Raw genomic sequence first — 115,343 nt, forward strand, 5'->3', positions numbered from 1 at the left:
CTGGCAACCCATTATCAGCAAACCAATCTTGACTGGTATAACTCCAGAAACACGACCAAGCTGGACGAATCCGTTAACCGCGTAATGCCGCAATTCAAAGTTGACGGCAAAATGGTCTTTGAACGCGATATGGAAATGCTGGCTCCGGGTTATACCCAAACGCTGGAACCGCGCGCGCAGTATTTGTACGTGCCGTATCGCGATCAGAGCGACATCTATAACTACGACTCGTCTCTGCTGCAATCTGACTACTCTGGCCTGTTCCGGGACCGGACTTACGGCGGTCTTGACCGTATTGCCTCCGCTAACCAGGTGACGACCGGTGTCACATCTCGCATATATGATGATGCTGCCGTTGAACGTTTTAATATTTCCGTTGGTCAAATCTACTATTTCACGGAGTCTCGCACTGGCGATGACAACATAACATGGGAGAATGACGACAAAACGGGTTCACTGGTGTGGGCAGGCGATACTTACTGGCGTATCTCCGAGCGTTGGGGATTGCGTGGCGGGATTCAGTACGATACACGTCTGGATAACGTAGCGACCAGTAACTCCAGCATTGAATACCGTCGGGATGAAGACCGTCTGGTACAGCTGAATTACCGTTACGCCAGCCCGGAATATATTCAGGCTACGCTGCCTAAGTACTATTCCACTGCTGAGCAATATAAGAATGGTATTTCGCAGGTAGGTGCTGTCGCCAGCTGGCCAATTGCCGATCGTTGGTCCATTGTTGGGGCCTACTACTACGACACCAATGCTAACAAGCAAGCCGACTCTATGTTAGGTGTGCAATACAGCTCCTGCTGCTATGCAATTCGCGTCGGTTACGAGCGGAAGCTGAACGGTTGGGATAACGATAAACAACATGCGGTATATGACAACGCAATCGGCTTTAACATCGAACTTCGCGGCCTGAGCTCCAACTACGGTCTGGGTACGCAAGAGATGCTGCGTTCGAACATTCTGCCGTATCAAAACACTTTGTGATTTGTTGATTTACCACGTAATCCGCAGTGCGGTTAATTGAAATGGAAAAAGTATGAAGAACTGGAAAACGCTGCTTCTCGGTATCGCCATGATCGCGAATACCAGTTTCGCTGCCCCCCAGGTAGTCGATAAAGTCGCAGCCGTCGTCAATAACGGCGTCGTGCTGGAAAGCGACGTTGATGGATTAATGCAGTCGGTAAAACTGAACGCTGCTCAGGCAAGGCAGCAACTTCCTGATGACGCGACGCTGCGCCACCAAATCATGGAACGTTTGATCATGGATCAAATCATCCTGCAGATGGGGCAGAAAATGGGAGTGAAAATCTCCGATGAGCAGCTGGATCAGGCGATTGCTAACATCGCGAAACAGAACAACATGACGCTGGATCAGATGCGCAGCCGTCTGGCTTACGATGGACTGAACTACAACACCTATCGTAACCAGATCCGCAAAGAGATGATTATCTCTGAAGTGCGTAACAACGAGGTGCGTCGTCGCATCACCATCCTGCCGCAGGAAGTCGAATCCCTGGCGCAGCAGGTGGGTAACCAAAACGACGCCAGCACTGAGCTGAACCTGAGCCACATCCTGATCCCGCTGCCGGAAAACCCGACCTCTGATCAGGTGAACGAAGCGGAAAGCCAGGCGCGCGCCATTGTCGATCAGGCGCGTAACGGCGCTGATTTCGGTAAGCTGGCGATTGCTCATTCTGCCGACCAGCAGGCGCTGAACGGCGGCCAGATGGGCTGGGGCCGTATTCAGGAGTTGCCCGGGATCTTCGCCCAGGCATTAAGCACCGCGAAGAAAGGCGACATTGTTGGCCCGATTCGTTCCGGCGTTGGCTTCCATATTCTGAAAGTTAACGACCTGCGCGGCGAAAGCAAAAATATCTCGGTGACCGAAGTTCATGCTCGCCATATTCTGCTGAAACCGTCGCCGATCATGACTGACGAACAGGCCCGTGTGAAACTGGAACAGATTGCTGCTGATATCAAGAGTGGTAAAACGACTTTTGCTGCCGCAGCGAAAGAGTTCTCTCAGGATCCAGGCTCTGCTAACCAGGGCGGCGATCTCGGCTGGGCTACACCAGATATTTTCGATCCGGCCTTCCGTGACGCCCTGACTCGCCTGAACAAAGGTCAAATGAGTGCACCGGTTCACTCTTCATTCGGCTGGCATTTAATCGAACTGCTGGATACCCGTAATGTCGATAAAACCGACGCTGCGCAGAAAGATCGTGCATACCGCATGCTGATGAACCGTAAGTTCTCGGAAGAAGCAGCAAGCTGGATGCAGGAACAACGTGCCAGCGCCTACGTTAAAATCCTGAGCAACTAATGGTTAAAACCCAACGTGTTGTGATCACTCCCGGCGAGCCCGCCGGGATTGGCCCGGACTTAGTTGTCCAGCTTGCACAGCGTGAGTGGCCGGTCGAACTGGTTGTTTGTGCCGATGCCACTCTCCTTACCAACCGGGCAGCGATGCTCGGTTTGCCGCTCACCCTCCGCCCTTATTCCCCCAACTCCCCTGCACAACCGCAAACTGCGGGCACATTAACGCTACTTCCTGTCGCGCTACGTGCACCTGTCACTGCGGGGCAGTTAGCGGTTGAAAATGGGCATTATGTGGTGGAAACGCTGGCGCGAGCGTGCGATGGTTGTCTGAACGGCGAATTTGCCGCGCTGATCACAGGTCCGGTGCATAAAGGCGTTATTAACGACGCTGGCATTCCTTTTACCGGTCATACCGAGTTTTTCGAAGAGCGTTCGCAGGCGAAAAAGGTGGTGATGATGCTGGCGACCGAAGAACTTCGCGTGGCGCTGGCAACGACGCATTTACCGCTGCGCGATATCGCAGACGCTATCACCCCTGCACTTTTGCACGAAGTGATTGCTATTTTGCATCACGATTTGCGGACCAAATTTGGTATTGCCGAACCGCGCATTCTGGTCTGCGGGCTGAATCCGCACGCGGGCGAAGGCGGTCATATGGGTACGGAAGAGATAGACACCATTATTCCGGTGCTCAATGAGCTGCGGGCGCAGGGGATGAAACTCAACGGGCCGCTGCCTGCCGATACCCTGTTTCAGCCGAAATATCTTGATAACGCCGACGCCGTGCTGGCGATGTACCACGATCAGGGTCTTCCCGTGCTAAAATACCAGGGCTTCGGGCGCGGTGTGAACATTACGCTGGGCCTGCCCTTTATTCGCACATCAGTGGACCACGGCACCGCGCTTGAACTGGCGGGACGTGGCAAAGCCGATGTCGGCAGTTTTATTACGGCGCTTAATCTCGCCATCAAAATGATTGTTAACACCCAATGAATAATCGAGTCCACCAGGGCCACTTAGCCCGTAAACGCTTCGGGCAAAACTTTCTCAACGATCAGTTCGTGATCGACAGTATTGTGTCTGCCATTAACCCGCAAAAGGGCCAGGCGATGGTCGAAATCGGCCCCGGTCTGGCGGCATTGACCGAACCGGTCGGCGAACGTCTGGACCAGCTGACGGTCATCGAACTTGACCGCGATCTGGCGGCACGTCTGCAAACGCATCCATTCTTAGGCCCGAAACTGACGATTTATCAGCAGGATGCGATGACCTTTAACTTTGGTGAACTGGCCGAGAAAATGGGTCAGCCGCTGCGTGTTTTCGGCAACCTGCCTTATAACATCTCCACGCCGTTGATGTTCCATCTGTTTAGCTATACTGATGCCATTGCCGACATGCACTTTATGTTGCAAAAAGAGGTGGTGAATCGTCTGGTTGCAGGACCGAACAGCAAAGCGTATGGTCGATTAAGCGTCATGGCGCAATACTATTGCAATGTGATCCCGGTACTGGAAGTACCGCCGTCAGCCTTTACACCACCACCCAAAGTGGATTCCGCCGTCGTGCGCCTGGTTCCTCATGCAACGATGCCTCACCCGGTTAAAGATGTTCGTGTGTTGAGCCGCATCACCACCGAAGCCTTTAACCAGCGTCGTAAAACCATTCGTAACAGCCTCGGCAACCTGTTTAGCGTCGAGGTGTTAACGGGAATGGGGATCGACCCGGCGATGCGAGCGGAAAATATCTCTGTCGCGCAATATTGCCAGATGGCGAACTATCTGGCGGAGAACGCGCCTTTGCAGGAGAGTTAACGATGATCAATTCGCCCCGAGTGTGTATTCAGGTTCAAAGCGTCTACATTGAGGCTCAATCTTCACCTGATAATGAACGTTACGTTTTTGCTTATACCGTAACCATACGCAATCTGGGGCGAGCGCCAGTGCAGTTGTTGGGGCGTTACTGGCTGATCACCAATGGCAATGGCCGTGAAACCGAAGTCCAGGGCGAAGGAGTGGTTGGCGTCCAGCCACTTATCGCGCCTGGCGAAGAGTACCAGTACACCAGCGGTGCAATCATTGAAACCCCGCTGGGCACCATGCAGGGTCACTACGAAATGATCGATGAAAATGGCGTCCCTTTCAGCATCGACATTCCCGTATTCCGACTCGCCGTTCCCACACTCATTCATTAAAAGAATATGGCGACATACCTTATTGGCGACGTTCATGGTTGTTACGATGAACTGATCGCATTGCTGCATAAAGTAGAATTTACCCCTGGGAAAGATACCCTCTGGCTGACGGGCGATCTGGTCGCGCGCGGGCCGGGTTCGCTGGATGTTCTGCGCTATGTGAAATCCTTAGGCGACAGCGTACGTCTGGTGCTGGGCAATCACGATCTGCATCTGCTGGCGGTATTTGCCGGGATCAGCCGCAATAAACCGAAAGATCGCCTGACACCGCTGCTGGAAGCGCCGGATGCCGACGAGCTGCTTAACTGGCTGCGGCGCCAGCCTCTGCTGCAAATCGACGAAGAGAAAAAGCTGGTGATGGCCCACGCAGGGATCACGCCGCAGTGGGATCTGCAGACCGCCAAAGAGTGCGCACGCGATGTAGAAGCGGTGCTATCGAGTGACTCCTATCCCTTCTTTCTTGATGCCATGTACGGCGATATGCCAAATAACTGGTCACCGGAATTGCGGGGGCTGGGAAGACTGCGTTTTATCACCAACGCTTTTACCCGTATGCGTTTTTGCTTCCCGAACGGTCAACTGGATATGTACAGCAAAGAATCGCCGGAAGAGGCCCCTGCCCCACTGAAACCGTGGTTTGCGATTCCTGGCCCTGTCGCTGAAGAATACAGCATCGCCTTTGGTCACTGGGCATCGCTGGAGGGCAAAGGTACGCCGGAAGGTATATACGCGCTGGATACCGGCTGCTGCTGGGGTGGTACATTAACCTGCCTGCGCTGGGAAGATAAACAGTATTTTGTCCAGCCGTCGAACCGGCATAAGGATTTGGGCGAAGCGGCGGCGTCTTAAACACAGCCTGATATAGGAAGGCCGGATAAGACGCGACCGGCGTCGCATCCGGCGCTAGCCGTAAATTCTATACAAAATTACCGCCGCTCCAGAATCTCAAAGCAATAGCTGTGAGAGTTCTGCGCATCAGCATCGTGGAATTCGCTGAATACCGATTCCCAGTCATCCGGCTCGTAATCCGGGAAATGGGTGTCGCCTTCCACTTCTGCGTCGATATGCGTCAGATACAGTTTTTGCGCTTTTGGCAAGAACTGTTCATAAACGCGACCGCCGCCAATCACCATGATTTCTGGTACGTCACCACACGCCGCGATGGCTTCATCCACCGACTTCACCCACGTTACGCGATCGTCCGTACCCGGTTGACTGCTGAGGATAATATTTTTGCGTCCTGGCAACGGACGACCGATTGATTCCCAGGTATGGCGGCCCATAATCACGGGTTTATTTAAGGTGTTGCGTTTAAACCAGGCGAGATCGGCAGGCAGGTTCCACGGCATGGCGTTTTCCATGCCGATAACGCGATCTACCGCTAACGCCGCAATCAGACTGATCATTGAGATTTCCCGATAAAAAAAATTGTCGCCACTATACGTAAAGCGTAAACCGTCGTCGACTGGTGCGAGGATGATGTTGAGGAAAATTTTATATTCTGCTGGCGAGTCCACGCTCTCTCCCTGGACTCGCCGCATTACAATGAAACAAAAACAAACAGTTAGCTGTAAAGTGTGATTTACGTCACTCTTTATTAGGATGAGGGTTTCGTTTCCGGTTCATCCGCCATGTTGCCGGTATGTTTACCTTCTTCGGTTCCCTGCCAGCCATGTCGTTGAATTAATGACAGATGTTCGCGGTCCTCGGTAATGATCTCACTTAACATCGCGCTGGTGCGTTTATAGACCGCCGCGCGGGCTTTGGTGTCGTTCTCAACCATTGCCATCTCTTCCACCATCTGAATATTAAAGCGGCGGAACACATCGGCACGTTCTCGCGCTTCATACGGCCCCAGACCTAAACTTTCCAGTGCCAGACGCCCGGTTTTCAGCGCACCTTCGAAGGTTTCACGCTCCGGCTTTTCAACGCCTGCCTGACGCAAACGAATGTAGTGGTCGACATCGCGGGCGCGGGCAATAATCTGCAAATGCGGGAAATGTTCTTTCACCATCTCTGTCAGTTGCAGGTTGGTTTGCGGATCGTCGATGGCGTTAATCAGCACTTCCGCTTTCGCCGCTCCGGCAGATTCCAGTAAATCCATCCGCGTGGCATCGCCATAAAACACTTTCATACCAAATTTACGCAAGGTTTCGATATGGTCCGGATCGTGATCGAGTACCACCATTTTCACCCCGCTGGAGAGCAGTAAACGTCCGGTAATCTGCCCAAAACGACCGAATCCGGCGATAATCACGCGCGGCTGTTCTTCGTCGATCTCATCGGCTTCACGCGCTTCCTCAGTAGAAGATTGCTCAAGGCGATTGAGGATCACCAGCAGAATCGGCGTTGCTGCCATCGACAGCGCCACCGCCAGGGTCAGCGATTTCGCCCACTCCGGCTCCAGCACATTCGCCATCTGCGCCGCGCCAAATACCACAAAGGCAAACTCACTGCCCTGCCCTAACAACACCGCAAACCAACGACGCTGTTTATTTGGCACTTGCAACGGTCGGGCAATCAGCCACAGCATGGCGATTTTGATGATGAGGAAACCGAGCAGCAAAATGACAATGCGCAATGGGTTTTCAAGCAGCGTGCCAAAGTCTATCGACATGCCAACACCGATGAAAAACAGCCCCAACAGCAAACCTTTAAATGGTTCGATATCGCTCTCCAGCGCATGACGGTATTCCGAGCTTGCCAGCAGTACGCCCGCCAGAAACGCGCCCATCGCCATCGACAAGCCGACCTCTTCCAGCAGCAAACCAAAGCCAAACACGAGGAATAACGCCACGGCACTAAACACTTCCCGCAAGCCAGAGCGGGCTACAAAACGCAGCGCCGGACGCGTGACATAGCGCCCCAGCAATACCACCAGCACCAGCGCACCCGCCACTTTTAACGCCGAGAGAGCAAATGCGCCCATCGTCGTCGAGGCACTGCTCGTTGCCAGTAGCGGAATCATCGCCACCAGCGGGATCGCCGCGATATCCTGGAACAGCAGCACCGCAAAGGCACTGCGACCCATTTGCGTCACCATCAGATTGCGTTCATTCATCGCCTGCATGGCAATCGCCGTAGAGGAGAGCGCCAGCGTCATGCCGATCAATTCCGCGACCTGCCAGCGCAGCCCAAGTAACATGCAGAACAGCCCCAGCAGGCCGCCGCAAATCACCATCTGCAATGCGCCACAGCCGAACACTGCCGCACGCAGCTTCCACAGCCTTTGTGGATCGAGTTCGAGGCCGATAATAAACAGCATCAGCACCACCCCAATCTCGGCAAAGTGCAGAATAGATTCGGCATCGGTCACCAGTCGCAGCCCCCACGGGCCAATAATGCAGCCGGCGATCAGGTAGCCAAGTACCGATCCCAGACCAAGACGTACCGCAATGGGTACAATCAGCGCTGCCGAACCGAGATAAATCAGCGCCTGAATCAGCGTATGGCTATCCATGATGGGCCTCCTGCCATTCCAGCAGACGTTGCTTATAGTGACGCGCCTGCCCTTCGAGGGTTTCGTCGTCACAAATAAAGGTGCAGTGCATGGCAAACGGTGGCAGCCAGTTCAGCCCGCAGTAGATTGCCGTCGCCTGTAGCGGCTGCGACAGCACATCAAAGCCCGGATGCGCACCAATTTCAAAATGGCTTTCCCCGCCGCCGGTCGTCACCGCCCACAGCAAATGTTTGCCATGCAGCGCCGTGCCGCCATGACCGTAAGCCCAGCCGTGGGAGAAAACTTTATCGATCCAAAGTTTGAGGAGCGGAGGAATGCTGTACCACTGCATCGGATGCTGCCAGACGATCAGATCGGCGCGAGACAGCGCCTCCTGCTCGGCGGCAATATCGATATTGAAGTCAGGATAGAGTTGATAAAGAGAGCGAATTTCGACGCCTTCCAGCGTCCTTGCCTGTTCAAGCATCCGTTTATTCGCATGGGAATGATGCGGATACGGATGCGCATAAATTATAAGAATCATAGGTAGCCCGCGTGATTACGCCTTTGTTTTCCCACAAAGTGTAGTCATATATTCACGCGGCTTATAGTCAATAATATTGATTCAGAAAAGAGAGAAATCTGAACAATTTACCCCATTCTCTGCCCGCGGATCGTCATATTGCTGGTCTGCGCCAGTGACATCCCTCGAGTCTCCGGGGCAAACGCTACGGAAATCAACAAGCCAAACAGCGAGATACCCGCCCCCATTAGCATCGTGTTACTGATACCGTAATTATTGATAAAGATCGGTAGTGCCCAGGTCGAAACAATGGTGCCAATACGACTTAAGGACATAATCACGCCCACGGCAGAGGCGCGGATATCTGTCGGGAAGAGTTCATTAGGATAGAGCCACTGCAAATTACCCGGCCCGCCAGAGAAAAAGGCATACACCGCAAAGGCCATCACTACCAGCCAGATCCCCATATCCGGGATTAGCCCCAAAACCGCCAGCGCCAGCGTCATCATGGCAAAGCTGCCAATCAACAATGGACGCCGTCCGGCAGTGTTTAACCACAGCATCGGCGGAATACAGCCGAGCATAAAGAACAGGCTAATCACCACATTCCCTAGTGCCGCGTTTTTGCCAACCCCCAATCCCAACAAACCAACGATTTGCGGGCCAAAGGTGTAAATGGCGAACATTGGGATCACCTGGCAGGTCCAGATGGCGGCAACAAACAGAACAAAAGGAAAATGGCGGCGATTAAACAGATCGCGAAAACGGGTTTGCTGCGGCTGCTCTTCATCGAAAGCCACCGGTTCGCCAAACAGTTTGATCATCATCTCTTCGCACTCTTTTACTCGCCCTTTGCGTAATAACCAGCGGGGAGATTCAGGCAGTTCGAATCGACCAATCAAAATCAACAAACAGGGGATCGCCGCGCTACCCAGCATCCAGCGCCAGCCGCCTTCCACATCATAAAGCCAGTAGCCGACCAGATCGGCACAGGTCGCGCCGACATACCACATCGCGGCAATAAAGCTGATGGAAAACGCCCGCTGACGGGTACTGGAGAACTCGGTGATCATTGAGGTGGCGATGGGATAATCTGCACCGATGACAATGCCGATAAGTACCCGCATCACCAACAGTTCGACGGGGGATGAAACAAACATCGTCGCCACCGATATCACGCCGATGGCGATGATATCAATGAGGAACATTTTGCGCCGTCCGACTTTATCGGAAATATAACCAAACAGCGATGTGCCAACGAACAGCCCGGCGAGCGTTCCCGCGCCCAGCAAGCCAATCCAGTCAGCGTCCAGTTTCAGCGCCGGCGTCAGTTGCTCCAGCGCCACGCCAATCATTACCAGTACATAACCATCCAGAAACGGACCACCGCTTCCCCACAGCAAAATGCGGCGGTGAATAGAGGAGAATTTGAGATCGTCAAAGTTTCTGGACGGTTGCATGGTTATTCCTGTTTTTTGCAATGAGAGTCAGTGCGGCGTTACGTATCAAACCAACATCAGCCGTAACGGAACTCCACACCAAAGGTGCCGCGCGGGTATTCCCACTGTTCCAGCGCCGACCCCAGCCCCAGAATGCGACAGGTGCCGCACTCCAGACATCCGGCGTAATCGAAGCGCACACTGCCGTCATCCTGCTTCTTGTACAGACCTGCGGGGCACGCTTTCACCAGCAGCTCCAGCGCCTGTTTATCAGCATCGGCCTTCACAACAATGTGCGGATGCTCTTCATCGACATTGAATTTATTGACGCCCAGTTTGACGTCCACATTGACGGGAGAAGTCATAAAACGGTCACTCCTTTCATGCCATCCTTGATTAGATTGATGAAGCCCACTTTCTTGCCGTGGCGGAGGATTTTCTTGCGCATCAGTTCCGGCGCGCTGCCATCAATGGTGAACAGGTCACGCGCCACACCCACCGCCAGCTCCGGGTAGCCGCTAAACATGCGTGGGTTATCAAGGAACGCCGGTAGTTTCTGGTACATACGCATATCGCGCAGCGGACCACTCTCAAGATGCTGACGATATTCCGCCAGTTTTTGCTTACTGAAATCGTCGCTTTTCATCGCTGAAAGCACGGTTTTTGCTGCGGCTTCCCCGGCGGCAATCGCCAGATCCATACCGCGAATGGTAAAACCGAGGTTCATACACATTCCGGCGGCATCACCGGCAATCAATACGCCGTCACCAACCAACTCCGGCAGCATGTTGATGCCTGCTTCCGGCACTACGTGAGCGGAATATTCCACCAGCTTGCCGCCCGCGATCAGCGGTGCAACGGCCGGATGCTGTTTGAAATCTTCCAGCATTTGCGGCACCGATTTTTTCGCGTCATGCAGATGATGCAAACCACAAACCAGCCCCAGCGACAGGGTGTTTTCATTGGTATAAAGGAAGCCGCCGCCCATCAGGCCATCGGTGGGTGATCCCGCAAACAGGCAAGCCGCCCCCTGATTACCCTGCAACTGAAAACGGTCTTCAATAACCGACTTCGGTAACTCGATCAGTTCCTTCACGCCAACCGCCACATCCGTCGGTTTGACGCGTTTTGCCATCCCCAATTTTTCGGCAAGGATGGAGTTCACCCCATCAGCAAGGATCACCGTTTTCGCTTCAATCACATCGCCATCGGCTTCTACACCGACGACTTTGCCATCGCGCTGTACGAGGTTATCGACGCGGATCCCGGTAATTAACTGCGCGCCCGCTTCTTCGGCCTGCTCCATCAGCCAGGCATCAAATTTACTGCGCAAAACGGAGTAAGAACGCTGGGATGGCGAGGTTTCGTCACCATTGCAGTAGTCCATAGTCATCGCTGACTTTTCCGTCATAAACGCGAGTTTTTCATGGGTGATCAGGCGTTCTACGGGGGCGGAGTCGGCGAAACCAGGAATAATGTGTTCCAGACTGTGGGCATAGAGACGCCCGCCGGTGACGTTCTTGGCACCTGCGGAATTGCCACGCTCGATAACTAACACTTGCGCACCTTCGCGGGCGAGCACCAGTGCGGCAACCGAACCGGCAAGCCCTGCACCGACGATGATGGCGTCAAAGATATCTTCGGACATAAGAGCTCCCTGTCAGCGGCAGGGCCAAAATGCAGCCCTGCCAGAGTGGATCAACGCGCTAAAGCTGCGGTCAGCGCCGGAAGGATCTTCACGGCGTCGCCAACAATGCCGTAATCCGCGTACTGGAAGATCGGCGCATTTTTATCTTTATTGATGGCGAAAATGGTTTGCGACGCGTTAGCGCCAACCATGTGCTGGATCTGCCCGGAGATCCCCACCGCCAGGTACAGTTCAGGTTTCAGCATCAGGTTGGAGATACCGACATAGCGTTCGTGCTCCATCCATTTTTCGTTTTCCGCCACCGGACGAGAACAGGCCAACTCCGCACCTATCGCCTTGCAAAGCTGTTCTGCCAGCGCAATGTTCTCTTTGCTGCCAATACCGCGACCGACGCTGACCACCAGACGGGCTTTGTCGAGATCGACGCTGTTGCTCTGGCGCGCCTGGGTTGCCGTGCGGGTAATCGCCACAGCCGGAGCCTGCCACTCCACGGTGTGCGTTTCGCCAGTGCGTGACGCGTCTGGCTGAGCCGCATCGAACGTGCCGCTGCTGATGGTCAGTACCGCATACGGCGTGGCAATGCGTTCTTCGCCAATCGCCAGACCACCGTAAACCATGTGTTTCACTGTCGCTTTACCGTCCTGTACGCTGACGGTGCTGGCATCGTTAGACACCGCCGCTTTAAGGCGATAACCCAGTTTTGCCGCCAGTAATTTGCCGCGACGGGTGTTTGGCAGCAGCACCAGGCCGTCTGCGCCGTGCTGGCGAATAGTGTCAGCCATGACACCGGCGTAATCTTCGATCATCCGATCGTCCGGTTTGCCGTTTAATTTCCAGACATGATTAGCGCCGAGCTGGATTGCCTGTGCGCCGTCGGCATCATTGAGGACAAAGGTGTTGATTTGATTAGCTAAAGCCTGCGCACCGTTCATCAGTTCCGGCAGACGAGAAGGGGTATCGCTGAATACCCAGACTTGAGAAAACGTGTTCATAGCATCCCCTGTAATTAAATGACTTTGCGAAGATTTTCAGCAAATGCGGCGATCTGTTCTTCGCCGTCGCCTTCAATCACGATGCGCTGACGTTCGCGCTGTTTCGGCGCGGCAACCTGTTGTTCTGACCAGGCTGCCTCTGCGTTAAAACCAATATCCGCCGCCGACCATACCTGGACGGGCTTTTTCGCCGCGCCGAGAATGGCTTTCATCGAAGGAATTTGTGGGGAGTTGATATCAGTGGAAACAGCAACAACCGCAGGCAGCGGAATGCTTAAGGTTTCGGTTTCATCTTCCAGTTCGCGCTCAACGGTGAGGGTATCTGCCGTCAGGGAGATAATTTTGCTGACGCCGTTAACTGCCGGAATATTGAGGATTTCGCCCACCAGCAGACCAACCTGCTGGGCATAAAGGTCGGAAGAACCATCGCCACAGAGGATCAGATCAAAGCCTGCTTTCTGGGCGGCTGCAGCCAGTGCGCTCGCCGTTTGTTGCGGCAGTGCCTGCTCGAACTGGTCATCAATCACCACAATCAGTTCATCCGGGCCGCGCGATAGCACATCTTTACGCCCTTTGGCGTTGGTCAGGGCTTTACCGCCCACACTTAAGGCTGTCACCTGCGCCTCTGCTGCCTGTTGCTTTAGCTGGCAAGCCGCTTCAATAGCGTTGAGATCGTATTGGCTTATTTTGGCATCGGCTTTGCTGAAGTCTAATGAACCATCAGCATTATTGACCGCAATATCCTGTTCATCAGGCACGCACTTATAGCAAGTAATAATCTTCATTGCATCTCCAGAAATCATGAAGGAAACGTCGTTCATATCGGTGGTGTTAATTACAGATATCACGCCCTTTAATTTTGAAATAAAACTTTAATCACCAATATTGAAAATGTCACACGCAGATAAATCCAACTTTCAATATTGTTAAGTTCCTCACCAATATTGAAAACACGGCGTAGCAAAAAGAAATTTTCAATATTGTTTTATGGATCACCAATATTGAAAGTCAGATGTTATTTTTTACTCACAACAGAGCATAACAAACTGATTATTAATCAAAATTAACGAAAAAACGCCCTCTATTCACCCGAAACAAAAATGTGATACCAATCACAGAATACAGCTTATTGAATACCCATTATGAGTTAGCCATTAACGCGTCCACGAGGTTAATAATAATTATATTAAATGTTAACAAAAATAAAACAAACGGGAACGCAAAATAAATATTCGTTTTCACAGTGGAATTAACTCATGAAGAATGAAAAGAGAAAAACGGGAATAGAACCGAAGGTTTTCTTTCCGCCGTTAATAATCGTCGGCATACTTTGTTGGCTTACAGTCAGAGATCTGGATGCAGCGAATGTCGTTATTAATGCTGTATTCAGTTACGTCACCAATGTATGGGGATGGGCATTTGAATGGTATATGGTGGTGATGCTTTTCGGTTGGTTCTGGCTGGTGTTTGGCCCGTATGCCAAAAAGCGTTTAGGTAACGAACCGCCAGAATTTAGCACCGCCAGTTGGATCTTTATGATGTTCGCCTCCTGTACGTCTGCTGCCGTACTGTTCTGGGGATCGATTGAGATCTACTACTACATCTCCACCCCGCCGTTTGGCTTAGAACCGAACTCGACAGGGGCGAAAGAGTTGGGGCTGGCTTACAGCTTGTTCCACTGGGGACCTCTGCCGTGGGCCACTTACAGCTTCCTTTCAGTCGCCTTCGCTTACTTCTTCTTTGTCCGCAAAATGGAAGTGATTCGCCCCAGCTCGACACTGGTGCCGCTGGTAGGTGAAAAACACGCCAAAGGGTTGTTCGGCACTATCGTCGACAACTTCTATCTCGTCGCCTTGATCTTCGCGATGGGTACCAGTCTGGGCCTTGCCACGCCGCTGGTGACCGAGTGTATGCAATGGTTGTTTGGCATTCCGCATACCCTGCAACTGGACGCTATCATCATTACCTGCTGGATTATCCTCAACGCCATTTGCGTCGCTTGCGGTCTGCAAAAAGGGGTACGTATCGCCAGTGACGTGCGTAGTTACCTGAGCTTCCTGATGCTGGGTTGGGTGTTCATTGTCAGCGGTGCCAGCTTCATCATGAACTACTTCACCGATTCGGTGGGGATGTTGCTGATGTATCTGCCGCGCATGTTGTTCTATACCGATCCCATCGCTAAAGGCGGCTTCCCGCAGGGCTGGACCGTGTTCTACTGGGCATGGTGGGTGATTTATGCTATCCAGATGAGTATCTTCCTCGCCCGCATCTCCCGTGGTCGTACTGTGCGTGAACTGTGCTTCGGCATGGTGCTGGGGCTGACAGCGTCAACCTGGATCCTGTGGACTGTACTCGGTAGTAACACTCTGCTGTTGATAGATAAAAACATCATCAACATTCCAAATCTGATCGAACAGTACGGTGTGGCGCGCGCCATCATTGAAACCTGGGCCGCTCTGCCACTCAGCACCGCCACCATGTGGGGCTTCTTCATCCTCTGCTTTATTGCCACCGTTACGCTGGTTAACGCCTGCTCTTATACCCTGGCGATGTCCACTTGCCGCGAAGTACGCGATGGTGAAGAACCACCTCTGCTGGTGCGTATCGGTTGGTCAATTCTGGTTGGCATTATCGGTATTGTTCTGCTGGCGCTCGGCGGCCTGAAACCGATTCAAACCGCCATTATCGCCGGAGGATGCCCGCTGTTCTTCGTCAACATTATGGTGACGCTCTCCTTTATTAAAGACGCGAAACAGAACTGGAAAGATTAATTAACCCCCAAAATATCAAGAGGTTGAAAGATGGATTTTAATTTAAATGATGAGCAGGAACTGTTTGTCGCCGGTATCCGCGAACTGATGGCCAGCGAAAACTGGGAGGCCTATTTTGCCGAGTGCGACCGTGACAGCGTCTACCCGGAACGTTTTGTCAAAGCACTGGCGGATATGGGTATCGACAGTCTGCTGATCCCTGAAGAGCACGGTGGTCTGGACGCGGGGTTTGTTACTCTCGCCGCCGTGTGGATGGAGCTGGGACGTCTGGGGGCACCAACCTATGTGCTGTACCAGTTGCCGGGCGGGTTCAACACCTTCCTGCGCGAAGGCACACAAGAGCAGATCGACAAAATTATGGCTTTCCGCGGCACCGGTAAGCAGATGTGGAACTCAGCGATTACCGAACCGGGCGCGGGCTCCGACGTGGGTAGCCTGAAAACGACTTATACCCGTAGAAATGGTAAGATTTATCTTAATGGTAGTAAGTGTTTTATTACCAGCAGCGCCTACACCCCGTACATCGTGGTGATGGCGCGCGACGGGGCTTCTCCGGACAAACCTGTCTACACCGAATGGTTTGTTGATATGAGCAAACCGGGCATCAAAGTGACCAAACTTGAAAAGCTCGGTCTGCGTATGGATAGCTGCTGTGAAATCACCTTTGACGACGTGGAACTGGACGAGAAAGACATGTTCGGTCGGGAAGGTAACGGCTTTAACCGCGTCAAAGAAGAGTTCGACCATGAACGTTTCCTGGTAGCCCTCACCAACTACGGTACGGCGATGTGCGCCTTTGAAGATGCGGCGCGCTACGCCAATCAGCGCGTGCAGTTTGGCGAGGCTATTGGTCGTTTCCAGTTGATTCAGGAAAAATTCGCCCACATGGCGATCAAATTAAACTCCATGAAAAACATGCTGTATGAAGCAGCGTGGAAAGCAGACAACGGCACCATCACCTCTGGCGATGCAGCGATGTGCAAATACTTCTGCGCCAATGCGGCATTTGAAGTTGTGGATAGCGCAATGCAGGTGCTGGGCGGTGTCGGGATTGCGGGCAACCACCGCATCAGCCGCTTCTGGCGTGATCTGCGTGTAGACCGCGTCTCCGGGGGATCTGACGAAATGCAGATCCTGACGCTGGGTCGTGCGGTGCTGAAGCAATACCGCTAAGTCCGTGCGCTGCCTGATGCGACGCTGATGCGTCTTATCAGGCCTACGGGAGCACGAATGTAGGCCGGATAAAGCGTTTACGCCGCATCCGGCAGTCATGCGCTACATAAATTTTTCAGGAGCAAATAATGGATCATCTACCCATGCCGAAATTCGGGCCGTTGGCCGGATTGCGCGTTGTCTTCTCCGGTATCGAAATCGCCGGACCGTTTGCCGGGCAAATGTTCGCAGAATGGGGCGCGGAAGTTATCTGGATCGAGAACGTCGCCTGGGCCGACACCATTCGCGTTCAACCGAACTACCCGCAACTCTCCCGCCGCAATTTGCACGCGCTGTCGTTAAATATTTTCAAAGATGAAGGCCGCGAAGCGTTTCTGAAATTAATGGAAACCACCGATATCTTCATCGAAGCCAGTAAAGGTCCGGCCTTTGCCCGTCGTGGCATTACCGATGAAGTACTGTGGCAGCACAACCCGAAACTGGTTATCGCTCACCTGTCCGGTTTTGGTCAGTACGGCACCGAGGAGTACACCAATCTTCCGGCCTATAACACTATCGCCCAGGCCTTTAGTGGTTACCTGATTCAGAACGGTGATGTTGACCAGCCAATGCCTGCCTTCCCGTATACCGCCGATTACTTTTCTGGCCTGACCGCCACCACGGCGGCGCTGGCAGCACTGCATAAAGTGCGTGAAACCGGTAAAGGCGAAAGTATCGACATCGCCATGTATGAAGTGATGCTGCGTATGGGCCAGTACTTCATGATGGATTACTTCAACGGCGGCGAAATGTGCCCGCGCATGAGCAAAGGTAAAGATCCCTACTACGCCGGTTGCGGTCTGTATAAATGTGCCGACGGCTACATCGTGATGGAACTGGTGGGCATTACCCAAATTGAAGAGTGCTTTAAAGATATTGGCCTCGCACATCTGCTTGGCACGCCAGAAATCCCGGAAGGCACTCAGCTTATCCACCGTATCGAATGCCCTTACGGCCCACTGGTTGAAGAGAAACTCGATGCCTGGCTGGCGACACATACCATCGCGGAAGTAAAAGAACGCTTTGCTGAACTGAATATCGCCTGCGCCAAAGTGCTGACCGTACCGGAACTGGAAAGCAATCCACAGTATGTGGCTCGCGAATCAATCACTCAGTGGCAAACGATGGATGGTCGCACCTGCAAAGGGCCGAACATCATGCCGAAATTCAAAAATAACCCCGGACAAATCTGGCGCGGAATGCCCTCACATGGCATGGACACGGCTGCCATTTTGAAAAATATCGGCTACAGCGAAAACGACATTCAGGAGTTGGTCAGCAAAGGTCTGGCCAAAGTTGAGGACTAAACGCGTGGCGTCAGTCGGCTTGCCTGACTAGCGCCCGCCCAATAACAAACGAACAAAAATGGATAGAGGTGCAATGGATATCATTGGCGGACAACATCTACGTCAAATGTGGGACGATCTTGCGGACGTTTACGGTCATAAAACGGCGCTGATTTGTGAATCCAGCGGCGGAGTCGTTAACCGGTATAGTTATCTTGAGTTAAATCAGGAGATTAACCGCACGGCAAACCTGTTTTATACGCTGGGGATTCGCAAAGGCGACAAGGTTGCACTACATCTCGACAACTGCCCGGAATTTATCTTTTGCTGGTTCGGGCTGGCAAAAATTGGCGCGATTATGGTGCCGATTAACGCCCGCCTGTTGTGCGAGGAAAGCGCGTGGATCCTGCAAAATAGCCAGGCGTGCCTGCTGGTGACCAGTGCGCAATTCTATCCTATGTATCAACAGATTCAGCAGGAAGATGCCACTCAATTGCGGCACATTTGCCTGACAGATGTGGCACTTCCCGCTGATGATGGCGTGAGTTCGTTTACTCAACTGAAAAATCAACAACCTGCCACCTTGTGCTATGCACCGCCGCTATCGACTGACGATACGGCGGAAATTCTCTTCACCTCCGGCACCACCTCCCGACCGAAAGGTGTGGTGATTACCCATTACAACCTGCGCTTCGCTGGATATTACTCCGCCTGGCAGTGTGCACTGCGTGACGATGACGTCTACCTGACGGTAATGCCTGCGTTTCATATCGATTGCCAGTGTACTGCGGCGATGGCGGCGTTTTCTGCCGGGGCCACCTTTGTGCTGGTCGAGAAATACAGCGCCCGCGCCTTCTGGGGACAGGTACAGAAGTACCGCGCCACCGTTACCGAATGTATTCCGATGATGATCCGTACGTTGATGGTACAGCCGCCTTCAGCGAACGATCAGCAACACCGCCTGCGGGAAGTGATGTTTTATCTCAACTTGTCGGAGCAGGAAAAAGATGCGTTTTGTGAACGCTTCGGCGTTCGCTTGCTGACGTCTTATGGGATGACGGAAACCATTGTGGGCATTATCGGCGATCGTCCTGGCGATAAACGACGCTGGCCGTCGATTGGTCGGGTGGGGTTTTGCTACGAAGCGGAGATCCGCGACGATCACAATCGCCCGCTCCCGGCTGGTGAGATCGGTGAAATCTGCATTAAAGGCATACCTGGGAAAACCATCTTCAAAGAGTACTTTCTCAACCCACAAGCCACTGCGAAAGTGCTGGAAGCCGATGGCTGGCTGCATACCGGCGATACCGGATACCGCGACGAAGAGGACTTTTTTTATTTCGTCGATCGCCGCTGCAATATGATTAAACGTGGCGGCGAGAATGTCTCCTGCGTGGAGCTGGAAAATATTATCGCCGCGCACCCGAAAATTCAGGACATCGTGGTTGTGGGTATTAAAGATTCGATTCGCGATGAAGCCATCAAAGCATTTGTGGTGCTGAATGAAGGTGAAACATTGAGCGAAGAGGAATTTTTCCGCTTCTGCGAACAAAATATGGCGAAATTTAAAGTGCCCTCTTATCTGGAGATCAGAAAAGATCTGCCACGTAATTGCTCGGGGAAAATAATTAGAAAGAATCTGAAATAAATGAAACAGCAGGGAACTACCCTGCCAGCTAATAATCACACTCTAAAACAATATGCATTTTTTGCAGGGATGTTGTCGTCCCTGAAAAAGCAAAAATGGAGAAAAGGAATGAGTGAATCATTACATCTGACCCGCAATGGATCAATTCTGGAAATTACCCTTGATCGTCCAAAAGCGAATGCTATTGATGCAAAAACCAGCTTTGAAATGGGCGAAGTATTTCTAAATTTCCGTGACGATCCGCAATTACGTGTCGCCATTATTACCGGTGCCGGAGAGAAGTTCTTTTCCGCGGGCTGGGATTTAAAAGCGGCAGCAGAAGGCGAAGCACCGGATGCTGACTTTGGTCCGGGTGGTTTTGCGGGATTAACCGAAATTTTCAATCTCGACAAACCGGTTATCGCAGCTGTGAACGGCTATGCCTTTGGCGGCGGCTTTGAACTGGCGCTGGCGGCAGATTTTATTGTTTGTGCCGATAACGCCAGCTTCGCCCTGCCGGAAGCCAAACTGGGCATCGTTCCTGACAGCGGCGGTGTGCTGCGTCTGCCGAAGATCCTGCCGCCTGCCATCGTCAATGAAATGGTGATGACCGGCAGACGAATGGGCGCAGAAGAGGCGCTGCGTTGGGGGATAGTCAACCGCGTGGTTAGCCAGGCGGAACTGATGGATAACGCCCGCGAACTGGCTCAGCAGCTGGTTAACAGCGCCCCGCTGGCGATTGCGGCGCTGAAAGAGATCTACCGCACCACCAGCGAAATGCCGGTAGAAGAAGCGTATCGCTATATTCGCAGCGGCGTGTTGAAACACTATCCATCGGTTCTGCATTCGGAAGATGCCATTGAAGGGCCGCTGGCGTTTGCCGAGAAGCGCGATCCGGTGTGGAAAGGACGTTAACAACCGTGAGCTATTACGCCTTTGAGGGGTTAATTCCGGTGGTTCACCCGACGGCGTTTGTCCATCCCAGTGCCGTCTTGATTGGCGATGTGATTGTGGGAGCCGGTGTCTACATCGGCCCACTCGCCTCACTGCGTGGTGACTACGGGCGGTTGATCGTGCAAGCGGGAGCCAATATTCAGGATGGCTGCATTATGCATGGCTACTGCGACACTGACACTATCGTTGGGGAAAACGGCCATATCGGGCACGGAGCGATCCTGCATGGTTGTTTGATTGGTCGCGATGCATTGGTCGGGATGAACAGCGTGATTATGGATGGCGCGGTCATTGGCGAAGAGAGCATTGTTGCCGCCATGAGCTTTGTCAAAGCGGGCTTTCGCGGCGAGAAACGCCAGTTGTTGATGGGTACGCCAGCCCGCGCTGTACGCAATGTTAGTGACGACGAGTTACACTGGAAACGGTTGAATACCAAAGAGTATCAGGATCTTGTCGGGCGCTGTCATGTATCGTTACATGAAACGCAGCCACTGAGGCAAATGGAGGAAAATCGCCCCCGTTTGCAGGGGACGACGGATGTGACGCCTAAACGGTGATCTTGCCGGATGCGACCTGGTTGCTGGATAAGATGCTACAACATCGCATCTGGCAAGCAGGACGCCCGGTATCAACGAGATAAAATTAACGACGCATACTCTTTGACAACATCATCTGCCACTTCTGCTCGCGGTTAAGTTCCGTGAGCGGAACGGCAGGAATACGCGGCGTCTTTCTTACACCGACTAATTTTTCCCGACTGTTATTGCGCAGGCGCGCGTAAATTTGCTCATCGATATCGACCACTTTAACCAGTCGCTGACACTGGCATCCCCGCCCTTCCAGCTTATTAGGGATCATCTTAACTTCGCAGCTTATTTCTGTGACTTCCGACAGAATATAAGTCAGGGTATTAACCGCCTTGCTGTGTTCAATATCGAAATGAATAGAGATCTCTCTTGCTATCACCCACCGATTTTCAGCCATCATCCATTCGGCGATTAACAAGTAGAGTGGTTTTTCAACATATCCTTCACACATACGAACTCCAGTTTCACAAATTAAAAGTCTGGCTATGACTCGTTTTGAAGCAATTAAACAAGGCCATATTAAAATTGTGGATATATCGATAGTATGCAACTTCACCGTCGATAAGTGTGAGCTAAATCCTGCTTATGTCATCAAAAATATCGATTCCCCAAAAGATTTACTTAATGGGCAAAAAAAAACGGTCCTCATCAGAGAACCGTATTAGTTATTCGATCAAATTAGCGGATGAAAAATATCTGCCATGACACGCTATTATTTGATCTGTGCGTGCATTTCCTGCACCGAAATTACTTTTTCAGTCGCATCGGCATTCAGCGCCATCGCGGTGGCAAAGCCGCCGTTCAGGGTGGTGTCGTAATGCACTTTATATTGCAGCGCACTGCGACGAATCACGCGGGAGTCTTCAATCGCACGACGGCCTGAGGTGGTGTTGATGATGTAGGTATATTCGCCATTCTTGATACGGTCCTGAATGTGCGGACGGCCTTCATGCACCTTGTTTACCAGACGCGGGTTGATACCTGCTTCGCCCAGCACAATCGCCGTGCCGTGGGTCGCATCCAGCTCGAAGCCCTGTTTCAGCAGTTTTGCCGCCAGGTCCACCACGCGTTCTTTATCGCCTTCGCGCACGGAAAGCAGCGCACGACCGTGTTTCTTCATGGTGGAGTTGCTGCCCAGCTGCGCTTTGGCAAACGCTTCAGCGAAGGTGCGGCCCACGCCCATGACTTCCCCGGTAGAGCGCATTTCTGGCCCTAACAGCGGGTCAACGCCCGGGAATTTATTGAACGGCAGCACCACTTCTTTCACCGAGTAGTACGGCGGGATAACTTCTTTGGTTACGCCCTGCTCAGCCAGCGATTTGCCAGCCATCACGCGCGCCGCCACTTTTGCCAGCGGTACGCCGGTGGCTTTGGAGACGAACGGAACGGTACGCGCCGCACGCGGGTTAACTTCAATCAGGTAGACTTCGTTGTTTTTCACCGCAAACTGCACGTTCATCAGGCCGCGCACCTGCAATTCGAAGGCCAGTTTCTGCACCTGCTGGCGCATCACATCCTGAATTTCCTGACTTAAGGTGTAGGCTGGCAGAGAACATGCGGAGTCACCGGAGTGCACGCCCGCCTGCTCAATATGCTCCATGATGCCGCCAATCAGCACCATTTCGCCGTCGCAGATGGCATCCACGTCAACTTCTACCGCGTCATCGAGGAAGTGGTCCAGCAACACTGGCGCATCGTTAGACACGCTGACCGCCGTCTGGAAGTAGCGACGCAGGTCAGCTTCGTCATAGACGATTTCCATCGCCCGACCGCCGAGAACGTAAGACGGACGTACCACCAGCGGGTAGCCAATCTCTTTCGCCTTCTCTACCGCCATTTCAATAGCGGTAACGGTGGCGTTCGCCGGTTGTTTCAGTTTCAGACGCTCAACCGCATGCTGGAAGCGTTCACGGTCTTCTGCACGGTCGATAGCATCCGGGCTGGTGCCGATAACCGGTACGCCAGCAGCTTCCAGCGCGCGCGCCAGTTTCAGCGGGGTCTGACCGCCGTACTGGACGATAACGCCTTTCGGCTTCTCGATACGCACGATTTCCAGCACATCTTCCAGAGTTACCGGCTCGAAGTAGAGGCGGTCGGAAGTGTCGTAGTCGGTGGAGACGGTTTCCGGGTTACAGTTAACCATAATGGTTTCGTAACCGTCTTCGCGCAGCGCCAGCGAGGCGTGTACGCAACAGTAGTCGAATTCGATACCCTGACCGATACGGTTCGGGCCGCCGCCAAGCACCATGATTTTTTCACGGTCGGTAGACGGATTCGCTTCGCACTCTTCTTCATAAGTGGAGTACATGTAAGCGGTGTCGGTGGCGAACTCTGCCGCACAGGTATCCACGCGCTTATAAACCGGGTGCAGGTCATACTGGTCACGCAGCTTACGGATTTCCGCTTCGCGTACGCCCGCCAGTTTTGCCAAGCGCGCATCGGCAAAGCCTTTGCGTTTCAGCTGGCGCAGGAAGTCAGCGTTCAGGCCAGTGATGCCCACTTCCGCCACTTTCTCTTCCAGACGCACCAGCTCTTCAATCTGTACCAGGAACCAGCGGTCAATGTTGGTCAGGTTGAAGACGCCGTCCACAGACAGGCCCGCACGGAACGCATCGGCGATGTACCAGATACGATCTGCGCCTGCGTCTTTCAGTTCGCGACGGATTTTGGTTAACGCTTCCGGGTCATCCAGGCTCACTTTCGGGTCGAATCCAGTCGCACCGACTTCCAGGCCGCGCAGCGCTTTTTGCAGGGATTCCTGCTGCGTGCGACCAATCGCCATCACTTCGCCAACCGATTTCATCTGAGTGGTCAGACGGTCGTTAGCACCGGCGAATTTTTCGAAGTTGAAGCGAGGAATTTTAGTAACCACATAGTCGATGGACGGCTCGAAGGAGGCCGGAGTACGTCCGCCAGTGATGTCGTTCATCAGTTCGTCGAGGGTGTAACCCACCGCCAGTTTCGCCGCCACTTTAGCAATCGGGAAACCGGTCGCTTTCGACGCCAGCGCCGAAGAACGGGACACGCGTGGGTTCATTTCGATAACAATCAGACGACCGTTTTTCGGGTTCACCGCAAACTGAACGTTGGAACCACCGGTTTCAACGCCGATTTCACGCAGCACCGCCATCGAGGCGTTACGCATGATTTGATATTCTTTGTCGGTCAGCGTTTGGGCTGGCGCGACAGTGATGGAGTCACCGGTGTGGATGCCCATCGCATCGAAGTTTTCGATAGAGCAGACGATGATGCAGTTGTCGTTTTTATCACGCACCACTTCCATCTCGTACTCTTTCCAGCCGATCAGCGACTCATCAATCAGCAACTCTTTGGTCGGAGAGAGATCCAGACCGCGGGCGCAAATTTCTTCAAACTCTTCACGGTTATAAGCGATACCGCCGCCGCTACCGCCCATGGTAAAGGATGGGCGAATAATGCACGGGAAGCCCACGTCAGCGGCAACCGCCAGCGCTTCTTCCATCGTGTGTGCGATACCGGAACGCGCGGTTTCCAGACCAATTTTCTTCATCGCTACGTCGAAACGACGGCGGTCTTCTGCTTTATCAATCGCATCGGCAGTGGCACCAATCATGGTGACACCGAACTCTTCCAACACGCCCTGACGTTCCAGCTCCAGCGCGCAGTTCAGCGCCGTCTGACCGCCCATCGTTGGCAGCACCGCGTCCGGGCGCTCTTTTTCAATAATCTTGCGTACAACTTCCCAGTGAATCGGCTCGATGTAGGTTGCATCAGCCATTTCCGGGTCGGTCATGATGGTCGCCGGGTTGGAGTTCACCAGAATGACGCGGTAACCCTCTTCACGCAGGGCTTTACACGCTTGCGCGCCAGAGTAGTCAAACTCACACGCCTGACCGATAACAATCGGGCCCGCACCCAGAATCAGGATACTTTTTATATCTGTACGTTTTGGCATGGCTCTTTTACTCCTGATTACTTAGCGGTTTTACGGTACTGCTCAATTAACTCGATAAAGTGGTCGAACAACGGCGCGGCGTCGTGTGGACCAGGGCTGGCTTCAGGGTGCCCCTGGAAGCTGAATGCCGGTTTATCGGTGCGATGAATGCCCTGTAACGTACCGTCGAACAGGGATTTATGCGTGACACGCAGGTTTGCAGGTAATGTTGCTTCGTCCACCGCAAAACCGTGGTTCTGGGCGGTGATCATTACCACGTTTTTCTCCACATCTTTAACCGGATGGTTGCCGCCGTGGTGACCAAATTTCATTTTGACAGTCTTCGCACCGCTCGCCAGCGCCAGCAGCTGATGACCGAGACAGATGCCGAATACCGGAATATCGGTTTCGAGGAATTTCTGGATGGCGGTAATGGCGTAATCGCACGGGGCCGGGTCGCCAGGACCGTTGGAGAGGAAGATGCCGTCTGGATTCATTTTCAGCACATCTTCCGCAGAAGTTTGCGCCGGAACGATGGTCAGGCGACAGCCTCTATCCACCAGCATCCGCAGGATGTTGCGCTTGGCACCAAAATCATAAGCCACGACGTGGAACGGCAGCTCGTCTTCTTTTTTCGCTTCTGGCAGGCCACCGGTCAACGTCCAGCTCCCTTGTGTCCAGCTATAGGCTTCTGCGGTGGTCACTTCTTTTGCCAGATCCATGCCATTCAGACCTGGGAACGCGCGGGCTTTTTCTAACGCCAGCGCCGCATCCGGGTTATCGCCCGCGATAATGCAGCCATTCTGTGCGCCTTTCTCGCGCAGTAAACGCGTCAGCTTACGGGTATCGATATCGGCAATCGCCACGATGTTATGGCGTTTCAGGTAAGAAGAGAGGTCTTCGGTATTACGGAAGTTGCTGGCAATCAGCGGCAGGTCGCGAATCACCAGACCTTGTGCATGTACCTGAGAAGATTCTTCATCGGCGTCATTGGTGCCGACATTGCCAATATGGGGATAAGTAAGAGTAACGATTTGACGAGAATAGGAAGGATCAGTGAGGATTTCTTGATAACCGGTCATTGAAGTATTGAAAACGACTTCCCCAACCGCCGAACCTGTTGCCCCTATGGCCCGACCGTGAAACTGGGTTCCGTCTTCCAGAACCAATAGCGCTGACTTAATCAAAACACCCTCCAGAGAATATTCACTCACTTTATTTGCATATTAATTCACAATGATGACGTAAATCAATGCAAATCTGCTTACCGACGAATTTCTGGCAAACGGCGGCATTCTGGAGATATGGGCGCTAAAAGTCAACTTAATGGCGGGATTTTTTATATTATTTTGTGGCTCATGCATGTTTTACAGGCATTAAGCGACAAAAAGATCATCTAACCTGTTCTGGAAAACGCTTGCGCAGCAAGAAGATTGCATGAAATAAAAACGAGCAGAAAAAAGTGGACCAAATGGTCAAAATTTACATTAAAACAACAAAAACAGAAGACAAAACATGTAATTTTTGGCACTTATAGACAATTTAAAAACATAACACCAAAAATAAAAGGGCCAAAAATTAAAGCCCTTTATAATCAATAAATTAAATGTGTTATTTTTGCACCATAACAAATATTTTGTGGTTACAAATTATTGAGATCAAGTACATCTCGCATATCAAAAAGACCGCTTTCCTTACCACTCAACCACAAAGCCGATCTTACCGCGCCGTTAGCAAATGTCATACGGCTGGACGCCTTATGGGTGATCTCCAGACGCTCGCCAATATCGGCAAACATCGCGGTATGTTCACCAACGATGTCACCTGCACGCACGGTGGCAAAACCAATGGTGCCAGGCACACGTTCACCGGTGTGGCCTTCACGACTGTAGACCGCGCAATCTTTCAGATCTTTATCAAGGGCGTGGGCGATCGCCTCTCCCATTGCCAGTGCGGTGCCTGACGGCGCATCAACTTTATGTCTATGATGTGCTTCAATAATTTCGATATCGGTGTAGTCACCCATCACTTTGGCTGCTTTCTCCAGCAGCTTAAGCATGACGTTAACGCCAACGCTAAAATTGGCAGCAAAGACAATCGCAATATCGGCAGCGGCGTCACGAATTGCTTGTTTACCGGCTTCGTCAAACCCCGTAGTGCCGATCACCATCCCTTTGCCATGCTGGCGACAAAAAGCGAGATGGTTCAGCGTACCTTCCGGACGGGTAAAATCGATAAACACATCAAAATCATCTTTTACCGCATCGAGGCTGCTTTGCACGGTAACGCCTGTTTTCCCGGCTCCGGCCAGCTCACCGGCGTCGCTGCCCAGTAAAGAAGATCCTTCACGCTCCAGCGCAGCGCCCAACTGCACGCCCTCTAATGCCAGCGCCGCCTGAATCAACTGGCGGCCCATACGCCCCCCGGCTCCCGCGATGGCAACGCGGATGTTTGCATCATGCATAGCTATTCTCTTTTGTTAATTTGCATAGACCGTTTTCAGAGTAACCAGCGCATCGCTACGCCGCCAGCCAAAAACGCTGATAATTAGAAATTAATGATAAACAGGGAGGGATATCAGTGAAAGGCATGAGTCGATGAATGACTGCATGCCAATAACATGTGACAGGTTACGACGCCAGAGCCAGCACCTCAGCCACCCACTGCTGGAAGCCTTTCACATCCAGATCCAATGCCACCTGTACATTGGCTGGCTTGCCCAGGCAACCGTCGATATCAACCACCGTCGTGCCTGAGGTAAATTCGCCCTGAGTTTCCACTGCCACAAAACAGGGTTTGAGAGTGAACAGGTCCGGGCGCACCAGCCAGGCGATGGCGCAGAGATCGTGCATTCGCAAGCCGCTTTGCATACTGCCGCTACGGTAGTGGCTAAACAGGGCGTGAAGCATTTTCCCGGTACGGTTTAACTGCGGCAGTGTAGAGAGATAGTCAGGAGTTAATATTGCCTGATTGGTGACATCCAAACCGCACATGACGATTTCAATACCACTGCGGAAGACACAGGCAGCAGCTTCTGGATCGGCAGCAATATTAAACTCGGCGTTTGGCGTACAGTTGCCGCGTCCGGCAGAACCACCCATGATCACCAGACGGCGAATATACGGCTTGCATTCCGGGCATTGTGAAAGTAACAGCGCAATATTGGTTAACGGGCCGATGGCCACCAGGGTAACAGGCTCTGGTGCACGCATCAGGGCATCCCGAATCGCCAGAAACGCCGGTATCCCGAGCGGCTTTCGGTTGTGCTCAACAAAGTCGTAGCCAGCCATTCCCGATTCGCCGTGCACAGATGCCGCATCACGCGGTGCGCGTACCAGTGGCACAGCGGCCCCTTGGGCGAGCGGAATCTCCGCATTCCAGAAATGCAGCAGTTGCAGGGCATTGCGGGTAGTTTTCTCAACCGAGACATTACCCGCGACGGTGGTCATCAGTTGCAGGTCGAGTTCGGGTGCAAAAATCGCGGCGGCAATGGCGACGGCATCGTCAATGCCGGGGTCAGTATCGAGGAAGATAGGTAAACGCATGTTTTCTCCATAAAAAATGCCGGTAACAAGACCGGCATTTTCGCATAACTTAGGCTGCTAATGACTTAATCGACTTCACGAATATCGACACGCAGCTCTTTCGGCACTTCGAAAACAATGTTTTCTTCACGGCCTTCCAGCGGAATGGCTTCACCACCGCCCAGCTGCTGCAAACGTGCCACCACATTCTGCACCAGAATATCCGGAGCCGATGCGCCCGCAGTCACGCCGACGCATTTAACCTCTTTCACCCACTCTTCCTGGATGTCTTTCGCATCGTCAATCAAAAACGCGCGTTTGCCCATACGCTGGGCCAGCTCCGCCAGACGGTTGGAGTTGGAGGAGTTTTTCGAACCGACCACCAACACAACTTCCGCCTGTTCTGCCAGGGCGCGTACCGCTTCCTGACGGTTAGTCGTGGCGTAGCAGATGTCATCTTTGCGCGGACCGACAATTTTCGGGAAGCGTTTACGCAGCGCGTCGATCACATCAGACGTGTCATCCACCGACAGCGTGGTCTGGGTCATAAAGGAGAGCTTCTCTTCGTTTTTGACCGTCAGTTTCCACACATCGTCCGGCGATTCGACCAGATACATTCCCCCTTCCGGGTTACTGTACTGGCCCATTGTCCCTTCCACTTCCGGGTGCCCGGCGTGACCGATGAGAATAGATTCTTCGCCACGGCGACTGGCGCGGGCGACTTCCATATGCACTTTGGTCACCAGCGGACAGGTGGCATCAAACACCGTCAAATCGCGACTTTTTGCTTCGTTACGTACCGCCTGAGAAACACCGTGTGCGGAGAAAATCAGGATCGCGCCGTCCGGTACTTCGCTAATCTGCTCAATAAAGATAGCCCCACGCTCACGCAAGCTATCGACCACATAGCGGTTATGTACCACTTCGTGACGGACATATATCGGTGCGCCGTAAATGGCCAGCGCGTTTTCAACAATGCTGATAGCGCGGTCTACCCCGGCACAAAAACCACGCGGGTTGGCCAACAGGATCTGCATGTTACGCCTCCAGTGCCGGATCGATTTCCAGCACTTCAATATCAAAATGAACGGTCTGCCCGGCCAGCGGATGGTTGAAATCAACGGTAATGGAGTCGCCGTTAATTTCGCGGATCACGCCAGGCATCTCACTGCCATCCATTGCGGTAAAAAGCATGATTGCGCCAATTTCTGGCTCGCCTGCATCCATAAATTCACGGCGGGAGAAGTACTGAATCAGGTCCGGTGACGGCACGCCAAACGCCGCATCTGGCTCCAACGAGAAGGTGGTTTTATCGCCCACTTTCAGCCCCAACAGGTGTTGCTCCAGCCCTTCAGAAAGAGAAGCATCACCCAGGCGGAACAGCGCCGGTTTACCGTTGTTGCGGGTAGACTCGGCGGTGGTGCCATCGTCGAGTTTTAGCGTGAAGTGCACCAGGACGGCGCTATTGCTCTGTACAGATTCAGACATGCAGGTTTGCTCTTATATTTAAGGATTTTTGCCGGATGCGGCGTAAACGCCTTATCCGGCCTACGATTTCGCAGCAATCTGTAGGCCGGATAAGATGCGTCAGCATCGCATCCGGCAGGGTTTATTATTGTTTTTTCGCTCTAGAAGGCAAAAAACCTTCCAGCACAATCAGTGCCGCACCGACACAGATGGCAGTATCGGCAAGGTTGAAGGTGGCGAAGTGCCAGTCGCCGACGTAGAAGTCGATCATATCGACAACGAAGCCGTGCCACAGGCGGTCGAACAGGTTGCCCAGCGCGCCGCCAATAATCAGCGCGTAAGCGATATTGTTTAGCTTCTGCGTGGCCTTCGAGCGATACATCATCACTGCCAGGATCACGCTAATACCAATCGCAATACCGGCAAAGAACCAACGCTGCCAGCCGCCGCTATCGGCAAGGAAACTAAACGCCGCGCCATAGTTACGCGCATAATGCAGATTAAGCGACGGGAACAGCGGGACCGTATCCCCCAGAGCAAAGTTCTGGAGGATCAGGTATTTGCTGCCCAGATCGATAATCAGCACGACTACCACCAGCCACAGCCAGCGTAGCCCTGTTGAACAGATCGATTGACTCATCAGGCAAACTTACGTTTTTCACCGTCACCGGCGACGTTGCTGACACAGCGGCCGCAGATTTCTGCGTGTTCCGCCACCTTGCCGACATCCTGGGTGTAGTGCCAGCAGCGTGGGCACTTCTCACCTTCGGCTTTACTCAACGCGACTTTCAGCCCTTTGAGTACTTCGCTCTGCTGAGCATCAGCAGGTGCGTCGTTATAGTCTGCAACGGTAGCGCCGGAGGTCAACAGGACAAATCGTAATTCATCGCCCAGCGCGGTCAGTTTCGCCGACAGTTCCGGTTCTGCATACAAGGTTACTGCCGCTTCCAGCGAGCCACCCACTTTCTTGTCGGCACGCGCTTGCTCAATGACTTTGTTCACTTCGCCACGCACTTTCAACAGCTCGTCCCAGAACGCATCGTTCATCGCTTCACTGTCTGCCAGGCCAAACAGGCCTTCGTACCACTCACCGGTGAAGACGTATTTTTCACGTTCGCCCGGCAGGTAGCCCCACACTTCATCAGCGGTGAAGGAGAGGATTGGTGCCATCCAGCGCACCAGCGCTTCTGCGATGTGATATAGCGCAGTCTGGCAGCTACGACGCGCCACACTGTCCGCTTTGGCGGTGTACTGACGGTCTTTGATGATGTCGAGGTAGAAGGAACCCATCTCAACGGAGCAGAAGCGCATCAGACGCTGTACCACTTCGTGGAAATCGTATGCTTCGTACGCCTTGAGGATGTCTTCCTGTGCCGCTTTCGCACAACCTACGGCCCAGCGATCCAGTACCACCATCTCTTCCGGTTTCACCATATCTTTTGCTGGATCAAAACCGTTCAGGTTTGCCAGCAGGAAGCGCGCGGTGTTACGGATACGACGATAGCTATCGGCAGCACGTTTCAGGATCTCGTCAGAAACGGCCATTTCACCGGTGTAGTCGGTTGATGCCACCCACAGACGCAGAATATCCGCGCCCAGTTTGTTCATCACATCCTGCGGCGAAACGGTATTGCCGATGGATTTAGACATCTTGCGGCCCTGACCATCCACGGTAAAGCCGTGGGTCAGTACCTGACGATACGGCGCTTTACCCTTCATCGCGGTGGAGATCATTAGGGAAGACATGAACCAGCCGCGGTGTTGGTCAGAACCTTCCAGATACATGTCCGCTGCGTGACCGGCAAATTCCGGACGCACGTCAACAACAGAAGAGTGGGTAGATCCGGAGTCAAACCATACATCCAATGTGTCCGGCACTTTCACGTACTGATCAGCTTCGTCGCCGAGGATCTCTTTCGCATCGAGATCCCACCACGCCTGGATGCCATCGACTTCAACGCGTTTTGCCACTTCTTCCATCAGTTCAAGGGTACGCGGATGCAGCTCTTCCGTGTCTTTGTGCACGAACAGTGACATCGGTACACCCCAGGTGCGCTGACGGGAGATACACCAGTCAGGACGGTTAGCAACCATCGACTCGATACGCGCCTGGCCCCAGTCCGGGATCCACTGCACGCCTTTGATCTCTTTCAGTGACTGCGCACGCAGACCTTTCTGATCCATGCTGACGAACCACTGCGGCGTCGCGCGGAAGATGATCGGCGTTTTGTGACGCCAGCAGCACGGATAGCTGTGCTGCATTTTCTCAACGTGCAGCAGCGCGCCTTTTTCCTGCAGCAGCGCAACGACGATGTCGTTCGCTTTGAAGACGTTCACGCCATCCAGCGTCGGATAAGTGCCCGGCAGATAAGTGCCGTCCGGGCCAACCGGGTTAGCGGTTTCCAGGCCGTATTTCTGACCGATCACATAGTCGTCCGGGCCGTGGCCAGGCGCGGTGTGAACGGCACCGGTACCGGCATCCAGGGTAACGTGATCGCCGAGGATTGCCGGAACGTCGAAGCCCATAAACGGATGGGTAAAGCGCAGCAGCTCAAGCTCCGCACCTTTTACCGTGCCGAGAATGGTGTAATCGGTCACGCCGATACGCTGCATTACGCTTTCAACCAGATCTTTCGCCAGAATCACGGCCTGACCGTCGATCTGCACCAGCGCATAGTCGAAATCTGGTGCAATAGAGATTGCGCGGTTGGCAGGCAGAGTCCACGGCGTGGTGGTCCAGATTACCAGCGAGATTGGGCCGTTAACGTTGCTTACGGCAAATTTTGCTTTCAGTGCATCCTGATCGACTGCCTGGAAAGCAACGTCGATGGACGGAGAAGTTTTGTCGTAATACTCAACTTCCGCTTCCGCCAGCGCAGAACGGCAGTCAACGCACCAGTGAACTGGCTTCGCGCCTTTGTGCAGGTGACCGTTGCCGATGATTTTGCCCAGCGCGCGGATGATGTTGGCTTCAGTTTTGAAGTCCATGGTCAGGTACGGGTGCGACCAGTCGCCCAGCACGCCCAGACGGATAAAGTCTTTGCGTTGACCGTCAACCTGGGTCGCCGCGTATTCGCGGCACTTGGCGCGGAACTCGGCGGCGGTGAATTTCTCACCCGGCTTACCGTATTCTTGCTCGACTTTCAGCTCGATCGGCAGACCGTGGCAGTCCCAGCCAGGCACATACGGCGAGTCATAACCGGAAAGCCCTTTGGACTTCACGATAATGTCTTTCAGAATCTTGTTAACCGAGTGACCAATATGAATGCTGCCATTCGCATAAGGAGGGCCATCATGCAGAATGAAGGTTTTTTTGCCTTTTTTAGCCGCACGGATGATGCCGTACAGATCATCATCAGTCCAACGCGCCAGCATTCCGGGTTCGCGCTTGGCGAGATCGCCACGCATCGGGAACCCTGTTTCCGGCAAATTCAGGGTTGATTTATAGTCACTCATCAGATTCTCGGTTCCGTATTTCGGTTTGATTACATAACAGGCTTAAGCCGGTTTTGTTAGCCCAAAAAATTCGCGGGCGGTTAATTCATCACGCGCAATCTGCGCTTTCAGTTCGTCCAGCGACGCAAATCGCTGCTCATTGCGTATTTTTTTACGCAGCACTACTTGTATATGGCGACCGTAAAGGTCCATTGCAACATCTAACAAATGCACTTCCAGCTGCTGGCGAATACCGGCAACCGTTGGGCGTGTTCCGATGTTTGCCACGCCGGGTAACGGCTTTTCACCGAGGCCCAGCACTTCTACCGCATAAACCCCTTTCACCGGGGAAACCTGACGGCGCAGCGGTACATTCGCCGTCGGGAAACCTATAGTGCGCCCTAATTCATCACCGTGGACTACACGCCCGGAGATGGCAAACGGGTGCCCCAGTAAACTCTCTGCCAGAGCCAGATTGTCATCCGCAAGGGCCTGACGCACGGCGGTGCTGCTGATGCGCACGCCACCTTCGCAAAAAGTTTGCGTACTGGTGATATCGAAGCCGTATTCCATGCCAGCTTTCTGTAATAACAAGAAATCGCCTTCACGACCAGCGCCAAAGCGGAAATCATCACCTACGGCAAGAAATTTTACGCGCAAATGCTTCACCAGAAGATCGCTGATGAAATTTTGCGCGGTTAACGCCGCGAAACGCCTGTCGAAACGCACGCACAGCACGTAATCAACGCCACACTCTGCAAGGTAACGCAGTTTTTCCCGCAGCCGGGTCAGTCTTGCCGGGGCTTTATCGGTAGCAAACAGTTCCAGTGGTTGAGGTTCAAAAAGCATCACCATCACCGGTAAGTTGCGCTTGCGCCCTTCTTCCTGCAAGCCCTGTAACAGCGCGCGATGACCGCGATGCACGCCGTCGAAATTACCAATAGTCAGCACACACCCTTCTTGCGGGGCCTGGCTGAGATTATGTATGCCGCGTATCAGCTTCATGTCTGGCTCAAAACAGTGAAAATCGTCCGAGTATACCTTGTACAGCGGTCAAGGTTAACCGGCGATTGAGTACCGAAATCAGAAAGAAGTGGCTTTTCATTGCCATGGCGCAAATCACGGGAAGAAACTGACCGCCTGCTGCAATTTTTATCGCGGAAAAGCTGTATTCACACCCCGCAAGCTGGTAGAATCCTGCGCCATCACTACGTAACGAGTGCCGGCACATTAACGGCGCTTATTTGCACAAATCCATTGACAAAAGAAGGCTAAAAGGGCATATTCCTCGGCCTTTGAATTGTCCATATAGAACACATTTGGGAGTTGGACCTTGGCTAATATCAAATCAGCTAAGAAGCGCGCCATTCAGTCTGAAAAGGCTCGTAAGCACAACGCAAGCCGTCGCTCTATGATGCGTACTTTCATCAAGAAAGTATACGCAGCTATCGAAGCTGGCGACAAAGCTGCTGCACAGAAAGCATTTAACGAAATGCAACCGATCGTGGACCGTCAGGCTGCTAAAGGTCTGATCCACAAAAACAAAGCTGCACGTCATAAGGCTAACCTGACTGCACAGATCAACAAACTGGCTTAATCGCCAATTTGCTGAAGCTTTGTGAAAAAGCCCGCGCAAGCGGGTTTTTTTATGCCTGCTGCTTTTGTGATGCGTGAGAGAACACACTGCCGGTTGCCAGATAGTCAAAAGAGACATGCCGTTGTACTATCTGAACTCTTCGTGGCTTAAGAATCGTAGAACCATCGGCTGATACATTCTGAACAAGAATATCTACTCAATCTCCAGACTCCCCCACAAAGAATATGGATATTGTGATACACATTGAGGTAGGTGATGCTGCCAACTTACTGATTTAGTGTATGATGGTGTTTTTGAGGTGCTCCAGTGGCTTCTGTTTCTATCAGCTGTCCCTCCTGTTCAGCTACTGACGGGGTGGTGCGTAACGGCAAAAGCACCGCCGGACATCAGCGCTATCTCTGCTCTCACTGCCGTAAAACATGGCAACTGCAGTTCACTTACACCGCTTCTCAACCCGGTACGCACCAGAAAATCATTGATATGGCCATGAATGGCGTTGGATGCCGGGCAACAGCCCGCATTATGGGCGTTGGCCTCAACACGATTTTACGTCACTTAAAAAACTCAGGCCGCAGTCGGTAACCTCGCGCATACAGCCGGGCAGTGACGTCATCGTCTGCGCGGAAATGGACGAACAGTGGGGCTATGTCGGGGCTAAATCGCGCCAGCGCTGGCTGTTTTACGCGTATGACAGTCTCCGGAAGACGGTTGTTGCGCACGTATTCGGTGAACGCACTATGGCGACGCTGGGGCGTCTTATGAGCCTGCTGTCACCCTTTGACGTGGTGATATGGATGACGGATGGCTGGCCGCTGTATGAATCCCGCCTGAAGGGAAAGCTGCACGTAATCAGCAAGCGATATACGCAGCGAATTGAGCGGCATAACCTGAATCTGAGGCAGCACCTGGCACGGCTGGGACGGAAGTCGCTGTCGTTCTCAAAATCGGTGGAGCTGCATGACAAAGTCATCGGGCATTATCTGAACATAAAACACTATCAATAAGTTGGAGTCATTACCAGCAATTACTACTCTTTTCAGCATCCCCATGAAGGAAGTAATCAGATTCCTCTATTTATTCGCCCGCGTACATATGGAAACAATGTCTCAAGCGGGCAAATAATGAGCCGAGTCAAAATCGTGGTAATGTACAACTAATCTATCTCCCCCACCTTAACTTTGGGGGAGCTGCCGATTAACGCACCGCTGGACTAAAAAGCGCAGAATAATCCGTATTGCAGATTCGCTGTACCGCCGGGTGCTGAATCATCCGCTCAGCAAAAATAGCATGGTACTCTTCCATCACATTCTCGACGCGACCAATTTCTACGACAGTTTTATCGGCATAAAAGTCATATGCATAAAGCGTTGGGGCAACGAAGATTGCATTGTGCATCGCACCAAAAGCTTTCATCAAAGCGGCATCATCAAACTCGCCGAGGATTTCTACGTTTAATCCCTGGGAGTTAAACCAGTTAAGCAATTTGCGCCCTAACATTGAACGTCGCCCAGGAATCAAAAGTCGCCGTTCTTCCAGACAAGCCGGGAACGGTTTTTCTGGTGGTGGATTTGTACACCAGAAACTCACGCCACATTCGCCAATTCTCACGGAGAACAGGCCTTCCTGCTGCGTAGAGTCTATCGGACAGTCAGAAATGATCATATCCAGTTTATGCTGACTTAATTGCTCCAGCAGCATTTCGTGGGTGGATTCGAAGCAGCGAAGATGAATGGGCTCGCCTTCTACCACTGCGGCGTTAAGTACGCTACTGACCAGGCGTTTGGAAAGTGCATCAGCCACGCCAACGTCAAACAATAAATTGGATTCTTTGCGATAGTTCACAATATCCAGCATTTCCTGGCTTAAGGTGAACATTTTATCGGCATAGCGATAGACCAGTTCTCCCAGCTCGCTGGGTTCGAGACCACGTCCCTTGCGTTTAAATAATTTGCCTTGCAGGCGCTCTTCCAGCGCTCGAATCTGTCCGGTAATGGTTTGTGGAGTTAAATAAAGCGCCTCCGCTGCGCCAACCACGGAACCTTCTTTATAGACATGCCAGAAGTAATACAAGTGGTTGTAATTGATATGAGACATGCTCATTTCTCTCCCTGATAACAATGAAAAGGGAGCCGTTTATGGCTCCCCGGTAAACCGTCCTGTCAAACTGATGGACGCAAACGAACGCGTAACCAGCTGTATCCAATTACCGCCGAAGAGATAGAACCGACCAGGATACCGAGTTTCGCCCAGTTAATCAGTTCTGGATCTACGCTACCAAAGGCCAGGCTGGCAATAAAGATAGACATAGTAAAACCGATACCGCACAGGATCCCCACCACCATAATTTGCTGATAAGTCGTTCCCTCAGGCAGATGCGCCAGTTTCAAACGCAGCGCCAACCAGCAGAACAGACTAATCCCCAGCGGTTTGCCAATCAGCAAGCCAGCGATGATCCCCAATGGCAGAATGGAGGTCAAGCCATCCAGCGTGACGCCTTGCAGTGAAACGCCAGCATTAGCAAATGCAAACAGCGGCAAAATCAGATACGCCACCCACGGGTGCAACACATGCTCCAGTCGCTTCGCTGGAGAACGCCCATGCTTCTCTTTCAAAGGAATAAAGAAGCCGACAATTACCCCCGCCAGAGTTGCGTGAACCCCCGATTTCAACACCGCAGTCCACAACACCACGCCAACAAGAATATAGACGCCCGTGCGGCGTGCACCACACAGATTCAATACCGCGAGTACCGCAATTGCTACAGCCGCGACGCCAAGAGAGGCCATCGATAAGTCATTAGTGTAGAACAATGCGATGATAATGATGGCCCCAAGATCGTCGATAATAGCCAGAGCCATCAAAAAGATCTTCAGCGCTAACGGAACACGACTTCCCAACAGCGCCAGTACACCAAGTGCAAAAGCAATGTCAGTAGCCGCCGGGATCGCCCACCCTTCGCGGGTAATCGGATCGGCATAGTTAAAAGCCAGATAGAGTAATGCCGGCACAATCATCCCACCAATAGCGGCGATAACTGGAAATGCGGCCTGGCGTAAGCTGGCTAGCGATCCTTGCATCAGTTCACGTTTAACTTCCAGACCGACTAACAGGAAAAATACCGCCATCAGCGCGTCATTTATCCATAACAGCATGTTTTTGTTGATTTCGAGTGAACCAACCCGGAGCTGAACCGGCGTCTCCAGAAAGTCGTGATACCATCCACTGGTTGCGCCGCTGTTGGCCATAATCATCGCCAGGATAGCGGCAATGATAAGAATAATGCCTCCCGAGGCATCACTGCTAAAGAATCGATGCAGATGTTTCACTTTTTATTTCTCTTTCAGGTGAATAGATCGTTTTTACTATTTTACCCCGCACGAATCATCGTTAAAATCAGATTATAGTGTAGGAATAATTCGTTTTTTACGAGCTATTGAAGAATTTGCGCCATCAGCGGTGAGATGCGTTTTTGACGGCTGTAAGCGCTCACGAGTGACCCTAAGCCTAGATAATCATAGCTTAAGGTGAGGATTCCTGAGGGATTAATTAGGAAAAGTAATAATTAATTTGTTGTCAGTCGGCGATGCTTGTTAGGCCAATATTTCAAAAATAATCCAGCTTGTCGTCAATAATTGCGATGAAGAGATAAATTAAAGTTAAATAATTAAATCATTAAAAAATTACGCCACAAAAATGCGAGGCGTCTTCAGGATTAGAATCGATAAAACAAAATGGGTTAAAGAGAGCGATATAATAGCGGCGGGTGCTTGAGGCTGTCTGTCTCAGGCATTAGCTGAACGGCAGATAGAGAAAAGCCCCGAGTGATATTTTACCATCAACCCGAGGCCTCCTATATGCTGAACACATGTAGAGTGCCTCTTACTGACCGTAAGGTCAAGGAGAAGAGAGCAATGAAGCAGCATAAGGCGATGATTGTCGCCCTGATCGTCATCTGTATCACCGCCGTAGTGGCGGCGCTGGTAACGAGAAAAGACCTCTGTGAGGTTCACATCCGAACTGGCCAGACGGAGGTTGCTGTTTTCACGGCTTACGAATCCGAGTAAGAGCAACGGCGGGGAGTGATCCCATAAGCGCTAACTTAAGGGTTGAACCATCTGAAGAATGCGACGCCTCGGTGCCTCGTTAAGACGATGCCTCGCGTTCTTCAATTGCGTTTTGTAGGCTGTCAGGGATACTGTCCCACGAATGGCCACCTGTAAGCTCCAGATGACCATTTTTGTTATTCTCCACAACGAGTTAGTTCTTCTTTTCGGATCCGGCACTTCTGGGGGGGAAATCCAGCGATGGCTGGATTATGTCGTCAATTAAAAATGCGGCGAGTAGATTAGCAAATATCCACGCTTTCGCGAGTTCAGGTTCCTTTGCACGCAAAGCATCCAGGTGCAGCAAACTTTTGAGCCGCTTAAAAGCCAGTTCAATTTGCCATCGCAGACGGTAACAATCAGCCACTTGCTCTGCTGAATATTCATCTTCCGGTAATGATGTTAGCAATAGCACATGGCCCGCTGCTTCCAGCGTTTCCGCCTGAACTACTCGTCCTTTTCGACGATTCTCGCTGAGCAGTCGGGTTTTACTGATTAATGCTTTTTCGGGAGGAAGTGATACGGCAATGAGACGTGCCGGAAAGGGAGCTCCGGCTTTTTTATTACCTGAATTGCCTATCATTACAGTGGTTTCACCGTTCTTACCGCAATCCAGCCCGCGCAGAAAACCCATCATGTCAAAGCGCATTCCTTCTGCAGTTAACCAGCGCAATCCTCGCCAGTGAACCCGGACGATATAATCAGCTTCTCCAAAAGCAAGTGAGCGGATACATTCGGGACGCGAACCGAATCCCCGGTCAGCAATGCGTATCTCGTCTGCCGTTTGCGCAAATCGGTCCAGCCGTTCAGCGTCTCTGCTGTCGGTTAGCTCAAAATCAGTGAACTGACAGGTATGAGGATCATATCCCATATGTAGTCGCCATTCAGCGCTGCCGCCCCCGGGCGCACTGATTGCTGTTCCATCGACAAGACGCAATCTCTTTCCGCTTGTACAACCCGTAACTGCGGCGCGTACAGCAAGTGTTTGTGCGGCAAGTATGCCAAACCAGTCGGCGGCATTCCGCAGCCGCTTCAGGAGAGCCACGTCAGATAATGTTGCAACGTCATGGAGCTGAGCCCATGCAGTGACTTCACGTAATGACATCCCCCCGGGGCCGTAAGCCAGCCCCAGACGTAGCAGAGTTGCAGCATCACGAATTTCGCGGCGGCGGGTTAGAGCCCCGGCATTACGTGCCGAAGTATCCAGTTCTTCGGGCTTACCAATATGGGCCAGAATTGCTGACCAGTTATCGTGAGAGTAATTCATCGGCACGTTAAATCATATCAGGCGTAATACCACAACCCTTAAGTTAGCGCTTATGGGAGTGATCCCCGCCACTTTACAGGTGCTCGCATATCTTCAACGCACCCTATTTTTACCCAGGCCTGCCCACGGGCAGGCTTTTGGGGAGGTTAGCGGGTCAGGTCGTCAAAAAACTTCTTCACACCATCAAAGAAGCTCTTTGAGCGCGGGCTGTTGTGCTCGCCGGTTGGGCCACCGAAGCTTTCTTGCAGCTCTTGCAGCAGCTGTTTCTGCCTTTCGTTCAGGCCTACCGGTGTTTCGACGACAACGCGGCACAGCAAATCACCCTGTGCGCCACCGCGGACAGACTTGACGCCTTTACCGCGCATACGGAATAGCTTACCGGTCTGGGTTTCGCCAGGCACTTTCAGTTTGACGCGACCATCAAGGGTCGGTACTTCGATTTCGCCACCCAGCGCCGCCATAGCGAAGTTGATCGGGACTTCGCAATACAGGTTGTTGCCTTCACGCTCGAAAATCGGGTGCTGTTTAACCTGAACCTGAACGTACAGATCGCCTGCCGGTGCGCCATGCTCGCCCGCTTCACCTTCGCCCGCAAGACGGATGCGGTCTCCAGTGTCCACCCCTGCCGGGATTTTAACGGACAGCGTTTTGCTGCGCTCAACACGACCATGACCATGACATTTGTTGCACGGATCTTTGATCAGCGTACCGCGGCCCTGACAGTGTGGACAGGTCTGCTGTACAGCGAAGAATCCCTGGCGCATCTGCACCTGACCAGAACCATGACAGGTCGGACAAGTCTGCGGCTGTGTACCTGGTTTTGCACCGCTACCGTGGCAAACGTCACACTCTTCCAGAGTCGGAATGCGGATCTCTTTGGTCACGCCACGTACAGCTTCTTCGAGGGTGAGCTCCATGTTATAGCGTAAATCAGCACCGCGCGCCGCACGTTGACGACCACGTCCGCCGCCAAAAATATCGCCGAAAACGTCACCAAAAATATCGCTGAAGTCTGCGCCGCCGCCAAAACCGCCGCCGCCCATGCCACCTTGCTCAAACGCAGCATGACCATACTGATCGTATGCCGCACGTTTTTGCGAGTCGGTCAGAACTTCATAAGCTTCCTTGATCTCTTTAAATTTCGCCTCGGCCTCTTTGTCACCCTGGTTACGGTCCGGGTGGTATTTCATGGCCAGGCGTTTGTAGGCCTTTCTGATTTCACGCTCTTCCGCTGTTTTGGAAACGCCTAAAATCTCGTAATAATCTTGCTTAGCCATCTTTTTTAAATTGCCCCTAGATGAATGCACGGGCGGAGAGGAAATTCCCCTTCGCCCGTGTCAGTATAATTACCCGTTTATAGGGCGATTATTTTTTGTCTTTGACTTCTTCAAATTCAGCGTCGACAACATCGTCATCTTTCGCGTTGTTTGCAGAAGCATCAGCACCGGCAGTCTGCTGCTGGGCATGTTGCTGCTGGGCGATTTCCATCAGTTTCTGGGAAACCTGTGCCAGTTCCTGCATTTTCGCTTCGATAGCGGCTTTGTCTTCACCTTTCAGAGCAGTTTCCAGTGCAGTCAGCGCAGACTCGATAGCAGTTTTGTCGTCAGCCGGCAGTTTGTCGCCTGCTTCTTCAACCTGCTTACGGGTGCTGTGCAGCAGATGGTCGCCCTGGTTGCGAGTCTGTACCAGCTCTTCAAACTTACGGTCAGCTTCGGCGTTAGCTTCTGCGTCGCGTACCATTTTCTGGATTTCATCTTCGTTCAGACCAGAAGAAGCCTTGATGGTGATCTTCTGCTCTTTACCGCTGTTTTTATCTTTCGCGGAAACGTGCAGGATACCGTCAGCATCGATATCGAAGGTAACTTCGATCTGCGGCATGCCGCGCGGTGCCGGGTTGATACCATCTAGGTTGAACTGACCCAGAGATTTGTTATCAGCCGCACGTTTACGTTCACCCTGCAGCACATGGATGGTTACCGCAGACTGGTTGTCTTCAGCGGTAGAGAACACCTGGCTGTGCTTGGTCGGGATAGTGGTGTTTTTCGCGATCAGCGTCGTCATCACACCGCCCATGGTTTCGATACCCAGAGACAGCGGGGTAACGTCCAGCAGCAGTACGTCTTTTACGTCACCAGTCAGAACACCACCCTGAACAGCAGCACCGATTGCTACAGCTTCGTCCGGGTTAACGTCTTTACGCGGCTCTTTACCAAAGAACTCAGCAACTTTCTTCTGAACCATTGGCATACGAGTCTGACCACCAACGAGGATAACGTCGTCGATATCAGATACGGACAGGCCAGCGTCCTGCAGTGCAACTTTCAGCGGCTCAATGGAACGGTTTACCAGATCTTCAACCAGGCTTTCCAGTTTCGCACGAGTCACTTTGATGTTCATGTGTTTCGGACCGGTCGCGTCTGCAGTGATGTATGGCAGGTTAACGTCGGTCTGCTGAGCGGAAGACAGTTCGATTTTCGCTTTTTCTGCCGCTTCTTTCAGGCGCTGCATTGCCAGCGGATCGTTGCGCAGGTCAATGCCCTGATCTTTCTTGAATTCTTCAACCAGATAGTTGATCAGACGGCTGTCGAAGTCTTCACCCCCCAGGTGGGTATCACCGTTGGTTGCCAGAACTTCGAAGGTTTTTTCGCCGTCAACTTCGTCGATTTCGATAATAGAAATATCGAAAGTACCACCACCCAGGTCATAAACCGCGATAGTACGGTTGCCAGTGCCTTTGTCCAGACCGTAAGCCAGCGCAGCTGCGGTCGGTTCGTTGATGATACGTTTTACTTCCAGACCAGCGATACGGCCTGCGTCTTTGGTTGCCTGACGCTGAGCATCGTTAAAGTATGCCGGTACGGTGATAACAGCTTCAGTTACCGGTTCACCCAGGTAATCTTCAGCGGTTTTCTTCATTTTTTTCAGCACTTCAGCAGAAATCTGCGGCGGTGCCATTTTCTGGCCTTTAACTTCGACCCATGCGTCGCCGTTATCAGCAGCAATAATTTTGAACGGCATGATGGAAACATCACGCTGTACTTCTTCGTCCTGGAAGCGGCGACCAATCAGGCGTTTAATCGCAAACAGAGTGTTTTGCGGGTTCGTCACTGCCTGACGTTTAGCCGGCTGACCAACTAGAGTTTCACCATCCTGGGTATAGGCAATGATAGAAGGCGTGGTGCGATCGCCTTCGGCGTTCTCCAGCACGCGAGGAGTGGTGCCATCCATAATCGCTACACAAGAGTTGGTAGTACCCAGGTCGATACCAATTATTTTACCCATCTAAACGTCTCCACTATATATTCGGTCATCATGTGGTTGTGAGTCTGTAATAGGGGCGAAACGTCTGGTTTCAACTGCCCAATTTCATTTTTTTGCAGACTCACTCACTGCGGTTGACTACTAAATGGGGTCGTAAACCACGTCATCAAGGGGGAGATGCAAAAATTTTTTGTGCTTTTGCGCAGAAATTTCGCGATATGGCAGGACAAGACGTAAAATTGACAGCAATTTTATTCATATAAAGAATGAATCGCAGCCAAGGCATTCATCAAAAAATTGTAATAAAAAGAAAAGATTACGTGCCTGAATCTTCTCTTTATCAGCAGTAAACTAGTGGGTATTCATCCCCCTACCTCTTCCCACTAAGAGAATCCTTATGAAATCCGTTTTTACGATTTCCGCCAGCCTGGCGATTAGCCTGATGCTGTGCTGCACGGCGCAGGCAAACGACCATAAACTCCTCGGCGCCATTGCAATGCCGCGTAACGAAACCAACGATCTGGCGCTGAAACTTCCTGTTTGTCGCATTGTGAAACGCATACAACTCTCTGCCGACCATGGCGATTTACAGTTAAGCGGTGCATCGGTTTATTTCAAAGCCGCCCGTAGCGCCAGTCAGAGCCTGAATATTCCTTCAGAAATAAAAGAAGGGCAAACCACTGACTGGATCAACATTAACAGCGATAACGACAATAAACGCTGCGTCTCAAAAATCACCTTTTCGGGTCATACGGTGAACTCATCGGATATGGCCACGCTGAAAATTATCGGCGACGACTAACGCCAGAATATAGAAGCCACAAAAAATGAATGTTAATTACCTGAATGATTCAGATCTGGATTTTCTTCAGCATTGTAGTGAGGAACAGTTGGCAAATTTCGCCCGATTGCTCACCCATAATGAAAAAGGCAAAACTCGCCTCTCCAGCGTACTGATGCGCAACGAACTGTTTAAATCGATGGAAGGGCATCCCGAGCAACATCGCCGCAACTGGCAGCTGATTGCCGGAGAATTACAGCATTTTGGTGGCGATAGTATCGCCAACAAACTGCGCGGACACGGTAAATTGTATCGGGCCATTTTGCTCGATGTTTCAAAGCGATTGAAGCTGAAAGCCGACAAAGAGATGTCTACGTTTGAAATTGAGCAACAGTTACTGGAACAATTTCTGCGTAATACCTGGAAGAAAATGGACGAGGAACATAAGCAGGAGTTTCTGCACGCGGTCGATGCCAGGGTGAATGAGCTGGAAGAGCTGCTGCCGCTGCTGATGAAAGACAAATTATTGGCAAAAGGTGTGTCGCATTTGCTTTCCAGCCAACTGACCCGCATTTTACGCACCCACGCAGCAATGAGCGTACTTGGGCATGGTTTGCTGCGCGGCGCGGGGCTGGGAGGCCCTGTAGGTGCGGCACTAAATGGGGTTAAAGCGGTCAGCGGCAGCGCCTATCGCGTGACGATTCCAGCCGTACTGCAAATCGCCTGCCTGCGCCGGATGGTTAGCGCCACTCAGGTCTGATACCGGAAACCGGGGAAAATTTTCATTTTCCCCTCAAAAGATCGTAGACACTGCCCCACTGGCTGATTATTATGCCGCGCCCTGAAAACACTACAGTTATTCAGGGAAATTATTTCACCATTCATTCGATGATGATTTTTGAGGAATTATGGGCAACACTAAGTTGGCTAATCCGGCACCGCTGGGCCTGATGGGCTTCGGCATGACCACCATTCTGCTTAACCTGCACAACGTGGGTTATTTCGCTCTGGACGGTATTATTCTTGCCATGGGCATTTTCTACGGCGGCATCGCGCAAATTTTTGCTGGTCTGCTGGAGTACAAAAAAGGCAACACTTTCGGTTTAACCGCATTCACCTCTTACGGTTCTTTCTGGCTGACGCTGGTTGCGATTCTGCTGATGCCGAAACTGGGTCTGACCGATGCGCCAAATGCACAGTTCCTTGGTGTCTACCTGGGTCTGTGGGGCGTATTTACGCTGTTTATGTTCTTCGGCACGCTGAAAGGCGCACGCGTTCTGCAATTCGTTTTCTTTAGCCTGACCGTGCTGTTTGCCCTGCTGGCGATCGGTAACATTGCCGGTAACGCCGCAATCATCCACTTTGCCGGCTGGATTGGGCTGATCTGCGGTGCCAGCGCAATCTATCTGGCGATGGGTGAAGTACTGAACGAGCAGTTTGGTCGCACCGTTCTGCCGATTGGTGAATCCCACTAATTGTTTTGAGATCCCCCCGCTCGGGGGGATTTTTTTATTCGCTAACGTCGCGTCTTGCACTCTTCGGTCTGAATGCTGCAACCACTTCCGGTGCCGTTTCAACGTATGGCCCTTCCAGCAACTGAATGCAGTACGGTACGCTGGCAAAAATACCGTGTACCACAACGTTACCCTCAGCGTCCTTCACACCTTCCAGCGTCTCTTTAATAGACTTCGGCTGACCGGGTAAGTTAAGGATCAGCGCCTGTTTGCGAATCACGCCCACCTGACGCGAAAGGATCGCAGTTGGTACAAAATGCAGGCTGATCTGGCGCATCTGTTCACCAAAGCCAGGCATCTCGCGGTCCGCTACTGCCAGCGTCGCATCGGGCGTTACGTCACGACGCGCCGGGCCAGTTCCGCCCGTGGTGAGCACCAGATGGCAACTCATTTCATCCACCAGCTCACACAACGTTTGCTCGATGATCGCCTGCTCATCGGGGATTAAGCGGGTTTCCAGTTCAAACGGCGTGGTTAGCGCCGATGTCAGCCATTCTTCCAGCGCAGGGATGCCTTTATCCTGATAAACGCCGCTGGATGCGCGATCAGAGATGGAAACTAAGCCAATACGTAAAGTATTCATCAAGATTTTTCCGTTTAAACAGTCTCGTTAAACAGAATGATACACTGCGAAGGGAGTGACAGACAGGCTTCAGAAGAGGTAGCGTGACCGACTTCCCGGTCACGCTAAGAATGATTACAGCAGATCGCCGATCATTTTTTCCAGTTTTTCCTGGTCAATAGCAAACTTACGGATACCTTCCGCCAGTTTATCTACTGCCATTGGATCCTGGTTGTGCTGCCACAGGAACTCGGACTCAGTGATACGCGCCGGACGCGCTTTCACTTCGCCGGTGTAAGACAGTTTACGTTCGATAGCCCCTTCGCTCTCCGCCAGCTCTTTCAGCAGTGCCGGTGCGATGGTCAGACGGTCGCAGCCTGCCAGTTCCAGAATTTCGCCGATGTTACGGAAGCTTGCGCCCATAACCACGGTTTCATAACCGTGCTCTTTGTAGTACTGGTAGATTTCAGATACAGAAACCACGCCCGGATCTTCTGCCGGAGCGTACTCTTTCTTATCGGTATTCGCTTTGTACCAGTCAAGAATACGGCCAACAAACGGCGAGATCAGGAACACGCCCGCTTCCGCACAAGCACGAGCCTGAGCGAAGGAGAACAGCAGGGTCAGGTTACAGTTGATGCCTTCTTTTTCCAGCTGTTCTGCAGCACGGATACCCTGCCAGGTAGAAGCCAGTTTGATCAGAATACGATCGTTGCTAATACCAGCATCGTTGTAGAGTTTGATCAGGCGTTTTGCTTTCGCAATTGACGCTTCGGTGTCATAGGAAAGACGCGCATCAACTTCAGTTGAGATACGGCCCGGAACCAGTTTCAGGATTTCCAGACCAATATTTACTGCCAGTTTGTCGGTCGCGTCCACGATCTGCTGCGCGCGATCGTTGCTCTGCTGTTTCGCCCAGGCGACAGCATCATCAATCAACTTACGGTATTCCGGAATCTGCGCTGCGTTAAGAATGAGAGAAGGGTTGGTTGTGGCATCCTGCGGTTGATACAGCTTCATTGCCGCGATGTCCCCAGTGTCGGCCACTACGGTGGTGTACTGACGAAGGGAGGTCAATTTGTCCGTCATGATAGTATTTCTCTTTAAACAGCTTGTTAGGGGGATGTAACCGGTCTGCCCTGATGATATCACGACGCAACGTCAGCGCAACCGCCGACAAGACGGTTATCGCCAGGCGAGACTGTTTCGGATTTCTGACACTGCGTTGATATCGCCCGCCATTTTTATACAAAACCTCATGTATGCTACGCAGAAGTTATCAAGTACCTCGTAGCGTATATACTTCTTAAACAATTGGTAACGTTTACACAGGAAAGTCATCGCGACCGGCAATAAGAGGGATATGCATGCCAGATTTTTTCTCCTTCATTAACAGCGTCCTTTGGGGATCGGTAATGATTTACCTGCTCTTCGGCGCAGGTTGTTGGTTCACTTTTCGCACCGGATTTGTGCAGTTTCGCTACATCCGCCAGTTTGGCAAAAGTCTTAAAAATAGCATTCATCCACAGCCAGGCGGTTTAACCTCATTTCAGTCATTGTGTACCAGTCTTGCGGCGCGCGTGGGTAGCGGCAACCTGGCCGGCGTTGCGCTGGCTATTACCGCCGGTGGACCTGGAGCCGTCTTTTGGATGTGGGTTGCCGCGTTTATCGGCATGGCGACCTCGTTTGCCGAATGTTCTCTGGCACAACTTTATAAAGAACGTGACGTCAATGGGCAGTTTCGTGGCGGACCGGCATGGTATATGGCGCGCGGGCTGGGGATGCGCTGGATGGGCGTTCTGTTCGCCGTCTTTTTGCTCATCGCCTATGGCATAATTTTCAGCGGAGTTCAAGCGAACGCCGTTGCCCGCGCCCTGAGTTTTTCTTTTGATTTTCCCCCGCTGGTGACAGGCATTATTCTCGCTGTCTTTACTCTGCTGGCAATCACTCGCGGTCTTCATGGCGTCGCCCGGCTCATGCAGGGCTTTGTCCCGTTGATGGCGATAATCTGGGTACTGACCAGCCTGGTAATTTGCGTAATGAATATCGGGCAACTTCCCCACGTCATTTGGTCTATTTTTGAGAGTGCTTTTGGCTGGCAGGAAGCGGCAGGCGGCGCGGCGGGATATACCTTAAGCCAGGCGATTACTAACGGTTTTCAGCGCAGTATGTTTTCCAATGAGGCGGGAATGGGTTCGACGCCAAACGCGGCAGCGGCAGCGGCGTCCTGGCCTCCGCATCCGGCAGCGCAAGGGATTGTCCAGATGATTGGCATTTTTATCGACACCCTGGTCATCTGTACGGCAAGCGCCATGCTGATATTACTGGCGGGTAACGGCACAACCTACATGCCGCTGGAAGGTATTCAGCTTATCCAGAAGGCGATGCGGGTGCTAATGGGTTCCTGGGGTGCTGAGTTTGTTACCCTTGTGGTTATTCTGTTTGCCTTCAGCTCCATCGTTGCCAACTACATTTATGCCGAAAACAATCTCTTCTTTTTACGCCTGAACAACCCTAAAGCGATCTGGTGTTTGCGGATCTGCACCTTCGCAACGGTCATCGGCGGCACCTTGCTAAGCCTTCCGCTGATGTGGCAACTGGCAGATATCATAATGGCCTGCATGGCTATTACCAATTTGACCGCCATTTTACTGCTCTCGCCTGTGGTTCATACCATTGCCAGTGATTATCTACGCCAGCGTAAACTCGGCGTGCGCCCGGTGTTTGATCCATTGCGTTATCCGGATATCGGTCGCCAGCTTTCTCCGGACGCGTGGGATGATGTTTCGCAGGAGTAATCACAACTATCGATCAACTCATTCTCATTTTTTGCTAAAGTCGGCATAAATTTCCTGCAAGGACTGGATATGCTGATTCTTATTTCACCTGCGAAAACGCTTGATTACCAAAGCCCGTTGACCACCACGCGCTATACGCTGCCGGAGCTGTTAGACAATTCCCAGCAGTTGATCCATGAGGCGCGGAAACTGACGCCTCCGCAGATTAGCACGCTGATGCGCATCAGCGACAAACTGGCGGGTATCAACGCCGCTCGCTTTCATGACTGGCAGCCAGATTTCACGCCGGCGAATGCCCGCCAGGCGATTCTGGCGTTTAAAGGTGATGTCTACACCGGCTTGCAGGCCGAAACCTTCAGCGAAGACGATTTCGATTTTGCCCAACAGCATTTGCGAATGCTTTCCGGCTTGTATGGCGTACTCCGCCCGCTCGATTTAATGCAGCCTTATCGTCTGGAAATGGGGATCCGTCTTGAGAATGCCCGAGGGAAAGATCTGTATCAATTCTGGGGAGATATCATCACCAACAAGCTGAACGAGGCGCTCGCAGCACAAGGCGATAATGTGGTGATTAATCTGGCGTCAGATGAGTATTTTAAATCGGTGAAGCCGAAGAAATTGAATGCCGAGATTATCAAGCCGGTGTTCCTCGATGAGAAGAACGGCAAATTTAAGATCATCAGCTTCTACGCTAAGAAAGCACGCGGTCTGATGAGTCGTTTCATTATTGAAAATCGGCTGACCAAACCAGAGCAACTGACTGGTTTTAATAGCGAAGGTTACTTCTTTGATGAAGATTCCTCCAGCAATGGCGAACTGGTGTTTAAACGCTACGAGCAGCGTTAAGTTTGCAGTCAATGCCGGATGCGGCGTGAACGCCTTATCCTGCCTACAAAAGCATGCAGATTCAATATATTGCAGAATTAACGTAGGCCTGATAAGACGCGCCAGCGTCGCATCAGGCGCTGAATGCCGGATTGTTACCCGGCATTTGTCATTTAGCGGTGATGTTTGCCTGGACCATGACCGCCGTGATGATCATGAGGAGCTTTCTTATGGTGGCGCGGCGGTGGCGGCGGTCCGTGTAGGTGCCAGCGATTGCCTCGCCATTCATAATGTTGTTTCCACCAGCCGTGGTCGCGCCAGTGACCTCCATCCCAGTAATAGCCACGATTATCACGATCGCCTATCTGTAATTTTACTGACGGGACTAACGTAATTTCCGCAGCCTGTGCTGCCATGGGAGCGACCAGAACCAGGGAAAGTGCGAGTACGATAGATTGCATCTTTTTCACAGGTTACTCCTTTTATCATTGCCCGTTATGGGTCGATATCCGGAGATTACTCGATGAGAACGGCGGTTGTTATTCTCCGCAATCCTAATCTCTAAGTTACCGCATTTATTGAGAATTTCTCCTTTTTCCCTGTCATTTTTCTCCATAATTTCTTCATAAAAAAGCCGGGCTGCATAAAAGCAAACCCGGCCTGATTGAGATAATGAATAGATTTTACTGATGATTCATCATCAATTTACGCAACGCAGCAAAATCGGCGGGCAGATTATGTGAAAGCAAGGGTAAATCAGCACGTTCTGCCAGCTCTTTTGGCAGATCCAACGTTTCACCGAGAATCGCTTCCACGCTCTCTTTAAATTTCGCCGGATGCGCGGTGCCGAGGAACAAGCCATATTCGCCTGGATTCAACTGATCACGCAGCGCACGATAAGCTACGGCAGCGTGCGGCTCCGAAGTGTAGCCCAGTTCTTTTAACTCACGCATTGTCTGTTGCGTGGTTTCATCATCCACGGCTGCATAACCCAGCTCTTTCAGTTGCCAGATTTTGCGGCGGAACAACTCTTCCACACGCGGCCAGTTGTTCGGCTGACTCACGTCCATCGCGTTGGATAACGTCGCCTGAGTCGCTTTGGGTGACCACTGACCGTCGTGCAGGAAACGTGGCACGGTATCGTTCACGTTGGTCGCAGCAATAAAACGTTTCACCGGCAGACCGAGTGACTTCGCCAGCAGACCCGCCGTCAAATCGCCGAAGTTTCCGCTTGGCACCGAGACAACCAGCTGGTTGCGCGTCTCCTGCGGCAGCTGCGCAACAGCTTCAAAGTAGTAGCAAATCTGCGCCAGCAAACGGCTGATGTTAATCGAGTTAGCCGAGTTTAACCCTAGCGCCACTTTCAGTTCTTCATCATCAAACGCCTGCTTCACCAGCGCCTGACAGGCATCGAAATCGCCGTCGATGGCAACAGTTTCGATATTGCCGCCCAATGTACAGAACAGTTTTTCTTGCAGTGGACTGATTTTGCCTCGTGGATAGAGGATAACCACTTTCACATTCGGTAAACCGTAGAAAGCATGAGCCACTGCCGCTCCGGTATCACCGGAGGTCGCGGTCAGAATGGTCACTGGCTTATCACCCGCAATATGGGTCAGCATTTGTGCCATAAAGCGACCGCCGAAATCTTTAAATGCCAGCGTTGGCCCGTGGAACAATTCCAGACAACCGACATCGCTTTCAACATTGGCGACCGGAGCCGGGAAGGCAAACGCCGCGCGCACGCGCTCTTCCAGGATTTCCTGTGGGATTTCATCACCAATAAACGCCGAGAGGATCTTCGCACTGCGGGTGACAAAATCCAGCTTCAGCATCTCATCAATTTCAGTCAGGCTGAATTCCGGCAGGTCGTGCGGAAAAAACAGCCCCTGATTTTTGCCCAACCCCTGGGTTACGGCTTGCGCAAAGCTGACCTGCTCGTTGTGATCTTTCAGATTGTAGAGTTTCATTTAGTTTTCCAGTACTCGTGCGCCCGCCGTATCCAGCCGGCAAATATGAACAAAACCTTCCTGATTTTGCAGGTAGTTCTTACCCAACCAGTCGGCAACGCGCTGGGCGGTTTCCGGCTTGTCACACAGAGCGAACAAGGTCGGGCCGGAGCCGGAGATACCGCTCGCTACCGCGCCGATTTCCGCGACCGCCTGCCGCGCCTGCCGGAAGCCTGGCAGTAACCGTTCACGGTAGGGTTCAGCGATAACATCTTTCATCAGCTTCGCGGCAAGCTCAGGCTGACGGGAATAGCAGGCGTGAATGAAGCCTGCCAGATGTCGCCCGTGCGCAATGCAATCCTGGCGGCGATACTGCGCCGGTAAAATAGCCCTGGCTTCTGCCGTCGAGACTTTAATCCCCGGATACGCCAGCACCCACAGCCACTCATCAAACCCTGGCACTTGCTGGCTGATGATGTCGTTTTCTTCGATCATCAACTGCATACCACCGAGAAAACACGGTGCCACGTTGTCGTAATGAATGCTGCCGGAGATACGGCCTTCCAGCTCGCCCATCAAAGCCAGCAAACGAGTGTCATTAAGCGGCTTGCCGCAGTGTTCATTCATCGCCATCAGCGCCGCGACCACCGAACAGGCACTGGAGCCTAAGCTCGAACCGATCGGCATATTCTTTTCCAGGGTCATCGCCACTGGAATTTGCTTACCCAGTTCCTGGCAAAAACGCTCCCAGCACTGATAAACGATATTTTCCCGTGGTTCTGACGGCAGCTTATCGGCAAAGCGTCCGAGGTTGTTGAGACTGAATGTCTCTGCCGCCTCAACCGTGACTACATCTCCGAGCAATGCACCATCAACAGGTGTCACCGCCGCCCCGAGCACATCAAACCCGACGCTCATATTGGCACTGGAAGCCGGGGCATAAACTTTAACCATGTCAGACTCCTAACTTCCATGAGAGGGTACGTAGCAGATCAGCAAAGACACCGGCAGCTGTAACGTCATTGCCCGCACCATATCCGCGCAGTACCAACGGCAGCGGCTGATAATAGTGGCTATAGAAGGCCAGGGCGTTTTCGCCATTTTTCACTTTGAACAGCGGATCATTACCATCCACTTCGGCAATCTTCACGCGGCAGACGCCATCTTCATCAATATTGCCAACATAGCGCAAAACTTTTCCTTCATCACGGGCCTTCGCCACGCGCGCGGCAAAGAGATCGTCGAGTTGTGACAGATTCGCCATAAAAGCGGCAACATCACCCTCGGCGTTAAACTCTGCGGGCAGCACAGGTTCAATTTCAATATCCGCCAGCTCCAGTTCACGTCCCGTTTCACGAGCGAGAATCAATAGTTTACGCGCCACATCCATACCAGAAAGATCATCTCGCGGGTCCGGTTCGGTATAACCCATTTCCCGCGCCAGCGTGGTCGCCTCGGAGAAACTCATGCCTTCGTCTAACTTGCCGAAGATATAAGAAAGCGAACCAGAAAGAATGCCGGAGAACTTCATCAATTCATCACCTGCATTGAGCAGATTTTGCAGGTTCTCAATAACCGGTAATCCAGCCCCAACGTTGGTGTCATAGAGGAATTTACGCCGCGATTTTTCCGCCGCATAACGCAACTGATGGTAGTAATCCATCGACGAGGTGTTGGCCTTTTTGTTCGGCGTGACAACGTGGAAACCTTCGCGCAGGAAGTCGGCATATTGATCCGCCACTGCCTGGCTGGAAGTGCAGTCAACAATGACCGGGTTCAGCAGATGATATTCTTTCACGAGGCGAATTAAGCGCCCGAGATTAAACGGCTCTTTGGCTTGCGCCAGTTCTTCCTGCCAGTTTTCCAGATTAAGGCCATGTACATTGGTGAGCAGAGCCTTCGAGTTGGCAACACCGCAGACACGTAAGTCGATATGTTTATTCTTCAGCCAGCTTTGCTGACGCTTCAGTTGCTCCAGCAGCGCACCGCCAACGCCACCGACGCCAATCACAAACACTTCGATAACCTGATCGGTATTGAACAGCATCTGATGAGTAACGCGCACGCCAGTGGTCGCATCATCGTTATTTACCACGACAGAGATTGAGCGTTCAGAAGATCCCTGAGCAATGGCGACAATGTTGATATTGGCGCGGGCCAGTGCGGCAAAGAATTTCGCCGAGATCCCACGCAAGGTGCGCATACCATCACCTACCACCGAGATAATGGCCAGCCGTTCCGTCACTGCCAGCGGCTCCAGTAAGCCTTCTTTCAGTTCCAGGTAGAACTCTTCCTGCATTGCCCGTTCAGCTCGCACACAGTCGCTTTGTGGAACGCAGAAACTGATGCTGTATTCGGAAGATGATTGCGTAATCAGCACCACGGAAATACGGGCGCGTGACATCGCTGCAAAGACGCGCGCCGCCATGCCGACCATCCCTTTCATCCCCGGACCAGAAACGCTGAACATTGCCATGTTATTCAGATTGGAAATGCCCTTGACCGGTAATTCGTCTTCATCACGGCTGGCACCAATGAGCGTACCTGGTGCTTGAGGATTTCCGGTATTTTTAATCAGGCAAGGGATCTGGAACTGGGCGATGGGGGTAATGGTGCGGGGGTGAAGAACTTTAGCGCCGAAGTAGGAAAGCTCCATCGCTTCCTGGTAGGACATCGACTTCAACAACCTCGCATCGGGCACCTGACGCGGGTCGCAGGTATAGACCCCGTCAACGTCCGTCCAAATCTCGCAACAATCGGCGCGTAAACAGGCAGCCAGCACCGCAGCAGAGTAGTCGGAACCGTTGCGTCCAAGCACCACCAGTTCGCCTTTTTCATTACCGGCGGTGAAACCTGCCATCAGCACCATGTGATCAGCCGGAATGCGGCTTGCCGCAATACGGCGGGTGGACTCAGCAATATCGACGGTAGATTCGAGGTAATGCCCCACTGCCAGCAGTTTTTCGACCGGATCGATAACAGTAACGTTGTGACCGCGCGCTTCTAATACGCCGGCCATAATGGCGATCGACATTTTCTCGCCACGGCAAATCAGCGCAGCGTTGATGCTATCCGGGCACTGCCCCAACAAACTAATGCCATGCAGGACATGTTTTATTTGGGCAAATTCCTGATCGACGAAAGTTTTCAATTGCGCCAGCGGGAACCCCGGCTGGGCGGCGGCGAGTCCCGTCAAAAGTTCGGCAAAAATACGTTCGGCATCGCTGATATTGGGTAAAGCATCCTGGCCGCTAATGGTTTTTTCAATCATCGCCACCAGGTGGTTGGTGATTTTGGCGGGGGCAGAGAGGACGGTGGCCACCTGCCCCTGCCTGGCATTGCTTTCCAGAATATCGGCAACACGCAGAAAACGTTCTGCATTTGCCACTGATGTACCGCCGAACTTCAACACTCGCATGGTTGTTACCTCGTTACCTTTGGTCGAAAAAAAAAGCCCGCACTGTCAGGTGCGGGCTTTTTTCTGTGTTTCCTGTACGCGTCAGCCCGCACCGTTACCTGTGGTAATGGTGATGGTGGTGGTAATGGTGGTGCTAATGCGTTTCATGGATGTTGTGTACTCTGTAATTTTTATCTGTCTGTGCGCTATGCCTATATTGGTTAAAGTATTTAGTGACCTAAGTCAATAAAATTTTAATTTACTCACGGCAGGTAACCAGTTCAGAAGCTGCTATCAGACACTCTTTTTTTAATCCACACAGAGACATATTGCCCGTTGCAGTCAGAATGAAAAGCTGAAAAATACTTACTAAGGCGTTTTTTATTTGGTGATATTTTTTTCAATATCATGCAGCAAACGGTGCAACATTGCCGTGTCTCGTTGCTCTAAAAGCCCCAGGCGTTGTTGTAACCAGTCGACCAGTTTTATGTCATCTGCCACTGCCAGAGTCGTCAGCAATGTCATGGCTCGTTCGCGTAAAGCTTGCAGTTGATGTTGGTCTGCCGTTGCATCACTTTTCGCCGGTTGTTGTATTAATGTTGCTAATTGATAGCAATAGACCATCACCGCCTGCCCCAGATTGAGCGAAGGATAATCCGCCACCATCGGCACACCAGTAAGAACGTCAGCCAACGCTAACTCTTCGTTAGTCAACCCGGAATCTTCGCGACCAAACACCAGCGCGGCATGGCTCATCCATGAAGATTTTTCCTCTAACAGCGGCACCAGTTCAACTGGCGTGGCGTAGTAATGATATTTCGCCCGACTGCGCGCAGTGGTGGCGACAGTGAAATCGACATCGTGTAACGATTCAGCCAATGTCGGGAAAACTTTAATATTATCAATAATATCACCAGATCCATGTGCGACCCAGCGGGTGGCTGGCTCCAGGTGTGCCTGACTATCGACAATCCGCAGATCGCTAAACCCCATCGTTTTCATTGCCCGCGCCGCTGCCCCAATATTTTCTGCTCTGGCGGGTGCGACCAGAATAATCGTTATACGCATATTGCCACTCTTCTTGATCAAATAACCGCGAACCGGGTGATCACTGTCAACTTATTACGCGGTGCGAATTTACAAATTCTTAACGTAAGTCGCAGAAAAAGCCCTTTACTTAGCTTAAAAAAGGCTAAACTATTTCCTGACTGTACTAACGGTTGAGTTGTTAAAAAATGCTACATATCCTTCTGTTTACTTAGGATAATTTTATAAAAAATAAATCTCGACAATTGGATTCACCACGTTTATTAGTTGTATGATGCAACTAGTTGGATTATTAAAATAATGTGACGAAAGCTAGCATTTAGATACGATGATTTCATCAAACTGTTAACGTGCTACAATTGAACTTGATATATGTCAACGAAGCGTAGTTTTATTGGGTGTCCGGCCCCTCTTAGCCTGTTATGTTGCTGTTAAAATGGTTAGGATGACAGCCGTTTTTGACACTGTCGGGTCCTGAGGGAAAGTACCCACGACCAAGCTAATGATGTTGTTGACGTTGATGGAAAGTGCATCAAGAACGCAATTACGTACTTTAGTCATGTTACGCCGATCATGTTAATTTGCAGCATGCATCAGGCAGGTCAGGGACTTTTGTACTTCCTGTTTCGATTTAGTTGGCAATTTAGGTAGCAAACATGCAGACCCCGCACATTCTTATCGTTGAAGACGAGTTGGTAACACGCAACACGTTGAAAAGTATTTTCGAAGCGGAAGGCTATGATGTTTTCGAAGCGACAGATGGCGCGGAAATGCATCAGATCCTCTCTGAATATGACATCAACCTGGTGATCATGGATATCAATCTGCCGGGTAAGAACGGTCTTCTGTTAGCGCGTGAACTGCGCGAGCAGGCGAATGTTGCGTTGATGTTCCTGACTGGCCGTGACAACGAAGTCGATAAAATTCTCGGCCTCGAAATCGGTGCAGATGACTACATCACCAAACCGTTCAACCCGCGTGAACTGACGATTCGTGCACGCAACCTACTGTCCCGTACCATGAATCTGGGTACTGTCAGCGAAGAACGTCGTAGCGTTGAAAGCTACAAGTTCAATGGTTGGGAACTGGACATCAACAGCCGTTCGTTGATCGGCCCTGATGGCGAGCAGTACAAGCTGCCGCGCAGCGAGTTCCGCGCCATGCTTCACTTCTGTGAAAACCCAGGCAAAATTCAGTCCCGTGCTGAACTGCTGAAGAAAATGACCGGCCGTGAGCTGAAACCGCACGACCGTACTGTAGACGTGACGATCCGCCGTATTCGTAAACATTTCGAATCTACGCCGGATACGCCGGAAATCATCGCCACCATTCACGGTGAAGGTTATCGCTTCTGCGGTGATCTGGAAGATTAATCGGCTTTACCACCGTCAAAAAAAACGGCGCTTTTTAGCGCCGTTTTTATTTTTCAACCTTATTTCCAGATACGTAACTCATCGTCCGTTGTAACTTCTTTACTGGCTTTCATTTTCGGCAGTGAAAACGCATACCAGTCGATATTACGGGTCACAAACATCATGCCGGCCAGCGCCACCACCAGCACACTGGTTCCCAACAACAGCGCGCTATCGGCAGAGTTGAGCAGTCCCCACATCACACCATCCAGCAACAACAGCGCGAGGGTAAACAACATGCTGTTGCACCAACCTTTCAATACCGCTTGCAAATAAATACCGTTCATTATCGCCCCAATCAGACTGGCGATTATCCATGCCACGGTAAAACCGGTATGTTCAGAAAGCGCCAGCAAGAGCAAATAAAACATCACCAATGAAAGCCCCACCAGCAAATATTGCATTGGGTGTAAACGTTGCGCGGTGAGCGTTTCAAAAACAAAGAACGCCATAAAAGTCAGTGCAATCAGCAGAATGGCGTACTTAGTCGCCCGGTCAGTTAATTGGTATTGATCGGCTGGCGTCGTTACTGCGACGCTAAACGCCGGGAAGTTTTCCCAGCCGGTATCATTGCCTGAAGCAAAACGCTCACCGAGATTATTAGCAAACCAGCTGCTTTGCCAGTGCGCCTGAAAACCTGACTCGCTAACTTCCCGTTTGGCTGGTAGAAAATCACCTAAAAAACTGGGATGCGGCCAGTTGCTGGTTAAGGTCATTTCGCTATTACGCCCGCCAGGCACCACAGAAAGATCGCCGGTACCGCTTAAATTCAGGGCCATATTCAGCTTCAGGTTCTGCTTCCGCCAGTCCCCTTCAGGTAAAGGGATATGCACGCCCTGCCCGCCTTGCTCTAACCCGGTGCCGGGTTCAATGGTCAGCGCCGTTCCGTTAACTTCAGGCGCTTTCACCACACCAATACCACGCGCATCCCCGACGCTAATCACAATAAATGGCTTGCCTAAGGTGATATTTGGCGCGTTGAGTTCGCTAAGACGCGAAACATCGAAATCGGCTTTTAACGTTAAATCACTGTGCCAGACCTGACCGGTATAAATCCCTATCTTGCGTTCTTCCACGTTCTGATTGCCATCAACCATCAATGACTCAGGTAACCAAAAATGGATAAAACTTCGTTTCCGCTCCACGGTTTTATCCTCTTCCTGCACCGTATAAAGCTCGGTCACAGGAATAGCGATGAGCGGCCCAACGAGTTTTTGCGGCCCGCTGGTACTTTGGCGAATCGCATCTTCCACATCGCTACGGTAATCAGCACGTTCGACAATCACCTGCCGAATCAGCATTATCGGAATTAACAACAGCAATACTGCACCAAACAGGCTAGTCATTTTCCAGAACAGGGGGGATTTCAACATAGTCTTCTCCTTTGCAATGGCAGCAGGATACGAAGACTATGTGGGAAGAATTTGAAGCTATGTGAAGTGACGGTGAAGTCGAAGCGAGGCCAGCACGCCACCTTCCTGCACGTTGCGCAGCGTGACTTCGCCGTTAAACAAACGGGCGACCTCACTGACGAACGCCAACCCCAGACCGCTGCTTTTTTGCCCATTTGCACGAGGCAAAGAGTAAAAGCGTTCAAAAATACGTGAAAGCGCGTAGTCAGGAATACCACTACCGGTATCCAGCACCTTAAGCGTGACGTGTTCCTGATCCACTTCGGCGCTTAGCGTGATGCAACCGCTCTCGGGGGTAAAATCGATGGCGTTATCCAGTAAATTTCCCAGCGCCTGCTCCAGTAACGCCGGTTCAGCAGCAACGTTAACCTCGGTGGGCGTAACATGCAGAGTGATTTTTTTTTCTGCCAACTGCACGGTGCGCGCTTCGCTGACGCGGCGGAATAATGCCGCCACATCAACAGCAGTCAGAACGACTTCCTGACGATTCTCCAGTCTTGCCTGGCGTAGTAACGTTTCTACCAATGCCTGCATACGCGCATTTTGCGTCAGAATGTTGTCAGTAAAACGAGCCACCACTTCCGGCGGCGGACCTTCGCGTAAAATTTCCGCCGCTCCACGAATCGCCGCCAGTGGGCTTTTTAGCTCATGAGTTAATGCGTAAACATACTGCTCAATATAGTTTTTCCCTTCCAGCTTCACGCGCATACTTTCCAGCGCCTGCGCGAGTTTACGCAACTCGCTACTACCGAGATCGGGGAGAGGAACGGGCTTATTGTCAGTGACGGAATCAGCATAGCGAGTGAGCCGGGCAATAGAGCGGTTGATCCACCAAACCATGCCTGCGCCAATCACCAGTGCAATCCCCAACAAAATGGCGCTGGCCCATAAAATTCGCCGCTCGCTACGCTTAATGACCGGAGCCATCGCCGCGTTCGGTTTGCCTACGCTCAAAACGCCAATAAGCCGCGAGCCGTCCATAATCGGTGCGGCAACATACATCACAGAACTTTCGGGATCGGCAGGATTTTGCAACGTGCTGCGCGCACCATACTGACCACGCAACGTTAGCCAGACGTCATTCCAGCGCGAATAATCCTGTCCAACGGCTTTATTTGCCGAATCGAACAATACTTTGCCCTGCGCATCGGTCATATAGACATGATATTCATTGCGCACTTTGTTAATGCCACCGATATTGGCGCGAAACGGGGGATGTTGTAGCTGATTAAACGCCTGCGCCAGTTGCCCATGCGTTGGGTCCCCAGAGAGCAAATCGGGACGCGCCAGCTCCGCCAGCAACGTTGCGGTGTCGATCAACGTCCCCTCCGTTGCTCTTCGCACGCCCGGTTTAACTTCTTTGACAAAAATGGCCAGTACGAACCAGGCTGCCACCGCCACCAGTAAAAAATAGCCCAGCAACAACCGCATGCCGATACGCATTACAGGCCCCTCAGGCTATATCCCATGCCGCGATGAGTATTAATCGGTGAAAGATCGGGGTTGATGGCGCGCAGCTTGGCACGCAGCGTTTTAATGTGGGTATCGACGGTGCGATCGTAGGTGTCCTGCGCATCTTCCCATACGCTATCCATCAGTTGCTGGCGGGACCAGACGCGGCCCGGTGACTTGAGTAACGTCTTCAACAATAAAAACTCATACCGAGTCAGCGCTAATGGCGTGTCAAACCAGCTGATCTGCGCCGCGGGTTCATTCAATTCAAAATGTCCAATACGGATGACGGGAGACGGCGTCGAGAACTTCTTCACCCGACGCAGTAAGGTGCGCACCCTGGCGCACACTTCGCGGGGTGAAAACGGTTTAGCCACGTAGTCGTCAGCACCAATTTCCAGCCCAAGCAGGCGATCGACCTCTTCACTTCGGGCCGTCAGGAACAGTACAGGTAACGCCGGATGGAGCGCCAGTAACTGGCGGCACAATTCAAAGCCGCTAATATCCGGCAGACCAACATCGAGAATCATGACGTCGGGTACCTGCTTGCGAGCTTTATCCAGCACCGGCAAGCCTCGCTCAAAGACCTCGACGGCAAAACCTTCCTGCTGCAACATGTAGACCAGCGTGTCGGCTATCCCTTGCTCATCTTCCACTAACCAGACCGTTTCCCGTTGCATAAATCGCCTCTGTTATTGCCGCCACGGCATGACAGGAACCGCGCTAATCGCGTTTTTCGGCGAACCTTCTACAACTTTGTCGGAGTAAGCCAGATAAGCGAGCGCGTTGCGTTTGGCATCATAAAAGCGCACGACCTGTAACGACTTAAAGACCAGGGACGTGCGTTTTTTGAATACTACCTCGCCCTGAGCTTTGCCGTTTTTAATACGATCCGACAGTTCAATCGGCCCGACTTGCTGACAAGAAATGGCCGCATCGGAGGTATCTTCCGCCAGACCCAATCCCCCTTTAATACCACCGGTTTTCGCCCGGCTCACATAACAGGTGACATTTTTCACATCGGGATCATCAAAGGCTTCCACAACAATTTTGTGATCCGGGCCGATCATTTTAAATACGGTGTCGACCGAACCAATCTCTTCTGCATGAGCCAATGGCCCCAGCATTATCAGGCTTAAAGACAGGATCAAATGCTTGTATTTCATATTGTTACCATTTTTATCTATTACACGAGCAATTAGTTCGTCACGGTAAATAACATATTGATTAAGAACAAAATCTCAATACTTTTATTTCCGTCAAGCCCTAAAACATACTCTACTAAGAAAAAAACACTGAATGCTAAAACAGCAAAAAATGCTATTATCCAATTACCTGATGTCAGGTGCTCGTTGTTGAAAGGATGAGGATATTTTATGGATCAGGCCGGCATTATTCGCGACCTTTTAATCTGGCTGGAAGGTCATCTGGATCAGCCCCTGTCGCTCGACAATGTAGCGGCGAAAGCAGGTTATTCCAAGTGGCACTTACAGAGAATGTTTAAAGATGTCACTGGCCATGCTATTGGCGCGTATATTCGTGCTCGTCGTTTGTCGAAATCGGCGGTCGCACTACGCCTGACTGCGCGTCCGATTCTGGACATCGCGCTGCAATACCGCTTCGACTCTCAACAGACATTTACCCGCGCATTCAAGAAGCAGTTTGCCCAGACTCCTGCACTTTACCGCCGTTCTCCTGAATGGAGCGCCTTTGGTATTCGCCCGCCGCTACGCCTGGGTGAATTCACTATGCCAGAGCACAAATTTGTCACCCTGGAAGATACGCCGCTGATTGGTGTTACCCAGAGCTACTCCTGTTCGCTGGAGCAAATCTCTGATTTCCGCCATGAAATGCGTTATCAGTTCTGGCACGATTTTCTCGGCAACGCGCCGACCATTCCGCCGGTGCTCTACGGCCTGAATGAAACGCGTCCGAGTCAGGATAAAGACGACGAGCAAGAGGTATTCTATACCACCGCGTTAGCCCAGGATCAGGCAGATGGCTATGTACTGACGGGGCATCCGGTGATGCTGCAGGGCGGCGAATATGTGATGTTTACCTATGAAGGTCTGGGAACCGGCGTGCAGGAGTTTATCCTGACGGTATACGGAACGTGCATGCCAATGCTCAACCTGACGCGCCGTAAAGGTCAGGATATTGAGCGATACTACCCGGCAGAAGATGCCAAAGCGGGAGATCGCCCAATTAATCTACGCTGTGAACTGCTGATTCCGATCCGTCGTTAACGCTGCAGCTCATCTAATGCAGGGGCGTCCAGATGCGAGATGTCCCCTGCGGTTTCAACGACCCAGCCAGACGCCAGCCACAGGCTTTCCTGATAATCCACGCGCGAAATAGAACAGTTACGCAGACGTAAGCGGCGCTCTGCCCATGCTGGTAATCCGAGAATCGTACTCACCAGGCATCCCAGTGCAATACCATGACTCACCAGCAGCGGTCGGCTTCCCTGCGGTAAGTCCCGGCAAGATTCCAGTGCCGCATTGACGCGATCGCTGAGCTCCTGCATTGACTCGCCTTCAGGAATACGCCCGTCAACGGTGCCATTGACCAGCTGCCGACGCCAGTTCTCTTCTTCTTCGGTCAGAGAATCGATATGTCTTTTTTCCAGCACACCCATGTTTAATTCACGCAGGCGAGAATCAAAGATGATGTCACAGCCGCAGGCCTGGGCGATGATTTCCGCCGTACGCCGGGTGCGTCCTAAATCGCTACTGATGATATGCGTAATGCCAAGCTCTTTGGCACGGGTTGCCACCTGCATCGCCTGTTGCTCACCTTTGGCGGTCAGCGGGCTGTCAGACTGGCCCTGAATACGTCGCTCGGCGTTCCACTGCGTTTCACCGTGGCGGACTAGGTATACCTGTAACATGCTTTTTTTCCGTATACTGCTGTAACGTTAATTTTCTGAGTAATGCTGATTATGCACCAAGTTGTCTGTGCGACCACCAATCCCGCTAAAATTCAGGCCATTCTGCAGGCATTTCACGAGATCTTCGGCGAAGGATCCTGCCATATTGCATCCGTTGCCGTCGAGAGCGGTGTACCGGAACAGCCCTTTGGCAGTGAGGAAACGCGCGCTGGCGCACGAAATCGGGTAGCCAATGCCCGCCGTTTACTTCCAGAGGCTGATTTTTGGGTGGCGATTGAAGCTGGCATCGATGGTGACAGCACTTTCAGTTGGGTGGTGATTGAAAACGCCAGCCAGCGCGGCGAGGCGCGTTCGGCTACTTTGCCGTTGCCTGCGGTGATTCTGGAAAAAGTGCGTGAAGGTGAGGCGCTTGGTCCCGTGATGTCGCGTTATACCGGTATTGATGAGATTGGTCGTAAGGAAGGGGCGATCGGCGTGTTTACCGCCGGGAAACTCACTCGCGCCAGCGTCTATCACCAGGCGGTGATCCTGGCGCTGAGTCCGTTTCATAATGCCGTGTATTAAGCGCCTGATGCGACGCTGCCGCGTCTTATCATGCCTACCAAACATATTGAAATTACGGGTATTTGTAGGACGGATAAGGCGTTCACGCCGCATCCGGCATTCGGTGCACGATGCCTGATGCGCCACGTCTTATCAGGCCTACAAAATCAATCGCTTTTCAGCAACACCTCTTCCAGCCACTGGCGCAGCTCGACGGGCGCGGCTTTCAGGCTGTTAGATCCACGCGTAATCGTCGCGATGCCTGCGCCGAGTTCATTTTTTAACTCACGCTGGCTCATTTCGCCGCGCAACAGCTCTTCGACAATACGCACGCGAGTCCCCAACGCTTCGCGCTCATCTGGCGTCAGCATCAGGTTTAACAACGGTAAATGGAGATCGTTTTGGTAGGCATTCTTAAGCAGGTCGACAAAACGTAACCACTCCTGGTGACGCTGTTCTGCCATCGCTGCTGAATAGGGTGATTGTTGGGCCATAATATGTCGCCATTGTTAGCGGGGGAAGCAAAATGCCTCCCCCGGTTGTACTCGCTAAAGAGTACGATAGCATATCATAAACGTGCGGATCAGTAACGACGTCCCCATTCCGTGGCGCTCATCAACGTCGGTTTATCCCCCATGAAATAGCGGTAGTAAGCGTCATAAGCCAGCACGTTCTTCACATAACCGCGCGTCTCGGAGAATGGAATACTCTCGACAAATGCCACTGCGTCGATACGCCCGGCGCTGTTGCCAAGCCAGGTTCGCACCCGCCCTGGTCCGGCGTTATAAGCTGCTGAGGAGAAAATACGATTATTGCCAAACTGCTGATAAACATATTGCAGGTAACTGGTGCCAATGTTGATATTCGTTTCCGGATCCAGCAATTGCCCAGGACTGCTATAACCGGGAATAGAGAACATCTTCACCGTATGGGTCGCTGTACCAGGCATAATCTGCATCAAGCCGCTGGCCCCTACCGGTGATTTCACTTTCGGATTCCAGGCGCTCTCCTGACGAGCAATCGCCATCGCATAGCTTTGCGGGATCTCCTTACCGCTGGTGTAGCGTTTGAAAAGATCGTTGTAAGCCAGCGGGAATCGCTCTTCCAGATGATCCCACAGCTTCCCGGCGATCGTTGCCTGAACGCTAAGATCCCACCATTGGTTGTTGAAAGCATACCGCGCCAGTTGAGCCTGCTCTGTTTTTGACTTGCTCTTCACCAGATTGGCCCACTCGCTACGCGCGGTATTATCGAGATTCCAGTACATCAACTCGCGCACGCGCGCCATCTCCGGCCCCTGAGTCAGGGCGCTGTCAACATTCTGCGGCGCTTTATCAATCTTCAGCTCATACTCTTCGCCGATGCGTTGTGCTGCAACCATCGGGTAGAAACCACGCTGTTGCATGAGTTGATGCAAAATCTCTTTTGCTTCAGCTTCACGTCCGCGTTCCAGCAATAAATCCGCCTGCCAGTAACGCCATTCATCTTTCTCTTTCGCTTCCATAGGCAGACGCGCCAGCCAGGTATTCAGGCCGCGACGATCGCCGGTGCCAAGCGCCATTCGTACACGGCGTTCAATAAGCGAAGTAGATTGCGAGCGCATAATGGCGTCATCGCGCCATTTCGCCTGCTCGTCGGTGACATCGTTGCCCATCAAACGCCAGGCGACGATATCGCGCAGCTCCTGAATCTGATCTTCATTAAGCTGCTGCGCCTGGGCAAGCGATGGGATCATCAGCCGTGCATTCTCAGCATCCTGCCGCGCCACACTGGCAAACGCCACCGCCGCCATTTGACGGGTAAAATCGGTCGCGCCAGTTGTACGCGCGAAGGTCAGTACCGTATTAGGGTTGTTCGCCAGTGAAATGATTGCCGAGGCGATAGTCTGGTAATCGGCAGGCATCTGCCCTGCCAGCACTGTTACCAGGCCTGTGTTACCCGCTTTCATCGCCAGACGGATACGCTCTAAATACGCCAGCGGATCTTGTTTACCTGACGCACGCCAGACGCTAAATAACTTGTCACAGGCGTTAGGCTGGCTCTTGCCGGTTAGCCACAGCTCTTTCGCCCCTTGCCAGGCTTCTTCACTCTGCCCGGTGTTCCATTTCGCATAGTAGTAATTACATTGCGCTTCGGTAGTTCCGGGCTTTTCCGGGCTAAAGGCTAACAAGCCACGCCAGTCTTCACGCCGCGCCAGTTCATTGACGAAACGAGATTGCAGCGTGCGAGCGGGAGGAAGCGTGGGGTTAGCGCGAACAAAGTTAGTGACCGTCACCGCCGGTTGATTCATCAGATCATCGGTGATCTGGCGGTATTCCAGGTAGGGATAAAGCGGATAATCCTTCAGTCCAGGCATCATTTGTTCGACCACATCCATTTGTCGATTATCCCAGGCCTGCTTGATTTGCGCGTAACGACTACGCTGCTCATCCAGTGAGTCGGCTCGCGCCACGCTGCTGACCGTCAGCAGACAGACACCGGCAGCCAACAGCCGCCAGGTAACTTGTTTGGCTTTTTCCACAAGCGCATCCTCTAAGTGTAAATACATCAATGCAGCGTCATGCCGCGTAATAGATTTATGCTAACCAGTCATTGCCGTTTACGCCACGTTACGGACACTTTTTTACTTTTACTGCGAGGGTGATCGACCGGCTGGGATTAGGCGGGGAAAAAGGCTACACTTCGCCTTTGAAAACTCATTATCACGATAAACATAGAGGCGAAGTCCAACGTGGCTCAATTCGTTTATACCATGCATCGTGTCGGCAAAGTTGTTCCGCCGAAACGTCATATTTTGAAAAACATCTCTCTGAGTTTCTTCCCTGGGGCAAAAATTGGTGTCCTGGGTCTGAATGGCGCGGGTAAGTCCACCCTGCTGCGCATTATGGCGGGCATTGATAAAGACATCGAAGGTGAAGCGCGTCCGCAGCCAGACATCAAGATTGGTTATCTGCCGCAGGAACCGCAGCTGAACCCGGAACACACCGTGCGTGAGTCCATTGAAGAAGCGGTTTCAGAAGTGGTTAACGCCCTGAAACGCCTGGATGAAGTGTATGCGCTGTACGCCGATCCGGATGCCGATTTTGACAAGCTGGCCGCTGAACAAGGCCGTCTGGAAGAGATCATTCAGGCTCACGACGGTCATAATCTGAACGTACAGCTGGAGCGTGCGGCGGATGCGCTACGTCTGCCGGACTGGGACGCGAAAATCGCTAACCTCTCCGGTGGTGAACGTCGTCGCGTAGCGTTGTGCCGCCTGCTGCTGGAAAAACCAGACATGCTGCTGCTCGACGAACCGACCAACCACCTGGATGCCGAATCCGTGGCCTGGCTGGAACGCTTCCTGCACGACTTCGAAGGCACCGTTGTGGCGATTACCCACGACCGTTACTTCCTCGATAACGTTGCAGGCTGGATCCTCGAACTTGACCGCGGTGAAGGTATTCCGTGGGAAGGTAACTACTCCTCCTGGCTGGAGCAGAAAGATCAGCGCCTGGCGCAGGAAGCTTCACAAGAAGCGGCGCGTCGTAAGTCGATTGAGAAAGAGCTGGAATGGGTACGTCAAGGTACTAAAGGCCGTCAGTCGAAAGGTAAAGCACGTCTGGCGCGCTTTGAAGAACTGAACAGCACCGAATATCAGAAACGTAACGAAACCAACGAACTGTTTATTCCACCTGGACCGCGTCTGGGCGATAAAGTGCTGGAAGTCAGCAACCTGCGTAAATCCTATGGCGATCGTCTGCTGATTGATGACCTGAGCTTCTCGATCCCGAAAGGAGCGATCGTCGGGATCATCGGTCCGAACGGTGCGGGTAAATCGACCCTGTTCCGTATGATCTCTGGTCAGGAACAGCCGGACAGCGGCACCATCACTTTGGGTGAAACGGTGAAACTGGCGTCGGTTGATCAGTTCCGTGACTCAATGGATAACAGCAAAACCGTTTGGGAAGAAGTTTCCGGCGGGCTGGATATCATGAAGATCGGCAACACCGAGATGCCAAGCCGCGCCTACGTTGGCCGCTTTAACTTTAAAGGGGTTGATCAGGGTAAACGCGTTGGTGAACTCTCCGGTGGTGAGCGCGGTCGTCTGCATCTGGCGAAGCTGCTGCAGGTTGGCGGCAACATGCTGCTGCTCGACGAACCAACCAACGACCTGGATATCGAAACCCTGCGCGCGCTGGAAAACGCCCTGCTGGAGTTCCCGGGCTGTGCGATGGTTATCTCGCACGACCGTTGGTTCCTCGACCGTATCGCCACGCACATTCTGGATTACCAGGATGAAGGTAAAGTTGAGTTCTTCGAAGGTAACTTTACCGAGTACGAAGAGTACAAGAAACGCACGCTGGGCGCAGACGCGCTGGAGCCGAAGCGTATCAAGTACAAGCGTATTGCGAAGTAATGCGTAAAATGCCGGATGCGGCGCGAACGCCTTATCCGGCCTACAAAACCAGCAATTTCAATACGTTGTAAAACTGTAGGCCTGATAAGACGCGGTAAGCGTCGCATCAGGCATTGAGCACCGAATGCCGGATGCGGCGTGAACACCGTTTCCGGTCTACAACAGCCTTAGCATCCTCAATTTCGTGGCGGGTCACCCGTGCAGGTTTTTTCAAACCTTGTTTAATCTCGACAGCCTCTTCCAGAGAGGTTTTCAACTCATCAAAAAAACTCATTTTATACCTCGCCTTTGAGCAGTTTCATCACGGTTATCTCTGCTCCCCCATCATCTCCCGCACCAGTTCCACGCAGCGCAGGAAACGACTGTCGTAATCTTCCTCTTCAACCCGCACAAATTCGATATTGTTCTCTTCGAGCATCTCCACCAGCAAGTTCTGGAACTCTTTGCGATCCACCGAACTGCCGAGGCTGCGTAAACCATCCGCCACCCACGGCGTGTTGTTCTCCAGCAGGATCACCAGATCGAAACGGTATTCATCAATCAGCGCCTGCACGAACGGATGTTCCCGCCCTTCGTACTTTTTGCAGAACGCCTGAGTGGTGACAAAATCGGTATCGATAAATGCCACTTTATTGGCATATTTCACCGCAAAATCAATGTATTGAGCGTGGCCCAGCGCGATTTTATCGTAGTCAGAATACTGCAATGCGATCTCATCACCGCCGAGGTGTGAAAAGACATAATCGCGGCCATATTCCCACGCACTGGTGGTGTTGAAGATATTGGCAAGTTTGTTTACCAGGGTGGATTTACCGCTCGACTCGCCGCCAAGGATCGCCACGGTACGCACAAAAAACGGCTTCACTTCGGTAGGAATATATTCCCAGTAGCGGAACGGGTTTTCGCGGATCTGCGCACCGCTGATACTCATAAAGGTACGTTTCGGATCGACCAGCACCGTCTCGATCCCCAGATGTTCCATATACTGTGGCGCATCGGCTTCTTCCGAGGTGTAGATCAGATCCGGCTGGATCCCTTTTTCAGCCATAAACTTTTTGATGCCGTTGCTCCACACATCCCAGCCGTGCGGATACGGCTCCATGCCCTCTTCGTTGAAAGCATGAATGCGAATATTTTTCTGATATTTAAAAGTTTGCAATAACCAACGCAGACGATCCGGCACGGTCGGCTGCTGCGACATGGCACTGTCTTCGAACAACGCGCGGTCACGGGTATCGTCAAAACCCATAATGATATGCAGCTCGTCAACCTGGCTACAGGCGCGCTGGATAAGGTAGATATGTCCGGTATGCAGTGGGTAGAACTTACCGAATACGACACCGATCGTTTTCTTCTGCCGGGGAAACTCAAGCCCCAAAAAACGGTGCAACGCCTCCAGCTTTTGCGCGCTGGGGCTTTTGATTTTGGCATTCAGTAACTGGCTTAAATACCCTTTGGTCATACCGCTGGCATCAGCTACCTGCTGTAGCGTGCAGCCCTGTTGCTTGATGGCAGTTTTCAGGTAATCAAATGACGACATATCTCCCTCCGTATATCTCATTATAAGTCGTCGAACACGCTAAGCGCGTCGGAGAGTTTTTTAACGCCAAAAATCTGCATCCCTTCCGGCGCTTTTTTCGGCACGTTAGCCGCCGGAACAATCGCCCGGCGAAAACCGTGTTTCGCCGCTTCAGAGATTCGTTCCTGACCGCTGGGCACCGGGCGGATCTCCCCTGCCAGCCCGACTTCACCAAACACCACCAGATCCTGCGGCAGCGGTCTGTCGCGCAGGCTGGAAACCATCGCCAGCAGTAACGCTAAGTCGGCACTGGTTTCGGTTACCTTCACGCCGCCGACCACGTTCACAAACACATCCTGATCGGCCATTTGCAGACCACCGTGACGGTGCAACACAGCCAGCAGGATTGCCAGACGGTTTTGTTCCAGCCCCACTGCCACGCGGCGTGGGTTCGCCATCATCGAGTGATCGACCAGCGCCTGAATCTCCACCAGCAGTGGACGCGTTCCTTCCCATACCACCATCACTGAGCTACCGGAGGTCACTTCATCGCCGCGACTTAAGAAAATTGCCGAAGGGTTGCTGACTTCACGCAGCCCCTGTTCGGTCATCGCGAAGACGCCCAGCTCATTCACCGCGCCGAAGCGGTTTTTATGGCTGCGCAAGGTGCGAAAACGGGAGTCGGCATCGCCATCCAAAAGCACCGAACAGTCGATACAGTGTTCCAGCACTTTCGGGCCAGCCAGCGAACCATCTTTGGTTACGTGCCCCACCATGACAATCGCCACACCGCGCGTTTTGGCGAAGCGTGTCAAATAAGCCGCCGTTTCACGCACCTGCGCCACGCTACCAGGCGATGACTGTACATCCGCCATATGCATCACCTGGATCGAGTCAATTACCATCAGCTTCGGTTGCTCTTCTTCGGCAATCAGGCAGATCTGTTCGATGCTGGTTTCCGACAACATATTGAGATTGTCAGTCGGCAGGCCAAGGCGATGAGCGCGCATTGCCACCTGTTGCAGCGACTCTTCGCCGGTGACATACAGCGTTTTCATCTGCTGGGCCAGTTTGCACAGCGTTTGCAGTAGCAGCGTGGATTTCCCCGCACCAGGGTTACCGCCAATCAGAATGGCACTTCCTGGCACCACGCCGCCGCCTAGTACGCGGTCGAACTCTTTAAATCCGGTGGAAAAACGCGGCAGCTCTTCAAGGCTGATATCGGAGAGTTTCTGGACTTTTGCCACCCCGGCGCTACCGGCATAGCCGCTGAGACGCTCGTTACGCGCCACCATTGGCGACGCAGCAAGACGCACCTCGGTGATGGTGTTCCAGGCATGACAGGCACTGCACTGCCCCTGCCAGCGCGGATAATCGGCCCCGCATTCATTACAAACAAAGGCGCGTTTTGGAGCTTTTGCCACGGTGTACCTCGTTAATGCTGTGCCGCCCGCAGGATGGCGGGCGAGCAATTACTTCTGATTCAGGCTGCCTGAGAGGATGCAGAATACCCCCATCAGGTCAGCGTGACGGATGGTGACTTCCGCCTTTTCATTCACTTTTGGCTTGGCATGGTAGGCAATCCCCAGCCCTGCCGCTTTGATCATCGGCAGGTCATTGGCTCCATCGCCAATCGCCACGGTCTGCGCCAGCGGGATTTCATACTCCTGCGCGAGGCGAGTCAGAGTTTTCGCTTTGTACTGCGCGTCTACGATGTCGCCGATCACATTGCCGGTAAATTTACCGTCCATGATCTCCAGTTCATTGGCTACCACGGCGGTCAGGCGCAGCTTGTCGCGCAGGTATTCAGCAAAGAAAGTAAAGCCGCCGGAGGCAATCGCCACTTTCCAGCCCAGCGTTTCCAGCTTGAGCACCAGTTGCGTTAAGCCTGGCATCAGCGGCAGATTTTCACGCACCTGTTGCAGAATATTGGCGTCAGCGCCTTTCAGCGTCGCCACACGGCTGCGCAGGCTGGCGGTAAAATCGAGTTCGCCGCGCATCGCCCGTTCGGTTACTTCCGCCACCATCTCGCCCGTTCCGGCCAGTTTGGCAATTTCATCAATACATTCAATCTGGATGGCGGTGGAGTCCATATCCATCACCAGCAAACCCGGCGTGCGCAGGTGCGGGATTTTCCCCAGCGGGGCGACATCCAGCTGCGCTTCGTGGGCCAGGCGTGTAGCCCGTGCGGTGAGTGAACCTGCCAGACGAATCACCTGATAATCTTCCACGCACCAGGCGGCAACAATCACCATCGCCGCACCCAGTTTGCTCTGGTATTGGGTCAGACGTTGTTTATCCAGCCCACGACCATACAGCAGCCAGCCGCTACGACCTGCGTGGTAATCCAGTGGCATCACTTCATCACCACTTAATGAAAGAGGCAGACCCGGCCATAAAGAGACATCTTCAGGCAGGTCGCACCAGGTAATGTTAGGCATTAAGGCTCCTGTAAAATCGTTCGAAGCAGGGAAAATAACGCATGAGGCTACCTTGTATCCATTGCTTCTGGCAACATTAAGTCTCAAATTTTCAAAGGGTGGAAGATGGCTCGCACAAAACTGAAATTCCGGCTGCATCGGGCAGTGATTGTCCTGTTCTGTCTTGCCTTGTTAGTGGCGCTGATGCAGGGAGCGTCATGGTTTAGTCAAAACCACCAGCGACAGCGTAATCCACAGCTGGAAGAACTGGCCCGCACCCTGGCGCGTCAGGTGACGCTGAACGTTGCACCGCTGATGCGTACCGACTCACCGGATGAAAAACGCATTCAGGCGATCCTCGATCAGTTAACGGATGAAAGCCGTATCCTCGACGCGGGTGTGTATGACGAACAAGGCGATCTTATCGCACGTTCTGGCGAAAGCGTCGAAGTGCGCGACCGGCTGGCGCTCGACGGTAAAAAAGCAGGCGGCTATTTTAACCAGCAGATTGTCGAGCCAATTGCGGGTAAAAACGGACCGCTCGGCTATCTGCGCCTGACACTCGACACCCATACGCTCGCCACCGAAGCCCAACAGGTGGATAACACCACTAACATTTTACGCCTGATGTTGCTGCTCTCACTGGCAATCGGTGTAGTGCTGACCCGCACGCTGCTACAGGGTAAACGCACCCGCTGGCAGCAATCGCCCTTCCTGTTAACCGCCAGCAAACCGGTGCCGGAAGAGGAAGAAAGCGAGAAAAAAGAGTGACCCATTACTACAAGAAAGGAAATCGTTATGTCCACATTACGCCTGCTCATCTCTGACTCTTACGACCCGTGGTTTAACCTGGCGGTGGAAGAGTGTATTTTTCGCCAAATGCCCGCCACGCAGCGCGTTCTGTTTCTCTGGCGCAATGCCGACACGGTAGTAATTGGTCGCGCGCAGAACCCGTGGAAAGAGTGTAATACCCGGCGGATGGAAGAAGATAACGTCCGCCTGGCGCGGCGCAGTAGCGGTGGCGGCGCGGTGTTCCACGATCTCGGCAATACCTGCTTTACCTTTATGGCTGGCAAGCCGGAGTACGATAAAACTATCTCCACGTCGATTGTGCTCAATGCGCTGAACGCGCTCGGCGTCAGCGCCGAAGCGTCCGGACGTAACGATCTGGTGGTGAAAACCGTCGAAGGCGACCGCAAAGTCTCAGGCTCGGCCTATCGCGAAACCAAAGATCGCGGCTTCCACCACGGCACCTTGCTACTCAATGCCGACCTCAGCCGCCTGGCAAACTATCTCAATCCGGATAAAAAGAAACTGGCGGCGAAAGGCATTACGTCGGTACGTTCCCGCGTGACCAACCTCACCGAGCTGTTGCCGGGGATCACCCATGAGCAGGTTTGCGAGGCCATAACCGAGGCCTTTTTCGCCCATTATGGCGAGCGCGTGGAAGCGGAAATCATCTCCCCGAACAAAACGCCAGACTTGCCAAACTTCGCCGAAACCTTTGCCCGCCAGAGTAGCTGGGAATGGAACTTCGGTCAGGCTCCGGCATTCTCGCATCTGCTGGATGAACGCTTTACCTGGGGCGGCGTGGAACTGCATTTCGACGTTGAAAAAGGCCATATCACCCGCGCCCAGGTGTTTACCGACAGCCTCAACCCCGCGCCGCTGGAAGCCCTCGCCGGACGACTGCAAGGCTGCCTGTACCGCGCAGATATGCTGCAACAGGAGTGCGAAGCGCTGTTGGTTGACTTCCCGGAACAGGAAAAAGAGCTACGGGAGTTATCGGCATGGATGGCGGGGGCTGTAAGGTAGTTACCCGCCCATGCGGGCAACTTTCTCTTCGATTTGCCGGATTTTTTCCGGCATTTCTTGCGCAATGTGGCGAAACGCCTCGCTGATACGCGGATCTCTGGCGACCGTTTGCCAGAACTGCTGCGCCAGCGGGATCGCCGTTAACCAAGCGCTTTTACTGACGTTAAGATCAAACTTCACCTCAATGGCAGCATCACGCAGCATTCCAGCGCTGTTTGGTGCATAGACCATCGGCAGCATGTCGTAGACGGGCGTCAGCGCAAATGGCGGTTCAGATAAATAAAACGATAAATTACCTGCGTGCATATCGCTGTTGGCGATAAGTCGCCCAAATGCCCAGATCACTTCTGTTTGCGCCACGCTCTGGTGAGTGACAAGTTGTTGCTCACACAAACGGCGCATTGCCTGCGGCCACGATCCCGGAGAAGAGATAAACTCACTCTGCACCGCCTCCAGCGACACAATAGGCAAGCGACCATCGTTACCTTTGCAGTCAAAGCGTTCCGCTTCGAGGAATACCTGCCTGTTACTTGTTACAAGCACCGTTGACTCGATGGCGTGGATCCCACCGTCACGCAGGATTTGCGCGGCAATAGATTCAGCAATTAGCAGGTCACCCCAACGTTGGCTGACCGCGGTTTGCTGTGGTACGGTGAATTTCACCAACACATGTTTATTGCCTGACGGCGTTTGTGCATAGTAGGTAAATTTTGGCTGCTCGCCGCCCGCAGAAGAACCCACAATTTCTCCTGCCAGTGCATCACTTGCCAGCTGTTCGTAATGGGTGAGTTTTTGATCCAGAGGAATTTCCGCAGGGTGTTGTGCAGTAATCCATCGCTGATAATTCCCCTCCCCGACCAACCAACCGCCAGTATATTCACCGTTAAATACGGTCAGGGCGTAGAGCACATCTTCTTCCTGCCAGAGACGTATATCATCAGTCAGATTCAGTTGCGCGGCTAACTTCCTGCCCCACGCGCGCCCTAAAAAGCCCTGCGGTCGGAGATCGGTCAAATACCAGGGCAAACCATCAAACCACTGTTCGTCGCCATCTGCGCCTGTTACCAGACAACTTCCCTGCGGCCAGCACAACCGGATGTCGGCGAATTTATGCGCCTTTCCGGTATCGTCCACCCGCCAGACGGGAATACGCTCAATTCCGCGATAAGGACGCAGCAGTGCATATCGCGTTGCCCGTGCTTTACCAAAGCGAATCACCCGATCTTCTCTGGCAACAAGGCGTGAGAACGTCGCCTGACTGATTGCCAGACGCTGGCGCAATTCCGGGGCAGAACGCGGCCCTTGCAGTAAAAGATCAGTCAGCTCGCTCATTAATGAATAGATTCGTGAATAGATACTTGAATAGATTTATTAACACATTTCACTGAAAAGTATAGCGAAAATATTCAAGCTGGAGAGAAAAATGAATAGATACTAAAAAGCCGGAGCAGTCTCCCGCTCCGGCTTCACAAGGCAATCGCCTTGCAGCGAAACACAATTACTCTTTATCGCCCAGCAGAACGGATTCCAGTGCGATTTTGATCATGTCGTTGAAGGTAGTCTGACGCTCAGCGGCAGTGGTCTGCTCGTGAGTGCGGATGTGGTCAGATACGGTGCAGATGGTCAGGGCTTTCGCGCCAAATTCTGCAGCGACGCCGTAGATACCAGCCGCTTCCATTTCCACGCCGAGAATGCCGTATTTTTCCATCACGTCGAACATTTCGCCGTCCGGAGAGTAGAACAGGTCAGCGGAGAACAGGTTACCCACGCGAGCATCAATACCCAGTGCTTTAGCTGCATCTACTGCGTTACGCACCATGTCGAAGTCAGCGATAGCGGCAAAGTCATGGTCTTTAAAACGGATGCGGTTAACTTTGGAATCGGTGCAGGCACCCATACCGATAACGACGTCGCGCAGTTTTACGTGCGGCAGAACTGCGCCACAGGAACCCACGCGGATAATTTTCTTCACGCCGAAATCGGTGATCAGTTCTTTGGTGTAGATGGAGCAGGACGGGATACCCATACCGTGACCCATTACGGAAATTTTGCGGCCTTTGTAAGTACCGGTGAAGCCCAGCATACCGCGAACGTTGTTCACTTCACGGGCATCTTCAAGGAAAGTTTCAGCAATATACTTCGCACGCAGCGGGTCGCCTGGCATCAAAACTACGTCAGCGAAATCGCCCATTTCTGCATTAATGTGTGGGGTAGCCATTGTTTTATCCTTTTTGTGACATAACAAAGGCGGAGTCAACGCTCCGCCCAAATCCATCAGAACATGGCTTTGCCATATTCCATATCAGAAGTACCAAAATATTTTGCCAGAGTCTGGCCGATATCCGCGAAGGTTTCACGATGACCCAGTGAGCCCGGTTTTACTTTCGGGCCATATACCAGTACCGGAATGTGTTCACGCGTGTGGTCAGTACCGGTCCAGGTCGGATCGCAACCGTGGTCAGCGGTGAGGATCAGGATGTCGTCATCGCGCAGCAGAGACATCAGCTCCGGCAGACGGCGGTCGAACAGTTCCAGACCCGCGGCATAACCGGCGACGTCGCGACGGTGGCCCCAGGAAGAGTCGAAGTCAACGAAGTTGGTGAAGACGATGGTGTTATCACCCGCTTCTTTCATCTCTTTGATGGTGGCGTCAAACAGCGCGTCCAGGCCAGTCGCTTTCACTTTTTTGGTGATACCGCAGTTGGCGTAGATGTCCGCAATTTTACCGACAGAAACCACCTGGCCGTGTTTTTCATCAACCAGTTTCTGCAGCACGGTCGGTGCTGGCGGCTCAACAGCCAGGTCGTGACGGTTACCGGTACGCTGGAAGTTACCGGCTTTGTCGCCGATAAACGGACGAGCGATAACACGACCGATATTGTAGCCGCCGTTGGTCAGCTCTTCACGGGCGATTTCGCACAGTTCGTAGAGTTTATCCAGACCGAAAGTTTCTTCATGGCAGGCAATCTGGAACACGGAGTCAGCGGAGGTATAGAAAATCGGCTTGCCGGTTTTCATGTGCTCTTCGCCCAGTTGATCCAGAATGACCGTACCGGAAGAGTGGCAGTTACCGAGGTAACCCGGCAGATTAGCGCGTTCGACCAGTTTATCCAGCAGCTCTTGCGGGAAGCTGTTTTCGTGATCGGAGAAATATCCCCACTCAAACAGAACCGGGACACCGGCAATTTCCCAGTGACCAGACGGGGTATCTTTACCGGATGACATTTCGTGCGCCCATGCGTACGCGCCGATAACTTCAGCGTTGCCGTCCATTCCCGCCGGAATGAAACCGGTAGAACCTTCGTGTGCTTTCGCCAGCCCCAGACGGGTCAGATTTGGCAGATTGAGCGGGCCTTTACGACCGTTATCAGCTTCGCCTTTGGCACAAGCTTCTGCGATATGACCCAGGGTGTCAGCCCCGACGTCACCAAAGCGTTCTGCATCTTCTGTAGCGCCGATGCCGAATGAGTCCAGCACCATAATAAATGCACGTTTCATATGTTCTCCGTACTCAGTGCTTCAAATTTAAATGATCAGATCAGTATACCGTTATTCGCTGATACGGCGATAGACAGTTGGTGTGCTTTCCGGTGCTTTATCGGCAAGTTTAATTGCCGCTTTCACCGCTTTCGCCGCTTCCTGCCAGTTGTTTTCGTCTTTCGCGTGGATAACCGCCAGCGGACGCTGACCGTCTACCTGGTCGCCCAGACGCGCCATATCAGTAAAGCCGACGCTGTAATCGATGGTGTCAGATGCCTGACGGCGTCCGCCGCCCATTGCAACCACTGCCATCCCCAGCGCGCGGGTATCCATTTCACTGACAAAACCTTCGGTATCAGCATAGACTGCTTTCGTCAGCATCGCTGTCGGCAGATACTTCGCGTAGTTCTCAACGAAGTCGGTCGGGCCTTTTTGTGCCGCTACCATACGACCAAAGACTTCTGCCGCTTTACCGTTGTCCAGCACCGCCTGCAATTTCGCGCGCGCTTCGGCGTCATCTTTCGCCAGTTTGCCGGAGATCAGCATCTCCACGCACAGCGCCATCGTGACATCAAACAGACGCGGGTTACGATATTCACCCGTCAGGAACTGCACCGCTTCACGAACTTCAACCGCGTTACCTGCACTGGAGGCCAGTACCTGATTCATGTCGGTGAGCAGCGCGGTGGTGCGCACGCCAGCGCCGTTAGCCACGCCAACAATCGCTTCGGCAAGGGCTTCAGAGAGTTCGTAGGTCGGCATAAACGCGCCGCTACCCACTTTCACGTCCATCACCAGCGCGTCCAGACCTTCCGCAAGTTTCTTCGCCAGAATAGAGGCGGTGATCAGCGGGATGGAGTCCACGGTTGCGGTAATATCACGGGTCGCGTAGAAACGTTTATCAGCCGGAGCCAGTGAACTGGTCTGACCGATAATCGCCACGCCGACGTCTTTAATAATTTCGCGGAAACGGTTGTCATCCGGGAAAATGTCGAAGCCAGGGATGGATTCCAGTTTGTCGAGCGTACCGCCAGTATGACCGAGGCCGCGACCAGAGATCATCGGAATATAGCCGCCGCAGGCTGCGACCATCGGCCCCAACATCAGCGAAGTCACATCGCCGACGCCACCGGTGGAGTGTTTATCAACAATCGGGCCATTCAGATGCAGGCTTTTCCAGTCGAGAACGGTTCCTGAATCTCGCATCGCCATGGTCAGCGAGACACGCTCAGGCATTGTCATATCGTGGAAGAAAATGGTCATCGCGAGGGCGGCAATCTGCCCTTCGGAGATAGTGTTGTCGCGAATACCGTTGATAAAGAAACGAATTTCTTCATCGCTCAGCGCATGACCATCACGTTTTTTACGAATAATTTCTTGTGCGAGAAACAAGGTAACCTCCCGAGGAAAAGAGTATGAGGCGGCTTTTGCCGGATGCGTCTACGCCTTATCCGGCCTACGGGTAGATACGTCTCGTAGGCCTGATAAGCGCAGCGCATCAGGCGTAAAGCATCTTACTTAGTAGCTGCTGGCGCTCTTACCGTCGCCGTGACCCAGCGCTTTCAGCAGGCTTGCCAGCAGGCTGGAAGCGCCAAAGCGGTAGTGACGCGCATCTGCCCAGTCAGCACCGAACAGTTCATCTGCAATGGCGAGATATTTCTGCGCATCTTCCGCAGTACGCACGCCGCCCGCCGGTTTGAAACCAACGGTTTTTTCTACGCCCATATCACGGATCACTTCCATCATGATGCGCGCGCTTTCCGGCGTCGCGTTCACAGCCACTTTACCGGTAGAGGTTTTGATGAAGTCCGCACCCGCTTTGATGGAGATTTCAGACGCTTTACGGATCAGCGCTTCGTCTTTCAGTTCGCCGGTTTCGATGATCACTTTCAGCAGTACATTCGCTGCCGCGCAAGCCTCTTTACAGGCTTTCACCAGGTCAAAACCAACCTGCTCGTTACCCGCCATCAGCGCGCGGTACGGGAACACAACGTCAACTTCATCAGCACCGTAGGCGATTGCCGCACGGGTTTCTGCCAGCGCGATGTCGATGTCGTCGTTACCGTGTGGGAAGTTGGTTACCGTAGCGATACGGATTTCCGGGGTGCCCTGCTCTTTCAGAGTTTTGCGAGCAATCGGGATAAAGCGAGGATAGATACAGATAGCGGCGGTATTGCCGACCGGAGTTTTGGCCTGATGACACAGGGCGATCACTTTCTCGTCGGTGTCGTCGTCATTCAGGGTGGTCAGGTCCATCAATTTCAGTGCACGCAGGCTGCTTGCTTTCAGATCAGTCATTTCATTCTCCTGGCTTGTCGCCAATAAAATTCACCTTGCGAGTTTGTTAGTATTCTAACATCTACTCCGCAACACACTTCGATACACATCACAATTAAGGAAATCTACTTACAAGTTTGCATCACTGTAATGCGATCTGGTTCAAATAATTCACTTTCAAATGAATGCGTCAGTGGTGGCAAACGCATCAGGATCAAAGTGAACATCACGAAACTTCTTACAATGGCGCATCACCTTCGGCATAAAAGGAAAAGAAGATGCCCACTTCTCATGAAAATGCACTGCAACAACGTTGCCAGCAAATTGTCACCAGCCCAGTGCTTAGCCCGGAGCAGAAGCGCCATTTTCTGGCACTGGAAGCAGAAAACAATCTGCCTTACCCACAGCTTCCTGCCGAAGCCCGCCGCGCGCTGGATGAAGGTGTAATCTGCGATATGTTTGAAGGTCATGCGCCGTACAAACCGCGCTATGTCTTACCCGATTACGCCCGTTTTCTGGCGAACGGTTCCGAATGGCTGGAGCTGGAAGGCGCGAAAGATCTTGATGACGCACTCTCTCTGCTGACCATTCTTTACCACCACGTACCGTCGGTCACATCGATGCCGGTCTACCTGGGGCAACTGGATGCGTTGTTGCAACCGTATGTTAGAATTCTAACACAAGACGAGATCGATGTTCGAATAAAACGTTTCTGGCGTTACCTCGACAGAACCCTGCCAGACGCCTTTATGCACGCCAATATCGGCCCGTCTGATTCGCCCATTACCCGCGCGATCTTACGTGCAGATGCAGAGTTGAAGCAGGTTTCACCGAACCTGACCTTTATCTACGATCCTGAAATCACCCCTGATGACCTGCTGCTGGAAGTGGCGAAGAACATCTGTGAATGTAGCAAACCGCACATCGCCAACGGTCCGGTGCATGATAAAATTTTCACAAAAGGGGGCTACGGGATTGTGAGCTGTTACAACTCACTGCCGCTGGCGGGTGGTGGCAGCACGCTGGTACGCCTTAACCTGAAAGCCATTGCCGAGCGCAGCGAATCGCTGGATGACTTCTTTACGCGCACTCTACCGCACTACTGCCAGCAGCAGATCGCCATCATCGATGCGCGGTGTGAATTCCTCTATCAACAATCACACTTCTTTGAGAATAGCTTCCTGGTGAAAGAAGGGCTGATTAACCCTGAACGTTTTGTGCCAATGTTTGGCATGTATGGGCTGGCGGAAGCGGTTAACTTGCTGTGTGAAAAAGAAGGGATTGCCGCGCGCTACGGTAAAGAAGCCGCCGCAAATGAAGTAGGTTATCGCATCAGCGCGCAACTGGCGGAGTTTGTCGCCAATACCCCCGTGAAATATGGCTGGCAAAAACGCGCCATGTTACACGCACAGTCGGGGATCAGTTCCGATATCGGCACCACGCCGGGCGCGCGTTTGCCGTATGGCGATGAGCCAGATCCGATCACCCATCTGCAAACTGTCGCCCCGCATCATGCTTATTATTATTCCGGCATCAGCGACATTCTGACGCTCGACGAAACCATCAAACGTAACCCGCAGGCACTGGTACAGCTTTGCCTCGGTGCCTTTAAAGCCGGAATGCGTGAATTTACCGCCAATGTCAGCGGTAACGATCTGGTTCGCGTTACCGGTTATATGGTGCGTTTGTCGGATTTAGAAAAATATCGCGCCGAAGGTTCACGCACCAACACCACCTGGCTGGGCGAAGAAGCCGCACGCAACACTCGTATTCTGGAACGCCAGCCGCGCGTGATAAGCCATGAACAGCAGATGCGCTTTAGTCAGTAAGATTATCCCCTTCTCCTGCGTTGACGGGCCAGGCAGTCGTCTGGCTCTGTTTTTGCAGGGCTGCAATCTGCGCTGCAAAAACTGTCACAATCCGTGGACGATGGGACGTTGCAATGACTGTGGGGAGTGCGTGCCACAGTGTCCGCATCAGGCGTTGCAGATTGTTGACGGCAAAGTGGTGTGGAACGCTGTGGTTTGCGAGCAGTGTGATACCTGCCTGAAGAGGTGTCCGCAACATGCCACGCCCATGGCGCAATCCATGAGCGTGGACGAAGTGCTTAGCCATGTCCGCAAAGCAGTGCTGTTTATCGAAGGGATAACGGTGAGTGGCGGTGAAGCCACGACCCAGCTGCCGTTTGTGGTGGCGCTGTTTACTGCTATCAAAAACGATCCGCAACTGCGCCATCTCACCTGTCTGGTGGACAGTAACGGCATGTTGAGCGAAACCGGCTGGGAAAAATTGCTCCCGGTGTGCGACGGCGCAATGCTCGATCTCAAAGCGTGGGGGAGCGAATGTCATCAACAACTCACCGGACGCGATAATCAGCAGATTAAGCGCAGCATCTATTTGCTGGCAGAGCGCGGCAAGCTGGCGGAACTGCGTTTGCTGGTGATCCCTGGCCAGGTGGATTATTTGCAACACATCGAAGAACTGGCGGCGTTTATCAAGGGACTCGGCGATGTTCCGGTACGCCTGAACGCGTTTCATGCCCACGGCGTGTATGGCGAGGCGCAAAGCTGGGCGAGCGCCACGCCGGAAGACGTTGAGCCGTTGGCTGATGCGTTAAAGGTGCGCGGGGTGAGCCGGTTGATATTTCCGGCGCTCTATTTGTGACATGCCGGATACGGCCTACGGTTCGGCACAGACTTGTAGGCCTGATAAGACGCGTCAAGCGTCGCATCAGGCATTGTGCGCCAACTGCCGGATGCGGCGCGAACGCCTTATCCGGCCTACGGTTCGGCACAAACCTGTAGGCATGATAAGACGCGACAAGCGTCGCATCAGGCATTATGCGCCGACTGCCGGATGCGGCGTGAACGCCTTATCCGGCCTACGGTTCGGCACAGACTTGTAGGCATGATAAGACGCGACAAGCGTCGCATCAGGCATTGTGCGCCAACTGCCGGATGCGGCGTGAACGCCTTATCCGGCCTACGGTTCGGCACAAACCTGTAGGCATGATAAGACGCGTTAAGCGTCGCATCAGGCATTGTGCGCCAACTGCCGGATGCGGCGTGAACGCCTTATCCGGCCTACGGCACGTTAAACAACGTATACGTGTTATTAAGCAACGCTTGCGCAATCTCATCCGCCGGTTCCCGGCGCAACTCGCAAAGCACGGCGAACACACGGGCAGCCTGCTCCGGGCGGTTAGGCTGCCCCTGAAAACCGTTGAGCGGCATATCCGGCGCGTCGGTTTCCAGCAATAACGATGCCAGCGGTAATTTTGCGATGACATCGCGGGTTTTACTGGCGCGTGGATAGGTGATAGTACCGCCTACGCCAATTTTGTAGCCCAGCTGTACAAACCGTTCGGCCTGTTGCAGGCTGCCGGAAAAACCGTGAACCACGCCAGTGCGCGGTAAATCGTGGCGTTTAAGATGCATCGCCAGTTTGTCGTGCGTGCGCCGTGAATGCAGGATCACCGGCAGATCGTAGCGTTTCGCCAGTTTCAGTTGTTCGTCGAGTAACCACTGCTGCCTCTCAAATTGCGGATCGTCGCCAAAGAGATCCAGACCGATCTCCCCCACCGCCACCACCTTCGCCGGACGCCTTTCCAGCGCCTGCTGTAGCTGCTCAAGAGACACATCGCTATGTTTTTCCAACATACCAGGATGCAAGCCCAATGCGGCATACAGCGGTTGATAATTTTCCGCTAATGCCAACACACGGGCAAAATTTTCCGCCTCTGTTGCCGGAACAATGATCTTGCCTACGCCCGCTTGTGCCGCGCGTTGCAGGCTGGCCTCTTCATCGCCACTAAACGGCGGGAAATCAAAATGGCAGTGGGTGTCGATAAAACGGCAAATCAAGCCAGATCCTCATTGTTAAATGTCGGGTCGTTCGCCTGCGGAGCGTCGCTCACTTCGGCAACCAGCGTATCGTTGGCGACTGGCGCAGGCGGAATGACAATCGATTCCGGCGTCACCACTGGCACCAGATGGCGGGTAAGCGGCGCTTTTTCAGTTAATAGCTTGCCAACCGTGGCGAGGAAATAACGACCGCATAAACGCCCAAGTTTATAGTCTTCACGCAGCGCCGGAATCCGACTGCCAAGCGCGATACTATGTAATGGCTTCGGCGGATAAATTTCGAATATCCGCAGCTTGCCCGGTGGTTTCTCAATAAATTGCTGAATGTCACGATAGCTGGTTTCATGATGCTGCACCAGATTGACCAGCGGCTGCAGGCTACTGTCACCCAGCCAGCGTTCCATGCGTTTGAACCACTGCGGCGTGTAGTACATTTGTGACGGCACAGTGCGAATGACGACCAACGTTTTAGCGCCCTGCCTTGCCGCCTCTTTAACCGGAATCGCATCACTGATCCCGCCATCCAGGTAGTTAATGCCTTCCAGCGACACTCCGCTACGATAAAAGCCAGGTATCGCACTGGAGGCGCGAATCACATCCAGCCAGTTTTGTTTGGTTGGTAAAAAGTAATTCGGCGCGTAGTCATCCTGACGACAGGCGCACATATAAAACGATTTGCCGCTGTCAAACAACCGCGCGGCGGTATCCATTTGCAACGGCATCTGGCTTGCAGTGGCCTCCACCAGCCAGTCGAGATCGATAAGATTTCCTCCACGGACAAAGCGCAATGGATCGAAAAATTCGCGTTTTGTGGTATAGCGCATGATGACTTTGCGCGCGTAACCGGGCTGATTGCAGATAAACGCCGAGAGGTTCTGCGCCCCGGCAGATGTGCCGAGATAAAGATCGAAAGGATTAAACTGCGCGCGCATAAACTCATCCAGCACGCCAGCCGTGAAAATTCCACGCTGTCCGCCGCCTTCGCACACCAGAGCTATTCGTCCAGGCTGGAACGGCCTTAGCGACAACGGCGCAATATTACCAAGCGTTACAGGTATTCGCTGCCCCACCTCTGCCTTCCTGTTTTTGTTGTGAAAGAATGACAAAGTAACGCAATTTATTATTCGCTAAAACCGCAAAAGCCAGTCCGCTGGACTGGCTTTGGATAAAATTTTCTTAATGGTCTGAAATCTAGGGTCGTTTTCGGCCCATGAACAAACTCACCAGGAACAGAATAATCCCGACGACAAAGACAATTTTAGCTGCGCCTGCAGCGGTACCGGCCAGACCACCAAACCCAAGTGCGGCGGCGATTAACGCGATAACCAGAAATATGATGCCCCAACGAAACATAAGCGTCTCCTTTACCATAGTTAATGTCACCGCTTGATATGAGCGTGAAAATCACTCAATGCGATATTTTTAGTGTGGTGCACATCGCGCCTCCCGACAAAGTTCGGGAGGACGAATTACGACGAATTACTTAGTTTTCAGATCATTTTTAACGCTTTTCACACCATCTACCGCTTTGGCGATACTTTCAGCACGGTCACTTTGTGCCTGAGAATCGACGGTACCGGAGAGCTGAACCACGCCGTCGGTGGTTTCAACTTTCACATGACGGGAAGGGACGATATCGTCCGCCAGCAGTTTGGCTTTGATTTCACTGGTGGTGGCGGTGTCACCCGCGTAGCCCTTCACCGAGCCTTCTTTAGCGTCGCGAACGTGCAGTTTGTCGCTGACAGAGGTCACCCCTTCAACGCCTTTCGCCACTTTCACTGCCTCTTCGGCCTGGGCCTGGCTTTCAACGAAACCGCTCAGGGTCACGACTTTTTGATCGGTTTTTACAGAGATATCGGTGCTCTTGATGTTGTCATGATCCACCAGGGCCGCCTTCACTTTCGCGGTGATGGCGCTGTCATCCATGAAATTACCGACTTTATTCATAGAGCTATCGACTTTTTGCCCTGCGCTTTCATTGGTAGTCTGCGCGTTGTTTTCCGCGTAGGCAGAGCCGGTCGCGACGGCAGAGGTCAACATTACAGCCAGCAGAGTTTTCGAAATCTTCAGTCTTGTCATAGTCATCGATTTATTCCTGTATGTTTGCTCGTAATTTGAGCCTGGCAACACGAGGTTGCATTGCTGAATAGGGAGAGACTTCACCCTCTACAGAAGTCAATGGTCGCCATCACAAAAGCGATGAGTGATGAATAACGACCATTACAGCCTCTGAATCAGTTATTAATATCGGTAGAATGACAATCGACGGCTTTAGATACTGATATCTACGCATTGAACGGTATTTAACGCCGTCAGAAATGTCATCACTTTGTTAAATATAGATCACAATTTTGAAACCGCTCGGGATATCAGCGAAAACATAAGCAAAAGTGAATGTTTTAAGAACATTCCGTAAGCGGCTAATAAGGAAGGGAAATTGACAGGGCGCAGCGGCTACCGCGCCCTGGAGGCAAGAATTAATGCTCGCGGGTCTGGTGGAACTGAACGTCCGGATAACGTTCCTGTGCCAGGCGCAGGTTGACCATGCTGGTAGCGATGTAAGCGAGGTTATCGCCGCCATCAAGCGCCAGTTGGCTTTCGTTCTTACGCTTGAACTCTTCGAATTTCTTCGCGTCTGCACATTCTACCCAGCGGGCAGTGGCAACGTTGACTGACTCATACACTGCTTCAACGTTGTATTCGCTCTTCAGGCGCGCTACCACCACATCAAACTGCAGCACACCAACTGCACCAACGATCAGATCGTTGTTGGAGATTGGACGGAACACCTGCACCGCGCCCTCTTCGGAAAGCTGTACCAGCCCTTTGAGCAGCTGTTTTTGCTTCAGCGGATCTTTCAGGCGGATACGACGGAACAGTTCTGGTGCGAAGTTCGGAATACCGGTGAACTTCATCATCTCACCCTGGGTAAAGGTGTCGCCGATCTGAATGGTGCCGTGGTTGTGCAGGCCGAGGATATCGCCCGGATACGCTTCTTCAACGTGCGAACGGTCACCCGCCATAAAGGTCAGCGCGTCGGAGATCACCACATCTTTCGCAGTGCGCACCTGGCGCAGTTTCATGCCTTTTTCATATTTACCGGACACCACACGCATAAACGCCACGCGGTCGCGGTGTTTCGGGTCCATGTTGGCCTGAATTTTAAATACGAAGCCGGTAAATTTATCTTCGCTCGCTTCTACGGTACGGGTATCAGTCTGACGCGGCATCGGCGCAGGTGCCCACTCCACCAGGCCATCCAACATATGATCGACGCCGAAGTTACCCAGCGCAGTACCGAAGAATACCGGAGTGATTTCGCCCGCAAGGAACAGCTCTTTGTCGAACTCGTTAGACGCGCCTTTCACCAGTTCCAGTTCGTCACGCAGCTGCTGTGCCAGATCTTCACCAACCGCAGCATCGAGATCCGGGTTATTCAGCCCTTTAACAATGCGGACTTCCTGAATGGTGTGGCCTTTACCGCTCTGATAGAGATAGGTTTCGTCTTTATAAAGGTGGTAAACGCCTTTAAACAGCTTGCCGCAGCCAATCGGCCAGGTGATCGGCGCACAGCCGATTTTCAGCTCGTTCTCAACTTCATCGAGCAGCTCCATCGGGTCGCGGATATCACGGTCAAGTTTGTTCATAAAGGTGAGGATCGGCGTGTCGCGCAGACGGGTAACTTCCATCAGCTTACGGGTACGATCTTCAACACCTTTTGCGGCGTCGATAACCATCAGGCAGCAGTCCACCGCCGTCAGGGTACGATAGGTATCTTCCGAGAAGTCTTCGTGCCCCGGGGTGTCGAGCAGGTTAACCAGGCAATCGTGATACGGAAACTGCATCACAGACGTAGTAATGGAGATCCCACGCTGCTTTTCCATCTCCATCCAGTCCGACTTAGCGTGCTGGTTGGAACCACGGCCTTTTACTGTACCGGCGGTCTGAATGGCCTGTCCGAACAGCAGCACCTTCTCGGTGATGGTAGTCTTACCGGCGTCCGGGTGAGAAATAATGGCAAAAGTGCGGCGCTTCGCCACCTCTTGCAAATAAGGAGACAACGTCATAATTCTTTCTTCTTGAGTAAGCGGCATCGCGCCGCGCTTGTTGAAAACGAAAAATTGCGGCTATTTTACCCATCAACGGGGGGGAGGCAATCAGTGTTTACACAGGAGCTGCTCCAGTTCGTGCAACGAAGAAACGGTCCAGGTGGGCGCGATGCCTTCTGGTTGCTCGCGATGGTGTGCATTCAGCCAGCAGGTCGCAAGCCCGGCGTTGATGCCACCGAGAATATCGGACTCGGCAGTGTCGCCAACCATCAGCACGCGTGAACGGTCAGGATTGCCCGCCTGTTCCAGCGCATAATCGAAAATTTTCTTATTCGGTTTGGCAACGCCAACTTCTTCGGAAATCACCAGCAAATCGAAGTAATCACGCAGGCCCGTGCGTTCCAGACGCACCTGTTGCAAGGCACTAAAGCCGTTGGTGATGATGCCGATTTTGGCGTTGCCACGAATGGCGTTAAGCAGAGAAACCGCGCCCGGCAGCGGCGTGCAGATTTCCGCCATCGCATTAATAAAGGCTTCGTTGAGTTTACCTGGCTCGACGTTCAGCCGTTCGGCCCAGCTCTCAAACCGCCCGTGCTGAAGCTGTAATGAAGTGATCGCGCCGTTTTGATAATCCACCCACAGTGGCTTGTTAACGGCCTGATAGTCCTGAAAATCTTCAGCGGTAAAGGTGACGCTGTAATCAAGAAACATCCGCTGCAGGCCGGTGAATGAGTCAAAGGTAAACAGCGTTTCATCGGCATCAAAGAAAATCCAGTCCCACTTCATTATTCCACCTTGTATTACATACTGATTGGCAACGCCATGATGATGGCGTCTTCGCGACCGTCCGTGGTGGGGTAGTAATTGCGGCGAATCGTCGCCTCGTTAAAGCCTAAACTTTCGTACAGGGCAATGGCGGCAGCGTTTGAAGCACGGACTTCCAGCCATAGTGTCGCCACGCCGCGTTTTTCCAGTTCGTCGATCAGATGTTCCAGCAGCGCCCTTCCCAATCCCTGACGCTGATAGTCAGGATCGACCGCAATATTGAACAATGTAGCTTCATCCAGCACCACTTGCGTAATCGCAAACGCCGCCATTTTGCCGTTTTGCGTTAACTGAAAGTTGAGATAACGCTCGCCCTGGTTGCTGGCAAACGTTTTTTCACTCCACGGAAAGGCGTGGGCGCGTTGTTCAATGTGGTAAGCCGCCGGTAAATCAGTCGTTTCGAGGGAAGAAATCGTGTTCATATGTGCAAATTTGTTGCCATAACGCGGCGCGTGCCGTTGGGTTTGCCCGTAAATCGGTGAGCGCCGGTGATGCCACCTGAGCGCCTTCCAGTGATAGCGGTTCGTCAGTACCCAACCGCCAACTGTTGCAGTGACTGCCTTGCGGCAGCATCGCGATTTTTTCTGGCGTCAGTTGCAGCACCTGGTCGGGGCTGACGGTTAATGCGCGCAGAACATCGCTCACTAAAGGATCAGTCAGGGCGGGAAGATCGTTTGCCACCATCACCAGACGGACGTGTGCCGGGATCGCAATGGCAATCTCCCCCTGCAACGCGCCAGGGCGACGCAGCGACCACTGGGTAATGCCCAGTTGCTGTAACTGCCAGTCTCGTCGGGATGTCATAGCGAATCGCTCCTGTTGTCAGGGGCGCAAATATAGCAAATTCGTCGATACCGCGCCAACATATGGCTATAATCGCCGCCAGTATCAATTGAGGAGCATTCCATGTCTGCATTTACCCCGGCAAGTGAAGTCTTGCTGCGTCACAGTGATGATTTCGAACAAAGCCGTATTCTGTTTGCCGGAGACTTACAGGATGACCTGCCCGCGCGTTTAGATACCGCGGCCAGCCGTGCTCATACCCAGCAATTCCACCACTGGCAGGTATTAAGCCGCCAGATGGGGGATAACGCCCGTTTCAGTCTGGTCGCCACGGCGGATGACGTCGCAGATTGCGATACGCTGATTTACTACTGGCCGAAGAACAAACCGGAAGCCCAGTTCCAGTTGATGAATTTACTTTCTCTGCTGCCAGTGGGGACAGATATTTTTGTCGTTGGCGAGAACCGCAGCGGCGTGCGCAGCGCCGAGCAGATGCTGGCAGATTATGCGCCGTTGAATAAAGTCGACAGCGCTCGTCGCTGTGGCCTCTATTTTGGTCGTCTGGAAAAACAGCCGGTATTTGATGCGGAGAAATTCTGGGGCGAATACAGCGTCGATGGCCTGACGGTCAAAACGCTGCCTGGCGTGTTTAGCCGCGACGGTCTGGATGTCGGTAGCCAGTTGCTGCTCTCGACGTTAACTCCGCACACGAAAGGTAAAGTGCTGGATGTCGGCTGTGGCGCGGGCGTGCTTTCAGTTGCCTTTGCGCGCCATTCGCCGAAAATTCGTCTCACCTTGTGCGATGTCTCTGCCCCGGCGGTAGAAGCCAGCCGCGCAACACTTGCGGCCAACGGTGTTGAAGGTGAAGTCTTTGCCAGCAACGTCTTTTCCGAGGTGAAAGGTCGTTTTGATATGATCATCTCCAACCCGCCGTTCCACGATGGGATGCAAACCAGCCTGGATGCGGCGCAAACGCTGATTCGCGGTGCGGTGCGTCATCTTAATAGCGGCGGCGAGCTGCGAATTGTAGCGAACGCCTTCCTGCCTTATCCGGACGTGCTGGATGAGACATTTGGCTTCCACGAAGTGATCGCGCAAACAGGGCGCTTCAAGGTGTATCGCGCCATTATGACCCGCCAGGCGAAGAAAGGTTAATTATCTCGCCGAATACCGTGTCGGATGCGGCGTGAACGCCTTATCCGACCTACAAAACCTGCACGTTAGCCCTTCGTAGGCCAGATAAGACGCGCCAGCGTCGCATCTGGCATCTGCCCCCGCATGCATACCAAACCTGCACGCTAGTTTCCTGATGGACATTTTTCCAGCAATTACACCTCTGTCGATAATTAACTATTGACGAAAAGCTGAAAACCACTAGAATGCGCCTCCGTGGTAGCAATTCTTTTTAAGAATTGATGGTATGCGAAGGTGGCGGAATTGGTAGACGCGCTAGCTTCAGGTGTTAGTGTCCTTACGGACGTGGGGGTTCAAGTCCCCCCCCTCGCACCAAAAACCACGTTGATATTGCTCGCACTGGGCGAAGGTGGCGGAATTGGTAGACGCGCTAGCTTCAGGTGTTAGTGTTCTTACGGACGTGGGGGTTCAAGTCCCCCCCCTCGCACCAAACGAGGCGATATCAAAAAAAGTAAGATGACTGTGCGAAGGTGGCGGAATTGGTAGACGCGCTAGCTTCAGGTGTTAGTGTCCTTACGGACGTGGGGGTTCAAGTCCCCCCCCTCGCACCAATTATCTTTACTTCCTTTCTTGTTTCTTCCTTGATTTTTCATCCCTGATTCAAATTCATTATCATCAGCATGATGCCAGCAATAAGTGCCAGGCACGATGGTAGCAAAATGTAATGCCGCAACTGTTTGTGATACAGCATCATCGGCGTCAATACTAATCCCATCAGAATGACAATCCGCCACTGATCTGACGATAAATCCGCATACATCAGCCCTGCAATCAGCAATCCCGGCAGCAACACTCCCCAGCCACTGCCCAGCGTACGTTGCAACATGATTTCATCTCTCTCATTGATAATGATAACCAATATCATATGATAATTTTTATCATTTGCAAGCCAGATAAATCCCTTGCTATCGGGTAAACCTATCGCTAGGATTAGCAATCATTATCATTTAGATTACTATCCCGATTATGGCCTATCGTTCCGCACCGCTCTATGAAGATGTCATCTGGCGAACGCATCTCCAGCCGCAGGATCCCACGCTTGCGCAAGCCGTGCGGGCGACGATCGCAAAACATCGTGAACATTTGCTGGAGTTTATCCGCCTGGATGAACCTGCCCCACTTAACGCCATGACGCTGGCGCAATGGTCATCACCGAATGTGCTAAGTTCTCTGCTGGCGGTCTATTCCGATCATATCTATCGCAACCAACCGATGATGATCCGCGAGAACAAACCGCTGATCTCACTATGGGCACAATGGTATATCGGCCTGATGGTGCCACCATTAATGCTGGCGCTACTGACGCAGGAAAAGGCATTAGATGTGTCGCCGGAACATTTCCATGCTGAGTTTCACGAAACCGGACGCGTCGCCTGTTTCTGGGTCGATGTGTGTGAAGATAAAAACGCAACACCACATTCGCCGCAGCATCGAATGGAAACGTTAATCAGCCAGGCGCTGGTTCCGGTTGTGCAAGCACTAGAAGCGACCGGAGAGATCAACGGCAAACTTATCTGGAGTAATACCGGTTATTTGATCAACTGGTATCTCACTGAGATGAAGCAACTGCTCGGCGAGGCTACTGTTGAATCGCTGCGCCATGCCCTCTTTTTTGAGAAAACGCTCACGAACGGTGAAGATAATCCACTCTGGCGTACCGTGGTACTGCGCGACGGCCTGCTGGTGCGCCGCACTTGCTGCCAGCGTTATCGCTTACCGGATGTGCAGCAATGTGGCGATTGTACGCTGAAATGAAAGCACTGCCGGGGAAGTAAACCCGGCATCATGCGGATTAATAGGGATGCAACACATTACTTGTTTCGCAATGCCGCATACATAACAGAATATCTGCGGCCTCCAACAACCCTGCGTCAGAACTGACGCCCAGTTTCGACATCACATTAAATTTATGTGCACGGATCGTTTTGATATTGCGTTTAAGCTGCTCGGCAATTTGTGTCATTGAGTAGCCACGCGACATAAAGCGCAATATTTCTCTCTCCGTCGGGCTTAACGTCCGGCTTTGGTTAATGTACCACTGATTGTTCAGTCGGTCGGTCGCCTGACGTACACCATTTAATGACAAAAAGAGTTCCTGATGAAAAATCTCCAGCGTTGACGCTTTACTTAATACACCGTCCAGCGGTGATGGCGACAATGAACCAATCAGCCGAGCTTCAATATCATCATCCGCAATAACTAAACGCCGGGTACGCGGAAACTTAATCGCCAGTTCAGTCAGGCAAGATAATCCCTCTCTGCGCTCACTTCTCATGGCAGAAAAAGAAAAAATGACCGCCGCAAACGAGATCCGCGACATGGCATCCTGAAATGACTCCTGACTGGTATAGGTATGGAGCTTATAAGGGTTACCCGCAAACTTTCTGAATAAACTCTCAATACCGATACTACTCATGACGCATTTTTCTATGAGTGCGACATTTCTCTTCTTAATTCGGCTGTGTTCCATTCTGCGGCATCTCCATAAACAGAAGGCAAGTTAAGTTCTCTTGCACCCTGCGCGCTATTTATCCATGCATACATTTCAGCGTTGCTGTGAATTGCCAGTCGACGCATCGCACTGTTTTTTTGGGCGCTGATAGTTTTATTACTTTTCTTAAGCAATGAAGCTATCTGGTTGATGCCCCATCCTTTACCTAATAGCCGCAGTACCTTGCGCTCTGAAAGAGTGAGAATGACGGAGCGATAGCTAAAATCATGAGTTTCAGTCATTGCCGGGGAGGTCAGCATGGCGCTGATACGCTCTGCGTGCGTATTGCCGGAACGTACGGTCTTGACCAGATTCTCAATGGGTTCAACATCAGACAATAACGTCGCCGTAGGGCACATGAGCAGTTCTACTGCCTGGGAATACCAGGAGCGTGACACCATGAAAACCCAGTGAATTTCCCGATATTGTGAGATTAAAGAATAATAATGTTCACAAACAGAACGTGGATCTTCACTTTCACCGGCTAAATCAGCAATGACTAATCCGGAACGACGTAATTGTAATAAGGTAAGGTCCTCCGCAGAGGCGCTGGATATTATTTCATATTCAGGGAAGTGAGTCCTCATGACCTCTTTTAACCCTGCTTGCATAACAGGTATTTTACTGATAACAATTCCATTTTTGCAGCATCCTGGCAACATATTTCCTCCACATCCACTGTCTAAAAATTATGATGGTTTATTCAGGATATTCATTCCTTAAATGTTTCCAGCAAATTAATAGATTAAGCGAATAAATTATCCTTAGCATTCACTTTCATATCAGCATACTCCTGCTGCACAACAACTCCACTGCATGTGTCAGAAGGTTAGCATCAAATGATAACCTGGTGAAATAGCCTGGAGACATTTAAAATATCTACATTAAGTTGTTAGGAATACTTAATGAAAAACAGAAATCACATTCATTTAATTTATAATTAAATGATATCCCTTCCCGCAGAATGCAAAATCACACAACCAATATTTATTCAATGAAATCTGATGGTTTTAGCTTGTTAACATTAAAAAACGTGCCCGGTTATCTATTATCCTGATTCGTAAAGGCCAAACAATAAATTCATTATGATGATAATATTCATGTGATAGTTTGTTTGCGGCGAGAGATAATTCGCTTTTTATCACCGAGCTTCTCCCGATAACCAGGATTAATCAGCGCAATTTTGATCTTAACCTACCGCAAAACAACCGTGCTTCATGATACAAATGGATTCTCATTATCTGAACAATACGCAGCACGTCTATGACAAAGGGCGAGTTATGCAAACTGAGCAACAGCGAGCCGTAACACGGCTTTGTATCCAGTGTGGATTATTTCTTTTGCAACATGGTGCGGAAAGCGCGTTGGTTGATGAGCTTTCCTCACGACTGGGTCGGGCACTGGGAATGGACAGCGTCGAAAGTTCTATCTCTTCGAACGCCATAGTGCTGACAACTATTAAAGATGGGCAATGCCTGACATCGACACGTAAAAATCACGATCGCGGCATTAATATGCATGTGGTGACTGAAGTCCAGCACATTGTGATTCTTGCGGAGCATCATCTGCTGGATTACAAAGGCGTAGAGAAACGATTTAGCCAAATTCAGCCATTACGTTACCCAAGATGGCTGGTAGCCTTAATGGTTGGCCTTTCTTGCGCCTGTTTCTGTAAACTCAATAACGGTGGCTGGGATGGTGCCGTCATCACCTTCTTTGCCAGTACGACCGCGATGTATATCCGCCAGCTGCTGGCACAACGTCATCTTCATCCACAGATCAACTTTTGCCTTACCGCTTTCGCCGCCACCACCATTTCCGGATTGCTTTTGCAACTCCCCACTTTCAGCAATACCCCCACCATTGCGATGGCCGCCAGCGTTCTGCTGCTAGTGCCGGGCTTTCCGTTGATTAATGCCGTCGCCGATATGTTTAAAGGCCACATCAATACCGGACTGGCACGCTGGGCGATCGCCAGTCTGCTGACACTGGCTACCTGCGTCGGCGTAGTGATGGCACTGACGATTTGGGGGCTACGCGGATGGGTGTAATCGAATTTCTGTTAGCGTTGGCGCAGGATATGATCCTCGCCGCCATTCCTGCGGTCGGCTTTGCGATGGTGTTCAACGTTCCCGTGCGGGCGTTACGCTGGTGTGCGCTGCTTGGCTCGATAGGTCATGGTTCCCGAATGATCTTGATGACCAGCGGGTTGAATATTGAGTGGTCAACCTTTATGGCTTCTATGCTGGTCGGTACCATTGGTATTCAATGGTCGCGCTGGTATCTGGCGCATCCGAAAGTGTTTACCGTGGCGGCCGTTATCCCTATGTTCCCGGGCATATCGGCTTATACCGCAATGATTTCGGCGGTAAAAATCAGCCAGTTAGGTTACAGCGAACCGTTGATGATTACCCTGTTAACCAACTTTCTTACAGCTTCATCGATTGTTGGTGCGTTATCCATCGGTCTTTCCATTCCTGGATTATGGTTGTACCGCAAGCGCCCTCGCGTATAAAATTGCCTCGCTTAAGCACACGGATGAGAGACAGCCTCCTCTCCTCCGTGTGTTACTATAAAAGTTATCTCCCTTCTCGTTCATCGTTCCATATTTGAGAAACAGTATGTCTTCCAGAGTTTTGACCCCGGACGTCGTTGGTATTGACGCCCTGGTACACGATCACCAAACCGTTCTGGCAAAAGCTGAAGGCGGTGTGGTTGCCGTATTTGCTAACAATGCCCCGGCGTTTTATGCCGTCACGCCTGCACGCCTGGCTGAACTGCTGGCGCTGGAAGAAAAGCTGGCGCGTCCGGGAAGCGATGTCGCTCTGGACGATCAACTCTATCAGGAACCGCAAGCCGCTCCCGTTGCTGTACCCATGGGGAAATTCGCCATGTATCCGGACTGGCAACCCGATGCCGATTTTATCCGCCTGGCGGCGCTATGGGGCGTGGCGCTAAGAGAGCCGGTGACCACCGAAGAACTGGCCTCATTCATTGCCTACTGGCAGGCGGAAGGTAAAGTCTTTCACCATGTGCAGTGGCAACAAAAACTGGCGCGCAGCCTGCAAATCGGTCGTGCCAGCAACGGCGGACTGCCGAAACGAGATGTGAATACGGTCAGCGAACCTGACAGCCAAATTCCACCAGGATTCAGAGGGTAACGATGAAAAACGTTGGCGACCTGATGCAACGCCTGCAAAAAATGATGCCTGCCCATATCAAACCCGCATTCAAAACGGGTGAAGAACTACTGGCCTGGCAAAAAGAACAAGGAGCGATCCGCTCCGCCGCTCTCGAACGTGAAAATCGGGCGATGAAAATGCAGCGCACCTTTAACCGCTCCGGTATTCGTCCACTGCATCAGAACTGTTCCTTTGAGAACTATCGCGTTGAGTGTGAAGGGCAGATGAATGCGTTAAGCAAAGCGCGCCAGTATGTCGAAGAGTTTGACGGCAACATCGCCAGCTTCATCTTTTCTGGTAAGCCAGGAACCGGCAAAAACCATCTGGCGGCGGCAATCTGCAACGAGCTGCTGCTACGCGGTAAATCCGTATTGATCATCACCGTGGCCGATATTATGTCGGCGATGAAAGATACCTTCAGGAATAGCGGTACCAGCGAAGAACAACTGCTTAACGATCTGAGCAACGTTGATCTGCTGGTGATCGATGAGATCGGCGTGCAGACCGAATCGAAATACGAAAAAGTGATCATCAACCAGATCGTCGATCGCCGCTCTTCTTCCAAACGCCCAACCGGGATGCTGACCAACAGTAATATGGAAGAGATGACCAAGTTGCTGGGCGAACGCGTGATGGACCGTATGCGCCTGGGTAACAGTTTGTGGGTGATCTTCAACTGGGATAGCTACCGTAGCCGGGTAACAGGTAAAGAGTATTAATCCCCGTTTCTGGCGGTATACTGCGACACAATTCCACCTTGAGTAATGATGATGAAAACTGTTAAACATCTTCTGTGCTGTGCCATTGCCGCCAGCGCATTAATTTCCACCGGGGTGCATGCTGCGTCCTGGAAAGATGCGCTCTCCAGCGCCGCCAGCGAACTTGGCAACCAAAACAGCACGACACAGGAAGGCGGTTGGTCGCTCGCGTCATTAACTAACTTGCTTAGCAGCGGAAACCAGGCCTTAAGCGCAGATAACATGAACAATGCCGCAGGCATTCTGCAATACTGCGCGAAGCAAAAGCTGGCGTCGGTAACCGATGCCGAAAACATCAAGAACCAGGTGCTGGAAAAGCTGGGCCTGAACAGTGAAGAGCAAAAAGAAGACACCAACTATCTGGACGGCATTCAGGGTTTGCTGAAAACCAAAGATGGTCAGCAACTCAATCTGGATAACATCGGAACAACTCCGCTGGCAGAAAAGGTGAAAACCAAAGCCTGCGATCTGGTGTTAAAACAGGGGCTGAACTTCATTTCCTGAACCGCGAAACGCCGCGTTTTAGCTGTTACCCGGCTGACGCGGCTCTCTCCTGCCCTTTTCCCTGCTCCTGGACGGTTTTACCCCTGTTACACGGGAAGTGACCGTAATCAAAAAAGTCTGTTTATAAACTAATTCCTAACAACATCGCATTTTTTTGACACTAGAATTGCAGCAATATGGCGACGCCATTACATTGTGCTTCTCAAAAAGCTTAAACGTTGGCTAAACGGCCCGGTTTAGTGAGGATCGCCCGTTGTCAGAACTACTCTCTTTCGCCCTTTTTCTCGCCTCTGTGCTGATTTACGCATGGAAAGCGGGACGTAACACCTGGTGGTTTGCAGCCACGTTAACGGTGCTGGGGCTATTTGTCGTTTTAAATATCACCCTGTTTGCCAGCGACTATTTTACTGGCGATGGTATTAACGACGCGGTTCTCTATACCTTAACCAACAGCCTGACCGGTGCTGGCGTCAGCAAATACATTTTGCCGGGTATCGGCATTGTGCTGGGGCTGACAGCGGTGTTCGGTGCGCTGGGCTGGATCCTGCGCCGTCGTCGCCATCATCCGCACCATTTTGGTTACAGCCTGCTGGCGCTCTTACTGGCGCTGGGTTCGGTGGACGCCAGCCCGGCATTTCGTCAGATAACGGAACTGGTGAAATCCCAGTCACGCGACGGCGACCCGGACTTTGCGGCTTATTATAAAGAGCCGTCGAAAACTATCCCTGACCCGAAACTCAACCTGGTTTATATCTACGGCGAAAGTCTCGAGCGGACCTATTTTGATAACGAGGCTTTCCCGGATCTCACGCCTGAACTGGGCGCGTTGAAAAATGAAGGCCTGGATTTCAGCCACACGCAGCAGCTGCCGGGAACAGATTACACGATTGCGGGCATGGTGGCTTCTCAGTGCGGCATACCGCTGTTTGCCCCCTTTGAAGGCAACGCCTCCGCCTCTGTCTCCAGCTTCTTCCCGCAGAACATCTGTCTGGGAGATATCCTGAAAAACTCGGGTTATCAGAACTATTTCGTGCAGGGCGCGAATCTGCGTTTTGCCGGTAAAGATGTGTTCCTGAAGTCGCATGGCTTCGACCACTTATACGGCTCAGAAGAGCTGAAAAGCGTGGTAGCCGACCCGCACTATCGCAACGACTGGGGATTCTACGACGATACCGTTCTCGATGAAGCGTGGAAAAAGTTTGAAGAGCTTTCCCGCTCAGGTCAGCGATTCTCACTGTTTACCCTGACAGTCGATACCCATCACCCGGATGGTTTTATCTCTCGTACCTGTAACCGCAAAAAATATGATTTTGACGGTAAACCGAATCAGTCATTCAGCGCGGTAAGTTGCAGCCAGGAGAACATCGCGACGTTTATCAACAAAATCAAAGCGTCACCGTGGTTTAAAGATACCGTCATCGTCGTCTCTTCTGACCATTTAGCGATGAACAACACGGCGTGGAAATACCTCAATAAGCAGGATCGCAATAACCTGTTTTTTGTCATTCGTGGCGACAAGCCGCAGCAAGAGACGCTGGCAGTGAAGCGTAACACGATGGATAACGGCGCGACGGTGCTGGACATTCTCGGTGGCGATAACTATCTCGGACTTGGTCGTAGCAGTTTATCCGGGCAGTCGATGTCGGAAATCTTCCTCAATATCAAAGAGAAAACATTGGCGTGGAAGCCAGATATCATCCGCCTGTGGAAATTCCCTAAAGAGATGAAAGAGTTCACCATCGACCAGCAGAAAAACATGATTGCCTTCTCGGGTAGCCATTTCCGTTTGCCGCTGCTGTTGCGGGTTTCAGACAAACGCGTGGAACCGCTGCCGGAAAGCGAATACTCAGCACCGCTGCGTTTCCAGCTGGCCGATTTCGCTCCACGCGACAATTTCGTCTGGGTTGACCGTTGCTACAAGATGGCACAACTCTGGGCTCCGGAACTGGCACTTTCCACCGACTGGTGTGTCTCGCAAGGGCAGCTTGGCGGTCAGCAAATTGTTCAGCATGTTGACAAAACAACATGGCAGGGCAAAACGGCATTTAAAGATACGGTCATCGACATGGCGCGTTACAAAGGCAATGTCGATACGCTGAAGATTGTTGATAACGATATTCGCTACAAAGCCGACAGTTTCATCTTTAACGTCGCCGGTGCGCCAGAAGAGGTGAAACAGTTTAGCGGGATTTCCCGTCCGGAGTCGTGGGGCCGCTGGTCCAACGCGCAGCTGGGCGATGAAGTAAAAATCGAGTACAAGCATCCGCTGCCGAAGAAATTTGACCTGGTGATTACCGCCAAAGCATACGGCAATAACGCCAGCCGTCCTATTCCGGTACGCGTAGGCAATGAAGAACAAACTCTTGTGCTGGGCAATGAAGTGACCACCACCACACTGCATTTCGATAACCCAACCGATGCCGACACACTGGTAATTGTGCCGCCGGAACCTGTCTCAACCAACGAAGGGAATATCCTCGGACACTCGCCGCGTAAGCTCGGGATCGGCATGGTGGAAATTAAAGTGGTAGAACGTGAAGGGTAATTCCTGACTGATGTGTAGGTCGCATAGGGTGCGACCTACACGCCTTCTACGGCTTACAACACATTATTAAGAAACAAAAAAAACAGCGCCCAACACTTCCCCGGACGCTGCATGGCAACTTTAATAATCTCGCCTTATCAGAAAGTAATTACGCCTTTAATTAACTCACGATTGTTAATCACATCGCGCTCGTAGGTTTCTGCCAGCGTGGCGAACGGATAGCGATGGGTTAACATCATGTCAGCAGTGATTTTTCCTTCCGCCATCAGTCGACCGACTTTAGCAAAATCTTCCGGCGTGGCGTTGCGGCTGCCCATCATCGTCGTTTCTTTTTTATGGAATTCCGGATCGGAGAACTGCAACTCACCTTTAAACAGGCCGACAAATACCACCGTGCCGCCGTGACGAATCAAATTCACGGTGTTATTCATCGCATGTTGATTACCTGTCGCGTCGATCACTTTCTGCGCCAGCGAACCACCAAACTGCGCCCGTAGCTGCGCGTCAAAATCTTCGGCTGACGGGTCCAGTAAAGGTAATTCCAGACGCGTTGCCACATGTTCACGGCGCGCCGGACTGGTATCCGCCACCACCACCTGTGCGCCATCGGCTTTAGCGATTGCCGCCGCGCCCAGACCGATTGGCCCCGCCCCGACCACCAGCACCTGCTCGCCGGGAGCAATGGCTGCGCGACGCACCGCATGAGCGCTAATAGCGAAAGGTTCAATCAATGCTGCCGCCTGCGGGTCAATACCGTCTGCGGGCAAAATGTTCGCCACCGGCACGCTCAAATACTCACTAAAACCGCCATCCTGATGCACGCCAATGACTGAAATTTTTTCACAGCAATTGGTACGCCCGCTTTTACACGCCGGGCATTGCTGACAGGCAACATAAGGGATCACAGCAACTTGCTGACCATTTTTAAGATCAGCAATATTTTTACCCAGCCCAACAATCTCCCCACATATTTCATGGCCTAAAACACGTGGATAACTAAAAAATGGTTGATTTCCACCCCAGGCATGAATATCGGTACCGCAAATCCCGACAGACTTAATTTTTATTAATGCTTCATTGTCACCCGGAATAGGTATCTCGCGTTGTTTCCAGACTAATTCTTTCGGCTGCTGGCAAATTAAAACATTCATCGTAGACATGATTCGGCTCTCCACTTTTTGTTGCCTTAGATATCAATGAAAATGAAAAATGGCAGCGGAACGGAAAATCTTTTTTGTGAAAACACACGCATAAAAATGTTTTAAATCGGGTTTTAATGGACTCACAAGGAGGAAAATATGAGTCGTTCACAAAATTTACGCCACAATGTGATTAACCAGGTCATTGATGATATGGCGCGGGGTCATATCCCTTCCCCACTTCCATCGCAAAGTGCGCTGGCGGAAATGTACAACATCAGCCGCACCACAGTGCGTCATATTCTCAGCCACTTACGCGAATGCGGCGTCTTGACGCAGGTTGGAAACGACTATGTTATTGCGCGTAAACCTGACCATGATGACGGTTTCGCCTGTACTACCGCTTCAATGAGTGAACAAAACAAAGTGTTTGAGCAGGCTTTTTCACGATGATAAACCAGCGCCAGTTACGCCCAGGGGAAACGTTTTCTGAACTGCAACTGGCTCGGGCCGCGGGTGTCAGCCCGGTTGTAGTAAGAGAATATCTTTTAAAATTCGGCCGTTATAATCTTATTCACAGCGAAAAGCGCGGCCAGTGGAGCATGAAGCAATTCGATCAATCCTACGCCGAGCAGCTGTTTGAGCTACGCGAAATGCTCGAAACACATTCACTTCAGCACTTTCTCAACCTGCCTGATCATGATCCCCGCTGGCTGCAGGCGAAAACCATGCTCGAACGTCATCGGCTACTGCGTGACAACATCGGCAATAGCTTTCGCATGTTCTCGCAACTTGACAGAGATTTTCACTCCTTACTGCTTTCAGCTGCCGACAATATCTTTTTTGATCAATCGCTTGAGATCATCTCAGTCATCTTTCATTTTCACTATCAATGGGACGAAAGCGATCTTAAACAGCGCAATATCATTGCCGTCGATGAGCATATGACCATTCTCAGCGCTCTGATTTGCCGCAGTGACCTTGATGCCACCCTTGCGCTCCGTAACCATTTGAATTCAGCTAAACAATCAATGATTCGATCCATTAATGAGAACACGCGTTATGCTCATTAAGTACGGATTAAAAACAGCAAACTATTAGCGGGTGCACGGTTTTATCAAAAGATAAATACCGGGAAATTCCCGCTTACCTATGCTCACAATCAGTCGACTAAAAATGTTTTTGTGAGCGGTAGTAAAGTCCTAAAACTTTAACCTGCCGTTAATGTCAACCTTGCGTAATGCACAATTACGTAAACAATTAAAATTATAAATACAGGAGTCCGGCGTGGAAAAAGAAAATATCACCATCGATCCGCGTTCTTCATTTACTCCATCTTCGTCGGCAGATATTCCCGTGCCACCAGATGGATTAGTTCAACGCAGTACCCGAATTAAACGCATTCAAACCACCGCCATGTTGTTATTATTTTTTGCGGCGGTAATCAATTATCTCGACCGCAGTTCGCTGTCGGTAGCAAATTTAACGATTCGTGAAGAATTGGGATTAAGTGCCACCGAAATCGGCGCTTTGCTCTCCGTGTTTTCACTCGCTTACGGGATTGCGCAACTTCCTTGCGGCCCACTATTGGATCGTAAAGGCCCACGCCTGATGCTGGGACTGGGGATGTTCTTCTGGTCACTGTTCCAGGCAATGTCTGGCATGGTGCACAACTTTACGCAGTTCGTGTTGGTGCGTATCGGTATGGGGATTGGTGAAGCGCCGATGAACCCATGCGGTGTAAAAGTCATTAACGACTGGTTCAACATCAAAGAGCGCGGACGCCCGATGGGCTTCTTCAACGCAGCTTCTACCATTGGCGTTGCCGTAAGCCCACCGATTCTGGCGGCGATGATGCTGGTGATGGGCTGGCGCGGGATGTTTATTACCATTGGTGTACTGGGGATTTTTCTCGCCATCGGCTGGTATATGCTCTATCGCAACCGCGAGCACGTAGAACTGACTGCCGTTGAGCAAGCTTATCTCAATGCAGGTAGCGTCAATGCCCGCCGAGATCCGCTCAGTTTTGCCGAATGGCGCAGCCTGTTCCGTAACCGTACAATGTGGGGAATGATGCTCGGATTCAGTGGCATCAACTACACTGCGTGGCTGTATCTGGCCTGGCTTCCTGGTTACCTGCAAACAGCCTATAACCTGGATTTAAAAAGCACAGGGTTGATGGCGGCTATCCCTTTCCTGTTTGGGGCTGCCGGGATGCTGGTCAACGGTTACGTTACCGACTGGCTGGTCAAAGGGGGAATGGCTCCGATTAAAAGCCGTAAGATCTGCATTATTGCCGGGATGTTCTGTTCTGCCGCCTTTACGCTGATAGTACCACAAGCGACAACATCCATGACGGCGGTTCTGCTGATTGGCATGGCACTGTTCTGTATTCACTTTGCCGGAACATCCTGCTGGGGCTTGATCCACGTCGCAGTTGCTTCTCGCATGACTGCGTCGGTGGGCAGTATCCAGAACTTTGCCAGCTTCATCTGCGCCTCTTTTGCGCCGATCATTACTGGTTTTATTGTTGATACCACCCACTCATTCCGTCTGGCACTAATCATCTGCGGTTGCGTCACCGCAGCGGGGGCACTGGCGTACATCTTCCTGGTTCGTCAGCCGATCAACGACCCACGTAAAGATTAATCTCCTTATGCCCGATAACATTTTGCTTATCGGGCATTTTCATGGCGATTAAAATGTTTCCCAGTTCTCCTCGCTATCTGCCACGGCCATTTTACGCGGCGCAGCTGGCGTCACGGTTTTTACCACAGCCGATGTTTCACGCTGCTGTTGCTGAATCCGGAACACTGCCACTGCTTCGGTCAGGCGACTGGCCTGCTCTTCCAGCGCGGCGGCGGCAGCGGCAGACTCTTCCACCAGCGCGGCGTTCTGTTGAGTTACCCGGTCCATCTCAGCAACCGCTAAGCCAACCTGATCGATACCACGGCTCTGCTCATCAGAAGCAGAAGCAATTTCGCCCATAATGTCCGTCACGCGGGTCACGGCGCTGACAATCTCCGCCATTGTTTCCCCGGCGCTTTCGACCAGCGTAGAGCCAACATCCACTTTCCCCACCGAGTCTTCAATCAGGCTTTTAATTTCACGAGCCGCCTGGGCGCTGCGCTGGGCCAGATTACGCACTTCTCCCGCGACCACCGCAAAACCGCGCCCTTGCTCACCCGCACGCGCAGCCTCAACCGCCGCGTTCAAAGCCAGAATATTGGTCTGGAAGGCAATGCCGTCAATTACGCTGATAATATCGGCGATTTTCTGCGAACTGGTGGAGATATCGCGCATAGTCTGCACCACGTTATCTACCACTTTACCGCCGCGTTGCGCCGTTTCAGAAGCACTTAACGCCAGATGGCTGGCCTGGCGCGCATTTTCGGCGTTCTGCTTCACCGTTGCGGTCAGTTGCTCCATGCTGGCTGCCGTCTCTTCCAGCGAAGCGGCCTGTTGCTCGGTGCGCGAAGAGAGATCGTTATTGCCGGTGGCGATTTCGCTGGCACCGCTATAGATGGCATTGGCCCCGTTGCGCACATCACCGACGGTACGCATCAGCTCTCCCTGCATATGGCGCAAACTCTCTGCCAGTTGCCCCATCTCATTAGAGCCATCCACCTCAATCGGTTTCACCAGATCGCCGCCTGCAATATGACGAATGCTGTCAATCAGGCGATTCATTGGCGCTACCAGCGAGGCTTTAATACCGAACCAGACGGCGAAGATGACCGCCAGTACGACGATCATCACGCCCACCAGAATCCACATCGCCTGGCTGTAGGAGGCATTGTTATCGCTGACGGCGATATCATAGAGCCGATCGTTTTGCTCCATGTAAGCCACATACTGCTTCTCGAAACCGTCCTGATATCCCTGGGTCGGCTGATCAAAGAACTCGTTGATTTTGCCTGCACCTAATAGTTGGATCAGCTCCGCCAGCGCATTGTGATAAATATCGTAATTACGTTTGATCTCTGCCGCTGCGGCGGTGCTCTGACGCGGGTCACGCGGCAACGCTTCGTAATCTGCCCAGTTTTTTTCCGCCTGTTTCAGCGAAATACTGGCACTCTGCATCAGCTCAGCAACGGTTGAACCGCTACCAATATTATTCTGATCCATCATGTAGCGGATACCCGCGCGGTTGAGGGTGTTACGCGTCTGCAACAACGCGACCCAGCTGCCATTCAGCGTGGATTGCTGCTGGCGAATGGTTTGTAAAACAGTGAAATTTTCTTTGTCATTCTTTAAGGCATTAAAGAACAGACCGCCTGATGTCAGTTGTAAAAGGCCAAAAACGGCCAAAACCAGCAGTAAGCTGGTCACGATCTTGATACGTTTTAACATGGTTTCTCTTTCCTGTGGACCGATGCAAGATTTTCGGCCTGGAAAGCAAAAACTTTATGAAAAGGTGTAACCCGCCATCCATGGAAAAACCAGGCGCTGGTTATCAGATACTAAAAAGTTATTCATTATCGCCCGGGATGTCTTCTTGTCGGGAATTGCCCAGAGCAATAAATTCCTCTAACAGATGGGTTAACTGTTGCATTTTCTCGGCAGTAAACTGAGCTTCAATCTGCCGATAGGCTTCTTCAATCTGTGTCTGAGCGCGGTTATACAGCGCCTGCCCCTCTTTGGTCAGCGAGATATAGAGCTTCCGCTGATCATTGATCGGCTTTAATCGCAACACTAAACCGTCGCGTTCCATCCGCGTGAGGATCCCGGTCAGGCTTGGGCGCAAAATGCAGGCGCGATACGCCAGATCGTGAAAATCCATTGATGGGCTTTCCGCCAGAATACGCACGATGCGCCACTGTTGCTCAGTCAAATTATGCCGTTTAACGATTGGGCGAAAATAACTCATCGCCGCTTCTCGCGCCTGGAGCAACGCAATGGTTAGTGAGTCGTGCATTATCTTTCCCCTGAAAAATTCAAAATCATTAATATAGAAACAATTAATCATCACGTTACCGGGACTGAGCTGCCCCCGCAATTCTTCATTTTATCAAAATTGATGATATTTTATTAACTTACTGATATTTAATATTTTATTATCTTTAAATGTAAATAGTTTGTTAATTAGATCACATTTACATCACTTACTTTTGCCAAACTACGCAATCGGGAATAAAAGTAATCATTAACATATTAATGATTAAGATGATCGAATCCGAGGAGTGGTAATGAAAGGCACTATCTTCGCCGTAGCGTTGAACCATCGCAGCCAGCTTGATGCATGGCAGGACGCGTTCCAGCAATCCCCCTACAAAGCCCCGCCTAAAACTGCGGTCTGGTTTATTAAACCGCGCAATACGGTGATTGGTTGCGGTGAACCGATTCCCTTTCCACAGGGTGAAAAGGTACTGAGCGGTGCGACAGTTGCGTTGATTGTGGGAAAAACGGCGACGAAAGTACGTGAAGAAGATGCGGCAGAGTACATCGCCGGATATGCGCTGGCTAACGACGTCAGCCTGCCAGAAGAGAGCTTTTACCGCCCGGCAATCAAAGCAAAATGCCGTGATGGATTCTGCCCCATTGGCGAAACCGTGGCTCTCAGCAATGTCGATAATCTGACTATCTATACCGAGATCAACGGGCGTCCTGCCGATCACTGGAACACCGCCGATTTACAACGTAACGCCGCACAGTTGCTGAGTGCCCTGAGCGAATTTGCCATGCTGAATCCAGGCGATGCCATTCTGCTCGGCACGCCACAGGCGCGCGTGGAAATACAGCCAGGCGATCGCGTGCGTGTTCTCGCAGAAGGTTTCCCGCCGCTGGAAAATCCGGTAGTGGACGAACGTGAAGTGACCACGCGCAAGAGCTTCCCAACGCAGCCACACCCGCACGGCACGCTGTTTGCCCTCGGCCTGAACTACGCCGACCACGCCAGCGAACTGGAATTTAAGCCACCGGAAGAGCCGCTGGTGTTCCTGAAAGCGCCGAATACCCTCACTGGCGATAACCAGACCTCCGTTCGCCCAAACAATATTGCATACATGCACTACGAAGCGGAGCTGGTGGTGGTGATTGGCAAGCAGGCGCGTAACGTCAGCGAAGCCGATGCCATGGATTATGTCGCGGGCTACACCGTGTGTAACGACTACGCCATTCGCGACTATCTGGAAAACTACTACCGCCCTAACCTGCGGGTAAAAAGCCGCGACGGACTGACGCCGATGCTTTCAACCATCGTGCCGAAAGAGGCGATCCCGGACCCGCATAATCTGACCCTTCGCACCTTCGTCAACGGCGAGTTACGCCAGCAAGGCACCACCGCCGATCTGATCTTCAGCGTGCCCTTCCTGATCGCCTACTTAAGCGAATTTATGACCCTGAATCCGGGCGACATGATCGCCACCGGCACACCAAAAGGCTTATCTGACGTAGTGCCTGGCGATGAAGTAGTGGTGGAAGTAGAAGGCGTGGGCCGCCTGGTGAACCGAATTGTGAGTGAGGAAACAGCGAAATGAAAAAAGTAAATCATTGGATCAACGGCAAAAATGTTGCAGGTAACGACTACTTCCAGACCACCAATCCGGCAACGGGTGAAGTGCTGGCGGATGTGGCCTCTGGCGGTGAAGCGGAGATCAATCAGGCGGTAGCGGCAGCGAAAGAGGCGTTCCCGAAATGGGCCAATCTGCCGATGAAAGAGCGTGCGCGCCTGATGCGCCGTCTGGGCGATCTGATCGACCAGAACGTGCCAGAGATCGCCGCGATGGAAACCGCGGACACCGGCCTGCCGATCCATCAGACCAAAAATGTGTTGATCCCACGCGCTTCTCACAACTTTGAATTTTTCGCGGAAGTCTGCCAGCAGATGAACGGCAAGACCTATCCGGTTGACGACAAGATGCTCAACTACACGCTGGTGCAACCGGTAGGCGTTTGTGCGCTGGTATCGCCGTGGAACGTGCCGTTTATGACCGCCACATGGAAGGTCGCGCCGTGTCTTGCGCTGGGCAATACCGCGGTGCTGAAGATGTCGGAACTCTCCCCGCTGACCGCTGACCGCCTGGGTGAGCTGGCGCTGGAAGCCGGTATTCCGGCGGGCGTGCTGAACGTGGTACAGGGCTACGGCGCAACCGCAGGGGATGCGCTGGTTCGTCATCATGACGTACGTGCCGTGTCGTTCACCGGCGGTACGGCCACCGGGCGCAACATCATGAAAAACGCCGGGCTGAAAAAATACTCCATGGAACTGGGCGGTAAATCGCCGGTGCTGATTTTTGAAGATGCCGATATTGAACGTGCGCTGGACGCTGCCCTGTTCACCATCTTCTCAATCAACGGCGAACGCTGCACCGCCGGTTCGCGCATTTTTATTCAACAGAGCATCTATCCAGAATTCGTTAAACGCTTTGCCGAACGCGCCAACCGTCTGCGCGTGGGCGATCCGACCGATCCGAATACCCAGGTTGGGGCGCTTATCAGCCAGCAGCACTGGGAAAAAGTCTCCGGCTATATCCGTCTAGGCATTGAAGAAGGCGCAACCCTGCTGGTGGGCGGTCCGGATAAACCGTCCGACCTGCCTGCGCACCTGAAAGGCGGCAACTTCCTGCGCCCAACGGTGCTGGCGGACGTAGATAACCGTATGCGCGTTGCCCAGGAAGAGATTTTCGGGCCGGTCGCCTGCCTGCTGCCGTTTAAAGATGAAGCCGAAGGCTTACGCCTGGCAAACGACGTGGAGTACGGCCTCGCGTCGTACATCTGGACACAGGATGTCAGCAAAGTGTTACGCCTGGCGCGTGGCATTGAAGCAGGCATGGTGTTCGTCAACACCCAGAACGTGCGCGACCTGCGCCAGCCGTTTGGCGGCGTAAAAGCCTCCGGCACCGGGCGTGAAGGCGGTGAGTACAGCTTCGAAGTGTTCGCGGAAATGAAGAACGTCTGCATTTCCATGGGCGACCATCCAATTCCAAAATGGGGAGTCTGATATGGGTAAGTTAGCGTTAGCCGCCAAGATCACGCACGTACCGTCGATGTATCTCTCTGAACTGCCAGGGAAAAACCACGGTTGCCGCCAGGGCGCGATCGACGGGCATAAAGAGATCAGCAAGCGTTGCCGGGAAATGGGCGTCGATACCATTATCGTTTTCGACACCCACTGGCTGGTCAACAGTGCTTATCACATCAACTGTGCAGACCATTTTGAAGGCGTCTACACCAGCAACGAGTTGCCGCATTTTATTCGCGACATGACCTACAACTATGAGGGCAACCCGGAGTTGGGGCAGCTTATTGCCGATGAAGCCTTAAAGCTCGGCGTGCGGGCAAAAGCGCACAACATTCCCAGCCTGAAACTGGAATACGGCACGCTGGTGCCAATGCGCTACATGAATGAAGACAAGCACTTCAAAGTGGTCTCCATCTCCGCATTCTGTACCGTTCACGATTTCGCCGACAGCCGCAAGCTGGGCGAAGCGATTCTGAAAGCGATCGAACAGTACGACGGCACCGTGGCGGTCCTTGCCAGCGGTTCGTTATCGCACCGCTTTATTGACGATCAGCGTGCGGAAGAAGGGATGAACAGCTACACCCGCGAGTTCGACCGCCAGATGGACGAGCGCGTGGTGAAGTTGTGGCGCGAAGGCCAGTTCAAAGAGTTCTGCAATATGCTGCCGGAGTACGCCGACTACTGCTACGGCGAAGGCAATATGCACGACACGGTGATGCTGCTGGGGATGCTCGGGTGGGATAAATATGACGGCAAGGTGGAGTTTATCACCGAGCTATTCCCAAGCTCTGGCACCGGTCAGGTTAACGCTGTTTTCCCGCTGCCCGCGTAAGGAACCACCATGCCGCACTTTATCGTGGAATGTACTGAAAATATTCGTCAAGAAGCCCGCTTACCTGAGCTGTTTGCCAGTGTTAACACTGCACTGGCGGCGACGGGGATTTTTCCGCTTGGGGGAATACGTAGCCGGGCGCACTGGATCGATACCTGGCAAATGGCTGATGGCAAGCACGATTACGCCTTTGTGCATATGACGCTAAAAATCGGCAGCGGACGCAGTCTGGAAAGCCGTCAGGAAGTGGGCGAAATGCTGTTTGATCTGATTAAAACGCACTTCGCCTCACTGATGGAGAGCCGTTACCTGGCGCTTTCATTTGAGATTGCAGAGCTGCACCCGACGTTGAATTTCAAACAGAACAACGTACACGCGTTGTTTAAATAAATTTGTACCAGCTTCCAGGCCGGATGATAAGGCGCAGCCGCATCCGGCAATGCCACAGGATATCGCTATGTTCGACAAACACACCCACACCCTGATCGCCCAGCGTCTGGATCAGGCAGAAAAACAGCGCGAACAGATCCGCGCGATCTCGCTGGATTACCCGGAGATCACCATCGAAGACGCTTACGCGGTGCAGCGTGAATGGGTTCGACTGAAAATCGCCGAAGGTCGCACGCTGAAAGGCCACAAAATCGGCCTGACCTCGAAAGCGATGCAGGCCAGCTCGCAGATCAGCGAACCGGATTACGGTGCACTGCTGGACGACATGTTCTTCCACGATGGCAGCGATATCCCGACCGATCGCTTTATCGTGCCGCGCATTGAAGTGGAGCTGGCTTTTGTGCTGGCAAAACCGCTGCGTGGACCAAACTGCACGCTGTTCGACGTTTACAACGCCACGGACTATGTGATCCCGGCGCTGGAGCTGATCGACGCTCGCTGCCACAACATCGATCCGGAAACCCAGCGCCCGCGTAAAGTGTTCGACACCATTTCTGATAACGCCGCCAATGCCGGGGTGATCCTCGGTGGTCGTCCCATTAAGCCCGATGAGTTGGATCTACGTTGGATCTCCGCCCTGATGTATCGCAATGGCGTGATTGAAGAAACCGGCGTCGCCGCTGGCGTGCTGAATCATCCGGCAAACGGCGTGGCCTGGCTGGCGAACAAACTCGCCCCCTATGACGTACAACTGGAAGCCGGGCAAATCATTCTCGGCGGTTCGTTCACCCGCCCGGTTCCGGCGCGTAAGGGCGACACCTTCCACGTCGATTACGGCAACATGGGCTCCATTAGCTGCCGCTTTGTTTAAGGAGAGAACGATGGAAAACAGTTTTAAAGCGGCGCTGAAAGCAGGCCGTCCGCAGATTGGATTATGGCTGGGGCTGAGCAGCAGCTACAGCGCGGAGTTACTGGCCGGAGCAGGATTCGACTGGTTGTTGATCGACGGTGAGCACGCACCGAACAACGTACAAACCGTGCTCACCCAGCTACAGGCGATTGCGCCCTATCCCAGCCAGCCGGTAGTACGTCCGTCGTGGAACGATCCGGTGCAAATCAAACAACTGCTGGACGTCGGCACACAAACCTTACTGGTGCCGATGGTACAAAACGCCGACGAAGCCCGTGAAGCGGTACGCGCCACCCGTTATCCCCCCGCCGGTATTCGCGGTGTGGGCAGTGCGCTGGCTCGCGCCTCGCGCTGGAATCGCATTCCTGATTACCTGCAAAAAGCCAACGATCAAATGTGCGTGCTGGTGCAGATCGAAACGCGTGAGGCAATGAAGAACTTACCGCAGATTCTGGACGTGGAAGGCGTCGACGGCGTGTTTATCGGCCCGGCGGATCTGAGCGCCGATATGGGTTATGCCGGTAATCCGCAGCACCCGGAAGTACAGGCCGCCATTGAGCAGGCGATCGTGCAGATCCGCGAAGCGGGCAAAGCGCCGGGGATCCTGATCGCCAATGAGCTACTGGCAAAACGCTATCTGGAACTGGGCGCGCTGTTTGTCGCCGTCGGCGTTGACACCACCCTGCTCGCCCGCGCCGCCGAAGCGCTGGCAGCACGGTTTGGCGCGCAGGCTACAGCGATTAAGCCCGGCGTGTATTAATGCCGGATGCGCTGCACTTATCCGGCCTACACTCGCACCAAACCGTAGGCCGGATAAGGCGTTTACGCCGCATCCGCCATAAACCTTGTCGTACCCTACAAAAATCCCATTAGAGGAAGAAAAATGAGCGACACCTCACCTGCCATACCGGAGAGTATCGATCCGGCGAATCAGCATAAAGCGCTGACTGCCGGACAACAGGCGGTTATTAAGAAGCTATTTCGCCGCCTGATCGTCTTTCTGTTCGTGCTGTTTATCTTCTCGTTCCTTGATCGCATCAACATCGGCTTTGCCGGACTCACGATGGGACGCGACCTCGGTCTGAGCGCCACCATGTTTGGCCTCGCTACCACCCTGTTCTACGCCGCTTATGTCATCTTCGGCATTCCCAGCAACATTATGCTGAGTATTGTCGGTGCACGGCGCTGGATCGCCACCATCATGGTGCTCTGGGGCATCGCCTCTACTGCTACCATGTTTGCCACTGGCCCCACCAGCTTATACGTACTGCGTATACTGGTTGGCATTACCGAAGCCGGCTTTCTGCCTGGCATTCTGCTCTATTTAACCTTCTGGTTTCCGGCCTACTTCCGCGCCCGTGCCAACGCCTTGTTTATGGTGGCAATGCCGGTAACGACAGCGTTGGGATCGATCGTTTCCGGCTACATTTTGTCGCTGGATGGCGTAATGGCATTAAAAGGCTGGCAGTGGCTGTTTTTGCTGGAAGGCTTCCCGTCGGTATTACTCGGCGTCATGGTGTGGTTCTGGCTTGATGACTCACCGGACAAAGCTAAGTGGCTGACGAAAGAAGACAAAAAATGCCTGCAAGAGATGATGGATAACGATCGTCTGACGCTGGTTCAGCCAGAGGGAGCCATCAGCCACCATGCCATGCAACAACGCAGCATGTGGCGGGAGATCTTCACTCCGGTGGTGATGATGTATACCCTGGCGTATTTCTGCCTGACCAACACACTTAGTGCGATCAGCATCTGGACACCGCAGATCCTGCAAAGCTTTAATCAGGGCAGCAGTAATATCACCATCGGCCTGCTGGCCGCCGTACCGCAGATTTGTACCATTCTCGGGATGATCTACTGGAGCCGTCACTCAGATCGCCGCCAGGAACGAAGGCATCACACCGCCCTTCCTTATTTGTTCGCTGCCGCTGGTTGGTTACTGGCTTCGGCAACTGATCACAACATGATCCAGATGCTGGGGATCATTATGGCTTCGACCGGATCATTCAGCGCAATGGCGATTTTCTGGACAACACCGGATCAGTCCATCAGCCTGCGGGCACGAGCGATCGGTATTGCGGTGATCAACGCCACTGGCAACATTGGTTCAGCATTAAGTCCGTTTATGATCGGCTGGTTGAAAGATCTGACCGGCAGCTTTAACAGTGGATTGTGGTTTGTTGCCGCGCTGCTGGTGATTGGTGCAGGGATTATCTGGGCAATTCCAATGCAGTCCTCCCGTCCGCGAGCGACCCCGTAAGGAACGACGATGTGTGACCGTCAGATTGCCAATATTGATATCAGCAAAGAGTACGATGAAAGCCTGGGCACGGACGATGTGCATTATCAGTCGTTCGCCCGTATGGCGGCCTTTTTTGGCCGCCATATGCTGCCACATCGCCACGAACAGTACTTTCAGATGCATTTCCTCAATAGCGGACAGATTGAGCTACAGCTTGACGATCATCGCTACTCGGTGGAAGCGCCCCTGTTTGTCCTGACGCCGCCGTCAGTACCTCATGCGTTTATTACGGAGTCTGACGCCGACGGTCATGTGTTGACGGTACGGGAAGATCTGATCTGGCCCCTGCTGGAAGTTCTTTATCCAGGCACTCGGGAAACCTTCGGCCTGCCGGGGATTTGCCTGTCACTGGCAGATAAACCCGACGAACTGGCGGCGCTGGAACACTATTGGCAACTGATAGAGCGGGAATCGGTAGAACAACTGCCTGGTCGGGAACACACCCTGACGCTCCTGGCACAGGCAGTGTTCACCCTACTGCTGCGTAACGCAAAACTTGACGATCATGCCGCCAGCGGAATGCGCGGAGAATTAAAACTGTTCCAGCGTTTTAATATGCTGATTGAAAGCCATTTTCATCAGCACTGGACAGTACCGGATTACGCTAACGAACTGCATATCACCGAATCCCGCCTCACGGACATCTGCCGCCGCTTTGCCAACCGTCCGCCAAAACGGTTGATTTTCGACAGGCAGCTGCGAGAAGCCAAGCGGCTGCTGCTGTTTTCTGATAACGCCGTGAACAATATTGCCTGGCAACTCGGTTTTAAGGATCCGGCTTATTTTGCGCGCTTTTTTAATCGTTTAGTCGGTTGCTCGCCCAGTGCTTATCGTGCCAAAAAAGTACCTGTGACGTGAAAATCCCTTAGCCTTAACGGGAAACCAGGCACCACCTGCTATTCCCCTTTCTCCGCCTGGAGCAAGGGGATTTAGTAACGTTAAAAATCGCTAAAAGCGACCTCGATCACAAAACCGTACCCGACCTGAAAAGTACCAGCCATTGTCCCAAAAGTGTCTTCCCGTAATCGCCCCTGCAAGCTTCAATTGAATAACAAAAACAACACACAAAATTAACAATCGTATTCCGATTAATACTGTAGAGGTCGACATGAAACCAGAAGATTTCCGCGCCAGTACCCAACGTCCTTTCACCGGGGAAGAGTATCTGAAAAGCCTGCAGGATGGTCGCGAGATCTATATCTATGGCGAGCGAGTGAAAGACGTCACCACTCATCCGGCATTTCGTAATGCGGCAGCGTCTGTTGCCCAGCTGTACGACGCACTGCACAAACCGGAGATGCAGGACTCTCTGTGTTGGAACACCGACACCGGCAGCGGCGGCTATACCCATAAATTCTTCCGCGTGGCGAAAAGTGCCGACGACCTGCGCCAGCAACGCGACGCCATCGCTGAGTGGTCACGCCTGAGCTATGGCTGGATGGGCCGTACCCCAGACTACAAAGCCGCTTTCGGTTGCGCACTGGGCGCGAATCCGGGCTTTTACGGTCAGTTCGAGCAGAACGCCCGTAACTGGTACACCCGTATTCAGGAAAC

107 protein-coding genes, 3 tRNA genes, 4 pseudogenes and 1 other annotated feature (2 of these 115 only partly in view) are annotated in these 115,343 nt (G+C 52.4%); of the genes and pseudogenes, 51 read left to right on the forward strand and 63 right to left on the reverse strand.

Annotated elements, in window-relative coordinates; translation table 11 throughout:
* The 6 genes in view from lptD to apaH are tightly spaced (at most 52 nt apart) and all read left to right on the forward strand, a layout consistent with a single transcriptional unit that may run on beyond the window.
* Window positions 1–996, forward strand: partial view of an LPS assembly protein LptD gene (gene lptD / locus KXD89_RS18435; protein WP_000746151.1) — the 3' end only. Its footprint begins 1,359 nt before the window's first position; the window shows 996 of its 2,355 coding nt (coding positions 1,360–2,355); the start codon falls outside the window, past its left edge; it ends in the stop codon at window positions 994–996.
* A 52-nt stretch (window positions 997–1,048) separates the two neighbouring features.
* Complete coding sequence (gene surA, locus KXD89_RS18440) at window positions 1,049–2,335, forward strand: peptidylprolyl isomerase SurA (protein ID WP_000800457.1); 1,287 nt, start codon at window positions 1,049–1,051, stop codon at window positions 2,333–2,335.
* The gene (pdxA, locus tag KXD89_RS18445; RefSeq protein WP_000241277.1) at window positions 2,335–3,324 is read left to right on the forward strand and encodes a 4-hydroxythreonine-4-phosphate dehydrogenase PdxA; all 990 of its coding nucleotides are present in this window, start codon (window positions 2,335–2,337) and stop codon (window positions 3,322–3,324) included. Before surA ends, pdxA begins: the two co-directional genes overlap by 1 nt.
* Window positions 3,321–4,142 carry a 16S rRNA (adenine(1518)-N(6)/adenine(1519)-N(6))-dimethyltransferase RsmA gene (gene rsmA, locus KXD89_RS18450; RefSeq protein WP_001065381.1) on the forward strand — a complete coding sequence of 274 codons (822 nt, stop codon included), beginning with the start codon at window positions 3,321–3,323 and terminating at the stop codon, window positions 4,140–4,142. Before pdxA ends, rsmA begins: the two co-directional genes overlap by 4 nt.
* A 2-nt stretch (window positions 4,143–4,144) precedes the next feature.
* Window positions 4,145–4,522 (forward strand): Co2+/Mg2+ efflux protein ApaG, encoded by a 378-nt coding sequence (apaG, locus tag KXD89_RS18455; RefSeq protein ID WP_000610901.1) that lies wholly within the window; start codon window positions 4,145–4,147, stop codon window positions 4,520–4,522.
* A 6-nt stretch (window positions 4,523–4,528) separates the two neighbouring features.
* A complete protein-coding gene (apaH, locus tag KXD89_RS18460; protein ID WP_000257192.1) occupies window positions 4,529–5,371 on the forward strand; it encodes a bis(5'-nucleosyl)-tetraphosphatase (symmetrical) ApaH in 843 nt (280 codons plus the stop codon).
* A 77-nt stretch (window positions 5,372–5,448) separates the two neighbouring features.
* Here the strand turns inward: apaH and folA are convergent, their stop codons facing one another.
* The 8 genes from folA to KXD89_RS18500 form a co-directional block, all read right to left on the reverse strand.
* Window positions 5,449–5,928: a type 3 dihydrofolate reductase gene (folA, locus tag KXD89_RS18465; protein WP_000624375.1), complete on the reverse strand. Its 480-nt coding sequence runs from the start codon at window positions 5,926–5,928 to the stop codon at window positions 5,449–5,451.
* Between the two features lie 191 nt (window positions 5,929–6,119).
* Entirely contained in the window at window positions 6,120–7,982 is a 1,863-nt protein-coding gene (kefC, locus tag KXD89_RS18470; RefSeq protein ID WP_000377098.1) for a glutathione-regulated potassium-efflux system protein KefC, read from the reverse strand.
* On the reverse strand, window positions 7,975–8,505 hold the full coding sequence (gene kefF / locus KXD89_RS18475) for a glutathione-regulated potassium-efflux system oxidoreductase KefF (protein ID WP_000600725.1): 531 nt from the start codon (window positions 8,503–8,505) through the stop codon (window positions 7,975–7,977). The genes kefC and kefF overlap by 8 nt, the downstream gene beginning before the upstream one ends.
* A gap of 107 nt (window positions 8,506–8,612) precedes the next feature.
* The gene (locus KXD89_RS18480; protein WP_001183198.1) at window positions 8,613–9,944 is read right to left on the reverse strand and encodes an MFS transporter; all 1,332 of its coding nucleotides are present in this window, start codon (window positions 9,942–9,944) and stop codon (window positions 8,613–8,615) included.
* A 56-nt stretch (window positions 9,945–10,000) separates the two neighbouring features.
* Entirely contained in the window at window positions 10,001–10,288 is a 288-nt protein-coding gene (gene fixX / locus KXD89_RS18485; protein ID WP_000203741.1) for a ferredoxin-like protein FixX, read from the reverse strand.
* Window positions 10,285–11,571 carry an FAD-dependent oxidoreductase gene (locus tag KXD89_RS18490; RefSeq protein WP_001287715.1) on the reverse strand — a complete coding sequence of 429 codons (1,287 nt, stop codon included), beginning with the start codon at window positions 11,569–11,571 and terminating at the stop codon, window positions 10,285–10,287. Before KXD89_RS18490 ends, fixX begins: the two co-directional genes overlap by 4 nt.
* 50 nt (window positions 11,572–11,621) lie before the next feature.
* A complete protein-coding gene (locus KXD89_RS18495) occupies window positions 11,622–12,563 on the reverse strand; it encodes an electron transfer flavoprotein subunit alpha/FixB family protein (protein ID WP_001091499.1) in 942 nt (313 codons plus the stop codon).
* Window positions 12,564–12,577: 14 nt separating this feature from the next.
* Window positions 12,578–13,348 carry an electron transfer flavoprotein FixA gene (locus KXD89_RS18500; RefSeq protein WP_000692204.1) on the reverse strand — a complete coding sequence of 257 codons (771 nt, stop codon included), beginning with the start codon at window positions 13,346–13,348 and terminating at the stop codon, window positions 12,578–12,580.
* A 471-nt stretch (window positions 13,349–13,819) separates the two neighbouring features.
* Here KXD89_RS18500 and caiT point away from each other — a divergent pair, with 471 nt between their 5' ends.
* The 6 genes from caiT to caiE all read left to right on the forward strand — a co-directional run bounded on the left by caiT (window position 13,820) and on the right by caiE (window position 20,970).
* Complete coding sequence (gene caiT / locus KXD89_RS18505; RefSeq protein WP_000787103.1) at window positions 13,820–15,334, forward strand: L-carnitine/gamma-butyrobetaine antiporter; 1,515 nt, start codon at window positions 13,820–13,822, stop codon at window positions 15,332–15,334.
* A 30-nt stretch (window positions 15,335–15,364) separates the two neighbouring features.
* Window positions 15,365–16,507, forward strand: a complete 1,143-nt coding sequence (caiA, locus tag KXD89_RS18510) for a crotonobetainyl-CoA dehydrogenase (RefSeq protein WP_000347117.1) — start codon at window positions 15,365–15,367, stop codon at window positions 16,505–16,507.
* Between the two features lie 128 nt (window positions 16,508–16,635).
* Window positions 16,636–17,853, forward strand: coding sequence for an L-carnitine CoA-transferase (gene caiB / locus KXD89_RS18515; RefSeq protein ID WP_000349936.1), 1,218 nt, complete (start codon window positions 16,636–16,638; stop codon window positions 17,851–17,853).
* Between the two features lie 73 nt (window positions 17,854–17,926).
* Window positions 17,927–19,480, forward strand: a complete 1,554-nt coding sequence (caiC, locus tag KXD89_RS18520) for a crotonobetaine/carnitine-CoA ligase (RefSeq protein WP_001350478.1) — start codon at window positions 17,927–17,929, stop codon at window positions 19,478–19,480.
* Between the two features lie 108 nt (window positions 19,481–19,588).
* Window positions 19,589–20,374: a crotonobetainyl-CoA hydratase gene (gene caiD / locus KXD89_RS18525; RefSeq protein ID WP_001295419.1), complete on the forward strand. Its 786-nt coding sequence runs from the start codon at window positions 19,589–19,591 to the stop codon at window positions 20,372–20,374.
* Between the two features lie 5 nt (window positions 20,375–20,379).
* Window positions 20,380–20,970: a carnitine operon protein CaiE gene (caiE, locus tag KXD89_RS18530; protein ID WP_000122871.1), complete on the forward strand. Its 591-nt coding sequence runs from the start codon at window positions 20,380–20,382 to the stop codon at window positions 20,968–20,970.
* 85 nt (window positions 20,971–21,055) lie between these two features.
* Here the strand turns inward: caiE and caiF are convergent, their stop codons facing one another.
* The 11 genes from caiF to KXD89_RS18585 all read right to left on the reverse strand — a co-directional run bounded on the left by caiF (window position 21,056) and on the right by KXD89_RS18585 (window position 34,570).
* On the reverse strand, window positions 21,056–21,451 hold the full coding sequence (gene caiF, locus KXD89_RS18535) for a carnitine metabolism transcriptional regulator CaiF (RefSeq protein ID WP_000333125.1): 396 nt from the start codon (window positions 21,449–21,451) through the stop codon (window positions 21,056–21,058).
* Between the two features lie 261 nt (window positions 21,452–21,712).
* Entirely contained in the window at window positions 21,713–24,934 is a 3,222-nt protein-coding gene (gene carB, locus KXD89_RS18540) for a carbamoyl-phosphate synthase large subunit (RefSeq protein ID WP_001126348.1), read from the reverse strand.
* A 17-nt stretch (window positions 24,935–24,951) separates the two neighbouring features.
* Entirely contained in the window at window positions 24,952–26,100 is a 1,149-nt protein-coding gene (gene carA / locus KXD89_RS18545) for a glutamine-hydrolyzing carbamoyl-phosphate synthase small subunit (protein ID WP_000597260.1), read from the reverse strand.
* 455 nt (window positions 26,101–26,555) lie between these two features.
* On the reverse strand, window positions 26,556–27,377 hold the full coding sequence (gene dapB, locus KXD89_RS18550) for a 4-hydroxy-tetrahydrodipicolinate reductase (RefSeq protein WP_000543604.1): 822 nt from the start codon (window positions 27,375–27,377) through the stop codon (window positions 26,556–26,558).
* Window positions 27,378–27,543: 166 nt separating this feature from the next.
* Window positions 27,544–28,458 (reverse strand): ribonucleoside hydrolase RihC, encoded by a 915-nt coding sequence (gene rihC / locus KXD89_RS18555; protein WP_001239142.1) that lies wholly within the window; start codon window positions 28,456–28,458, stop codon window positions 27,544–27,546.
* Window positions 28,459–28,523: 65 nt separating this feature from the next.
* On the reverse strand, window positions 28,524–29,474 hold the full coding sequence (ispH, locus tag KXD89_RS18560) for a 4-hydroxy-3-methylbut-2-enyl diphosphate reductase (RefSeq protein ID WP_001166395.1): 951 nt from the start codon (window positions 29,472–29,474) through the stop codon (window positions 28,524–28,526).
* A 1-nt stretch (window position 29,475) separates the two neighbouring features.
* Window positions 29,476–29,925 carry an FKBP-type peptidyl-prolyl cis-trans isomerase gene (fkpB, locus tag KXD89_RS18565; protein ID WP_000004655.1) on the reverse strand — a complete coding sequence of 150 codons (450 nt, stop codon included), beginning with the start codon at window positions 29,923–29,925 and terminating at the stop codon, window positions 29,476–29,478.
* A gap of 124 nt (window positions 29,926–30,049) precedes the next feature.
* Window positions 30,050–30,544 carry a signal peptidase II gene (gene lspA / locus KXD89_RS18570; RefSeq protein ID WP_000083372.1) on the reverse strand — a complete coding sequence of 165 codons (495 nt, stop codon included), beginning with the start codon at window positions 30,542–30,544 and terminating at the stop codon, window positions 30,050–30,052.
* Window positions 30,544–33,360 carry an isoleucine--tRNA ligase gene (ileS, locus tag KXD89_RS18575; protein WP_001286857.1) on the reverse strand — a complete coding sequence of 939 codons (2,817 nt, stop codon included), beginning with the start codon at window positions 33,358–33,360 and terminating at the stop codon, window positions 30,544–30,546. Before ileS ends, lspA begins: the two co-directional genes overlap by 1 nt.
* Before the next feature lie 42 nt (window positions 33,361–33,402).
* Window positions 33,403–34,344 (reverse strand): bifunctional riboflavin kinase/FAD synthetase, encoded by a 942-nt coding sequence (gene ribF, locus KXD89_RS18580; protein ID WP_000767329.1) that lies wholly within the window; start codon window positions 34,342–34,344, stop codon window positions 33,403–33,405.
* A 7-nt stretch (window positions 34,345–34,351) separates the two neighbouring features.
* Window positions 34,352–34,570: a DUF2575 family protein gene (locus KXD89_RS18585; RefSeq protein WP_001300728.1), complete on the reverse strand. Its 219-nt coding sequence runs from the start codon at window positions 34,568–34,570 to the stop codon at window positions 34,352–34,354.
* A gap of 102 nt (window positions 34,571–34,672) precedes the next feature.
* Here KXD89_RS18585 and rpsT point away from each other — a divergent pair, with 102 nt between their 5' ends.
* From rpsT to KXD89_RS18600, 3 genes and pseudogenes are all read left to right on the forward strand, one after another.
* Window positions 34,673–34,936 (forward strand): 30S ribosomal protein S20, encoded by a 264-nt coding sequence (rpsT, locus tag KXD89_RS18590; protein WP_001274021.1) that lies wholly within the window; start codon window positions 34,673–34,675, stop codon window positions 34,934–34,936.
* 306 nt (window positions 34,937–35,242) lie between these two features.
* Window positions 35,243–35,940, forward strand: a protein-coding gene (locus KXD89_RS18595; RefSeq protein ID WP_094096600.1) for an IS1-like element IS1A family transposase whose coding sequence is annotated in 2 segments (ribosomal slippage) — window positions 35,243–35,492 and window positions 35,492–35,940 — 699 coding nt in all. Because the reading frame shifts where the segments join, the coding sequence is not laid out codon by codon here.
* A gap of 15 nt (window positions 35,941–35,955) precedes the next feature.
* Window positions 35,956–36,093, forward strand: a pseudogene (locus KXD89_RS18600) (fimbrial family protein); the annotation flags it as partial.
* A 37-nt stretch (window positions 36,094–36,130) separates the two neighbouring features.
* On the opposite strand, the gene nhaR reads toward KXD89_RS18600, so the two are convergent.
* Window positions 36,131–37,030 carry a transcriptional activator NhaR gene (gene nhaR, locus KXD89_RS18605; protein ID WP_001338226.1) on the reverse strand — a complete coding sequence of 300 codons (900 nt, stop codon included), beginning with the start codon at window positions 37,028–37,030 and terminating at the stop codon, window positions 36,131–36,133.
* A 65-nt stretch (window positions 37,031–37,095) separates the two neighbouring features.
* Entirely contained in the window at window positions 37,096–38,262 is a 1,167-nt protein-coding gene (gene nhaA / locus KXD89_RS18610) for a Na+/H+ antiporter NhaA (RefSeq protein WP_000681354.1), read from the reverse strand.
* Window positions 38,263–38,847: 585 nt separating this feature from the next.
* On the opposite strand from nhaA, the gene mokC reads away from it, so the two are divergent.
* Complete coding sequence (gene mokC / locus KXD89_RS18615) at window positions 38,848–39,000, forward strand: type I toxin-antitoxin system toxin MokC (protein WP_000809168.1); 153 nt, start codon at window positions 38,848–38,850, stop codon at window positions 38,998–39,000.
* A 193-nt stretch (window positions 39,001–39,193) separates the two neighbouring features.
* Here mokC and KXD89_RS18620 read toward each other — a convergent pair whose 3' ends face one another.
* From KXD89_RS18620 to dnaK, 3 genes are all read right to left on the reverse strand, one after another.
* On the reverse strand, window positions 39,194–40,306 hold the full coding sequence (locus KXD89_RS18620; RefSeq protein WP_001300563.1) for an IS4-like element IS421 family transposase: 1,113 nt from the start codon (window positions 40,304–40,306) through the stop codon (window positions 39,194–39,196).
* 146 nt (window positions 40,307–40,452) lie between these two features.
* On the reverse strand, window positions 40,453–41,583 hold the full coding sequence (dnaJ, locus tag KXD89_RS18625; RefSeq protein WP_001118476.1) for a molecular chaperone DnaJ: 1,131 nt from the start codon (window positions 41,581–41,583) through the stop codon (window positions 40,453–40,455).
* Between the two features lie 88 nt (window positions 41,584–41,671).
* Entirely contained in the window at window positions 41,672–43,588 is a 1,917-nt protein-coding gene (gene dnaK, locus KXD89_RS18630) for a molecular chaperone DnaK (RefSeq protein ID WP_000516135.1), read from the reverse strand.
* A gap of 376 nt (window positions 43,589–43,964) precedes the next feature.
* On the opposite strand from dnaK, the gene KXD89_RS18635 reads away from it, so the two are divergent.
* The 3 genes from KXD89_RS18635 to satP all read left to right on the forward strand — a co-directional run bounded on the left by KXD89_RS18635 (window position 43,965) and on the right by satP (window position 45,823).
* The gene (locus KXD89_RS18635) at window positions 43,965–44,369 is read left to right on the forward strand and encodes a DUF2541 family protein (RefSeq protein ID WP_000843565.1); all 405 of its coding nucleotides are present in this window, start codon (window positions 43,965–43,967) and stop codon (window positions 44,367–44,369) included.
* 25 nt (window positions 44,370–44,394) lie between these two features.
* Window positions 44,395–45,108 (forward strand): acidic protein MsyB, encoded by a 714-nt coding sequence (gene msyB, locus KXD89_RS18640; RefSeq protein WP_001102367.1) that lies wholly within the window; start codon window positions 44,395–44,397, stop codon window positions 45,106–45,108.
* 148 nt (window positions 45,109–45,256) lie between these two features.
* The gene (gene satP, locus KXD89_RS18645) at window positions 45,257–45,823 is read left to right on the forward strand and encodes an acetate uptake transporter (RefSeq protein WP_000528538.1); all 567 of its coding nucleotides are present in this window, start codon (window positions 45,257–45,259) and stop codon (window positions 45,821–45,823) included.
* A gap of 34 nt (window positions 45,824–45,857) precedes the next feature.
* Here the strand turns inward: satP and mog are convergent, their stop codons facing one another.
* On the reverse strand, window positions 45,858–46,445 hold the full coding sequence (gene mog, locus KXD89_RS18650; RefSeq protein WP_001295414.1) for a molybdopterin adenylyltransferase: 588 nt from the start codon (window positions 46,443–46,445) through the stop codon (window positions 45,858–45,860).
* Between the two features lie 114 nt (window positions 46,446–46,559).
* Window positions 46,560–47,513: a transaldolase gene (gene tal / locus KXD89_RS18655; RefSeq protein ID WP_000130185.1), complete on the reverse strand. Its 954-nt coding sequence runs from the start codon at window positions 47,511–47,513 to the stop codon at window positions 46,560–46,562.
* Window positions 47,514–47,791: 278 nt separating this feature from the next.
* Here tal and KXD89_RS18660 point away from each other — a divergent pair, with 278 nt between their 5' ends.
* Together KXD89_RS18660 and yaaA are read left to right on the forward strand one after the other, a co-directional pair.
* Complete coding sequence (locus tag KXD89_RS18660; protein ID WP_001112606.1) at window positions 47,792–49,222, forward strand: sodium:alanine symporter family protein; 1,431 nt, start codon at window positions 47,792–47,794, stop codon at window positions 49,220–49,222.
* A 69-nt stretch (window positions 49,223–49,291) separates the two neighbouring features.
* Complete coding sequence (gene yaaA / locus KXD89_RS18665) at window positions 49,292–50,068, forward strand: peroxide stress protein YaaA (protein WP_000906197.1); 777 nt, start codon at window positions 49,292–49,294, stop codon at window positions 50,066–50,068.
* 152 nt (window positions 50,069–50,220) lie between these two features.
* On the opposite strand, the gene KXD89_RS18670 is transcribed toward yaaA, so the two are convergent.
* From KXD89_RS18670 to yjjY, 7 genes are all read right to left on the reverse strand, one after another.
* Window positions 50,221–50,517, reverse strand: a complete 297-nt coding sequence (locus KXD89_RS18670; protein WP_000738719.1) for a DUF2502 domain-containing protein — start codon at window positions 50,515–50,517, stop codon at window positions 50,221–50,223.
* A gap of 213 nt (window positions 50,518–50,730) precedes the next feature.
* Window positions 50,731–52,017, reverse strand: a complete 1,287-nt coding sequence (gene thrC, locus KXD89_RS18675; RefSeq protein ID WP_000781074.1) for a threonine synthase — start codon at window positions 52,015–52,017, stop codon at window positions 50,731–50,733.
* On the reverse strand, window positions 52,018–52,950 hold the full coding sequence (thrB, locus tag KXD89_RS18680) for a homoserine kinase (protein WP_219319340.1): 933 nt from the start codon (window positions 52,948–52,950) through the stop codon (window positions 52,018–52,020).
* A 1-nt stretch (window position 52,951) separates the two neighbouring features.
* On the reverse strand, window positions 52,952–55,414 hold the full coding sequence (gene thrA / locus KXD89_RS18685) for a bifunctional aspartate kinase/homoserine dehydrogenase I (protein WP_001264707.1): 2,463 nt from the start codon (window positions 55,412–55,414) through the stop codon (window positions 52,952–52,954).
* 26 nt (window positions 55,415–55,440) lie between these two features.
* Window positions 55,441–55,560, reverse strand: a sequence feature (Thr leader region).
* A complete protein-coding gene (thrL, locus tag KXD89_RS18690) occupies window positions 55,496–55,561 on the reverse strand; it encodes a thr operon leader peptide (RefSeq protein WP_001386572.1) in 66 nt (21 codons plus the stop codon). (Overlaps the previous feature by 65 nt.)
* 213 nt (window positions 55,562–55,774) lie before the next feature.
* Complete coding sequence (locus tag KXD89_RS18695) at window positions 55,775–56,461, reverse strand: tRNA/rRNA methyltransferase (RefSeq protein ID WP_001223132.1); 687 nt, start codon at window positions 56,459–56,461, stop codon at window positions 55,775–55,777.
* Window positions 56,462–56,860: 399 nt separating this feature from the next.
* Complete coding sequence (gene yjjY, locus KXD89_RS18700) at window positions 56,861–57,001, reverse strand: protein YjjY (RefSeq protein WP_001303782.1); 141 nt, start codon at window positions 56,999–57,001, stop codon at window positions 56,861–56,863.
* Window positions 57,002–57,096: 95 nt separating this feature from the next.
* On the opposite strand from yjjY, the gene arcA reads away from it, so the two are divergent.
* Window positions 57,097–57,813, forward strand: coding sequence for a two-component system response regulator ArcA (gene arcA, locus KXD89_RS18705; protein WP_001194358.1), 717 nt, complete (start codon window positions 57,097–57,099; stop codon window positions 57,811–57,813).
* 59 nt (window positions 57,814–57,872) lie between these two features.
* Here arcA and creD read toward each other — a convergent pair whose 3' ends face one another.
* From creD to creA, 4 genes are read right to left on the reverse strand one after another with little or no spacing between them, the layout of a single operon-like run.
* On the reverse strand, window positions 57,873–59,225 hold the full coding sequence (creD, locus tag KXD89_RS18710; RefSeq protein ID WP_000920294.1) for a cell envelope integrity protein CreD: 1,353 nt from the start codon (window positions 59,223–59,225) through the stop codon (window positions 57,873–57,875).
* 57 nt (window positions 59,226–59,282) lie between these two features.
* Window positions 59,283–60,707, reverse strand: coding sequence for a two-component system sensor histidine kinase CreC (creC, locus tag KXD89_RS18715; RefSeq protein WP_001219559.1), 1,425 nt, complete (start codon window positions 60,705–60,707; stop codon window positions 59,283–59,285).
* Entirely contained in the window at window positions 60,707–61,396 is a 690-nt protein-coding gene (creB, locus tag KXD89_RS18720) for a two-component system response regulator CreB (protein WP_001188654.1), read from the reverse strand. The genes creC and creB overlap by 1 nt, the downstream gene beginning before the upstream one ends.
* A 12-nt stretch (window positions 61,397–61,408) precedes the next feature.
* Window positions 61,409–61,882, reverse strand: coding sequence for a protein CreA (gene creA / locus KXD89_RS18725; RefSeq protein WP_000875487.1), 474 nt, complete (start codon window positions 61,880–61,882; stop codon window positions 61,409–61,411).
* Between the two features lie 210 nt (window positions 61,883–62,092).
* Here creA and robA point away from each other — a divergent pair, with 210 nt between their 5' ends.
* Window positions 62,093–62,962, forward strand: coding sequence for an MDR efflux pump AcrAB transcriptional activator RobA (gene robA, locus KXD89_RS18730; RefSeq protein WP_000371666.1), 870 nt, complete (start codon window positions 62,093–62,095; stop codon window positions 62,960–62,962).
* On the opposite strand, the gene gpmB is transcribed toward robA, so the two are convergent.
* A complete protein-coding gene (gpmB, locus tag KXD89_RS18735) occupies window positions 62,959–63,606 on the reverse strand; it encodes a 2,3-diphosphoglycerate-dependent phosphoglycerate mutase GpmB (protein ID WP_000942344.1) in 648 nt (215 codons plus the stop codon). The two genes, robA and gpmB, sit on opposite strands and share 4 nt — an antisense overlap.
* Window positions 63,607–63,657: 51 nt before the next feature.
* On the opposite strand from gpmB, the gene yjjX reads away from it, so the two are divergent.
* On the forward strand, window positions 63,658–64,170 hold the full coding sequence (yjjX, locus tag KXD89_RS18740) for an inosine/xanthosine triphosphatase (protein ID WP_001338221.1): 513 nt from the start codon (window positions 63,658–63,660) through the stop codon (window positions 64,168–64,170).
* A gap of 146 nt (window positions 64,171–64,316) precedes the next feature.
* Here yjjX and trpR read toward each other — a convergent pair whose 3' ends face one another.
* Both trpR and sltY read right to left on the reverse strand, forming a co-directional pair.
* Window positions 64,317–64,643 (reverse strand): trp operon repressor, encoded by a 327-nt coding sequence (gene trpR / locus KXD89_RS18745; RefSeq protein ID WP_000068679.1) that lies wholly within the window; start codon window positions 64,641–64,643, stop codon window positions 64,317–64,319.
* Between the two features lie 89 nt (window positions 64,644–64,732).
* Window positions 64,733–66,670 carry a murein transglycosylase gene (gene sltY, locus KXD89_RS18750; protein ID WP_000409451.1) on the reverse strand — a complete coding sequence of 646 codons (1,938 nt, stop codon included), beginning with the start codon at window positions 66,668–66,670 and terminating at the stop codon, window positions 64,733–64,735.
* A 210-nt stretch (window positions 66,671–66,880) separates the two neighbouring features.
* Between sltY and ettA the strand changes: the two genes are divergently transcribed.
* A complete protein-coding gene (gene ettA, locus KXD89_RS18755; RefSeq protein ID WP_000046749.1) occupies window positions 66,881–68,548 on the forward strand; it encodes an energy-dependent translational throttle protein EttA in 1,668 nt (555 codons plus the stop codon).
* A 160-nt stretch (window positions 68,549–68,708) separates the two neighbouring features.
* Here ettA and nadS read toward each other — a convergent pair.
* From nadS to serB, 4 genes and pseudogenes are all read right to left on the reverse strand, one after another.
* Window positions 68,709–68,822, reverse strand: a pseudogene (gene nadS, locus KXD89_RS18760) (NadS family protein); the annotation flags it as partial.
* A gap of 33 nt (window positions 68,823–68,855) precedes the next feature.
* Complete coding sequence (gene nadR / locus KXD89_RS18765; protein ID WP_000093814.1) at window positions 68,856–70,088, reverse strand: multifunctional transcriptional regulator/nicotinamide-nucleotide adenylyltransferase/ribosylnicotinamide kinase NadR; 1,233 nt, start codon at window positions 70,086–70,088, stop codon at window positions 68,856–68,858.
* A 20-nt stretch (window positions 70,089–70,108) separates the two neighbouring features.
* Complete coding sequence (gene radA, locus KXD89_RS18770; RefSeq protein ID WP_001029687.1) at window positions 70,109–71,491, reverse strand: DNA repair protein RadA; 1,383 nt, start codon at window positions 71,489–71,491, stop codon at window positions 70,109–70,111.
* Between the two features lie 48 nt (window positions 71,492–71,539).
* Window positions 71,540–72,508, reverse strand: a complete 969-nt coding sequence (gene serB / locus KXD89_RS18775; protein WP_001132955.1) for a phosphoserine phosphatase — start codon at window positions 72,506–72,508, stop codon at window positions 71,540–71,542.
* 105 nt (window positions 72,509–72,613) lie between these two features.
* Between serB and KXD89_RS18780 the strand changes: the two genes are divergently transcribed.
* Together KXD89_RS18780 and lplA are read left to right on the forward strand one after the other, a co-directional pair.
* Window positions 72,614–73,258, forward strand: coding sequence for a YtjB family periplasmic protein (locus KXD89_RS18780; RefSeq protein ID WP_000124615.1), 645 nt, complete (start codon window positions 72,614–72,616; stop codon window positions 73,256–73,258).
* A 27-nt stretch (window positions 73,259–73,285) separates the two neighbouring features.
* A complete protein-coding gene (gene lplA / locus KXD89_RS18785; protein ID WP_000105884.1) occupies window positions 73,286–74,302 on the forward strand; it encodes a lipoate--protein ligase LplA in 1,017 nt (338 codons plus the stop codon).
* On the opposite strand, the gene yjjJ is transcribed toward lplA, so the two are convergent.
* The 5 genes from yjjJ to deoC all read right to left on the reverse strand — a co-directional run bounded on the left by yjjJ (window position 74,303) and on the right by deoC (window position 80,080).
* Entirely contained in the window at window positions 74,303–75,634 is a 1,332-nt protein-coding gene (yjjJ, locus tag KXD89_RS18790; protein WP_001293115.1) for a type II toxin-antitoxin system HipA family toxin YjjJ, read from the reverse strand.
* A 166-nt stretch (window positions 75,635–75,800) separates the two neighbouring features.
* Window positions 75,801–76,520: a purine-nucleoside phosphorylase gene (gene deoD, locus KXD89_RS18795; RefSeq protein ID WP_000224877.1), complete on the reverse strand. Its 720-nt coding sequence runs from the start codon at window positions 76,518–76,520 to the stop codon at window positions 75,801–75,803.
* A gap of 56 nt (window positions 76,521–76,576) precedes the next feature.
* Window positions 76,577–77,800, reverse strand: coding sequence for a phosphopentomutase (gene deoB, locus KXD89_RS18800; protein ID WP_000816471.1), 1,224 nt, complete (start codon window positions 77,798–77,800; stop codon window positions 76,577–76,579).
* A gap of 51 nt (window positions 77,801–77,851) precedes the next feature.
* On the reverse strand, window positions 77,852–79,174 hold the full coding sequence (deoA, locus tag KXD89_RS18805) for a thymidine phosphorylase (protein WP_000477807.1): 1,323 nt from the start codon (window positions 79,172–79,174) through the stop codon (window positions 77,852–77,854).
* Between the two features lie 126 nt (window positions 79,175–79,300).
* Window positions 79,301–80,080, reverse strand: a complete 780-nt coding sequence (gene deoC, locus KXD89_RS18810) for a deoxyribose-phosphate aldolase (protein WP_001298497.1) — start codon at window positions 80,078–80,080, stop codon at window positions 79,301–79,303.
* Window positions 80,081–80,337: 257 nt separating this feature from the next.
* On the opposite strand from deoC, the gene KXD89_RS18815 reads away from it, so the two are divergent.
* Both KXD89_RS18815 and KXD89_RS18820 read left to right on the forward strand, forming a co-directional pair.
* Entirely contained in the window at window positions 80,338–81,888 is a 1,551-nt protein-coding gene (locus KXD89_RS18815) for a YjjI family glycine radical enzyme (RefSeq protein WP_001143253.1), read from the forward strand.
* On the forward strand, window positions 81,860–82,723 hold the full coding sequence (locus KXD89_RS18820; RefSeq protein ID WP_001088415.1) for a YjjW family glycine radical enzyme activase: 864 nt from the start codon (window positions 81,860–81,862) through the stop codon (window positions 82,721–82,723). The genes KXD89_RS18815 and KXD89_RS18820 overlap by 29 nt, the downstream gene beginning before the upstream one ends.
* Window positions 82,724–83,142: 419 nt before the next feature.
* On the opposite strand, the gene KXD89_RS18825 is transcribed toward KXD89_RS18820, so the two are convergent.
* The 8 genes from KXD89_RS18825 to holD all read right to left on the reverse strand — a co-directional run bounded on the left by KXD89_RS18825 (window position 83,143) and on the right by holD (window position 89,600).
* Entirely contained in the window at window positions 83,143–83,922 is a 780-nt protein-coding gene (locus tag KXD89_RS18825) for a metal-dependent hydrolase (protein ID WP_000563040.1), read from the reverse strand.
* Window positions 83,919–84,992: a patatin family protein gene (locus KXD89_RS18830; protein WP_001299799.1), complete on the reverse strand. Its 1,074-nt coding sequence runs from the start codon at window positions 84,990–84,992 to the stop codon at window positions 83,919–83,921. Before KXD89_RS18830 ends, KXD89_RS18825 begins: the two co-directional genes overlap by 4 nt.
* A gap of 121 nt (window positions 84,993–85,113) precedes the next feature.
* Complete coding sequence (locus KXD89_RS18835; RefSeq protein WP_000490275.1) at window positions 85,114–85,275, reverse strand: DUF1328 domain-containing protein; 162 nt, start codon at window positions 85,273–85,275, stop codon at window positions 85,114–85,116.
* A 126-nt stretch (window positions 85,276–85,401) separates the two neighbouring features.
* Window positions 85,402–86,007, reverse strand: a complete 606-nt coding sequence (osmY, locus tag KXD89_RS18840) for a molecular chaperone OsmY (protein WP_001295748.1) — start codon at window positions 86,005–86,007, stop codon at window positions 85,402–85,404.
* A gap of 392 nt (window positions 86,008–86,399) precedes the next feature.
* Window positions 86,400–87,989: a peptide chain release factor 3 gene (gene prfC, locus KXD89_RS18845; protein ID WP_000175940.1), complete on the reverse strand. Its 1,590-nt coding sequence runs from the start codon at window positions 87,987–87,989 to the stop codon at window positions 86,400–86,402.
* A gap of 90 nt (window positions 87,990–88,079) precedes the next feature.
* Window positions 88,080–88,757 (reverse strand): pyrimidine 5'-nucleotidase, encoded by a 678-nt coding sequence (gene yjjG, locus KXD89_RS18850; RefSeq protein ID WP_000870710.1) that lies wholly within the window; start codon window positions 88,755–88,757, stop codon window positions 88,080–88,082.
* A 14-nt stretch (window positions 88,758–88,771) separates the two neighbouring features.
* Window positions 88,772–89,218 (reverse strand): ribosomal protein S18-alanine N-acetyltransferase, encoded by a 447-nt coding sequence (rimI, locus tag KXD89_RS18855; RefSeq protein WP_001092461.1) that lies wholly within the window; start codon window positions 89,216–89,218, stop codon window positions 88,772–88,774.
* Window positions 89,187–89,600: a DNA polymerase III subunit psi gene (gene holD, locus KXD89_RS18860; RefSeq protein ID WP_000204012.1), complete on the reverse strand. Its 414-nt coding sequence runs from the start codon at window positions 89,598–89,600 to the stop codon at window positions 89,187–89,189. The genes rimI and holD overlap by 32 nt, the downstream gene beginning before the upstream one ends.
* A 102-nt stretch (window positions 89,601–89,702) precedes the next feature.
* Between holD and rsmC the strand changes: the two genes are divergently transcribed.
* From rsmC to KXD89_RS18880, 4 genes are all read left to right on the forward strand, one after another.
* Complete coding sequence (gene rsmC / locus KXD89_RS18865) at window positions 89,703–90,734, forward strand: 16S rRNA (guanine(1207)-N(2))-methyltransferase RsmC (RefSeq protein WP_001272330.1); 1,032 nt, start codon at window positions 89,703–89,705, stop codon at window positions 90,732–90,734.
* Between the two features lie 267 nt (window positions 90,735–91,001).
* Window positions 91,002–91,088 (forward strand) — tRNA-Leu (locus tag KXD89_RS18870).
* Between the two features lie 28 nt (window positions 91,089–91,116).
* A tRNA-Leu gene (locus tag KXD89_RS18875) sits at window positions 91,117–91,203 on the forward strand.
* Between the two features lie 34 nt (window positions 91,204–91,237).
* A tRNA-Leu gene (locus KXD89_RS18880) sits at window positions 91,238–91,324 on the forward strand.
* Between the two features lie 38 nt (window positions 91,325–91,362).
* On the opposite strand, the gene KXD89_RS18885 is transcribed toward KXD89_RS18880, so the two are convergent.
* Complete coding sequence (locus KXD89_RS18885; protein WP_001393508.1) at window positions 91,363–91,599, reverse strand: DUF1435 domain-containing protein; 237 nt, start codon at window positions 91,597–91,599, stop codon at window positions 91,363–91,365.
* Window positions 91,600–91,739: 140 nt separating this feature from the next.
* On the opposite strand from KXD89_RS18885, the gene fhuF reads away from it, so the two are divergent.
* A complete protein-coding gene (fhuF, locus tag KXD89_RS18890; RefSeq protein ID WP_000331618.1) occupies window positions 91,740–92,528 on the forward strand; it encodes a siderophore-iron reductase FhuF in 789 nt (262 codons plus the stop codon).
* A gap of 37 nt (window positions 92,529–92,565) precedes the next feature.
* Here fhuF and bglJ read toward each other — a convergent pair whose 3' ends face one another.
* Entirely contained in the window at window positions 92,566–93,243 is a 678-nt protein-coding gene (gene bglJ / locus KXD89_RS18895) for a DNA-binding transcriptional activator BglJ (RefSeq protein ID WP_001301727.1), read from the reverse strand.
* The gene (locus KXD89_RS18900) at window positions 93,201–93,926 is read right to left on the reverse strand and encodes a response regulator transcription factor (protein WP_000936635.1); all 726 of its coding nucleotides are present in this window, start codon (window positions 93,924–93,926) and stop codon (window positions 93,201–93,203) included. The genes bglJ and KXD89_RS18900 overlap by 43 nt, the downstream gene beginning before the upstream one ends.
* 618 nt (window positions 93,927–94,544) lie before the next feature.
* Between KXD89_RS18900 and KXD89_RS18905 the strand changes: the two genes are divergently transcribed.
* The 6 genes from KXD89_RS18905 (at window position 94,545) to opgB (ending at window position 100,253) form a co-directional block, all read left to right on the forward strand.
* The gene (locus KXD89_RS18905) at window positions 94,545–95,315 is read left to right on the forward strand and encodes a threonine/serine exporter ThrE family protein (protein ID WP_001338213.1); all 771 of its coding nucleotides are present in this window, start codon (window positions 94,545–94,547) and stop codon (window positions 95,313–95,315) included.
* On the forward strand, window positions 95,306–95,779 hold the full coding sequence (locus KXD89_RS18910; RefSeq protein WP_000538191.1) for a threonine/serine exporter: 474 nt from the start codon (window positions 95,306–95,308) through the stop codon (window positions 95,777–95,779). Before KXD89_RS18905 ends, KXD89_RS18910 begins: the two co-directional genes overlap by 10 nt.
* 106 nt (window positions 95,780–95,885) lie before the next feature.
* On the forward strand, window positions 95,886–96,425 hold the full coding sequence (dnaT, locus tag KXD89_RS18915; protein WP_000098818.1) for a primosomal protein DnaT: 540 nt from the start codon (window positions 95,886–95,888) through the stop codon (window positions 96,423–96,425).
* A gap of 2 nt (window positions 96,426–96,427) precedes the next feature.
* Window positions 96,428–97,165 carry a DNA replication protein DnaC gene (gene dnaC / locus KXD89_RS18920; protein WP_000799911.1) on the forward strand — a complete coding sequence of 246 codons (738 nt, stop codon included), beginning with the start codon at window positions 96,428–96,430 and terminating at the stop codon, window positions 97,163–97,165.
* A gap of 48 nt (window positions 97,166–97,213) precedes the next feature.
* Window positions 97,214–97,708 carry a DUF2501 domain-containing protein YjjA gene (gene yjjA / locus KXD89_RS18925; RefSeq protein ID WP_001308243.1) on the forward strand — a complete coding sequence of 165 codons (495 nt, stop codon included), beginning with the start codon at window positions 97,214–97,216 and terminating at the stop codon, window positions 97,706–97,708.
* Window positions 97,709–97,961: 253 nt separating this feature from the next.
* On the forward strand, window positions 97,962–100,253 hold the full coding sequence (gene opgB, locus KXD89_RS18930) for a phosphatidylglycerol--membrane-oligosaccharide glycerophosphotransferase (protein ID WP_001292679.1): 2,292 nt from the start codon (window positions 97,962–97,964) through the stop codon (window positions 100,251–100,253).
* A gap of 137 nt (window positions 100,254–100,390) precedes the next feature.
* Here the strand turns inward: opgB and lgoD are convergent, their stop codons facing one another.
* On the reverse strand, window positions 100,391–101,413 hold the full coding sequence (gene lgoD, locus KXD89_RS18935) for an L-galactonate oxidoreductase (protein ID WP_000106030.1): 1,023 nt from the start codon (window positions 101,411–101,413) through the stop codon (window positions 100,391–100,393).
* Window positions 101,414–101,551: 138 nt separating this feature from the next.
* Here lgoD and KXD89_RS18940 point away from each other — a divergent pair.
* Together KXD89_RS18940 and KXD89_RS18945 are read left to right on the forward strand one after the other, a co-directional pair.
* Window positions 101,552–102,465 (forward strand): annotated as a pseudogene (locus tag KXD89_RS18940) (FCD domain-containing protein).
* A gap of 214 nt (window positions 102,466–102,679) precedes the next feature.
* Window positions 102,680–104,041 (forward strand): MFS transporter, encoded by a 1,362-nt coding sequence (locus KXD89_RS18945; RefSeq protein ID WP_000410113.1) that lies wholly within the window; start codon window positions 102,680–102,682, stop codon window positions 104,039–104,041.
* Between the two features lie 48 nt (window positions 104,042–104,089).
* On the opposite strand, the gene tsr is transcribed toward KXD89_RS18945, so the two are convergent.
* Together tsr and hpaR are read right to left on the reverse strand one after the other, a co-directional pair.
* Window positions 104,090–105,745, reverse strand: a complete 1,656-nt coding sequence (gene tsr / locus KXD89_RS18950) for a methyl-accepting chemotaxis protein (RefSeq protein ID WP_000919572.1) — start codon at window positions 105,743–105,745, stop codon at window positions 104,090–104,092.
* Window positions 105,746–105,863: 118 nt separating this feature from the next.
* Window positions 105,864–106,310 carry a homoprotocatechuate degradation operon regulator HpaR gene (hpaR, locus tag KXD89_RS18955; protein ID WP_000543916.1) on the reverse strand — a complete coding sequence of 149 codons (447 nt, stop codon included), beginning with the start codon at window positions 106,308–106,310 and terminating at the stop codon, window positions 105,864–105,866.
* Between the two features lie 271 nt (window positions 106,311–106,581).
* Between hpaR and hpaG the strand changes: the two genes are divergently transcribed.
* The 9 genes and pseudogenes from hpaG to hpaB all read left to right on the forward strand — a co-directional run.
* The gene (hpaG, locus tag KXD89_RS18960; RefSeq protein ID WP_000679064.1) at window positions 106,582–107,871 is read left to right on the forward strand and encodes a 4-hydroxyphenylacetate degradation bifunctional isomerase/decarboxylase; all 1,290 of its coding nucleotides are present in this window, start codon (window positions 106,582–106,584) and stop codon (window positions 107,869–107,871) included.
* On the forward strand, window positions 107,868–109,334 hold the full coding sequence (hpaE, locus tag KXD89_RS18965) for a 5-carboxymethyl-2-hydroxymuconate semialdehyde dehydrogenase (protein WP_000757515.1): 1,467 nt from the start codon (window positions 107,868–107,870) through the stop codon (window positions 109,332–109,334). Before hpaG ends, hpaE begins: the two co-directional genes overlap by 4 nt.
* Before the next feature lies 1 nt (window position 109,335).
* Window positions 109,336–110,187, forward strand: a complete 852-nt coding sequence (gene hpaD, locus KXD89_RS18970; RefSeq protein WP_000516990.1) for a 3,4-dihydroxyphenylacetate 2,3-dioxygenase — start codon at window positions 109,336–109,338, stop codon at window positions 110,185–110,187.
* A gap of 9 nt (window positions 110,188–110,196) precedes the next feature.
* On the forward strand, window positions 110,197–110,577 hold the full coding sequence (locus KXD89_RS18975) for a 5-carboxymethyl-2-hydroxymuconate Delta-isomerase (protein ID WP_001119872.1): 381 nt from the start codon (window positions 110,197–110,199) through the stop codon (window positions 110,575–110,577).
* Between the two features lie 67 nt (window positions 110,578–110,644).
* Entirely contained in the window at window positions 110,645–111,448 is an 804-nt protein-coding gene (gene hpaH / locus KXD89_RS18980) for a 2-oxo-hept-4-ene-1,7-dioate hydratase (RefSeq protein WP_000459750.1), read from the forward strand.
* Between the two features lie 10 nt (window positions 111,449–111,458).
* Entirely contained in the window at window positions 111,459–112,247 is a 789-nt protein-coding gene (gene hpaI / locus KXD89_RS18985) for a 4-hydroxy-2-oxoheptanedioate aldolase (RefSeq protein WP_000431701.1), read from the forward strand.
* Between the two features lie 123 nt (window positions 112,248–112,370).
* Entirely contained in the window at window positions 112,371–113,747 is a 1,377-nt protein-coding gene (hpaX, locus tag KXD89_RS18990) for a 4-hydroxyphenylacetate permease (RefSeq protein WP_001285764.1), read from the forward strand.
* A gap of 9 nt (window positions 113,748–113,756) precedes the next feature.
* Window positions 113,757–114,647 (forward strand): 4-hydroxyphenylacetate catabolism regulatory protein HpaA, encoded by an 891-nt coding sequence (gene hpaA, locus KXD89_RS18995; RefSeq protein ID WP_000332891.1) that lies wholly within the window; start codon window positions 113,757–113,759, stop codon window positions 114,645–114,647.
* Between the two features lie 250 nt (window positions 114,648–114,897).
* Window positions 114,898–115,343, forward strand: a pseudogene (hpaB, locus tag KXD89_RS19000) (4-hydroxyphenylacetate 3-monooxygenase, oxygenase component); its annotated part runs 1,099 nt beyond the window's last position; the annotation flags it as partial.

Source organism: Escherichia sp. TC-EC600-tetX4 (genome assembly GCF_019356055.1).
In the GTDB taxonomy this organism is placed as follows: Bacteria; Pseudomonadota; Gammaproteobacteria; order Enterobacterales; family Enterobacteriaceae.

What these genes read in the sequence shown, in the direction of transcription:
- osmY (WP_001295748.1), bottom strand. Translation starts at nt 86,007, where the DNA reads ATGACTATGACAAGACTGAAGATTTCGAAAACTCTGCTGGCTGTAATG.
- creC (WP_001219559.1), bottom strand. Translation starts at nt 60,707, where the DNA reads ATGCGTATCGGCATGCGGTTGTTGCTGGGCTATTTTTTACTGGTGGCG.
- caiT (WP_000787103.1), top strand. Translation starts at nt 13,820, where the DNA reads ATGAAGAATGAAAAGAGAAAAACGGGAATAGAACCGAAGGTTTTCTTT.
- creB (WP_001188654.1), bottom strand. Translation starts at nt 61,396, where the DNA reads ATGCAACGGGAAACGGTCTGGTTAGTGGAAGATGAGCAAGGGATAGCC.
- dnaC (WP_000799911.1), top strand. Translation starts at nt 96,428, where the DNA reads ATGAAAAACGTTGGCGACCTGATGCAACGCCTGCAAAAAATGATGCCT.
- KXD89_RS18905 (WP_001338213.1), top strand. Translation starts at nt 94,545, where the DNA reads ATGCAAACTGAGCAACAGCGAGCCGTAACACGGCTTTGTATCCAGTGT.
- hpaH (WP_000459750.1), top strand. Translation starts at nt 110,645, where the DNA reads ATGTTCGACAAACACACCCACACCCTGATCGCCCAGCGTCTGGATCAG.
- yjjY (WP_001303782.1), bottom strand. Translation starts at nt 57,001, where the DNA reads ATGACTAAAGTACGTAATTGCGTTCTTGATGCACTTTCCATCAACGTC.
- serB (WP_001132955.1), bottom strand. Translation starts at nt 72,508, where the DNA reads ATGCCTAACATTACCTGGTGCGACCTGCCTGAAGATGTCTCTTTATGG.
- hpaR (WP_000543916.1), bottom strand. Translation starts at nt 106,310, where the DNA reads ATGCACGACTCACTAACCATTGCGTTGCTCCAGGCGCGAGAAGCGGCG.
- KXD89_RS18490 (WP_001287715.1), bottom strand. Translation starts at nt 11,571, where the DNA reads ATGTCCGAAGATATCTTTGACGCCATCATCGTCGGTGCAGGGCTTGCC.
- deoB (WP_000816471.1), bottom strand. Translation starts at nt 77,800, where the DNA reads ATGAAACGTGCATTTATTATGGTGCTGGACTCATTCGGCATCGGCGCT.
- apaH (WP_000257192.1), top strand. Translation starts at nt 4,529, where the DNA reads ATGGCGACATACCTTATTGGCGACGTTCATGGTTGTTACGATGAACTG.
- yaaA (WP_000906197.1), top strand. Translation starts at nt 49,292, where the DNA reads ATGCTGATTCTTATTTCACCTGCGAAAACGCTTGATTACCAAAGCCCG.
- arcA (WP_001194358.1), top strand. Translation starts at nt 57,097, where the DNA reads ATGCAGACCCCGCACATTCTTATCGTTGAAGACGAGTTGGTAACACGC.
- KXD89_RS18500 (WP_000692204.1), bottom strand. Translation starts at nt 13,348, where the DNA reads ATGAAGATTATTACTTGCTATAAGTGCGTGCCTGATGAACAGGATATT.
- KXD89_RS18635 (WP_000843565.1), top strand. Translation starts at nt 43,965, where the DNA reads ATGAAATCCGTTTTTACGATTTCCGCCAGCCTGGCGATTAGCCTGATG.
- caiD (WP_001295419.1), top strand. Translation starts at nt 19,589, where the DNA reads ATGAGTGAATCATTACATCTGACCCGCAATGGATCAATTCTGGAAATT.
- hpaG (WP_000679064.1), top strand. Translation starts at nt 106,582, where the DNA reads ATGAAAGGCACTATCTTCGCCGTAGCGTTGAACCATCGCAGCCAGCTT.
- KXD89_RS18910 (WP_000538191.1), top strand. Translation starts at nt 95,306, where the DNA reads ATGGGTGTAATCGAATTTCTGTTAGCGTTGGCGCAGGATATGATCCTC.
- rsmA (WP_001065381.1), top strand. Translation starts at nt 3,321, where the DNA reads ATGAATAATCGAGTCCACCAGGGCCACTTAGCCCGTAAACGCTTCGGG.
- fhuF (WP_000331618.1), top strand. Translation starts at nt 91,740, where the DNA reads ATGGCCTATCGTTCCGCACCGCTCTATGAAGATGTCATCTGGCGAACG.
- hpaE (WP_000757515.1), top strand. Translation starts at nt 107,868, where the DNA reads ATGAAAAAAGTAAATCATTGGATCAACGGCAAAAATGTTGCAGGTAAC.
- kefC (WP_000377098.1), bottom strand. Translation starts at nt 7,982, where the DNA reads ATGGATAGCCATACGCTGATTCAGGCGCTGATTTATCTCGGTTCGGCA.
- creA (WP_000875487.1), bottom strand. Translation starts at nt 61,882, where the DNA reads ATGAAATACAAGCATTTGATCCTGTCTTTAAGCCTGATAATGCTGGGG.
- gpmB (WP_000942344.1), bottom strand. Translation starts at nt 63,606, where the DNA reads ATGTTACAGGTATACCTAGTCCGCCACGGTGAAACGCAGTGGAACGCC.
- lplA (WP_000105884.1), top strand. Translation starts at nt 73,286, where the DNA reads ATGTCCACATTACGCCTGCTCATCTCTGACTCTTACGACCCGTGGTTT.
- thrB (WP_219319340.1), bottom strand. Translation starts at nt 52,950, where the DNA reads ATGGTTAAAGTTTATGCCCCGGCTTCCAGTGCCAATATGAGCGTCGGG.
- KXD89_RS18480 (WP_001183198.1), bottom strand. Translation starts at nt 9,944, where the DNA reads ATGCAACCGTCCAGAAACTTTGACGATCTCAAATTCTCCTCTATTCAC.
- dnaK (WP_000516135.1), bottom strand. Translation starts at nt 43,588, where the DNA reads ATGGGTAAAATAATTGGTATCGACCTGGGTACTACCAACTCTTGTGTA.
- bglJ (WP_001301727.1), bottom strand. Translation starts at nt 93,243, where the DNA reads ATGGAACACAGCCGAATTAAGAAGAGAAATGTCGCACTCATAGAAAAA.
- caiB (WP_000349936.1), top strand. Translation starts at nt 16,636, where the DNA reads ATGGATCATCTACCCATGCCGAAATTCGGGCCGTTGGCCGGATTGCGC.
- yjjX (WP_001338221.1), top strand. Translation starts at nt 63,658, where the DNA reads ATGCACCAAGTTGTCTGTGCGACCACCAATCCCGCTAAAATTCAGGCC.
- robA (WP_000371666.1), top strand. Translation starts at nt 62,093, where the DNA reads ATGGATCAGGCCGGCATTATTCGCGACCTTTTAATCTGGCTGGAAGGT.
- ribF (WP_000767329.1), bottom strand. Translation starts at nt 34,344, where the DNA reads ATGAAGCTGATACGCGGCATACATAATCTCAGCCAGGCCCCGCAAGAA.
- KXD89_RS18820 (WP_001088415.1), top strand. Translation starts at nt 81,860, where the DNA reads ATGAACAGCAGATGCGCTTTAGTCAGTAAGATTATCCCCTTCTCCTGC.
- holD (WP_000204012.1), bottom strand. Translation starts at nt 89,600, where the DNA reads ATGACATCCCGACGAGACTGGCAGTTACAGCAACTGGGCATTACCCAG.
- trpR (WP_000068679.1), bottom strand. Translation starts at nt 64,643, where the DNA reads ATGGCCCAACAATCACCCTATTCAGCAGCGATGGCAGAACAGCGTCAC.
- KXD89_RS18835 (WP_000490275.1), bottom strand. Translation starts at nt 85,275, where the DNA reads ATGTTTCGTTGGGGCATCATATTTCTGGTTATCGCGTTAATCGCCGCC.
- dnaJ (WP_001118476.1), bottom strand. Translation starts at nt 41,583, where the DNA reads ATGGCTAAGCAAGATTATTACGAGATTTTAGGCGTTTCCAAAACAGCG.
- mokC (WP_000809168.1), top strand. Translation starts at nt 38,848, where the DNA reads ATGAAGCAGCATAAGGCGATGATTGTCGCCCTGATCGTCATCTGTATC.
- KXD89_RS18900 (WP_000936635.1), bottom strand. Translation starts at nt 93,926, where the DNA reads ATGTTGCCAGGATGCTGCAAAAATGGAATTGTTATCAGTAAAATACCT.
- ispH (WP_001166395.1), bottom strand. Translation starts at nt 29,474, where the DNA reads ATGCAGATCCTGTTGGCCAACCCGCGTGGTTTTTGTGCCGGGGTAGAC.
- folA (WP_000624375.1), bottom strand. Translation starts at nt 5,928, where the DNA reads ATGATCAGTCTGATTGCGGCGTTAGCGGTAGATCGCGTTATCGGCATG.
- caiA (WP_000347117.1), top strand. Translation starts at nt 15,365, where the DNA reads ATGGATTTTAATTTAAATGATGAGCAGGAACTGTTTGTCGCCGGTATC.
- nhaR (WP_001338226.1), bottom strand. Translation starts at nt 37,030, where the DNA reads ATGTCTCATATCAATTACAACCACTTGTATTACTTCTGGCATGTCTAT.
- nadR (WP_000093814.1), bottom strand. Translation starts at nt 70,088, where the DNA reads ATGTCGTCATTTGATTACCTGAAAACTGCCATCAAGCAACAGGGCTGC.
- yjjG (WP_000870710.1), bottom strand. Translation starts at nt 88,757, where the DNA reads ATGAAGTGGGACTGGATTTTCTTTGATGCCGATGAAACGCTGTTTACC.
- KXD89_RS18495 (WP_001091499.1), bottom strand. Translation starts at nt 12,563, where the DNA reads ATGAACACGTTTTCTCAAGTCTGGGTATTCAGCGATACCCCTTCTCGT.
- pdxA (WP_000241277.1), top strand. Translation starts at nt 2,335, where the DNA reads ATGGTTAAAACCCAACGTGTTGTGATCACTCCCGGCGAGCCCGCCGGG.
- KXD89_RS18695 (WP_001223132.1), bottom strand. Translation starts at nt 56,461, where the DNA reads ATGCGTATAACGATTATTCTGGTCGCACCCGCCAGAGCAGAAAATATT.
- dapB (WP_000543604.1), bottom strand. Translation starts at nt 27,377, where the DNA reads ATGCATGATGCAAACATCCGCGTTGCCATCGCGGGAGCCGGGGGGCGT.
- tsr (WP_000919572.1), bottom strand. Translation starts at nt 105,745, where the DNA reads ATGTTAAAACGTATCAAGATCGTGACCAGCTTACTGCTGGTTTTGGCC.
- msyB (WP_001102367.1), top strand. Translation starts at nt 44,395, where the DNA reads ATGAATGTTAATTACCTGAATGATTCAGATCTGGATTTTCTTCAGCAT.
- KXD89_RS18585 (WP_001300728.1), bottom strand. Translation starts at nt 34,570, where the DNA reads ATGTGCCGGCACTCGTTACGTAGTGATGGCGCAGGATTCTACCAGCTT.
- KXD89_RS18620 (WP_001300563.1), bottom strand. Translation starts at nt 40,306, where the DNA reads ATGAATTACTCTCACGATAACTGGTCAGCAATTCTGGCCCATATTGGT.
- hpaX (WP_001285764.1), top strand. Translation starts at nt 112,371, where the DNA reads ATGAGCGACACCTCACCTGCCATACCGGAGAGTATCGATCCGGCGAAT.
- hpaD (WP_000516990.1), top strand. Translation starts at nt 109,336, where the DNA reads ATGGGTAAGTTAGCGTTAGCCGCCAAGATCACGCACGTACCGTCGATG.
- satP (WP_000528538.1), top strand. Translation starts at nt 45,257, where the DNA reads ATGGGCAACACTAAGTTGGCTAATCCGGCACCGCTGGGCCTGATGGGC.
- dnaT (WP_000098818.1), top strand. Translation starts at nt 95,886, where the DNA reads ATGTCTTCCAGAGTTTTGACCCCGGACGTCGTTGGTATTGACGCCCTG.
- kefF (WP_000600725.1), bottom strand. Translation starts at nt 8,505, where the DNA reads ATGATTCTTATAATTTATGCGCATCCGTATCCGCATCATTCCCATGCG.
- rihC (WP_001239142.1), bottom strand. Translation starts at nt 28,458, where the DNA reads ATGCGTTTACCTATCTTCCTCGATACTGACCCCGGCATTGACGATGCC.
- carB (WP_001126348.1), bottom strand. Translation starts at nt 24,934, where the DNA reads ATGCCAAAACGTACAGATATAAAAAGTATCCTGATTCTGGGTGCGGGC.
- thrA (WP_001264707.1), bottom strand. Translation starts at nt 55,414, where the DNA reads ATGCGAGTGTTGAAGTTCGGCGGTACATCAGTGGCAAATGCAGAACGT.
- KXD89_RS18885 (WP_001393508.1), bottom strand. Translation starts at nt 91,599, where the DNA reads ATGTTGCAACGTACGCTGGGCAGTGGCTGGGGAGTGTTGCTGCCGGGA.
- tal (WP_000130185.1), bottom strand. Translation starts at nt 47,513, where the DNA reads ATGACGGACAAATTGACCTCCCTTCGTCAGTACACCACCGTAGTGGCC.
- lgoD (WP_000106030.1), bottom strand. Translation starts at nt 101,413, where the DNA reads ATGTCTACGATGAATGTTTTAATTTGCCAGCAGCCGAAAGAATTAGTC.
- ileS (WP_001286857.1), bottom strand. Translation starts at nt 33,360, where the DNA reads ATGAGTGACTATAAATCAACCCTGAATTTGCCGGAAACAGGGTTCCCG.
- surA (WP_000800457.1), top strand. Translation starts at nt 1,049, where the DNA reads ATGAAGAACTGGAAAACGCTGCTTCTCGGTATCGCCATGATCGCGAAT.
- deoC (WP_001298497.1), bottom strand. Translation starts at nt 80,080, where the DNA reads ATGACTGATCTGAAAGCAAGCAGCCTGCGTGCACTGAAATTGATGGAC.
- apaG (WP_000610901.1), top strand. Translation starts at nt 4,145, where the DNA reads ATGATCAATTCGCCCCGAGTGTGTATTCAGGTTCAAAGCGTCTACATT.
- thrC (WP_000781074.1), bottom strand. Translation starts at nt 52,017, where the DNA reads ATGAAACTCTACAATCTGAAAGATCACAACGAGCAGGTCAGCTTTGCG.
- caiC (WP_001350478.1), top strand. Translation starts at nt 17,927, where the DNA reads ATGGATATCATTGGCGGACAACATCTACGTCAAATGTGGGACGATCTT.
- mog (WP_001295414.1), bottom strand. Translation starts at nt 46,445, where the DNA reads ATGAATACTTTACGTATTGGCTTAGTTTCCATCTCTGATCGCGCATCC.
- KXD89_RS18975 (WP_001119872.1), top strand. Translation starts at nt 110,197, where the DNA reads ATGCCGCACTTTATCGTGGAATGTACTGAAAATATTCGTCAAGAAGCC.
- hpaA (WP_000332891.1), top strand. Translation starts at nt 113,757, where the DNA reads ATGTGTGACCGTCAGATTGCCAATATTGATATCAGCAAAGAGTACGAT.
- KXD89_RS18660 (WP_001112606.1), top strand. Translation starts at nt 47,792, where the DNA reads ATGCCAGATTTTTTCTCCTTCATTAACAGCGTCCTTTGGGGATCGGTA.
- rsmC (WP_001272330.1), top strand. Translation starts at nt 89,703, where the DNA reads ATGTCTGCATTTACCCCGGCAAGTGAAGTCTTGCTGCGTCACAGTGAT.
- caiF (WP_000333125.1), bottom strand. Translation starts at nt 21,451, where the DNA reads ATGTGTGAAGGATATGTTGAAAAACCACTCTACTTGTTAATCGCCGAA.
- KXD89_RS18815 (WP_001143253.1), top strand. Translation starts at nt 80,338, where the DNA reads ATGCCCACTTCTCATGAAAATGCACTGCAACAACGTTGCCAGCAAATT.
- creD (WP_000920294.1), bottom strand. Translation starts at nt 59,225, where the DNA reads ATGTTGAAATCCCCCCTGTTCTGGAAAATGACTAGCCTGTTTGGTGCA.
- yjjA (WP_001308243.1), top strand. Translation starts at nt 97,214, where the DNA reads ATGATGAAAACTGTTAAACATCTTCTGTGCTGTGCCATTGCCGCCAGC.
- rimI (WP_001092461.1), bottom strand. Translation starts at nt 89,218, where the DNA reads ATGAACACGATTTCTTCCCTCGAAACGACTGATTTACCGGCGGCTTAC.
- yjjJ (WP_001293115.1), bottom strand. Translation starts at nt 75,634, where the DNA reads ATGAGCGAGCTGACTGATCTTTTACTGCAAGGGCCGCGTTCTGCCCCG.
- lspA (WP_000083372.1), bottom strand. Translation starts at nt 30,544, where the DNA reads ATGAGTCAATCGATCTGTTCAACAGGGCTACGCTGGCTGTGGCTGGTG.
- deoD (WP_000224877.1), bottom strand. Translation starts at nt 76,520, where the DNA reads ATGGCTACCCCACACATTAATGCAGAAATGGGCGATTTCGCTGACGTA.
- KXD89_RS18780 (WP_000124615.1), top strand. Translation starts at nt 72,614, where the DNA reads ATGGCTCGCACAAAACTGAAATTCCGGCTGCATCGGGCAGTGATTGTC.
- prfC (WP_000175940.1), bottom strand. Translation starts at nt 87,989, where the DNA reads ATGACGTTGTCTCCTTATTTGCAAGAGGTGGCGAAGCGCCGCACTTTT.
- fkpB (WP_000004655.1), bottom strand. Translation starts at nt 29,925, where the DNA reads ATGTCTGAATCTGTACAGAGCAATAGCGCCGTCCTGGTGCACTTCACG.
- hpaI (WP_000431701.1), top strand. Translation starts at nt 111,459, where the DNA reads ATGGAAAACAGTTTTAAAGCGGCGCTGAAAGCAGGCCGTCCGCAGATT.
- fixX (WP_000203741.1), bottom strand. Translation starts at nt 10,288, where the DNA reads ATGACTTCTCCCGTCAATGTGGACGTCAAACTGGGCGTCAATAAATTC.